The sequence below is a fragment of the Gordonia sp. ABSL11-1 genome (genome assembly GCF_030315685.1).
GTDB lineage: Bacteria > Actinomycetota > Actinomycetes > Mycobacteriales > Mycobacteriaceae > Gordonia.
The window spans coordinates 1-88,361 of record NZ_JASXSI010000021.1; the positions used below are offsets into that span (position 1 = coordinate 1).

The window sequence follows — 88,361 nt, forward strand, 5'->3', positions numbered from 1 at the left end:
ATCAACGCACCCACCCGACCCACCGGCACACCCTGATACGTCACCTCCGCATTCGTGAAGATCCCCCCAGAATCCTTCATCGACGCGGTCACGGTGTAGATCCCGATCCCCACGGCCCGCTCGATGTGCACGTAGCGGTACCCGGCATAGGCGGTCGCCAGCAGACCGAGCACGACGACCAGCGCGATCTGAATCCGCGCCAACCGAGACAGTGGAGGCATCCGACGACCGCCCTTCCCCGACGACCAACGGCGCCCCTCGGCGCCGACGTCACCTTACTGGCGGGTCAGTCCCACCGACAGCGGATCGTGGCACAACCGGTGCACACCCTCCCGACATGATCGCCGTCACCTTACGCCGCCGTGCGCCGGGGCGAGGGGAAGCGACCGTCGACCCAGCCGCGCGGGGGCCAAAGCCCCTGGTCGGTGAGTAATCGGCGGCGCATCGTGAAGAGGAGGACACATCGATCCGAGGAGGAATCACCGATGACCAGCATCACCCCACGACCCGTAGGCGATCACGGCGACCGCCACCCGATGAGCATCGTCGCCTACCTGCTCGTCCTGTTCATCATCCCGTCTCTCGGACTGGCGGTGGCCTTCTTCGCGCAGGGGCAAGCGTCCGCAGCCGGCGGCGCGGCGATCGCCGGCGTGCTGTCTCTTCTCGGAGCGGCGGCGATCTACTCGACCATGGCACGTCGTCTCGACCACAGCCCGCTCATCCCGGACTCGTCGAGCGCAGAGAAGGCACGTTACCTGGTCGAATACCGACACTGAACGACTCCGCATATGGAACGCTCTGTGATCCATATCACAGGAGCGTATCCTGTCGATACGCCTAGCGAAGGAGGAGACGATGGCTGCTCATCACCTACCCCATCACGAGAGCCACGGAAACCACCCGATGAGCGTGATCGGATACCTACTGGTCCTCGGCGGGTTCGCCTGCGCCGCGTTGTGGCTGGTGTCGATGGCCGGCGGCAATGTCGCACCAGCGATCGTGTTCGGCCTGCTCATGATCGGAGCGTTCACCGGCGCCGTCTCGATCTTCCTGTCGCTGGTGCATCGTCATCATCACAGTCCGGTCCTACCCGACAACACCGAGTCCGAACTCGGTCGGTACATGCGGCGTTACCGCGACTGACCTCGATCTCGCGCGGCGTGACCGTGCCAGCGCAATCGACCGCACCGACGAAAGCCGGGGCGTACCAGGTGATCCTGGTACGCCCCGGCTCGTCGTTGACGCTGAGGAGAATCAGTTGCCCGCGGGCAACTGCTCGTACGCCACCACCGCCTTGTTCAGCCGGTCGAGCGCCTCACCGTAGGCCTTGAAATCGCCTTTGCTCTGGGCATCCTTCAACGCGCCCAGCGCATCTCCGATCGCGGTCACCGCGGCGTCGCGTTCCGCCGACGGCGGGCCGGTGTTCGGCGGCGGTACCGCCGCCTGCTGATCGCCGTTGCTGTCGGTGCCGCCCTGATCGCCGCCACCGAGATCGGGCACCGCCGCCGCCTGGCCCGGATCGATGCCGACCTGCTGCAGGGCACCAGCCGTCGTCGGTGCGTAACCGACCCGACCCTCGTAGCGGGTGATGACGCGGAACAGTCTCGGGAACGTGGCCTCACGCCCCTGGGCCTGCGCGTACATCGGCACCACGTAGAGAATGCCGTTGTCGCCCACCGGAAGCGTCAGCAGATTGCCGAACGTGACGTCGGCAGTGTTCTCCAGACTCTTACGGCTGTCGGCCACCCGACTGTCGGTCTGCATCGGGTTGAACGCCTGCTTCGGTCCGTCGCGCTGGGTGTTGGGCGACAGTTCCTTGATGGTGATCTGCCCGTAGCTGCCCGGATCGCTCGAGACGGTCATGTAGGCCGACAGGATCGGACGGTTCAGGCGCGTCATCACCGACGTCAACTGGAACGCCGACTTGCCGTCGCGTGGGCTCGACGCGACGAAGTAGTACGGCGGCTGGTCGAGCCCACGCGCCTCGGCGTCCGGGGTGGTCGGATCCGCGGGAACCGACCAGAAGTCGTTGGCCTGGAAGAAGGTCTGCGGGTTCGTCACGTGGTACCGCGTCAACAGACTCCGCTGGATCTTGAACAGATCTTCGGGATAACGGACGTGATCGAGCAGGTCCTTCTTCTTGTCCAGTTCGGCACGCGACTGGACGGTTCCGGGGAACACCTTCATCCAGGTCTTGAGAACCGGATCATTCGAATCGAACTGATACAGCGTGACCTTGCCGGTGTACGCGTCGACGGTGGCCTTCACCGAGTTGCGGACGTAGGACACCTGACGGTTGATCTGGGTCCGCCCGGTCTGGCCCTGGTTGAGCTCCTGGGCGTCCTCCGTCGCCGCCTGCAACGACGTGCGCTGGGCGTACGGGTAGTTGTCCAGAGTCGTGTAACCGTCGACGATCCACTTGATCGAACCGTCGGCCATCACGGCCGGATACGTCTTGGAGTCGACCGTCAGCCAGGGCGCGACCTGCTTCACCCGGTCCCGCGGATCACGGTTGTAGATGATTTTCGAGTTGTTGTTGATCTCGCCGGACAGCAGCAGGTTGCGCTCGGTGTACTTGACTGAATACAGCAGCCGGTTGAACCAATTACCCAGCGAGACACCGGAATCACCCGCATAGGTGTACTTGGATTCGGCGGTGTCGTACTCACGCGGCTGGCCGTCGGACGACCCGACGATCGCATAGTCGGGGTCGACCTGGGCGATCAGCTCACCGAAGTAGATGCGCGGCTGGGTCACCTTGATCGGCGCGTTCGCCTTGTAGTCCGGGCTGCCGACGTTGCTGAGATCGCTGACGAAGAAGAACGGTTCGCCACCGCCGTCGACGTTGTTGGAGTCGTCGGAGACGGCCTCGTTGACCCGGTTGGCCGGGGCGGCGACGAATCCGTTTCCGTGCGTGTAGACGAGATGCTTGTTCAGCCAGTTCTGCTGCTGCGGCGAATAGCGGCTCGGATCGAGTTCGCGCACCGCGACCACGAAGTCCCGCAGCTGATCGTCGATCCGGTAACGATCGAGCGCCAACTGGGCCGGGAACCCGTAGAAGTTCTGCCGCTGCTGCAGCTGGGTGAAGGCCGGCGACACGATGTTCGGGTCGAGGATGCGCAGATTCGACAGCGTCGGCTCGTCGGCGTTCACCGTCGATTGGGTCACCGGCTGCGAGGTCCAGTCCCGTTGCGTCGTCACACGGTCGTTGCCGATGCCGTAGGCCTGCTCGGTGGCCGTGATGTTGCGGGATATGTATTCCGCTTCCTTCTGCGCCGCGTTCGGCTTCACCGAGAACTGCTCCATCGCCAGCGGCCAGCCGACACCGATCACCAGGGCCGACAGCAACATCAGGGCGGTCGCGAGTGCGGGCACGCGCAGGTCACGCAGCACCACACCCGCGAAGAACGCGAGCGCACAGATGATCGCGATCGACATCAGGATCAGCTTCGACGGCAGGACCGCGTTGATGTCGGTGTAGCTCGCGCCGGTGAAGATCTCCTGCTTTCGCTGGCTCGACAGCAACGCATACCGGTCGAACCAGTACGCCACCGCCTTCAGCAGCAGGAAGGTTCCGGCCAGCGCCGCGAGTTGGACGCGTGCAGCGGTCGAGATCGATGGACGGTTCCCACCGCCACCGAGGCGGATCCCGCCGAACAGGTAGTGCGTCACCAGGTTTGCCAGGAACGCGACCACGACCACCACGAACAACAGGTTGAGCACGAGTCGGTAGAACGGCAGATCGAATGCGTAGAAACTCATGTCGAGGCCGAACTGCGGGTCGGTGGTGCCGAACGTCTCCCCGTGCAGGAAGGTCTGCACGGTCGCCCAGGAACCCTGGGTGACCAGACCGGCGAGGAGTCCGACGAGCACGCTGGGCACGATCGCGAACCAACGCGTCCGACCCATCACGGTCGCCCGGTACCGGGCCAGCGGATCGTTGGGGCCGGTGGCCGGGACGAAGACCGGGCGCGTGCGATAGGCCATCGCGATGGCGCCGAAGACGAGCAGCCCGACGATCACCAGGGTCACCAGGAACAGGAGCACGCGCGTCCAGACGATCGTCGAGAACACCCGCGTGTATCCGACGTCGGAGAACCACAACCAGTCGGTCGCCAGTCCGACCAACCGTGGTCCCACCAACAGCAGTACCAGGATGGCCACGCCGATCCCGATGGCGATCTTGCTCCTGCGCGACAATGTCGGCATGCCCGCCGGCCCGCGTACGCCCACCTGACCCACTCTCCAAAGTTCTCATTCCGGGCATCGGCCCGACCCGGACTGCACCATGTCGGGTTTGTGCACCCAACTGTACTGGCCCGCCCGACGGTCGGCTCCGCGCCGGTGCCGCCGCCGTGACGACCCCTACTGTATGGCGCACTCACCAGAGGTGGCGTCGTGTCGAATGGGCACGTCCGAGTGTCGAATGGGCAACGTCCGACCCATGCACCGAGTTCCTGCGACGCCGGGTTCGGTGATGCAGCGTTTCGGTGATGCAGCGTTTCGGTGATGCGGGAGAACTGTGCAAGATGGAGCCGTGACCGATCAGCCCACCTCCCCGAGCGGCCCCGGCGGACTCTCCCCCGACGCCCTGGGTTCGGCATTGCGCGACATCGTCGAATTCGTCGACGCCGCCGGATGGGGCCGACCGCCCACACTGTTCGCGCTCGTCCCGACCGCGGTCCTGGCCGCGAGTCGACCCGAGTTGGTCGACGACGACGACGATTCCGAACTCAGTCCGGTCGTCCAGGACACGGTGGAGGTGACCGGTACTGGCCCGGAGACGGGCGCGGCGATCGAGCGTCTCCTCGCGACCACCGCGTGGCCGCCGATGGTCGTGGGTGCGGCCCTCGTACAGGAGATCCTCGTGCTGCCGCCGGAAGCGGAGTCCGACCTCGACACGGCATTCGACACCTTGCTGGGAACCCCGGACGACCCGGAAGCGGCAGACGCGGCAGCACGGGAGACCGCCCGATCACATCCCGGCCGGCGTGCGGCGCGCCTGGTCGTCGGGGCGCTGCGCGGGGGGCAGTCGCTGAGCCTGATGCAGCTGCGTCCCGCGCCCGGAGAGGAACCCGCGACCGATCCGTCGGGTCGCGTGGAGTTGCTCACCCACGCCGACCTCGCACCCGAACTGCGTGCGGCCGTGGCGCAGACGCTCGCGGCACACCCCGAGGACTGACGGCGACCCGCGCCGACAACACCTCAGCAGTGTGGCGCGGACTTCCCGTCACCGATCGCATCGAGCGAGTCGACGGCGCCCTGCAGGTTGTCGACCTTGACCAGGGTGAGTCCGTCCGGCGCATCCGAGGCGGCCTCGGCGCAGTTGGCCTGCGGCACCAGGAACACCGTCGCCCCGGCATCGCGGGCCGCCCGAGTCTTGTGGGTGATGCCGCCGATCGGTCCGACCGTGCCGTTCTCGTCGATGGTGCCCGTCCCCGCGATGAACTTGCCGTGGGTGAGCTCGCCCGGGCTGAGCCGGTCGATCACGGCCAGGGTGAGCATCATCCCGGCCGACGGACCGCCGATGTCACCGACGTTGTACGAGATCTTCAGTGCGGGATCGGCATTGACGACCTCGGGGGTCACCCCGAGATAGCCGACCTTCGGGTCGTCGGGCCGCGCCGCGAGGGTGACCGTCACGGTCTGCCGGACACCGCCGCGGTCGATCTCGATCGGCAGAGCAGTGCCAGGTGCGTTGCGTTTGACCGCGGCCTGCATCTCCGACGACGTCGACACCGGGGTTCCGCCGACCGAGATCACCTGGTCGCCCGGTTTCAGCACCTCGGTCGCCGGGCCGTTCCCGGCGACCGTCGCGACACCGAGTTCAGTGGGCCGATCGAGATAGCGCAGCGCCGCGATGGTCGCACTGTCCTCCGAACCGGTCATGTCCTGCTGGTTCTGCTCGCGCACCTGGTCCGGAGTGGAGTCCGGCGGGAACAGGCGGTCCCGCGGCTCGAGGGTGTATGTCCCCGACATCCACATCCCCAGCGCCTGGAACAGCGACATCCCGTCGGTCACCGAGACCGTTGTCAGGTTCAGGTTCCCCGTCGTCGGATCGGTCGGGACGCCGGAGATGTCGACGACCTCCTTGTCGTCGACACTGCCCAGCGTGTTGACCGTCGGGCCCGGCCCGAGCGCCACGAACGGGACCTGGACGGTGGTACCGACGAACAGCAGGGCCACGAAGACGAGCACGGTGACGACGACGGTCGCCAACCGGCGATGCCCGGGCTGCAAGCTCATTCCGCTCAGGGTAATGGACCTCCTCGACCGGATCGCGCGGGCCGGGTTGCTCGGCCCAGCAGTCTGCGGAGACCGTTGAGCCTCCTACGCTCAAGGCGAACGCGGGAAGACGGACCGGGCGAAATCGTGGCGGTACCGTGGAGCCATGAATGATCTGCCCTTCGGATTCTCCCCCTCCGGTGACGACGACGACCGCCGTCGCGGCGACAAGAGCGGCAAGAACGGTCCGGACTCCGGCTCCGGAGACGGCGGCGACGCGTCGTCGGGCGGTGGGGTGCCCGGCGGCGGGCAGAACCCGTTCGGTTTCGCGATGGGCGGCGAGGGTGGATTCGACCCGGGATCGTTCGACTCCTCTCAGCTCGGCCAGATGTTCTCGCAACTCGGCAACATGTTCAGCGGGATGGGTGCGGGCATGTCCTCCGGGTCCGGCGGCGGGCCGGTCAATTATCAGGTGGCGACCAATCTCGCCCGCCAGCAGATCGGGAACTTCACCCCGGTGCTGGACAAGGAGACGCAGGCAGTCGTCGATGCGGTCCGGCTGGCCGAGGTGTGGATCGACGACGTGACGACTTTCCCCAGCGGGATCAGCCGCTCGGTTGCGTGGACGCCCGTGCAGTGGCTCGAGGAGTCGATGCCGACGTGGAAACGGCTGTGCGATCCGGTCGCCACGCAGCTGTCGCGCACGTGGGAGCAGAACCTACCACCGGAGGCGGCGCAGTTCGCGGGCCCGATGATGGGCATGCTCACCCAGATGAGCGGCATGGCGTTCGGCACACAGCTCGGGCAGGGACTCGGACAACTCGCCAAGGAGGTGCTCACCTCCACCGACATCGGGTTGCCGCTGGCGCCGGAGGGGGTCGCGGTGCTGCTGCCGGAGGCGATCGCCACCTTCGCCGACGGCCTCGAGCAGCCGGCGCAGGAGATCATCGTCTTCCTCGCTGCCCGCGAGGCCGCCCATGTCCGCTTGTTCACCCATGTCGGATGGCTGCGACAGCGTCTGCTGTCCACGGTCGAGGAGTACGCACGCGGGATCAGCGTCGACTTCAGCGGCATCGCCGACCTCACGTCCGGGGTGGATCCGCAGGAACTGCTCTCGAATCCGTCGAAGCTCGAGGAACTCATCGGGTCGTCGGCGTCCTTCGAGCCGACGACGACGACGGAACAGAAGGCGGCACTGGCACGTCTGGAGACAATGCTGGCCCTCATCGAGGGCTGGGTCGAGCAGGTCGTGTCGAAGGCCCTCGACGACCGGATTCCCAGCTCGGTCGCGCTGACCGAGACGATGCGCCGCCGGCGCGCGTCGGGCGGTCCCGCGGAGCAGACCTTCGCCACCCTGGTCGGCATGGAACTGCGCCCCCGCAAGGTACGCGAGGCGTCGGCTCTGTGGCGAGATCTGTTGGTGGCGAGCGACATCACCACGCGCGACGGCGTGTGGGCCCATCCGGATCTGATGCCCGACGCCGACGACCTCGACCATCCGGCCGCCTTCATCGACGGTGTCATCGGCGGGGGCGCCAGCACTTTCGACGACCCGATCGCCCAACTCGAGCAGACCATGGCTGCCGAGCTGGCCGAGCGGTCGAAGGACGCACCCGACGACGCCGGCACGGGCAGTGCTGGTGACGGTGGCACCGATGAGAGTGGCTCCGATCAGAGTGGCTCCGACGACCAGGATCCGCCGCGAGGCACGGCGTCTTCCTCCTGATCATCCCCACCGTCCACGAGCCTGTGGACAACCCCCGCGCAGCCCGTTCCGGCGGTCCGGCGGATGGCAGAGTGACGCCATGGCAGATGTCAGCCGGCGTACGACCGAGGTCACCGGGGCACGCTCCCCGGACGATGCCTCCTCGGAGCTCCCGATCGTGTTGCCGCTCGTGCGTTCCGGGACGCCGGTGCTCGTCCGCCCGGGCAACCGAGTGCACGTCGGGAGCGATCCGCGACGCAGCCTCATCCTGGAGCTGACACCGCCGGTCACCGCCACCGATGTGGCGGGTCTGCTGCGGGATCTCACCCGCCCGCGATCGCGGGGAGAGATGGTGCGTCGCGCGCGGTCAATAGGTCTGACACCTCTGGATCTGACCGGAATCGTCGGACAGCTCGTGGCCGCCGGTCACGCGGTGCCGACCGACTTCGGCCGGTCCTCGTCCGCACTGCGGATCCGGCTGCACGGTCGAGGACCTCTCGGCGACCTGCTCGCGACGTCGCTGAGTGAGGTCGGAATGGCCCCTCGCCGCTCGAACCGGCGACCCACGTCGTCGGGCACCGTGGGCGGATGGGACGCCAACCTGGTCGTGCTCACCGACTACCTCGTCCACGATCCGGCGATCATCAACGCGCTCAACGTAGCCCGTGTCCCCCATCTGCCGGTGCGGGTCCGCGACGGCGTCGGTGTGATCGGCCCGCTGGTACTGCCCGGCCTCTCCAGCTGCTTACGATGCGCCGATCATCACCGCACGACCCTCGAACCGGACTGGCCGCTGCTGGCCGCCCAGATGGTGGCGCACGCCGGCTATGCGAGCGCCGCCACCATCCGCGGCACCGCCGCACTCGCCCACGAGCAGATCGAACAGCTCGCGACCGCTCTGTGGTCCGGTTCCGCCGCGGCGCCGACGCCACAGCTGTTCAACCGCGCCTTGGAGTTCCACACGGGTCCGACACGCCTGGAGTTGGTCGAGTGGTTGCCGCATCCGCTGTGCGATTGTCACCCTGCCTCGGCACATGCCGGTTGACCGGACGCCTCGAGGATCATCGTCGTCCGGTCCTCTATCCTGAGGCGGGGAAAGGACGCTATGAGCGACATCACTCGGGGGCAGGGTCGACGCAATGCGAAACTCGCGTCGCTGCCCATCGGTATGGCCGGACGCGCGGCGGCCGGCCTCGGCAAACGCATGGTCGGCAGGGACAAGGACGAGGTCCAGCAGGAGATGCTGGAGCGGGCTGCCGAACAACTGTTCTCCGTTCTCGGCGAGCTCAAGGGCGGAGCCATGAAGGTCGGCCAGGCCATGTCGATCATGGAGGCCGCGATCCCGGACGAGTTCGGTGAACCGTTCCGCGAAGCTCTGACGAAGCTGCAGGCCGAGGCACCGCCGATGCCGGCGGCGAAGGTCCACAAGGTGCTCGATCAGCAGCTCGGCACCAAGTGGCGGGAGCGATTCCGCGAATTCTCCGACGAGCCGGCGGCATCGGCGAGCATCGGCCAGGTCCACAAGGCCGTCTGGTCCGACGGCCGTGAGGTCGCGGTGAAGGTGCAGTATCCCGGCGCCGACCACGCACTCAAGGCGGATCTGAAGACGCTGTCGCGGATGTCGGGGCTGCTGCAGAAGCTGTCGCCGGGGACCGACGTCAAGGCGATGATGGACGAACTCATCGACCGCACCGAGGCCGAACTCGACTATCTCGGCGAAGCCGACAACCAGCGCGCGTTCGCGAAGGCCTTCGACGGCGACCCCGATTTCGTGGTGCCCAAGGTCGTCGCCAGCGCACCCAAGGTCGTCGTCTCCGAATGGCTCGTCGGCACCCCGCTGTCGCGGATCATCACCGCCGGAGATCAGGCCACCCGCGACGACGCGGCCGCGAAGATGGCGACGTTCGAGGTGAGTTCACCGTTCCGGGTGGGCCTGCTGCACGGGGACCCGCATCCGGGCAACTTCTTCCTGACCGACGACGGACGGTTCGGTGTCCTCGACTTCGGCGCTGTCGGCCACTACCCCAACGGGTTGCCGACCGAGACCGGACCGATCCTGCGACTCGCGCGCGACAAGCGCTACGAGGAACTCAAGGAACTGATGGTGCAGGCCGACTTCATCCGTCGGTCCCATGCCGACCGGGTCAGCGCCGACGACATCGAGGCCTACCTGAAGCCGTACGTCGATCCGCTGTACGCGGAGTCGTTCCACTTCACCCGCAAGTGGATGCAACGTGCCGCAGGGAAGGCGACAGATGTGCGCGGCGACGTCTACAAGACATCGCGAAACCTCAATGTGCCCAAGAACTATGTGATGGTGTTCCGGGTGCTGGCGGGATGCGTGGGCATTGCGTCACAGCTCGAGGCCAATGCGCCGTACCGGTCGATCATGGAGAGATGGGTGCCCGGGCTCGCGGATTGAATGCCGCGAGTTGGCCCTTCGTGACGCTCGCAGGCTCGCTCCTCAGGGACCAACGTGACGCCCGCTCCTCAGGGACCAGGTGATCCCTGAGGAGCGAAGCGTCACGAAGGGTCCGCCGACGACGTGAGCCGCCCGTCGACGACACCCGGCGTCGTTCACGCGGCGTTCTTCCGCGGCCGACCACGCGGACGCTTCCGCGCGATCACGGCACCGCGTTCGAGGATCTCGCCGCCCCAGACCCCCCAGGGCTCGGAACGCTCGAGTGCGGCCTGCAGGCAGGCCTCGCGGAGAGGACACTCGGCGCACATGGCCTTGGCCCGCTCCAGGTCTCGGGGGTCCTCGGCGAACCACAGGTCGGCGTCGGCCACCTGGCAGGGCAGGTCCAGACGCTCGACCGACACGCGGTCCGCCGAAAGACAGGATTCGAGAACGCATTCGACAGTCATTCTGCTCTCCACATCTGCTCGTGTTGGGTGTTGCACCCGAGTCCCGATGTGGAATGTCGACCTCGATGCTCATCGGCGGATGAGGATCGGCGAGGGCATTCACAACAAGGGCCACGGGTTCGCCTCTGCGATTCGCCCGTGGCCCGAAATGGTGCGGAGTCAGCTACTCCACAGACTTCAGTATCTGCACGGGGAACCGCTGCGTCGCTCGCGCTGCGGCGGCTTCGGCGCCGGCGGGTGCTGTCGCTACCAGCTCGGCTGGCGGATGGATGGCCACCGGATGCGCAGGGGTCGCGTCGACCCAGAAGCGGTCGCGACGGGACAAGGCATCGATGACGTCAGCCATGCACGGCTTGGCCACAGGCAAGCTGACGCCGGCCTGGATGTTGATTCCGTTCACTGATCCGCTCCTTTCTGTGCTCGCTGGCTTCCACATTGAGGGGCCTGTCCGGACAAACAGGTACCACCCCGTGCTGACGAATCCAGAGTAGGGGGCGGGGCAGGAATCGCACAACCTATTTTTGACCTGCACTTTTGACGAGATCGAGCAACTGGCCACCGAACTCGTCGAGCTTCACCGGCCCGATACCGGGAATGGCGGCGAGGGACACGACGTCGGCCGGGCGCTGCTCGGCGATCGCCTCGAGCATCGCGTCGGTCAGGACCGCTCGCTCCCCGACCCCGCGTCGGCGTGCCTGATCCTCTCGCCATCCGCGTAGCGAGTCCAGCAGTGCGGGGTCGCGGTCCTCGATGCGGCAGCTCGCGCATCGACCGCGGACGCGTGACTCCGGGTTCACCAGTTCCGCGCCGCACACGCTGCACCGGCCGCTGCGTCGGGGATCGAGATCGATGCCGTCGAGAAAGCGCGTGCGTCGCCTGGTGGCGCGGCCGGCGCCGGCCCGCGACAGGCTCCACGACAGGTACAGGTGTTCGCGCGCGCGGGTGATCCCGACGTAGAACAGTCTGCGTTCCTCGTCGACGGCGTCGTCTCCGCGCTCGACCGCCTGGGTGATCGGGACCGACCCCTCGGTCAGCCCGACGAGGAAGACGGCGTCCCACTCGAGCCCCTTCGCGGCGTGCAGAGAGGCGAGGGTGACTCCACTGTGTCCCGGTGTGTGCCGTTCCTCGGACCGCATGGTGAGCTCGGTGACGAGACGTTGCGGGGACATCCCCGGCTCCTCGGCGATCAGGTCCTCGACGACGGACATCAACGCGCGCAACGATTCCCATCGAGTCTTCGCGTGCGGTCCCGCAGGTTCGTCGTCGGACAGGCCGAGCGGGGTGAGGACGGCGCGCACGAGCCTGATGGTCGGGAGATCTGCCGGCAGGTCGTCCCGGTGGGCGGCAGCGGTGAGTTTGCGCATCGCCTGCACGATCTCGGTCCGGGTGAAGAACGCCTCCGAGCCGCGCACCTGATACGGGATGCCGGCGTCGGTGAGGGCTTCCTCGAAGCGTTCCGACTGTGCGTTCACGCGATACAGCACGGCGATCTCCGCGGGTGCCGTGCCGGCGTTGATCAGGTGCTTGATCTGCGCCGCCACTCCGTTCGCCTCACGCATGTCGTCGGCGAACTCCGCCGGTTTGGGGACCGGACCACGCGGCCGCTGGCCGATGAGTTCGAGACGGGTGCCCGGGGATCGTTCGGTCGCGGCACCGATGACCTGATTGGCCAACGACACCACCTCCGGCGTCGAGCGGTAGTCGCGCTCCAGACGCACCAGGGTCGCGTCAGGATACCGCCGGGTGAAGTCCAGGAGATGGTGAGCGGTGGCCCCGGCGAACGAGTAGATGGTCTGGTTCGCGTCGCCGACGACGGTCAGGTTGTCCCGCTCCCCCAGCCAGACATCGAGCAGCGCCTGCTGTGCGGGCGTGATGTCCTGATATTCATCGACGACGAAACACCGGTAGCGCGAACGGAAGTCGGTCGCGGCCTCCCGTTCACGCAACACCTGTGCGGCGAAGATGATGAGGTCGTCGAAGTCGAGCAGGAGGTGGGCACCACGATGTTTCGCCTGCTCGTACGCGGCGAAGACATCGGCCACCACCTCGGGGGTGAAGGCGATGTCGCGCCCGGCCGCGGGTGCGCGCACCGCGTACTGGTCCGGGGTGATCAACGAGCCTTTGGCCCATTCGATCTCCGACATGAGGTCGCGCAACGACTCGCTGGTCGTGGTGAGCCCGACCTCGCGGGCGGCGTGCGCGGCCACCGGGAGCTTGTGGTCGAGCAGTTCCCAGGTGAGACCACGGGGCCAGAAGTACCTGAGCTGCCGCATCGCGGCAGCGTGAAAGGTTTGGGCCTGCACCGAGTTTCCCGGTCCGGCGATTCCCAACGATCGCAGGCGCGAACGCAGTTCGCCGGCGGCGCGGGTGGTGAAGGTCACCGCGAGGACATGACTCGGATTGACCTGCCCGCTGTCGATCAGGTGCGCTATCCGGCGGGTGATCGTGCGGGTCTTGCCGGTCCCGGCACCCGCGAGCACGCACACGGGACCGCGGGGAGCCAGGACCGCTCGCTGCTGCTCGGGGTCGAGACCGTCGAGTATGCGCTGGGGTTCGGGCACTGGTTCACTATGCCACCCGGCGCCGACACCCCCGGCCGCCGACGGCGCCGGTCACAGACCGCGTCCTGCGGCGCCGGCACACATGCACTTCTCGCTCAGATGCCGAGCTTCGTCTTCACCTCGGCGATGGACGGGTTGGTCGCCGTCGTGCCGTCGGCGTAGAGGACGGTCGGGACGACGTGATTGCCACCGTTGACGCTGCCGACGAACTCCGCGGCGTCCGGGTTGAGCTCGATGTCGACTTCCTGCCAGGTCAGACCCAGGCTCTTGAGGCCCGTCTTCAGCCGTGCGCAGTAGCCGCACCAGCTGGTCGTGTACATGGTCAGTTCTCCGGTGTCGGAGACACGGGCCGAGGCGTCGTCGTCGATCACATTGCTCATGCCTCCATAACAGCACGGATCGCGCGACTGTTCCCGCCGGACATCCGCTGCGCCCGTGACTGGAGGTCTGCCGACTCGGCGGGCCGAGGCTCAGTGGGCGGGGGCTCAGCGATCGGAGTAGGCCCAGGAGGTGATCAGCGAACGCGCGATCGAGATCGACCCGGGCAGGCGGAGGTGTCGCTCGTCGGTGCCGGTACCCACCGCACCGTCGGCGCGGACCCAGTCGCCGCCCTCCGCGAGGGCCTCGATGACTTCCGCGCGATCGAACCAGGCGGCGTCACCGATCTCACCGTCGAGGAACGCCAACGGCTCGTCGGGATCGCCGATCGCGGCGAAGCCGAGCATCAGCGACCGCGGGAACGGCCACGGCTGGCTTCCGAGGTAGCGGGGTTCGCGGACCGTGATGCCCACCTCTTCATGGACTTCCCGGAGCACGCACTGCTCCAGCGACTCACCCGGTTCGACGAAGCCGGCGAGGGTCGAGTACCAGCCGTCGGGCCACACCGTCTGCCGCCCCAGCAGCACACGGTCGGCGCCGTCGTGCACGACGGTGATGATCGCGGGATCGGTCCGTGGGAACTCGTCCACACCCGACTCCACGTGCCGCCGGACCCAGCCACCGCGCGCCGGTGCCGTCACCGACCCGTCGACAGGCGAGAAACGGGCTGTTGCATGCCAATTCAGGATTCCGAGCGCGGTGGCGAGGAGGCCGGCCTCGTCGGCGTCGAGGCCGTGGGCGCCCCGGCGCGGGTCGTCGGTGGGACCGTCGATGTGGTCGACGCGGCGCGTCCACAGATCGCCGCCGGCGGAGTCGAGGCCCAGGAAGACCGCGTCGGCGGGCGGTTCGGCGCCCAGGTGCGTCGCATCGAGCCAGTGCAGGCCGCCGTCGGCGACCGGATATCGACCGTTCCCGTCGACCAGCAGTACCCGTGCGGTCGCCCACCCCGACAGCATGCGGTCGGGATCGTCGCGGATCTCGTCGGCCCGGTCGAAGGTGGCGCGCGAGAGCATCGGCGGCTGATCGAGGGAGAACATCGTCATCAGTCCTGACCGCCCTTGCGCACGTAGAGCAATCGGTCGCCGACCTCGATCTGTTCGACCTCGCTGTCGTCGACACGATGCAGGACACCGTTGCGCACCACCCCGAGCACGATGTCGCGGGTGTGTGACGGCGAGCCGCCGGTCTCGGTCGGGTCGACCTCACGTTCGGCGATCGCGTATCCAGCGTCCGGGGTGAGGAGATCCTCGATGACCTCGACCACCGACGGCGTCATGGTGGCGATACCGAGGAGCCGGCCCGCGGTCTCCGAGGAGACGACGACGGAGTTCGCCCCCGACTGCCGCATGAGGTGGGTGTTCTCCGATTCCCGGATGGACGCGACGATCTTCGCTCGGGGATTGAGTTCGCGGGCGGTCAGTGTCGCCAGCACGGCGGTGTCGTCGCGGTTGGCCGCGACGACGATGCTCGCCGCGTGCGCCACGCCGGCGAGCCGCAGCACGTCGGACTTGGTCGCGTCGCCGCGGACGGTGACGAGGCCCTCGGCGGCCGCGGCCTCCAGCACGTCCGGATCGGCATCGACGACGACGATCTCGGCGGGCTTGATGCCGTCACCGATCATGGCGTCGACCGCGGTCCGGCCCTTGGTACCGAAACCGATGACGACGGTGTGATTGCGCACGTTGTTCCTCCACCGCTGGATCTTGAGAGCCTGCCGGGACCGCTCGGTCAGCACCTCCAGTGTGGTGCCGATCAGGACGATCAGGAACAGCACACGAAGCGGGGTGATGATGAGCAGGTTGATCAGCCGGGCGGACGGGGTCAGTGGCGTGATGTCGCCGTAACCGGTGGTCGACAGGGTGACTGCCGAGTAGTACATCGCGTCGAGAAACGACAGCGGGCTGTCCTGCACGTCCCGGTAGCCGTCGCGATCCAGATAGACGATGACCGCTGTTGCGAACAGGGCCACGACGGCGAACACGACCCGCTTGCCGATCGCGCGACCCGGACTCTGCTGCAGCTCGGGGATTCGGACGACGCCGACCAGCGCGTAGTCGGGCCGGTCGGCCAGTTCCTCACCGCGCAGACGACGACGAAAGCCACGCTTGGCCATCAGCATCCCGCCCGACGTTGCTTCACAAGAGCCGAATGTAGCCTATTTCGCGAGCAGCGCGCCGAGTGCCGCACGGTCCGGCAGAGCCTCAGGTTCGAGCGTGTATCCCGACCGTACGTAGTGGAATGCGGCACGGACCTTCTCCAGTGGAACGCCGGACAGCTGAGCCCACGCGATCCGGTACGCGGCCAGCTGGACGAACAGCGATTCCCGGCGTGCCGGTTCGGGCACCGAACCCGTCTTCCAGTCGACGACCAGCCACCCGCCGTCCCGTTCGGCGAAGACCGCATCGATGCGCCCGCGGATGACCGTCGGACCGATGACGGTCTCGAACGGCACCTCCACCTCCGTCGGGCTCCGGTTGGCCCACCTCGACGACAGGAATGCCTCCCGCAACTCCTCGAGGTCGGCGTCAGGGGTCGCGGTCGCGTCCGCGGCACCGGGGAGTTCGTCGATGTCGAGCAGTCGGGTCGCGCCGAACCACCGCTCGACCCACGCGTGGAAGGCGGTGCCGCGGCGGGCGGTCGGATTGGGTTGGAACGGAACGGGACGTCGCAGTCGCCGTGCGAACGCGGCTTCGTCCGCGTCGAGTTCGACGAGCTGACTCACCGACAGATGCGCGGGCAACTCGACGTCCACCTGTGCCTGATTCGTCCGGTGGTGCTCGGCGAGCAGCGCGGCGACCTCGGCGCGCCAGGCGGTGATTTCCGCGTCGTCGGCGGACGAGGCGGAGGTGTCGTCGGCCGGGGCGTCGAACAGCGCCGGGGCGTCCCGCTCGGCGACGGCGTCGAGCACCATCCGGGCCGCTGCCGCCACCGCGTCACGTCGCTCGCCGAGGATGTCGCGCGGCCACGCGGCGCTGACGATCTCGTCGGCCAACGGGTTGGTGGCGTCAGCGGCCGGTTCCGGTGCGTCGACATCGATCTCCATGCCGGTCGAGTCGACGGTCGGATCGGCGATGGCGTGGGCGATGATCGTCCGGATCTCGTCGAAGAACGCCGATCCCCCGCGCGGTTTGTCCCCCGTCTCCGACCAGTGATGGGCGGAGACGAGCAAGGATTGCTTGGCCCGGGTCAGCGCCACGTAGAGCAGTCGGCGGTCCTCCTCGAGCCGCCGCTGCGAGATCGCCTCGCGGTGCTCGGTCAGTGCGGACTCGAGTTCCTTGCGGTCCGACACCGATCGCAGATCGAGCGCAGGGAAGCCCTCCGCGTTCGTTCCGTCGGCGAGGTCACCACGCAGCGACGCAGGAAGTTCCTTCGCGCTCCCCAACCAGGTCGTGTCCGCGCGGCCACCCGGGAAGATGTTGTGGCAGACGTGCGGCAGCACCACCACATCCCATTCGAGTCCCTTCGCCGCGTGCACGGTCAGGATCTGCACGCGTTGCTCGGCCACTTCGATGCGTCCAGGTTCCAGGCCTTTCTCGATCGTCTCCGCCGTGTCGAGAAAGGCCAGGAGGCCCGGAAGATTCGCGCCGGGACGGTCCGCATACGACGTCACATAGTCGGCGAACGCGTCGAGGTGTTCTCGACCGGTGATCGCGCCCCGCATCCGGTGCGCCCGGATCTGCGCCTCCACGGCCACCCCGATGGTGTGCTCGACGTCGGCGACGAGTTCGGGCAGCGGTTGTCCGATCCGTCGACGCAGCGACTCGAGCTGACCGCCGAAGGCCCGGATCCGCGCGAATCCCTCGGCGCTGTACCGGTGTGACTCACCGGGATCGACGATCGCGTCGGCGATGCCCGCACGATCGACGATCTCGGTCGGCAACACCGCATCGAGGGCCGAGTCGAGTTCGTCACGGGTCGCGACGACACCGTTGGAGGCGTGGAAATCGGCGACGGCGAGTTCACGGGCGCGCTGCCAGAGTGCCGCGAGATCACCCGCGCCCAGCTGCCATCGCGCTCCGGTCAGCAGGCGCATCGCTGCGGTACCCGCCATCGGATCCGCGATGACCCGCAGCATCGCGACGATGTCCTCGATCTCCGGGACATGGAGCAGTCCCCCGATGCCGACGACCTCCGCCGGGATGCCGCGGCTCTCCAGTTCGGCGGCCAGAGGTGCGGAATCCTCGTTGCGCCGCACCAGGATCGCTATGGTCGGAGGCGACTCGTCGGCCGCCTCCGCGCTCTTGTAGTGCTGCTCGACGTGATCGGCGACCCAGCGACGCTCGTCGACGACGGTCTCCGTCAACGCGAGATGCACGGTCCCCACCGGGGCGTCCGGGCGTGGTCGCAGCACGCTCACCGGTACGCCGCGGCGCCGCAACTCCTCCGAGGTCTCGTTGGCCAGACGCAACGCGTGCACCGCATTGCGCCAGCTGGTGAGCAACTCGAGACGGACCGCGGGTGAGCCGTCGGACTGCCGGAAGTCGTCGGTGAATCGCGGCAGGTTCGCTGCCGAGGCGCCCCGCCAGCCGTAGATCGACTGGATGGGATCACCGACGGCGGTGACGGCGACACTCCCACCGGCGGGCGCCCCACCGCGGCGAGCACCCGGCGCCGCCCCGAACAGCGTCGCCAGCAACATGCGCTGAGAGTGTCCGGTGTCCTGATATTCGTCGAGTAGCACGGCGGTGAACGATTCCCGTTCGGCAGCAACCACTTCGGGGTTGAGCATGACCAGCCGTGCCGCCAGTGACATCTGGCTGCCGAAGTCGAGAGCGGTGGCGGCACGCATGGTCTCGGCCAGTGTCTCCACCATCGGGATGAGTTCGCGGCGTTCGTCGATGACATCGCGCACCTTCAGCAGCGCCTGGGTCGGGGTGTCCCGCTGACGCGGGCCTTTCGGCAGTGTCTCGATCATGCGATACAGGTCGTCGCCGGCGCGTCGCAGTTCGTCCATGTCGACGAGGTGTTCGGCCATCTCCCCGTACAACTTCAGGACCGCCTCGGTGACGCTCGCCGGCACCTTGGTGGTGTTCAGCTCACCGGTCCAGTTGCCGACGACGGAGAACGCCATCTGCCACAACTCGGTCTCCGACAACAACGTCGAGTGCGGCTCTACCGGTAACAGCAGGCCGTAGTCGGCGATGAGCCGGCCCGCGTAGGCGTGGTAGGTGCTGACTTCGGGATCACCACCGCGCAGGCGTGCGGCGATGGTGCCGTCCGGGTCCCAGGTGCGCAGGGCCGGTGAACCGGACAGCATGGAGAGGCGACGACGGATCCGCGCGCCGAGTTCGCTTGCCGCCTTACGGGTGAAGGTGAGGCCGAGAACCTCCTCGGGTGCGACCAGACCGTTGGCCACCAGCCACACCACCCGGGCGGCCATCGTCTCGGTCTTGCCGGCCCCGGCGCCGGCGACGACGAGGACCGGCTCCATCGGCGCCTCGATGACCGCGACCTGTTCCGGTGTGGGAGTGGGCAATCCGAGGGCGGCGGCGAGTGCGACCGCCGAGATCGTGGGGCCGTCGGTGCGCTCAGTCATCGATCACCGTCTTCCCACGGAGCTGAGCGGGACAACTGGTGGCCAGGGCACAGTGCGAGCATCCCGGGTTGCGGGTGGCCGCGAAACCGGGCCCGACACTCGCACGGGCGGCGGCCCGGACCACCGCGATCCATTCGTCGACGCGTTCCGGCGTCAGTGCGTCCTGGACGCGTTCGGCGGCACCCGTGTTCTTGTTGGCCGCCGACACATAGACGAGGCGTCCGCCGCCGGGCTCGGTGGTGCCGGCCCCCTCGGCGCCGCCGAGCGCGAGTGCCAGCTGATAGGTGGCCAACTGGGCATGATCCTGGGCGTCCGCCTTGGTGATCGCGGTCTTCGCGGTCTTGACGTCGACGACGACGGGACGGCCCATCTCGTCGCGTTCGAGCCGGTCGATCCGGCCGCGAAGGCGAACCGGTGGGTCACCGGCCTCGCCCGATGCACCCGGCACGATCGCGTCGATCTCCGCCTCCACCCCGATCTCCGACAGATCGTCTCGCGAGATACGCAGCCAGTCACGGAAATTGGCGAGCATGCCCTCGGCACGTTCGAGTTCGCGTACCGAGTACCACGCCGCCCCGGTGTCCACCCGGTCCCAGATCCCCCGCAACGCCGCGGTGACCTCGGCGGGGTCGATCTGTCCGGCGACGGCCTGTACGAGAGTGTGGACCAGGGTGCCGGTGAGCGCCGGGGTTCCGTCGCCGTCGCGACCCCCGTGACGTTCGAGCACCCACCGCAACGAGCACCGGCTGAGCGACTCCACGTTGGACGGCGACAGCATCACCGGTCCCCGTTCCGGGGTCCACAGGGCGGCGTCGGTGCTGGGGCCGCCCAGGCCGTACCAGTCTTTCGGAGATGCTCCGGGAATGTCGGAATCCGCCAGTTCGGCAAGCAGTTCCGCGGCCGCCCGGGTGCGTGGATCGGGGTCGGTGCCGGGTTCGGCGGCTCCGGCGACCACCGCGGACCGCAGTGTCGCGATCAACGACGGCAACGAGAGAACCCGGTCGACCCCGGGGTCCAGGGGCAGCTCGTCGAGCGGCGCATCCACATCGGGTATGTCGGCGACGGGACCTCCACGCCATCGGGACAGCGCCTCGGCGATCTCGCCGACGAACCGTGACGGTGCCGCCTCCCCACCCCCGTCCTCGACTGCGGTGACGAGCAGCCGGCGGCGGGCCCGGGTGCAGGCGACGAGCAGCAGCCGACGTTCGTCGGCGAGCGCGGACGTGGTGCGCGCCACCGTGTCCAGTGCGTCTGGGTCCATCCCGTCCAGCAGGTCGACGAGCTGGCCGGTCCCCAGAACGCTCCCGCGGCTGCGCAGCGACGGCCACAACCCGTCGAGCACTCCGGCGACGGCGACGACGTCCCACTCCCGGCCCGCCGCCGCGTGCGCCGACAGCACGGTCACCGAGTCGGCGGACCCGCCGGCCAGCCGGCTGTCCCGCGGGATCTGCAGTGCACCCAGGTAGCGGACGAACCCGGCCGGGCCCGCTGCGGGAAGGGTGTCGGAGAAGTTGGCCGCCGCCTCGAACATCGCCATCACCGCATCGAGATCGCGATCGGCCTGTTCGCCGGCCGGACCGCCGCGGATCGCCGCCGCGGCCCAACGCCGCTCCAGACCAGTGGTCTGCCACGCCGCCCACAACGTCTCTTCCACGCCGCGCCGAGCCCGATGGACGCGGTCGGCCGCGTCCACGACGTCGAGCACGCGCTGCAGCGGACGCGCCTCCGCCTCGGTGAGCGCATCGAGATACCGGGCCGCCGCCTCCCGATCGAGAAGGGCGCGCCACAGCGCGATCAGCGAATCCGTCGCAGCACCACCGCCGCTGCGTTCGTCGAATCGCCGCACGCCGCGCCGCAATCGACGCAGGGCACCGGGATCGGCGCCGCCGACGGGACCGGACAGCAAGGCCACCGCGTCCTCGACACCGAACATGTCGACGACGGGTTCGGCGTCCACGTCGCCGTCTGCGGCCGACTCGCGTGCGGCGACGACTCGGAGGACCTGCATCAGCGCCGTCACCGCGCGCTGCCGATGCAGCGGGAGGTCGCTGGTGGGCGTGGTCACCGGGACCCCGGCCGACCGGAAGGCGCGACGCAGGGCCGGCAGGGTCAGCGACACCGACCGGACGATGACCGCCATCCGCGACCACGGCACGTTCCCGAACAGGTGGGACCGTCGCAGGAGGTCGGCGACCGCGGTCGCCTCCTTCGCGCCGGAACTGTAGATCGTCACCTCGGCGCCGGCGAACGGATCGTCGGCGTCCGAGGAATGTTGCGCGGGCGCCGGATACGGATGCGGTCGCGCACCCGGTAGCCGCGATGCCAACGCGGCACCGACGGCCGCGATCGCCGGATGATTGCGGAAACCGCTGTCCAACAGGATGTCCCGCGGCGACCCGGACTCCACCAGTTCATCGGCGAAGCGTGGACTGGCACCGCGGAACCCGAAGACCGACTGATCGGTGTCGGCTGCGACGATCGTCGTCGAGGTGCCGGTGCCGACGAGTGTCACCAGTGCGGCCGCCTGCGGGTCGAGATGATGGGCGTCGTCGACCAGCAGATGCCGGATGCGTCGTCGCTGACCGGCGAGGAGCTCCGGATCGGTGCCGAACGCCGACAGCGCGGAGCCGACGAGTTCGGCGGCGTCCACGGCCGGTGCCGACGCTCCCGGCGCGTCCGCCCCGACGACACCTCGCAGCAACATGTTCTGTTCGTACTGGGCATAGGCGTGTCCCGCCGCCACCCATTCGGGCCGTTTGTGGGTACGCCCGAGGGCCGCCAGTTCCTCGGGTCCCACGCCGCGCTCGGCCGCCCGCATCATCAGGTCACGCAGCGCCTGGGCGAATCCGTCGGTGCCCAGTGCCGGACGGAGTCGCTCCGGCCAGTAGCCGGCACCGTCCTCGATGTCGCCGGCGAGCAGCTCACGCAGCACCATGTCCTGCTCCGAGCCGGTGATCAGGCGCGGCGGCGGGTTGCCGTGCGCGGACGCCTGCAGCCGCAGGATCGCGAACGCGTAGGAGTGCACGGTGCGCACCAGTGGCTCGCGCAGTGCGCGACTCCCCGCATCACCGCCGATCTGTCCCTCGGCGGAGAGCACCCGGCGGGCGATCTCCTCACGCAACGACGCGGCGGCGCGCCGCGACGCCGCCAGCACCAGAACGGATTCGGGATCGACGTCCGGGCGCAGGAGCCGGGACACCGCTGCGTCGACGACCAGCGCGGTCTTGCCGGTGCCGGGTCCACCGTGGACCCGGATCGGCGACCAGGGTCGACCCGGATCGGTCGCGACGTCGCCGTCGATCACTGCCCGGACGTCCGCAGGCCACACGCGATCGGGGCCGTCGGCGCCGCCAGACGCGGCGATCAGGCGGGTACGCAGCGCTGTGCCACCAGAGGCTGCGGGGTACTCGCGACGACGGGCCATGTTCCCTATGGAAGCACGCGGGGCCGACATGCCTCTGGCGCCCGCGGGCCGCCGGGGCCGTCGGCATGCCGACGCGCGACGTCACCGCCGCCGTGCGGCAGGATGTCGGCATGGCACTGACAACCCACGTGTTCGGCTCCGACTCCTCCGACGCGCCGACGGTGCTTGCGATCCACGGCCTCACCGGCCACGGCCGACGCTGGGAAGCCCTCGCCGCCGACCAACTCGCGCACGTGCGGGTCGTCGCGCCCGACCTGCTCGGGCACGGGCAGTCACCGTGGGTACCGCCCTGGTCGTTGGAGCAGCACGTCGACGCACTCGTCGAGGTCGTGGACGAGTTCATCCCGGCCGCTGCCCGCCCGTTCGTGGTCGCCGGCCATTCGTTCGGTGGCGCGCTCGCGGTCCGACTCGCGCAGCGCCTCGGCGACGACGTCTCCGGCCTCGTGCTGCTCGACCCCGCGCAGGGGCTCGACCCGGCGTGGGCACTCGAGGTCGCGACCGACAGCCTCGCCCACTGGGATCACGCCGACGCCGACGACGCACGACGCGCCAAACGCGAGGAGGGCTGGGCCGACATCCCGGATCAGTTGCTCGACAAGGAGATCGATGTGCATCTCCTGGAACTGGAGACCGGCCGCGTCGCCTGGCGGGTGAGTGCGCCCGCTGCGGCGACGGCGTGGAGCGAGATGTCGCGCCCCGCGGCTCTGCCGCCGCCCGGGCTCCCGACGACCGTCGTCGTCGCCGATCGGGTCGATCCGCCGTTCGTACGGCCCGACTTCCTCCAGGCCTGCGCGCGCGAGCGCGCCGACTCGGTGCAGGTCGTGCACGTGGACTGTGGACACATGGTGCCCTACCTCGAGCCGGGGTTCACGGCACGGGCCATCCTCGCCATGACGGACCGGAACTGAACGATGGCGGCCGTCACCGAGGACCAGGTCGAGCAGGTGCGCGCGCTGGTCGCGACGATACCGCGGGGTCAGGTGACCACCTACGGCGACCTGGCCGGTGCCGTCGGGCTGTCGAGCCCGCGCATCGTCGGCTGGATCATGCGCACCGACTCGGCCGATCTCCCGTGGCACCGGGTCGTCTCCGCCTCCGGGCGCCCGGCCGCGCATCTCGCCAGGCGGCAGCTGGAACGGCTTGCAGCCGAGGGTGTTCCGGTCCGCGACGGACGGGTGTCGTTGCGGGAGTGCCGGTGGGACCCCGCCTGACCGGTTTCCGGAGGAGCGAGCTCGCGAGCGTCACGAAGGGTCGCACACCCTCAGCGGCGCACGGCCTCCCGACGACGATAGGGACTGACCGCCGCACGCATCCGGGTGACGATGAGATCGACGATGCGCGGGTCGGCGCCGAGCGGATCGGCGACGGCGTCCGCGCCGTAGGTGTACAGACGCTGATGGAACAGCCCCGGCGCGAGAAGGTAACTCGCGATCACCACGCGGCGCCCATGGCGCCGGGCCCGTTCCACCACCTCGGGCACCGACGGTGAGGCCGTCGTGATGAAACCCACCTCGACCCGACCACCGATGATCGACTCGAGCTGACGTGCGGCGAGATGAACTTGGCCGCAGGCACTCTCGTCGGACGATCCGGCGGCGGCCAGCACGACGGCGTCGCCCGGTTCCCAGCCGGCCTCGACCAGTCGCAGACGCGCGACGGCGGCGATCGACGGGTCCGGCCCGAGCGCGCGGGTGACCACCGTGCCGGTGCGACCGGCGGCCGCGACGTGCTGCGGGATGTCTTTGCGCACATGGTATCCGGACGCGAGGAAGGCCGGCACGAGCAGCGCCGGTCGGTCGACGTCGGCGATGACCTCGGACGGGGTCGGACCGAGGACGTCGACGAACGCCGTGCGCGTCGTACCGACACGGTCTCCGACAGCTTCGGCGATTTCGGCGATCACGTTGACGCCGTGCGGGTTTCGGGTGCCGTGGGCCACCAGTACCGGGCTCACGTCCCGTAGCCGGTCACCGAACGGGAGATCCGGACGGGCATCGTGTCGTCTCATCTCCTCAGTCCTCCTCGTCGTCGGCGTCGTACTCGAGGTCGACCGCGAGGCGGTAGCCCCGCTTGACCACGGTCTGGATCATCTTGGGGTCGCCGAGCGCATTGCGCAGGCGCGCGACGGCCACCTCGACGGCGTGCGTGTCCGAGCTGTCACCGGGGAGCGCGGCCAGCAATTCCTGCCTCGACACCACGCGGCCCGGCGATGCCGCCAGGGCCTTCAGCAGTATCAGACTGGTCGCCGACAACTCGCGCAGATCACCGTCGACCATCACCGCCTGCCCGCGGATCGCGGTGTCGTGACCGTGAATCCGAAGTTCGTGGCTCCGCCGCGGCAACTCCTCGGTGATCAGTCGCGCGAGTGCGCCCAGCCGGAATCGCTTGGGATAGATGGTCGGGATCTGCAACGCCTCGAGCGGTCCCGCGGTCACCGATCCGACACACATCACCGGCACGGTGGTCCGCATCGAGTGCACGAACGCCGACAGCTTGCCGAGTTCCTTGGCGCGGGTCAGGATCGCTGCGGCGGCGGGTGCACTCGTGAAGGTGATCGCGTCGATGTCGCCGCGCACCACCGCGTGGATCATCCGGTCGATCCGGTCGACGTCGGGATGCATGTTCCATCGGTAGACGGGCACGGGCAGCACCTGCGCCCCCGCCGCGCGGAGCACGGCGCAGAAGTCCGGCAGTGGCTCCCATTCGGTCGTCGCGCCGTGTAACTGGACGGCGATGCGCACACCCTCGACGCCCTCTTCGAGCAGACGATCGAGCACCTCCGACGAGGACTCGCTCTCCGGCGACCATTCCTCCCGCAGGCCGGCCGCCCGGATCGCACCCTTGGCCTTGGGCCCACGCGCGATGAGCCGGCTCTTGCCGAGTGCGCCGATGAGCGACTCCGCGCTGCCCCAGCCGTCGGCGGCCTCGACCCAGCCGCGGAACCCGATGCCGGTCGTCGCGACCATGAGGTCTGGCGGGTCGGCGATGATCGTCTCGGTCACCTTCTCCAATTCGGTGTCGTCGACGAGCGGGAGGATGCGGATCGTCGGGGCGGCCAGGACCTCCGCGCCGCGCCGGGTCAGCAGGGCGGCGAACTCGTCGGCCCGGCGGGCGGCGGTGATCCCGATCGTGAATCCCGCCAGGGGCAATGCGTCGGCGTCGTCGGCGGTGTCTCTGCGAGTGCTCATCGGCGCGGGAAGAACACCTCGACCGTGTCGTCGACGATGTGGACCGCGTAGCTCGGCACCGACATCGTCTCGTCGTCGAGACATACTCCGGTGCGCAGCGAGAACACCTGCTTGCCGAGCGGGCTGGCGACGGTGGGCTCGCCGTCGCGGTCGCCGGTGACCCCACGGGAGAGGACCGCGGCCCGCGCGAACGGGTCGATGTTCCCCACGGCGTACACACGGGTGCGCCCGATCACCGCCTCGCGGTCGGTCTCCACCGCGGGGATGCGGAACAGGGCGGCCTGCTCGAAGTCCGGGCCGAGCACTCCGACACCGCGCCCGACGGCGAGGTCGGCGATCGCGCAGGCTCGCACCCACTCGCCGGGCACCGAGTCCGGGTGGTTCGACTCCGACGGCTGATGGGCCGTGGGCTCATGGGCGACGGTCACGTCGGCACTCCTTCGCGTTCGGTCATGTCGCGGACCATCGTCGGCGACCCTGGACCGCCATCACGTGGCGGCATGGCGGGCATGTCGAGCAGAACGGGCACCTTGCGGTCGGCGTCGGCGAAACGGATCGTCGGGTCGACCACCTCGGGGGCGTTGACGAACGACACGAAGCGCTTGAGCTTCTCCTCGTCCTCGAGCACGGCGGCCCACTCGTCGCGGTAACCGTCGACGTGACGACCCATCGCTGCTTCCAGCTCGGTGGCCAGTCCCAGGCTGTCATCGCAGACCACCGCACGCAGATGATCCAGTCCACCCTCGAGCGAGTCCAGCCACGGGGCCGTGCGCTGTAGCCGATCGGCGGTGCGGATGTAGAACATCAGGTACCGATCAATGTAGGCGACCAGCGTCGCGTCATCCACTCCGCTGGCCAGCAGTTGGGCGTGCTTGGGGCTCTGGCCGCCGTTGCCGGCGACATAGAGGTTCCAGCCGTGCTCGGTCGCGATGACACCGACGTCCTTGCCCCGGGCCTCCGCGCACTCGCGGGCGCACCCGGAGACACCGAACTTGAGTTTGTGCGGTGACCGGAGACCGCGATAGCGCTTCTCGAGGGAGACGGCCATGCCCACCGAGTCCTGCACCCCGTACCGGCACCACGTCGATCCGACGCAGCTCTTCACGGTCCGCAGACTCTTGCCGTAAGCGTGACCCGACTCCATCCCCGCATCGACCAGACGTCGCCAGATCTCCGGGAGCTGGTCCACGCGGGCACCGAACAGGTCGATCCGCTGTCCGCCGGTGATCTTGGTGTAGAGATCGAAGTCACGGGCGATCTCGCCGATGACGATCAGTTGTTCCGGGGTGACCTCGCCGCCCGGCATGCGCGGGACCACCGAGTACGATCCGTTCTTCTGCATGTTCGCCAGGAAATGGTCGTTGGTGTCCTGCAGAGCCGCCTGCTCCCCATCGAGGATGTGATCGCTCGACGTCGACGCCAGGATCGAGGCGACCGTCGGCTTGCAGATCTCGCAGCCCTGCCCCGTCCCGTACCGGTCGACGAGCTCGGAGAAGGTCCGGATACCGGTCACCGAGACGATCTCGAACAGCTCCCGCCGGGACTGCTCGAAGTGCGCGCACAGCGACTTCGACAGCTCCACGCCGGAGGCCTCGAGCAGCGACTTGATGCTCGGCACGCACCCGCCGCAGGTGGTACCCGCGGTCGTGCAGCCCTTGATCGCTGCGATGTCGCAGGCACCCTCGGCGATGGCCGAGCAGATCGTGCCCTTGGAAACACCGTTGCAGGAACAGATCTCGGCGTCATCGGGCAGGGCGTCGAGTCCGACGGCAGGGCCACCGGCGGGAGCGATCAGCGCGGCCGGATCGCCGGGGATCTCGCGCCCCACCATCGGCTTGAGCATCGCGTACGCGGACGCGTCGCCGACGAGGATGCCGCCGAGCAGGGTCGTCGCGTCATCGGAGACGACCACCTTCGCATACTTGCCCGCCACCGGGTCGTGGTACACGATCTCCAGGGCGTTCTCGGTGGTCGCCATCGCGTCACCGAAACTCGCCACGTCGACACCGAGGAGTTTCAGCTTGGTCGACATGTCCGCGCCCGGGAACGTCGACTGCTCGCCCAGCAGCTGGTCGGCGACCACCTCCGCCGTGCTGTACCCCGGTGCCACGAGTCCGTAGCAGCGGCCTTCCACCGCTGCCACCTCGCCGATCGCATAGATGTCGGGATCGTCGGTGCGGCAGCTGGTGTCGACGAGCACACCACCGCGCTCCCCGACACCGAGTCCGGCGTCGCGGGCGAGCTGGTCGCGCGGCCGTACACCGGCGGAGAACACCACGAGCGCGGCGTCGATGGTCGAGTCGTCGGTGAGGGTGACGGTGAGTCCGCCGTTCTCGTTGTCGGCGATGTCGGCGGTCCCGACCCCGGTGTGGACGGTCAGACCGAGATCGGTGACCAGATTCTTCAGGACCGCGCCGCCGCCGTCGTCGACCTGCATCGGCATCAGTCGCGGCGCGAACTCGACGACATGCGGCGTCATGCCCATCAGCTTCAGCGCGTTGGCGGCCTCCAGACCCAGCAGACCACCGCCGACGACGACACCGGGTGCTCCCGGACCGGCCGCATCCGCCGTCGCCCGGATCGCGTCGAGGTCGTCGAGGGTGCGGTACACGAAACACTTGGCATTGTCGTGGCCCGGCACCGGCGGGACGAACGCGTAGGACCCGGTCGCCAGGACGAGTGCGTCATAGGCGATCTCTCGACCGCCGGACGTCACGACCCGGCGACCGTCGCGATCCACGTCGCTGACGGTCTCCCCCGGATGGGTGACGACCCGGGTGTCGCCGTCGTAGGTGTTTCCGTCCAGTGCCAGCGAATCACGCTGCCACGAACCGACATACGAGGACAGACCGACACGGTCGTAGGCGGGGTCGACCTCCTCGGAGACGACCTCGATCCGCCAGGTCCCGTCGGTGTCACGGTTGCGTAGCGTCTGCACGAAACGGTGACCCACCATGCCGTGGCCGGCCACGACGACTGTCTTGGATTCGCTGGTCACTGGGAGGACTCCTCGATCGATGTCTTTCTCGGTCAGGCCATGGCCTTGTCGGGGGCACCCGGATCGGCGGCGGGCCGATCCCCCTCCGACGGCGCTGCGACCTGCAGGTCGGTGGTCTCGCTGATCACGATCGGGCGGCGTGCATAGAACCACCAGGTGACCGCGGCGGCCAGCACGTAAAAGCCCATGAAAATCCAGAAGGCAAGCGTCGCCGACTGATTCGACTTGTAGCTGGCCCGCAGGACCAGGTTGATCCCGACGCCGCCGAGTCCACCGGCCGCCCCGGCGATGCCGATCAGTGCACCCGACATGCTGCGCGACCACTTGACGCGGCCCAGTCCATTGAGTCCGGACATGGTGTGCGACTTGTGCTCCCAGATCGTGGGGATGATCTTGTAGACCGAGCCGTTGGCCAGTCCGGACAGCAGGAACAGCAGGATGAAGCCGACGATGAACGCGGCGAGCACACCGCCGGTGATGACCTTGCCATTGGCGTCGGCCACGGAACCGGCGACCACCAGGATCGCCGCCGACAGCGTCATGGCGATGAACGTCCAGAAGGTGACCTTGCCGCCACCGACGCGGTCAGCCAGCTTGCCGCCGTACGGCCGGATCACCGAGCCGAGCAACGGTCCGATCCAGGCGATCTGCGCCGCGGCGAGCGCTGGCTTCGCGGCGCCGGCCGAGGTGAAGCTGATGTTGAGGACCTGACTGAACGCGAAACCGAACCCGATGAACGACCCGAACGTGCCGACGTAGAGCAGGCAGATCAGCCAGGTGTCGCGGTACTTGAGGCAGTCGAGCATCGCACGGCCGCTGGCGGTCTGGTGGTCGAGGTTGTCCATGTAGAGCGCGGCACCGATACCCGCCACGGCCAGCGCGACGAGGTAGACCGCACAGACGATCTCGGGCTGGTCGGAGGCGAGCCAGATCACCAGCAGACCGATCAGCTGGATCACCGGCACACCGATGTTGCCACCGCCGGCGTTCAGGCCGAGGGCCCAGCCCTTGAGGCGCTGCGGATAGAAGGCGTTGATGTTGGTCATCGACGAGGCGAAGTTGCCGCCGCCGAAGCCGGTGATCGCCGCGACCGCGAGAAACCATCCGAATCCGAACTCGCCGGGGTTCATCATCAGCATCATGGTCAGTCCGGTCGGGATCAGCAGCACGATGGCACTGAAGATGGCCCAGTTACGGCCGCCGAATCGCGCGGTGGCCTGAGTGTAGGGAATCCGCAGGCACGACCCGACGAGAGTCGCGGTGGCGGCGATGACGAACTTCTGATCGAGGCTGATGCCGTACTCGGGACCCATGAACAGGGCCATCACCGAGAACAGCGACCAGATCGAGAACCCGACGTGCTCGCAGATCACCGACCAGACGAGATTTCGCTTGGCGATGTCGGCGTTGCCGGCGTCCCAGGCCTTGCGGTCCTCGGGGTCCCAGTCGGTGATGGTGTGGTCGCGCGAGAGCGCGGTCCGCACGGATGCGGGCAGTACAGGCATGGGCCATCCAATCGGTTGATGAGCTGGTTGGCCGACGACGGTGTCGGACGATTGCTCATCAACGTAGGGAGCCTGTGTTGCCGGGATTTTCCCTCGCGTGACCGAAGAGTCACGTTGTGCTCACATCCGTCACAGAACCCTGTGAGAAGAACTCGGAGCGTTGACCTGCGGCTAGAGCATCAGACGCACGAGGTCGACGACCCGGTTGAGACCAGGCAGGGCGCCGGAGGTGGCCCGCGGATGCAAGGCGTGCACCGCGAGTCGGAACATCGTGGCGCGCAGCATCATCTGGGGCCACTCCGGCTGATCGGCCCAGCGTTGCACGAGATCGTCGTCGGCGCCACCCCAGGCCAGCGAGTCGACGACGACGACAGCGGCCGCCCACGACGCAGGTCGCCAGTACGGCACGATGTCGGTGATCCCAGGCGCCGCCGCACCGGCGAACAGCACGGTGCCGAACAGATCGCCGTGCACGACCTGCGACGGCAGATCGACGTTCTTCCGCAGGGTCGCAAGGGTTTTCAGCATCTGCACACTTGCGACCCCGTCCGGCGACGTCGGCTCACCCATCCCTGCGGCGCGCGCAGTCCGCAGCGGGACGTCCTCCCACGCGGCACGGTCGGCGGCGGTGAACACGTCGACATCGGTGTGCGGCGGGGCCGGCGACTGCAGGAGAAAACGCGGACGCTCGAGCGACGATGTCGCGGCATGCAGACGATCGGCGACCAGCACGACCTCGTCGTGGCGTGGTTCGGGCGTACCGGCGATGTAGGTGTCGGCACGCCAGCCGGACACCACGTAGCGCCCGTCGGTCGCACGGAACGGTCGGGCCACCCGCAGACCCTCGACGTACAACGACTCACGGACCGACGCCGACCACGCGGCCCGCGCGTGATCCGGGACCAGGGAGAGCACGACCTCACCGACACGCCATCCGCCGATCCAGGAGTCACCCATCGGGATCGGTGGGTGCGCGGTCAGCCCGAACGTGTTCACCACGTGGTCGGGCGGCTCGACGGTCTTCACACCTGCAGAGATTACCGAGCGTTGCAGGCCAAACCCGGCAGCGACTCGGCAGCGTGGCCGAACACGACGCCTCGACTGTGACCCATCCCACAGTCGATATCCGTCACGGACGCGGCACCTGCGGTGTCCTTGGTATGTGATCGCCGACGACGACGTGTTCACCGACCTCCGGCCCCTGCTGTTCACGGTGGCCTACGACCTGCTCGGATCGGCGGTCGACGCCGACGACATCCTGCAGGACTGCTATCTCCGGTGGCGACACCGGCCGGACGGAGACGTCGACGATCCGCGGGCCTATCTCGTCACCACCGTGAGCCGCGCCTGCCTCAATCACCTGCGGACCGTCCGCCGTCGCCGCGAGACCTATGTGGGCAACTGGCTCCCGGAGCCGATCCGGACCACCGAGGACGCCAGTCGCGATGCCGTGCTCGCCGACTCGGTGTCCATCGCGATGCTCCTGGTGCTGGAGACACTGTCCCCGGTCGAACGGGCCGTCTTCGTCCTCCACGACGTGTTCGGGTATCCGCACGCCGAGATCGCCGCGATGATCCGCAGATCCGAACCGGCGGTCCGGCAGATCGCACATCGGGCCCGACAGCACGTGCAGGCACGTCGACCCGCCACGGACGACGAGCGGCCGCGGCGGGAACCGGCCGGCGCAGAGCTCGTCGCGGAGTTCCTCCACGCCGCACACACCGGTGACGTCGACGCACTGCTCAGACTGCTGGCGCCCGACGTCGTGCAGATCTCCGACGGCGGCGGACGGGTCCACGCCGCCCGGCATCCGATCACCGGCGCCCACAAGGTCGCCACATTCGCGATGGGCCTGGCCCGGTCGGCGATGTCCGGTGCGCGGGTGGAACTGTGCACCGTCAACGGCGCGTCGGCCGCGATCTTCACGCTGCACGGAAGCCTCGACTCGGTGGCCGTCTTCGAGGCCGAGCACGGTCGGATCAGCAGGTTCTACGCGATCCGTAACCCCGACAAACTCACCGCGGTCGACAAACCCCGTCGGCTCGATCGAGGAAGGAATGAGTGATGGAGACAGTCACGGTGGAACGCCGTATCGACGCCTCAAGGGAGTCGGTGTTCGCGTGGATCAGCAACGCCCACAATTACACCCGGACGCCGCTGGTCGTTTCCGAGAGGCTGCGGACGCCGGGTCGCGAGGCCCCGTACGGTACCGGCGCGGTCCGGGTGCTGATCTGGATGGTCGGGTGGTTCGCCGAACGGATCACTGCCTACGACCCGCCATATGCGTTCGACTACCACGTGTTCCGGAGCATCCCGCCCTCGCGTCATGAGGCAGGCCGCGTGACCGTCGACGACATCGACGGTCACGCCCACGTCGTGTGGACCACGACGTTCGAGGTGGCAATCCCGCTGGTGGGACGCGCGATCACGCGGTGGATCGCACAACCACTGATGGCCTACGCGTTCGGCCGCGTGCTCGACCGCGCGGCCGACGAACTTCAGTAGACCGGCAGGCTCTTGTCGACCTGATTCGCCCACGCCGTCACGCCACCCTGCAGGTGAGAGGCGTCGGCGAACCCGGCCCGTTTGAGCGCGGCGAGTGCCTCGGCGGACCGGATGCCGGTCTTGCAGTAGAGAACCGTCGGACGATCCTGCGGCACCTTGGCCAGACCTGAACCCGAGAGGATCTCGTCCTTGGGGATCAGGGTCGCGCCGTCGATGTGCACGATGTCCCACTCGACCGGCTCGCGGACGTCGATGAGCGCGATCCGTTCACCGCCGTCGATCTTCTCCTTGAGTTCGGCGGCGGTCAGGGTCGACCCGGCCGCGGCGTCGGCGGCGTCTGTGGACACGACTCCGCAGAAGTCGTCGTAGTCGATCAGTCCGGCGATGCGCTCGCCGTCGGGGTCCTTGCGGATCTTGATCGTCCGGTAGGTCATGTCGAGGGCGTCGTACACCATCAGTCGGCCCAGCAGGGGCTCGCCGATGCCGCAGATCAGCTTGATCGCCTCGGTGCCCATGATGGACCCGATCGAGGCGCACAGGATTCCCAGCACACCGCCCTCGGCGCACGAGGGCACCATGCCCGGCGGCGGCGCCTGCGGGTAGAGATCGCGGTAGTTGAGCCCGCGACCGTCGGGGGCGTCCTCCCAGAACACCGATGCCTGGCCCTCGAACCGGTAGATCGATCCCCACACGTACGGCTTGTGGGCGAGGACGGCCGCATCGTTGACCAGATATCGCGTCGCGAAGTTGTCGGTGCCGTCGAGGATCAGGTCGTACTGCGAGAACAGCTCGATGGCGCCCTCGGGTTCGAGGCGCTGATCGTGGAGGTTGACGGTCACATAGGGATTGATCTCCTGGATCGAGTCCCGCGCGCTCTCCGACTTGCCACGGCCGACGTCGGACTGGCCGTGGATCACCTGCCGCTGCAGGTTCGACTCGTCGACGACGTCGAACTCGACGATGCCGATGGTGCCGACACCCGCGGCCGCGAGGTACAGCAGGGTGGGCGATCCCAGACCGCCGGCGCCGATGACGAGGACCTTCGCGTTCTTCAGACGCTTCTGGCCGTCCATCCCGACGTCGGGGATGATCAGGTGTCGGCTGTACCGGGCCACCTCTTCGTTGGACAGTTCCGCTGCGGGTTCGACCAGCGGGGGCAAGGACGACACGGGCGCCTCCAGTACGTGTGACTCTTGTAGCGCTTCTCGGCTCAACGGTCGCGGACGCGCGGACATTCCGGACAGCGACGCACGTCGCGACTCAGCGGTTCGGGAACGGCCACGGATTCGGTGTGCAGACGTAGCTGCGGTTGGCACGCATGTCCGGGTCCAGCGCCATGATCTCGCTGTTGGCCACGCCGAACGACTGCTGCATCATGACCGGCGCGAGGGCACCGTCCTCTTTGCACGGTTCGTGCGCCTCGTAGCCGATGCCGTGACCGGTCTCGTGGTTGATCAGATATTGGCGGTACAGCAGGTCGTCGCCCTGATACGACAGCGCGCCTCGCACCCAGCGCGCCTCGTTGAGGGTCACCCGCTTCTCCGGCGGATAGAAGCACGACGTCTCGAGCTGGATCTGATACCCGCACAACTCGCGGGCGGTGCCGGGCGAGGCGAGGGTGATGCGCAGGTCGGGCTCACTCCCGGCGATCCGCCGGAACGACACCTTTCCGTCGCCGATCCAGCTGCGCGGATTCGCCAGCGTCGAGTCGACCATCTTGGCGAACGACCGGTCGCCACCGAAATCCTGTGCGTTGACCCCGTTCTCCACCTCGACCGTGTAGGTGTACACCTGCGGTCCGGTGCCCACCTGCTTCCCGGCGCCGGGGACGACGTGATAGCTCTCGCGCCCCTTCTGGGTGTACGGCCCGCCCGCCGGGAGGGTGCCCGCCGGCAGTGCGGCCGCCTGGATCGCACCGCTCGGGGCGCCGATCGGCTTGGTCTCCTTGCTGACGTCGGTGTTGCGCGGCGAGTCGGGGTTGACGTCGGCTGCCGGCACGAACGCCGAGTCGTTGCCGCCCCGGATGGTCACCACGAGCAGCACGATGGTGAGGACGACCAGCACGGGGATGGCGTAGGCGCGCCATCCGTACGTGGCGACGAATCGGCCCAGGGCGCTCTGCTTCTTCCGTTCCGGCTGCGCGTCGCGATCGACCCGGACCCGGCCGCTGTCATCGGTGGGATCCCATCGGGCCCGCAGAGGCTGATCGGGCCTCGGTCGCATCCGGCCCGCCGACTCGGAGCCCGCCGCGCCGCCGCTGGTCCGACGTGGTTCGCGGGGGCCGACGTCCTTGGCTCGTACGCGCGCACCGCCGACCCCCGCACCGGACGCGCCGGTGCCGGTGCCGTCGCTACCCGAGTTCGGCCCGCCTCCTGGGTGACTCACAGTTCAACTTTCTCACAGGTCAACGCAGATCCGGGGAACCACCGGTCGACTTGCGGCTGTGCGGATCGGATGCGACGGGGCACCGCGAGTACGCTCTACGCATGTCGACCACCACAAACTCGTCGCGCAGCACGCGTCTGCCGCGTAGCGCACGCCGGATGCAGCTCCTCGATGCTGCGAGCGAGATCTTTGTGGAGCGCGGTTACCACTCGGCCGGGATGGACGAGATCGCCGTGCACGCCGGCGTCAGCAAGCCGGTTCTCTACCAACACTTCCCGTCGAAGCTCGACCTCTACATCGCCGTCGTCGACTCCCACGCCGAGAAGTTGGTGAGCGACGTCAACCGCGCACTGCTGACGACGACCGACAACAAGATGCGTGTGCGTGCCGCGGTGCAGGCGTTCTTCGACTTCATCGACCAGGACAACTCGGGCTACCGGTTGATCTTCTCCTCGGACGCCATGGACCCGGCGGTCATCCGCCGGGTCGAGGGCGCCACGGAGGCATGCGTCGACGCCGTCTACGGGCTGGTCATGCACGATTCGGGTCTCGACCCGTACCGTTCGCGGATGCTGGCCGCAGGGCTGGTCGGTGCGAGCCAGGTCAACGCGCGCTACTGGCTGGAGGCCAAGCGCCCCGTCGACAAGCAGACCGCGGTCGACACGACCGTCGCGCTGCTGTGGGGCGGACTCTCCCACGTGCCGCTCCAGGGCATCGAGAGCGGCGCCGACGTCTGATAGCGCCCACTCACACCGATCGTCGACCTCAGCGTCACCGCTGACGAGAGATCGGCAGGGCCATCCGGTCAGCGGTGCGCACTCGGTGATCCTGATGTCGAATACGACAGTGCCGTCGCCCCCTGGCGGGACGACGGCACCTTCTCGTCGTGACTGTCGTGGCGGTGGGCGTCAGACGGCGCCGAATCCCACCTTGCGGTTCTCCGTGCTGCCGACCTCGACGTAGGCGATCTTGGTGACGGGGACCAGGAACCGTGCGCCCTTCTCGTCGACGAGGGACAGCAGCTGCTCCTTGCCCGACAACGCGGCCTCGACCTCCGCGTACGCCTTGTCACTGGTGAGTGCGGTCTGGATCGACAACTCGCGCGAGCTGTCGCTGATGCCGATCTTCACTTCGACGGCCATGGCCACCCTTCTCTCATCGAGTGTGTGCCGCATAAGGCTAGTTCAGTCGGCGCGAGCGCCGACAGCGGCTCCGCTCACAGCGGAAATCAGCTGTCCCCGAGCCACCGCTCAGGCGAGCCCGAGATCGGTCATCCTCTTGGTGTGTTCCTCGGCGATGGTGTCGAAGAACGACGCCACCCCCTGCAGCGATGCCGACCCGGCGAACAGCAGATCGGTCACCTCGTCCTCCGCGGCGAGCACCCACTGTGCGTGGGTCACGGCCTCGCCGAGCAGACGGCGCCCCCACAGGACGAGCGGCGAGCGCAGGCCCGGGTCGGCCTCGACGGCCGCGCGAACCTGCTCGCGGGCGAACCTCGAACTCACGGTCTCCGACATCACCTCGCGGACCACCTGCCGCGCCTCGTCGGGCAGGACGTCGGCGAGTTCGCGGTAGAAGTCCGCCGCCAGGCCGTCGCCGACATAGGCCTTCACCAGTGACTCGTACCACGTCTTGGGCGTGGTGACCTGGTGATACTGGTCGAACACCGAGCGGTAGCGCTCCACGGCACCGGTGGGGTCGATCCCCCGCGCCGCGACCTGCTCGGCGAGGACGTCGAAATGGCCGATCTCGGAGGCGGCCATCCGGGCGATCGCGATCCTGCTGTGCACGTCAGGGGCCATCCGTGACTCGTCGATCAACCGGTAGAACGCCGCGTACTCACCGGCCAGCAACACCGCGAACAGCTTGGCGATGGCACTGTCCTCGCCACCGGCGACGGGGCCTCCTGCGGTATCGGGCGAAACTCCGGACGGGGGCGGCGCAGTCGACATGGTGGAGATGGTAGGCGGGGCCGGGGCGTTCACCAAGTACACTTGACAACGGTGTACTGACGCGATCATGACGATCGGGTCGCACGCGAGAGGCCCGACGGCCGATCGGCGACCTGGTTCACGCGCAGACATCGGACAATGTGCGCGCACTCATCGTCGGGCAAGACGGCCCGGCCTGGCCACCACACAGTCAACGACCGCGGACTGCCCCGGGTCCCGAGAGGACCTGTTCGACGCAGACCGTTTCGATCCCACTGTGGTGCCTTTCGTGCGTGCGGGAAATGCAGAAAGGCATACAACCTCACATGAGCGATCCGATCGCCACACCGGCGAAAGACGACGACGTACAGACCACGATCGTCGACGAGACCCACACCTCCCCCACGTTCGCCGAGCTCGGCGTCGACGACAGCATCGTCGAGGCCTTGGCCGACGACGGCAAGACCCACACCTTCGCCATCCAGGAACTCACCCTTCCGCTGGCCCTGAGCGGCGACGACCTGATCGGCCAGGCCCGCACCGGCATGGGCAAGACCTTCGGCTTCGGCGTTCCGCTGCTGCACCGCCTCGCGCATGCCGACTCCTCGGGCCTGCGGGCCCTCGACAACACGCCGCGCGCGCTGATCATCGTGCCGACGCGCGAGCTGTGCATCCAGGTGACCGGGGACCTGGAAGTCGCCGCGAAGAAGCTGGACGTCACCCTTGCCGACGGCACCACCCGCCCGATTCGCATCACCTCGATCTACGGCGGCCGTCCGTACGAGTCGCAGATCGCCGACCTGAAGAAGGGCGTCGACGTCGTCGTCGGCACTCCCGGCCGCCTCCTCGACCTCGCGCAGCAGGGTCATCTGATCCTCGGCAAGGTCGCGGTCCTCGTGCTCGACGAGGCCGACGAGATGCTCGACCTCGGCTTCCTGCCCGACATCGAGCGCATCATGTCGGCGTTGCCCACACCCCGTCAGACCATGCTGTTCTCGGCGACGATGCCCGGGCCCATCGTGACGCTGGCACGCACGTTCCTGCACCGGCCGACACATATCCGCGCCGAGCACGCCAACGACTCGGCGGTCCACGAGCGCACCACCCAGTACGTCTACCGCGCCCACGCCCTCGACAAAGCCGAACTCGTCGCCCGCATCCTGCAGGCCGACGGCCGCGGGGCGACGATGATCTTCACCCGCACCAAGCGCACCGCCCAGAAGGTGGCAGCCGACCTCGGCGAGCGAGGGTTCTCCGTCGGGGCCGTGCACGGTGACCTCGGTCAGGTAGCCCGCGAGAAGGCGCTCAAGCGGTTCCGCACCGGCGACATCGACGTCCTGGTCGCGACCGACGTCGCGGCGCGCGGCATCGACATCGACGACGTCACACACGTCATCAACTACCAGTGCCCCGAGGACGACAAGACCTACGTCCACCGCATCGGCCGGACCGGGCGCGCGGGCCGTACGGGTATCGCGATCACCCTCGTCGACTGGGATGAACTGCATCGCTGGGAACTGATCAACAACGCGCTCGGACTCGAGGTGCCGGCACCCGTCGAGACCTATTCGACCTCCGAGCATCTCCGCGAGGAACTCGGCATCCCCGAGTCGGCAACCGGCAGGATCCGGGCGCCGAAGACCGACACGAAGGACTCCGAGCGCGTCGAGCGGAAGCCGCGTTCGGAGCGTCCGAAGTCCAACCGGGTGCGTCGTCGTACCCGCGGCGGACGCTCGGGCGACGCAGGTACCGGGCCCGACTCGCAGACCGACGGGGGCCAGAAGGAGTCGAGTCAGAAGGAATCGGGGCGAAAGAACTCCGACCACGCCGACCCGACCGCGAATTCCGGACCTGCATCGGGCGACGAGTCGTCGGGTGCCGGCGAGTCGAAGCCACGTCGCCGGCGCCGTCGCCGTGGCGGGGCCAACCGCAGCAGTTCGGCGGGCGGCAACGCTGTCGCCGAGGGCCGGCACAACGGCGAGCACGCACCCGCGGCCACCGCTGCGGAATGATCCCGGCGGCGCCGTCGACGACGACTTCCACCCGCGGCAACCGGAGGGCGCGTGGTACGAATCCGACCTGAGCGCCGCACACCGGTCGACCTGGCGGTCAGCGCTGCGATCGTCGTCGTGCTCGTCATCGCGGGACTGGTGATCTGGCTGGTCAGTCCCGTTCGCCACACCGACAGTGCGCAGGCCGCCGCGCCCGTTCCCGACGTCACGCCGTCGGCGACGGTTCCGGCGGAGCTGACACCGTTGTGGCGTGCGCCGTCGGCGGTGACGGACGGTCCCGCGTTGACCCGGTCGCTGGTGGTGACGGCCGACGGTGGGTCGGTGGTCGGGCGTGACCCGCAGACGGGCCGCGAGATCTGGCATTATCGCCGCGATCTGGGTCTGTGTGCGGTCCTGGCGGCGTGGCCGGCGAGCACGAACAAGGTGCTGGCGGCCTACCGCAACTCCCGGGGATGTGGAGAGGTCACGGCGCTCGACGGGTCGTCGGGGCGACGCGCGGGTGGTCGCAGCAGCGACGCCGACGACCGCGTCCGTCTCGTGTCCGACACGGGATACGTTGTCTCCCAAGGCCCGACGCGTCTCGAGACCTGGGGGTCGAACCTCGTCCGGGGTATCGAGTACGGCCGGGTGGACGCCCCGGTGAAACCCGGCGTGCAGCCGGGCCGCACGGACTGTCGCCTGATGTCCTCGGCCATCGGCGGCGATCGGGTGGCGGTGATCGAACACTGTGGCACCGATCCCGGCTACCGGCTGACCGTCCTCGGCGCGGTTCTGGACAAGGACGAAGACGTCCAGCAGTTCGGATCGTCGCTGATCACCGACGGCACGCAGGGTCCGCCGCCGGTCCTGATCGGCATGAGCAGTTCCGCGATCGCCGTGTATGACGGTGGCGGCAACCGTCCGCAGCCGCCGGCCGACAACACGGCGGGCCCCACGGGTCCGGCGATCCGGCAGTTCTCCACCGACGGCGTCCCGACCGCCACCAACACGGTCGCGGGACCGGCGGCACCACCCGAGGGACTCCCCGCGGTCACCGGCGGTGGGATCACCTCGTTCTTCACCGGCGACGCCACGGTGGTACTCGACGCACAGAACGTCCGGCCCATCTATCAGGTCCCGGGGGCCATCGGCACCGGCGACGTGATGGCCGGACAGCTCCTCCTCCCCACCGCAACCGGCATCAGCGTGCGCGACGCGGCGACCGGCCGCGAGATCCGCGCCATTCGCGTCGACCGCGAGGGGCGTCGTGACGAGCCCGTCGGACTCCGGGTGCTCGGTTCGACCGTCGTCGAACAGTGGGGATCGACCGTGCAGGCATACGGGCCACGGTAACGTCGGCGTCACCCGACGAATCCGACATCTCGCCCGGCTACTCCCCCACGGCCGGCAGCGCAGATGTCGCCGACCAGGGAGTTCACGATGACGATCAGCGGGGTCCTCGCCCAGTCCACCGTGTCCGATCTCGACCGCGCCGAGTCGTGGTACACGACCGTTCTCGGGTCGTCGCCGACCGATCGACCGATGGACGGCCTCATCGAATGGCAGTTCGCCGAGCAGTTCGGCCTCCAGGTGGAGTCGGAACCCGACCGTTCGGGCCGCTCGACGGTGGTCCTCGTCGAATCCGATCTCGACGACTTCGTCCGCCGACTCGACTCCGCCGGTGTCCCGCATCCGGAGATCGTCGACGCGACGACGGTCCGGTTTCTGCAGCTGGAGGATCCCGACGGCAACCGGGTCGTGTTCGTCAGCTGACAGCTGCCGCTGCGGTCCGGGTCAGACCGGTTCGAACGTCCGGACCGGCCTGCCGGCCTCCCAGTGCTTCCACAGGTTCTCGGCGAGTTCACGATATGCGGTGGCGCCCTTGTTCTTCCGGCCCCGCATGACCGACGTCCCGGACGCCGACGCCTCGGCGAAACGGACCGTCCGCGGGATCGGCGGATCGAGCACCGGCAGGTCGTAGCGGTCCGACACGTCCGACAGGACGTCGCGGCTGTGGGTCGTGCGCGCGTCGAACAGCGTCGCGATCGCGCCGAGCGTGGCCAGCCCCGGATTGGTGATCTGCTGGATCTCGTTGACCGTCCGGAGCAACTGACCCACCCCGCGATGCGCGAGGGTCTCGCACTGCAGCGGCACCACCACCTCGTCGGCGGCGGTCAGACCGTTGAGGGTGAGCACCCCCAGCGACGGCGGGCAGTCGATGAGGATGACGTCGTAGTCCTCGGCGACCTCGGCGAGCGCGCGCTTGAGCGCGTACTCCCGGCCGGGCCGCATCAACAACAACGCCTCGGCACCGGCGAGGTCGATCGTCGCCGGCAGCAGGGTCACGTTGTCGTCGGTGTCGAGTAGGACGTCGGCGATCTCCTCCTCCCCGAGGAGGACGTCGTGCACCGACGCCTCGAGCTGATCGGGATCGCGGCCGAGTGAAAACGTAAGACAGCCTTGAGGATCGAGATCGACGACGAGAACCGAGACATCGAGGTCGGCGAGTGCCGCGCCGACGGACGCGACGGTCGTGGTCTTGGCAACCCCACCCTTTTGATTCGCGATGGCCAGCATGCGGGTCATGGCAACACTCTACGACCGATCGCCGCGGACGTCGGGGTTACCGCCCCGAGGCGGCAAACGCCGGCGTCGATCAGCGTCGGCGCGGCCGCGAACCGGTGTCGGTCGGATCGTCGGTGGTGTATTCCCCCACCAGCCAGCGGGTCGATGCCGGACTGAAGATCAGGACGAGCACCGCGACGGCCGCGATTGCGAGAGGGATGCCGAACCACGGTTGATGACTGTCGGTGAGCAGAGCGTAGGCCACGGGCAGCAGCAGGATCTGAGCGACGACTGCGATCGCACGCCCCCATCGTCGGCCGGTCACCAGGGCGAGGCCGCCGATCAGAACGCCGCCCCCGATGATCCCGAACCAGGCCGCGGTGCCGTACCCGCTGATGAATGCCTCACGGTGCCCGGCCGCCTCCCGGATGGCCAGCACGATCGCGACGATGGCCGCGATCGCGCCCTCCAGAGCGGTCACCGCACCCGCCACGCGGATGGTCGTGGGTACCGCGGCCGCGTCGGTGGACTCGTCCCGATCGCCGCCGGCCGCGACGTCGTCACCCTTCTTGCTCACCGCCCCAGACTATGGGTGCCGGAGGAGTCGGTGCCGGTCGGCCCCGGCCACCTCCCGGTGCGGACTCACCGTCCGGCGCTCCACCGGGCCGCTCCGGGACAGCCGATCCCACGACGACGTCGGCGGGTGGATGCACGTCACAGGCGGGCACCCCATATCGTGGGGTCTCGTGCGCGTCATGCTCATCGTCAACCCGTTCGCGACGGCCACCACCCCGGCAGGCCGTGACGCGCTGGCGCACACCCTGAGTTCACGCTTCAGTCTTGACGTCGAGCACACCACGCACCGCGGACATGCGGGCGAGCTGGCGCGTCGGGCGGTCGCCGAGGGGGTCGACGTGGTCCTCGTGCACGGCGGCGACGGATCCGTGAACGAGGCGGTGAACGGAATCCTCGGTCCGCCCGATCAGGTGCCCGATCCCTCGCGCACCGTGCCCGGCCTGGGTGTCATCCCCGGGGGCAGTGCCAACGTGTTCGCCCGCACCCTGGGCATCCTGGCCGATCCGCTCGCCGCGACGGGCCAGATCATCGGTCTGCTCGAGTCCGGGCAGTGCCGTCGCATCGGCCTCGGGCACACTCAGGACCGCTGGTTCCTGTTCAACACCGGAATGGGGATGGACGCCGTCGTCGTCCACGCCATGGAGGACAAACGACACGCCGGCAAGCCGGCCACACCGGCCCGCTACTTCCGGACCACGGTGGCGTCGTTCCTGCGCAACGCTACGAACAAGGCGTCGTTCACGGTCGAGGTACCCGACCACGAGCCGATCCCGGGCGTGCAGTTCGGCTTCGTCAGCAACACCAGTCCGTGGACCTACTTCGGCGACTACGAGATCCGCACCAACCCCACGACGGGTTTCGACACCCGGCTGGGTCTGTTCGCGGCGACGTCGACAGGGGTGGCCCGCAATCTGCCGTTGGCCGCACGGTTGCTGACCCATCGGACACCGAAGGGCGGCCACCTCTATCGCGACGACGATGTCGAGTGGGTACGGTTCCGCGCCGACGAACCCATCGATGTGCAGATGGACGGCGACTACATCGGCGCCCATGTGGCCGTGGATTTCGGTCACCGTGCCGACGCCCTCGCGGTGGTCGCGCCCGGCGCCGACAGTCTCAGCACGACGCTGACCACCACGTAGGGCACCGCGGCGATCGCGAAGAGGGCGGTCGGCGGCAGCCAGCCGGAGCCGAGCGCCCAGGCGCCGTAGGCGGCGATCGCCACCATCTCCTCACCCACTCCGACGACGGATGTGACCGTCGCGCGAGCGTTCGACGGCACGCGCTGCTGCATCGCCGCGTCGACCATCACCATGGACCAGCCGAACACGCCGAAAGCGAACGCCACCAACAGGATTCCGACGGGATGACCGATCAGTGCGCCGACCGCGAGGGCCACCGCCCCCGCGGTCAGCCATCGCGCGAGCCGGCGTGGATTCAGGCCTGCGGTCACGGTCCGCCCGGCGGCGACGCCACCACCGATGTCTCCGATGGCGACGACCACCATCAACGCCGCCACCCCGGACGCGGCCCCGGTTTCCGGCGACATCTCCCCTGACCACATCTCTTCCGCCAGCAACGGCAGGTATTCATCGAGAGCGGCCACCCACGTCAGCGCCACCAGGAGCACGACGCCCCGCCGCAGGGAGTGCCGCCGCCACAGCATCCCGACGACAACGGCCAGGCCGGGTGCACCCTCGACTGCCGAATCCGCCCCCCGAGCAGGGCCGTCCCGGGGTGGGGATTCACGCGGCGGTGATCGACCCGGCGGTGCGTCCTCCGGGAGCGCTACCGACGCGAGCGCGCATATCCCGCACGACACCAGACTTGCGGCGCCGGCCGCCTCGTAGCCGCCCCACGCCGCGAGCGGTGCGGCGAGCGCCGTACCCAGGAGCACCCCGCAGGCGCCCATCGCGCGGACGCGTCCGGCAAGTGCGGCATATCGCAGGGAGTCGCCCCGCGCCGTGAGGGTGTCGAACAGCAGGGCCTGCAGACTTCCCGAACGCAGCGACGAACCCAGAGACCACAGCACGAATCCGGCGGCGAACGCCCCGTACGACGGCCACCAGGTCCAGAGCGCGAATCCGGCACCGGTGACCAGAGGCCCGGCGACGAGCAGCCGGCGGCGGGGACATCGATCGGCCAGCATCCCGGTCGGGATCTCGAAGACGAACGAACACAGCGACCAGAGGACGAACAGCAACGAGATCTGCGCTGCCGAGAGACCGGCACCGGCGACATCGGGATCGGCGAACATGACCGCGTACAGCGGATAGAGAGGAATGGCGTCCTCGGCAAGGGCACCGACAGAGGCCGCCGCGGTCAGCCGGTGTGACGAGGATCAACAGGGAAGTCGTGGCATGCCTCACACGATAGTCCGGATGGCTCCGACACCACCAGGGAATTTATTTGGCGACCTGGGAAAACTGCTCTACACAGATACAGCAAAGCAGGTAGACTAATACATCGGTGCGCAACCGAGTGCAACCACCCCCTCCTCGGAGGGGTTACAGAACAGTGATATTGCACACGTGTCAACGGAACACCATTGACTTCGCCTGGATTCGTGAAAGTATTCACAAGCAACAGTGCGGAAACATTCGGTGGGTCCGCGTGAACTAGCGGTTACAGCCCCAAAACACAGACATTGGAGTTGTCGAGTGGTGCGTCAAGCACCTGAAGGAGAAGGAATGGACTGGCGTCACAAAGCAATCTGTCGCGACGAAGATCCGGAACTGTTCTTCCCAGTGGGGACCAGCGGCCCGGCCATCGCACAGATCGCTGATGCGAAGCTCGTCTGCGCCCGCTGCCCCGTCACGGCCGAATGCCTCTCGTGGGCACTCGAGTCCGGCCAGGACGCAGGCGTGTGGGGCGGCATGAGCGAAGACGAGCGACGCGCGCTCAAGCGGCGCACCGCGCGCACGCGGACGCGGAGCAGCGTCTAAGAGGGGCCACAGACCCGAAGTCGCAACGGCGACCACGAAGAGACCCGGCCCCGGCCGGGTCTCTTCGTCTGTGCAGCCCACAGACATTGCGATGCTGCCGTGTTCGAGATCGTCACGATGATTCGCCAAGTGCGACAGCGTGATCAGGACATCACATCCGAGACATTCGGTGCCCCGGCCATTCTCGGGCCCGTGGCGACATGATGCCGCTGCTCAGCGCAGCGGTATGACGACACTCACCTCGGTACCACGGCCCGTCGTCGCGTGGCCCATCGTGAGCGTGCCGCCGAGCTCGATCGACACGAGGGTCTGCACGATCTGCAGCCCGAGTCTGTCCGAGTTCGTGATGTCGAATCCTTCGGGAAGTCCGGAACCGTTGTCACGCACGGTGATACGCATCTGACGAACATCCCGGTCGGCGACGAGTTCGATCTCGCTGTCTGTCGTCGATGCGTCGAACCCGTGCTCGATGGCGTTCTGGATGAGTTCGGTGAGCACCATCACGAGCGGCATCGCCAGTTCGGCGGAGAGCACACCGAGCCGATCGCGGTGTCGCACCCGGACGGTGGTGTCCCCTGATGCGACGTCGACGAGGATCGGCACCAGTCGATCGACCACCTCGTCCAGGTCGACCTCTTCGTCGACGCTGCCGGACAGCAACTCGTGCACGAGGGCGATCGATGCGACCCGTCGCACCGCCTCGGTGAGCGCGCCCCGCGCCTCCGGATTGCTGGTGCGGCGCGCCTGCAGGCGCAGCAGCGCCGACACCGACTGCAGGTTGTTCTTGACCCGATGATGGATCTCCCGGATGGTCGCGTCCTTGCTGATGAGTGCCAGATCGCGTCGCTTGACCTCGGTGACATCGCGGATCAGCACGACAGCACCGGTGCTGACCCCGCGTGGACGCAGCGGTACCGCACGGATCAGGACCGTTGCGCGTCGGGCGTCCGCCTCCATCCGCATGCCGACGTCCCGATACGGCCCTTCCGGCACCACGCTCCGGCCGGCGGCGGCATCGATCATCGTCGCGACGTCGTCGGACTCGAACGGATCGGTCAACAGCGACGACGCCACCTCGGACAACCTGGTGTGGGTCAGTTCGGCCGTCCACCCCATCCGATGGAACGCCGACAACGCGTTCGGACTCGCATAGACCACCATCCCGTGCTCGTCGACCCGCACGAACCCGTCCCCCGCCCGCGGCGTCGACAGGCCGCGCGGATTGCCCTCCTGGTGGGGGAAGGTGCCGTCGGCGACCATCTGGCACAGGTCGTTCGCCGAGTCCTGATAGGCCAGTTCGAGCGGCGACGGCAGGCGCGGATGGGTGAGGTCGACGGCTCGGGTCAACACTGCGATCACTCCGTCGTCGGTGCCGGCGAATCCGACCGGTACCGCCTCGCGGCGGATGGCCACCGTGCCGAGCCATTTCGGGTCTTCGTCGCGCAGCACACGATCGGCCGCGAACGCCCGTTCGAGCTGAGGGTCGACCGAGTGGTCGGCGCCACGCCCGGTGCGGGCCACCCCGACCTCGTCGCTGGGGAAGACGGTCGACGCGGTATTCGGACGACACTGCGCGACGGTGACGATGTCGCCGTCCTCGGTACGCACCGACATCAGGAAATCGGCGAACGACAGATCGGCGAGCAACTGCCACTCGGCCACGAGCCGCTGCAGTTGCGCTGCCGCGGCGTCGGAGAGGGTGGTGTGTTCGGCGAGGAGATCGGCCAGAGTCGACATGTCGCGGGGTGGCCGTCAGCCGCCGACAGGCGATGAGGTCGTCGGCACCATCGGCGAGCGGCTATTCGTAGACGGCGATGATGTCGCCGGCCTGGATGACGTCGCCCACCTTCACCTTGACGTCGGCCAGGGTGCCGGGTTCCTCTGCGAGGACAGGGATCTCCATCTTCATCGACTCGAGCAGAAAGAGGGTGTCGCCGACGTCGACCTGTTGACCGGCGGACGCCCGCACCTCCAGGACACTCGCCACGATCTCTGCCACGACGTCTTCAGCCATGGTCATAACCTAGCCCACCGGTGTGCGGCCGGACGACCGGATTGGAGTCCGGTGGGGCGCACGTGGGACACTGGACGACGCACATCAGCACGAAGGAGACCATCATGGGTAAGCGCGGACGCAAGAAGCGCGCTCGTAAGAAGAACGCTGCCAATCACGGCAAGCGTCCGAACTCCTGAGTTCCGACTCAGCAGTCGCGAGCACCGTTCCGGGACGTCGACGTTTCGGCGTCGAGAACCCGGGACATCATCGAGAGCATCCACTACAGACGTCGAGAGCATCCGCTCCTCGACGGACGTGGATGCTCTCGACGTTTTCTGCTCGGCGACTCTGAGTTCAGCGACCGGCCTCGCGCACGATCACGGTCTTCCGGATCTCGATCCGAAGCCGTTCGCGCAGCCCCTGGGGCGCCTGGTCGCCACCGCACTTCCGATTGATCAGGGTTTTCAGTTGCTGTTCGATGCCGTAATGCGCCAGGCACGACGGACAGTTGTCGAGGTGGCCCTGCAGGCGCGAGCGCGCACCGGAGTCGCACTCGTCGTCGAGCAGCAGCCAGACATCGGCGAGCACCGCCGAGCAGTCGAGCTGGGTGAACTCGGGGTCATCGGCGCCGGAGCCGGGCTCCGGGGAACGCATGTCACTCATCGCGCCACCTCGCTCGTCGACGACCGGTTGAAACCGCGCTCACGGGCGACGTCGGCCAGCAGTTCACGCAACTGACGGCGACCGCGATGCAGACGGGACATGACGGTGCCGATCGGGGTGTCCATGATCTCGGCGATCTCCTTGTAGGGCAGGCCCTCCACGTCGGCGTAGTACACCGCCATACGGAAGTCCTCGGGCAGTTCCTGCAGGGCTGCCTTGATGTCATCGTCCGGCAGCGCCTCCAGCGCCTCGATCTCCGCCGACCGCAGACCGGTCGACGTATGCTCGGCTGTCGCGGCGAGCTGCCAATCGGTGATCTCGTCGGTGGGGTACTGCGCGGGCTGACGCTGCTTCTTGCGGTAGCCGTTGATGTAGGTGTTGGTGAGGATGCGGTACAGCCACGCCTTCAGGTTGGTGCCCTCACGGAACGACCGGAAGGCGGAGAACGCCTTCACGTAGGTCTCCTGCACCAGATCCTCGGCATCGGCCGGGTTGCGGGTCATCCGCAGCGCCGCGCCGTACATCTGGTCGAGCAGCGGCAGAGCATCCCGTTCGAAACGCTCGGTGAGCTGCTCGGGCGATTCCCCCGGATCGGTGCGGCTGGGTGCCTGCGAGCCGGCACCGGATGCCTGATGCGACGAGGTGCTCGACAACTCGGCACTCTCGTCCGGCGTCTCATCTCGTGACTCGGGTTCGACCACTACGATCCCTTCGGTGACGGCGTCGGCGGAAACGGTGTTCGGTGCCGGCATGACCCATCGGGGATCCGGAGCCGGGTTTCCGCTGTCGGTCAAGCTTACCGATGTGGATCGTGATCGGGTTGCGGGCCGGTCGGTGAACTCGTCGAGAACCGCTGAAGTGGGTTCGAGCAAGCCGGTGCTGGTCATCAGGCTGATCGACCTTCCTTCGAGTCGTCGGGTGGTGGCTGCGACAACCGGGGTCACCGGCGTCGACGTCAATCCCCTCAACAGACAAACCACGACAAATGTTCCGACCGTCGGCGTCCGCAGAGGCGCACGCCGACGACGACCAGGAAGGACGGCCCATGGCCGCGACCCCGGCACTGTCCGCCCTCGAGAAGGCGGGCGTCGCGCACACGGTGCATCGGTACGTCCACGATCCTCGCAACGAGTCGTACGGCGACGAGGCCGTCGCGGCCCTGCAGACGAGCATCGGGGTCAGCCCCGAGCAGGTCCTGAAGACGCTCGTCGTCGAGGTCGGGAGCTCGCTCGTGGTGGCCGTCGTCCCGGTGCCACGCAAGCTCTCGCTGAAGGCCGTCGCCGCGGCCGCGTCGTCGGTCGTCCCCATCGCCGGGAAGGCGCACATGGCGCCGGAGAAGGCGGTGACACGGGCAACCGGCTACGTGTTCGGCGGGGTGTCGCCGATCGGCCAGCGCACCACTCTGCCCACGGTCGTCGACTCCTCGGCTCTCGTCTGGCCGCGGATCTGTTGCAGTGCAGGCCGACGCGGCCTCGAGGTCGAACTCGCACCCGCGGATCTGGTCGCGGTCACGCACGCCGTGGTCGCCGACATCGCCGTGTGAGGACCGCCTGGCCACCACCCGACCGTCCGGACCGTCGACCGCACGGTCACGACGTCCCCATCGAGGTCGTGACAGCATGGTCGTATGTGCGGACGTTATGCGGTGACCACCGATCCGGCGAAGCTCGCCGCCGAGATCGACGCGATCAACGAGGTGCCCGTCCCCCTCGACCCGAGCAGCGACAAACCAGGCAGCGACAAACCAGGCAGGGACAAACCAGGCAGGGACAAACCAGGCAGGGACAAACCAGGCAGGGACAACCCGGGCAGGGACATCGCAGGCAGCGGCGACGATGACGGTGGGTCGAGGACCGAGAAGGACACCGCCGACGGCACGCCCCGCTCCCCCGGCCCGAACTACAACGTCGCACCGACGACGACGGTGATGACCGTGGTACGACGCCACTCCCACGATCATCCCGACGACGACCCGGCCCTGCGGATCCGCGCCATGCGATGGGGCCTCGTGCCGCCGTGGGCGAAGGAGATCGGCAAGGGGCCGCTGCTGTTCAACGCGCGTGCCGAGAGCGCCGCGGAGAAGAGCTCGTTTCGCACCTCGGTGAAGTCCAAGCGATGCCTGGTCCCGATGGACGGCTGGTACGAGTGGAAGAAGGGGCCGAACGACGACAAGGGCAAACCCACGAAGGTCCCGTTCTTCATGTCACCGCACGACGGCACCCGGCTGTTCATGGCCGGTCTGTGGTCGGTGTGGCGGCCCAAGGACGCACCGAAGGATGCCGATCCCCTGCTCAGCTGCTCGATCCTGACAACCGACGCCGTCGGGCACCTCCGCGAGGTGCACGACCGGATGCCCCTGGTCATGCCCTACGACAACTGGGACGCCTGGCTCGACCCCGACCACACCGCCCCGGGCGAACTGTTCTCCCCGCCCACCGAGGCGGTCGCGGACGCCATCGACATCCGCGAGGTCGCCCCCCTGGTCAATCGCGTGGCCAACAACGGTCCGGAACTCCTCGAACCGGTGTGATGATCCGTCGTCGCGGTCAGCGATAGGAATAGGCGTCGAGGGGGAACCGCTCCATCTCCCGCAGCGTCGACAGCGTCGACGTGGGACGTAGAAGCGCCGCCTCACCGTGCTGGTTGAAGTAATAGCTGCGGGCCGTCGCGCAGTTCCCGTTGTAGAAGACCGACGACTGCAGCCGATCGGTCACCTTCTCGAGGAAATCGTCGTTGGCCTGCTCGGTCACCTCGAACGTCGATCCGCCCCGCCGACGGAGCTCACCGAACAGCCGGCGGATGTGCTTCATCTGTCCCTCGATCGTCGTGAAGTACGACAGACCGCTGTACGAATACGGACTGTTGAGCGACAGGAGATTCGGGAACCGCGGCACGGTGATGCCCTCGTAGGCCTGGAACCGGTTGTCCCGCCACCACTTCCCCAGGTCCCGGCCGTCACGCCCGGTGATGGCGAACGCCGGGAAGTTGACGTCCCACAGGTTGAAGCCGGTGGCGAGGACGAGGGTGTCGACGCCGATGGTGGTGCCGTCGGCGGTCACGATGCCGCCCGGCTCCACGCGCTCGATCGAGGAGGTCTGCAATGTGGTGTTCGGCTTGTTGAAGGTGCGGAAGTAGCTGTTGGAGAACGTCGGTCGCTTGCAGCCGAAGTCATAGGACGGCGTCAGCGCGCGACGCGTCCGCGCATCACGCACCTGGGTACGCAGATGGGCCTTGGCGATCAGGGCCGCGACACGGTTGCCGGGTTTGGCCTGTTTGAAGTGCAGCACACCGAACACCATCAGCGCCTCGAGCAACGACGTGTTGACCAGTCGCGCGACCCGCTGGGTCAGCGGGACACGCTCGAAGACCCTTCTCACCGCCGACGGAATCGGGAAGTCGAGCTTCGGGACGACCCAGATCGGCGTCCGCTGGAACACCGTGAGTTGCTCTGCCTGCGCAGCGATCTCGGGAATGAGCTGGACCGCCGTGGCGCCAGTGCCGATGATCGCGACACGCTCTCCGGCGAAGTCGTGGCCGTCCTCCCACGCCGTCGTGTGGATTATCCTGCCGGCGAACGAGTCGATCCCGGGGAAGTCAGGCGTGTAAGGCTGCGAGAGGAACCCGGTGGCGGTCACGAGGTAGCGGCAGGTCCGGACACCACCGTCGGCGATATGGACACGCCAGAGCCGTTCGGCCGCATCCCATTCCGCGCGTTCGACGATGGTGGAGAACTCCATGTGCCGCTTCAGGTCGTACTTGTCGGCGACATGGTCCGCATAGCGTTTGAGCTCCGCGCCGGGGGCGAACAGTCGCGACCAGTGCGGGTTCGGCTCGAACGAGTACGAGTAGGTGACCGACGCGATGTCGACGGCAAGGCCCGGGTAATGATTCACGTGCCACGTGCCACCGAGGTCGTCCTCGCGTTCGAGGATGGCGATGTCGTCGATGCCGAGACGCTTGAACTCGATCCCCGCGCCCAATCCACCGAATCCGGCGCCGACGATCACGACTTCATGGTCTGGCTGCATACTCGTCTCCTGGGGTCGACGCCGTCCGGCCGGTTAGATGTGACTGACTGACACAGTAACTTAGCGCAGCGCACGGGACAGGGGAACCTCCATTTTCACTGACCCGTCGTCCAGCGCCTGGCAGGGCGAGCGTCGTCGCCCGGCATGACGTGAACGTACGGCGAACGGCCAGGAACGAGACCTGCCCGAGAACCTGCACACCGGTTGAGCAACGATAGAGACCTGAGACGCACACCCGATAGGACACGACCAGGTGAGTGAGCAACACGGCAGCGAGGCAATCCCGGTCTTCTTCCTCTCCGACAGCACCGGGATCAGCGCCGAGACCATGGGAAACGCGCTCTTGCTGCATTTTCCCGATCATCGGTTCGACCGGACGCTGATCCCGTTCATCACCACCCCCGACGACGCACGCGAGGTCGTGCGCACCATCGACGCCACGATGGACCGCGGTGTGACTCCGCTCGTCTTCGCGACCGCCGCGCTCGACGACGTGCGTATCGAGCTGGCCAAGACCCGCGCACCCCTCATCGATTTCTTCGACATGCACATGCAGCAGGTCGAAGCCATCCTCGGGGCGCGTGGCGCCCGAACACCAGCGCGTCTCCACGGCGTCGGTGACGTCAAGCGGTACAACGCGCGTATGCAGGCCGTCGAGTATGCGATCGAGCATGACGACGGGCAGAGTGTTCGCTCGCTGGACAAGGCCGATGTGATCCTCGTGGCGCCGTCACGCTGCGGCAAGACCCCGACGACGATGTACCTCGCCCTGCAGCACGGTCTGCGCGTCGCGAACTACCCGCTGATCGACGACGACTTCACGAGCACGGACCTGCCACGCCCGATCCAGCACCTCGCCGACCGCTGCTTCGGACTCATGACCAGCGCTGCCCGACTCAGCGCTGTCCGCACAGAGCGCCGCCCGGACTCGACGTATGCGTCCTTGCGCCAGTGCACCTTCGAGCTCAAGCGCGCCGAAGCCCTCTACCGCGCACACAACCTGCCCATCATCGATTCGTCTGCGAAATCCGTCGAAGAGATGTCCACACTCATCCTGCAAGTGCTCGCTCGCAGGACCCACCCCGCACACTGAGGAGTCCGTTTCATGAACAGCAACGTCCGGTGGTTCGCCGACCTCGGCCTCGCCGACCTCGATCAGGTCGGCGGCAAGAACGCGTCCCTCGGGGAGATGGTCCGCAATCTCACCGACGTGGGGGTCCGGGTCCCCAACGGTTTCGCGACGACCGCCGACGCGTACCGCCGATTCATGAACCAACCCGGCTCTGCCGGCACCAGCCTCGCCGGCCGGATCAGTGCGCGCCTCGCCGACCTCGACACCGACGACGTCCAGGCGCTGGCCGAGGCAGGCCGGGAGATCCGTGCGGCGGTCATGGATCAGCCGTTCCCCTCGGATCTCGAGTCGGACATCCGGACGGCGTTCGCGGAGCTGTCGGGCGGCTCGGACGAGGCGTCGTTCGCCGTGCGGTCCAGTGCGACCGCCGAGGACCTTCCGGACGCCTCGTTCGCCGGCCAGCAGGAGACGTTCCTCAACGTGCGTGGGATCGATGCGATCGTGCAGGCGATGCGTGAGGTCTTCGCGTCGTTGTACAACGATCGCGCCATCGCCTACCGGGTGCATCACGACTTCGACCACGATGCCGTCGCCCTCTCGGCGGGTGTACAGCAGATGGTGCGCTCCGACATCGGCACGTCGGGGGTCATGTTCACCATCGACACCGAGTCGGGTTTCCCCGACGCCGTGTTCGTGACCTCCTCGTACGGTCTCGGGGAGGCTGTCGTGCAGGGTGCGGTGAATCCCGACGAGTTCTACGTCTACAAGCCTGCGCTGCGTGCGGGCCGTCCCGCGGTGCTCAAGCGCGGCATCGGGTCGAAGGCGACCAAGATGGTCTACACCACCGACCGCTCGGTGGGCCGCACGACCGAGTTCGTCGACGTCGATCCGGCCGACCGGCGACTGCTGAGCCTGACGGACGCCGAGGTCGAGGCGCTCGCGCGTCAAGCGCTGCTGATCGAGGAACACTATGGACGACCGATGGACATCGAGTGGGGCAAGGACGGTGTCGACGGCGAGCTGTACATCCTGCAGGCCCGCCCGGAGACCGTGCAGTCGCGGGCCGCGGTCACCGGCCAGCAGCGCTTCCGGCTGAACGAGACCGGCCCGGTGCTGGTCGAGGGCCGAGCGATCGGTGCACGTATCGGCGCCGGCGCGGTCCGGGTGCTGGAGTCGGTGGAGCAGATGCACGAGTTCCAGGTCGGCGAGGTGCTCGTGGCGGATATGACCGACCCCGACTGGGAGCCGATCATGAAGCGCGCCAGCGCGATCGTGACCAACCGCGGCGGTCGTACCTGTCACGCGGCGATCATCGCCCGCGAGCTGGGCATCCCCGCGGTCGTCGGTTCCGGTGGGGCCACCCGGTCACTCGAAGCCGGCCGCGAGGTGACCGTCTCGTGCGCGCAGGGTGACACCGGTTACGTGTATGACGGATTGCTGGATTTCGACGTCACCGAATCGTCGATCGAGGCGATGCCCGAGATCGGCACCAAGATCATGATGAACGTCGGCACCCCCGAGCAGGCCTTCGCGTTCTCCCGCCTGCCGAACAACGGTGTCGGACTGGCGCGACTGGAATTCGTGATCAACCGCCAGATCGGGATTCACCCCAAGGCCCTGCTCGATTTCGACACCCTGGACGGACCGCTGAAGGACCAGATCGGTGAAGCGATCGCGGCGTATCCGAGTGCCCGCGAGTTCTTCGTCGACCGGGTGGCCGAGGGGGTCGCGACGATTGCCGCGGCATTCGCGCCCCAACCGGTGATCGTGCGGATGTCGGACTTCAAGTCCAACGAGTACGCGAAGTTGGTCGGCGGTGAGCTCTACGAGCCCGACGAAGAGAACCCGATGATCGGCTACCGCGGGGCGTCGCGATACCTCTCCAAGGACTTCGCCGACTGCTTCGCCATGGAATGTGCCGCACTGAAGTACGTCCGCGACGAGATGGGCCTGACCAACGTCAAGATCATGATCCCGTTCGTCCGCACGCTCGCCGAAGCGGAGGGAGTGATCGCCCTGCTCGACGCGCATGGCCTCCGCCGCGGCGAGAACGGACTCGAGGTCATCATGATGTGCGAGGTGCCGTCCAACGCGGTCATCGCCGACGCCTTCCTCGATCACTTCGACGGCTTCTCCATCGGCTCCAACGACATGACTCAGCTGACGCTCGGACTCGACCGCGACTCCGCGCTCGTCGCGGACTCCTTCGACGAACGCGACCCGGCCGTCAAACACATGCTCGCTGCGGCCATTTCGGCGTGCAAGGCGCGCGGCAAGTACGTGGGGATCTGCGGACAGGGACCCAGCGACCACGCCGACCTGGCCGAATGGCTGCTCAAGCAGGGCATCGAATCGATGTCGCTGAATCCGGACACCGTCGTCGACACCTGGACCCGGTTGGCGAAGCTCGGCTGACAGCGAACTCCCCACGCCGGTCGTCGCGCGACTGCGTGGGGAGCCGCGTTCCGGCGCGGCGCGAGCATCACGCGATCGCGGAACCGTCCCAGGACACGTCGAAGAACTGCGCGGCCATCAGTTGTTCCCGCTTGTTGCGGTCGATGCCGAGTTCCTCGCGGTAGTGCAGGACGTGCTGGAGCGACAGCGCGGAGTACAGCAACGGCAGATGATCACGGTGCTGGTCGTACACGCCGGTCGCCCCACGCGCCGCCGACACGTCGGCACGGAAGTGGCTGGGGTGCTTGAGGACGTCGCGCAACACGGCGGCCTTGATCGCCTTCTTACGTCCGGCCGGCACGACCACCAACTCACCCGGATCGAACAGTGCGGTCGCGAACTCGTCGGCCGTGGCCACCGTGCAGCCGGCGGTCGGGCGTGGATTGCACTCGACCATGTGGTGGACGCCGTCGTCGGTCTTGAGGTAGTCGAAGCTGAGCTGCCCGTGCCAGTCGAGTTCGCGGGCGACGGTGCGGGCGGTCTCCAAGGATTCGGGCGAATCGACCGACTCGAACACGATGCCACCGCGATTGTCGATCGCCAGGGGGTGTTCGTAGCACGAGTGCAGCACCACTTCGCCGTGGTGGACGACGCTCCAGCTGCAGCGGTCGACGCCGGTGAGGTACTGCTGCACGAGCCACGGATCATCGGGAGTCGGATGGATCTCGTCCACGCCGGTCTCGCCGGCGAGCGGACCGGCGTTCGTCGCCACGTCGAGTCCACCGCGCCCGAATGCCGCCCGGGCGAACCAGGAATCCCAGTGCCCGACCGCGGCGACGAGCTCGTCGTCGGAGGTGGCGGTGATCGACTCCGCGACCGGCAACCCGAGATCGCGACACAGCGCGGCGAAGGTCACCTTGTCGTGCACCTTCGCGAGCGTGTCGAACGACGGGAAGAACAACTCGAGGTCGCCTCGCCCGGCGGCGAGCCGCTCGCGATGTGCGGCGAGGAAGAAGACCTCCTCGAACATCGGCAGGAGCCAGGTGATCTCGTACCGGTCGAGTGCGTCGAGAATCGCGGTGATGAAGTCCTCGGTGCGCTGCGTCGGAGCCGGTACCTCGATGTGCCGTCGGGCACCGCGCGAGTGACTGCCCGGCGAGGCCGCGAAGGTGTCGGCGGCCGTGACGTCGGCGCCGGTCTCGCCCAGTTTGTGGATCTCGTCCACCGCGAACGGCATTCGTGACGTCGTGACGAGCATGCGATGCTGGGGATCATTCGGCCCTCTCATGGACCGACCGTATCCAACGCCGGGTCGTCACGCAGGAGGCATCGTACACATCCCCCACATCTGGCACGCATGTTTCGCTTCGCGGCGCGACACTCGCGGGCGATACTGACGTCGTGACCCACCGTCCGCAGGTCAGTCCGGATCTCCTCCGGTTCTGGCTGGTGCCGATGGCGGTCGCCGGCGTGATGTGCGTCGTCGCGGCATTCACCCCGATCATCGACGACAGCTACATCTACCTCGACTACGTGCGCACGCTCGTCGAGACCGGTGGATGGGGTCTGGTCCCGGACCTGTTCTCCGACACGGCAACCGCTCCGCTCAATGTCCTGTATCTGACGCCGTTCTGGATCGCCACCGGACATTCGGTCGACATGACCCTCGCGCTCGCCCAGTTCCTACCGACCTTCGTGCTGTGCACGTTCCTCCTGCGCACGTATCGCCGCGGGCCGGTGTTGCCCGTGCTGCTGACGGTGATCATCGGTTTCCTGCCGCCGGTGATCTCCAGCATCGGTCTGGAGACCTCGTGGACGGCCGCGATGCTCGCCGGCGTCTGGTGGGGCATCACGCGTCGCGGGATCGTCTCCGAGGTCCGGGGGGTCGAGTGGGGCGTCGCGATCGGCGCCGCGGTGGCCATGATGCTGCGTCCCGACGCCGCGTTCTTCATGCTCCCGCTGCTGTTGGCCCTGTGCGTGCGGGACCGGAGATGGTGGCGGTCCGCCGCGACCGCGATGGCCCTTCTCGTCGCGTATGTCCTGGCGCGGTGGGTGATCCTCGGATCGTTCGTGCCGGACAGTGTCTGGATCAAACAGAATCAGGCGGGGACGTGGGGGCACTACACGTTCTTCTCCGGCTGGGAACTCTTCGTCACCTCGGCACGCACGAGTGTCGTCGTCCTCGGCATCATGTGCGCTGTCGCGATCGTGACGATCGTGGTCGCGGCGTCCCGGTGTCGACGTGTCGATGTCCTGCTGACACATCCCGCGACCTACTACCTGGGCGCCACGGCGATCTACATCGTGGTTGCGGGTGTCAGCCGGGTGCCGCCGTATCACTGGTACTACGTCCTGCCCTCGGTGGCGAGCGTGCTGGCGGTGACCGGAATCCTGCAGGAGGAGTCGCGACGGGTTCGGCGGGCGACGGTCGTCGGCGTCGTGTCGCTGCTCGTGATCCTGCTGGGCGAGTGGTCGGTGCAGACGATGCGCGGTGAGCCGGTGATCGGCACCAACTGGGCGACCGAGGCGCAGATGTACACGTTGGCGACCGGCATCCGGCCCTTTGTGCGCGGCCAACGGATGCAACTGGAGGGCGAGGTCGGCGAGATCGCCTACTACTGCCACTGCCGGCTCGAGGAGGAGTTCTCCCTCAGTACCGGGCTGCGTCGACGGGTCACGCGGGAGATCGCCGAGGGCGGATGGGGTCTGCGCTGGCGGATCAACTATCACTTCCGCGAATGGCCACAGCCGCAACCGCCGCCGAGGTGGAAACTCACCTTCGTCACTCCCCGGCCGGGTGAGCACGTCATGTACCAGCAGGACACGACCACGTTCCAGGGCGACACGGTGCGGTACTCGCTCATCCGGCGTGACCGGTGAACGAGCCGATCATGAGGAATAGTGACCGGGGTGATGACGCTGGGTAGAGGTATGCCGCGACGCCGCCCGACACCGACCGCCGACGACGACGCGGATCATGTCCCGCGCACCGCCGCGACCGGAAAGGCCTTCGCCGCGACGGTCTTCGCCTTCGCGGTGGTGATGCTCGGGACCACGCTGCCGACCCCGCTCTACGCGATCTACTCGGGCGAACTCGGGTTCGGCGTGACCACGACGACGGTGATCTTCGGTATCTACGCCGCCGGGGTGATCGCCGCGCTGATCGTCTTCGGCCGCTGGTCCGATGTCGTCGGCCGCAAACCGCTGCTCGCGGCGGGGGCCCTGTTCTCGGTGGCCAGCGCGATCGTGTTCATCACCGCGGGCCCCGTCTGGCAGCTGATGATCGGACGCGTGTTGTCCGGGCTGTCGGCCGGGATCTACGCCGGAGCCGCCACCGCCGCGGTGATCGAACTGGCTCCGGCGCGATGGCGTCCCAGGGCACCGGCCATCGCCACGGCGGCCAACATCGGCGGCCTCGGCCTCGGCCCGCTCATCGCGGGTCTGCTCGCCCAGTTCGCACCGGCACCGCTGCATCTTCCGTTCGCGGTCGATCTCGTCCTGCTCCTACCGGTCCTCGTCGGTATCTGGCTGATCCGGGAGCCGGTCCGGGTGCGCCCCGGGGCGAGGCTGTCCGTCCAGCGGCTGTCCGTACCGCCCGAGGTCCGTGGGGTGTTCGTGCGGGCAGCCATCGCCGCCTTCGCCGGGTTCGCGGTGATGGGCACATTCACCGGGGTGACGCCATCGTTCATCTCGCATGTGCTGGGTATCGACAGCCATGCGGTGGCCGGCATCGTCGTCGCCCTGCTGTTCCTGTCGTCGGCCCTCACGCAGATCGTGGGACGCGGGTTCTCGACGGAACGCGCACTGGTCGTCGGGTGCGCGATCCTCGTCGTCGGGATGGTGATCCTGATCGTCGGTCTGCTGGCGACCTCATTCGTCGCGCTCGTGATCGGGGCCGTCGTCTGCGGTGTCGGACAAGGGCTCTCGTTCAGCAAGGGCCTGGCCGCGGTGGTCGCGGCCAGCCCGGTCGATCGGCGTGCCGAGGTCACCTCGACCTACTTCGTGGTCGCCTACGTCGCCATCTCACTGCCGATCGTCGGCGAGGGCATCGCCGCGGCACACTGGGGTCTGCGGACGTCGGGCGTCGTGTTCAACATCGCCGTGGCCGCCCTCGCACTGCTCGCGTTGATCCTGACCGTCATCGCGGTCCGGCGGTCGACCTCTCCGGGCTGGACGTGAGCTAGACGCCCGTGCCCGGCTCGTCGTCCCGCCGATCGGGGCCGTCCGGGTCGCCGACGCCTTCCTCGGCGAGCGCGCGGACGAGGTCGGCGAAGCGGGCGTTGCCTCCGAGATCTTCGACCAGGACGACCTTGCCCTCATCGTCGGCAAGCGGGATGCACCAGTTCGGATATTGCGCTGCGCCGGTTCCCGGTTGGTTCTGGATACGACGCTCCCCCACCGCGTCGACGAGGGCCACACCCAGCAGCACCGACGGCGTCTGCGCAACCAGCCGGTGCAGCGCCTCGACGGTACGTCGATCCGTCAGCGGGACATCATCGTCGAGGAGCCCACGGCGACGTGCCATCGCCAGCACCGCGTCGCGGTCGTGCTCGTCCCGCGCACGTTCGGCCTCCTCCCCCGTCTCCAACAGACCCAGGCGTGAGCGCAGGTCGATGTGGTCACCGGCGAGGTAACCGACCGTCGGCGGCAGGTCATGGGTCGTCACGGACGTCAGGCAGAGCTCGCGGTACTCCTCGGGCGGTACCGGACCGTCGGGCCCGTGCTCGAACCAGAGGATCGACGTCCCGAGAATCCCACGCTGCGTGAGTGCCTCCTGCACATGCCGTTCGAAGACGCCGAGGTCCTCACCGATGACGACGGCCCCGGCCCGCTCGGCCTCGAGCGCCAGGATGCCGATCAGCGCGTCGTGGTCGTAGTGGACGTAGGTGCCGTCGGCGGGTCCCTTGCCGTCGGGTATCCACCAGAGTCGGAACAGGCCGAGGATGTGATCGACCCGGAGTCCGCCCGCGTGCCGGAGCACGGTGCGGAGCATGTCGCGATATGGCCGGTAGCCGGCCTCGGCGAGTCGGACCGGATGCCAGGGCGGCTGGTCCCAGCCCTGGCCCTGCTGATTGAAGCCGTCCGGCGGCGCGCCGACGGTGGCGCCGCGTGCGAGCACGTCACCCAGCGTCCACACGTCCGCACCGTGCCGGGCCACGCCGACGGCCAGGTCCGCGACAACCCCTATGCTCATCCCCGCCGACAGCGCGGCATGTTGGGCCGCGGCGAGTTGCTCGTCGCAGATCCACTGCAGCCAGGTGAAGAACTCGACCCGGTCGGCGAGTTGGCGTCTCTTCCGCTTGACGAACTCCTTGTCGCGAAGCTTGCCGGACCACTGCGGGCCGTCGGTCCCGTATTTCTCGGCGAACGCACACCAGGTCGCAAACCGGCGCAGCCCCTTGCCCTCCCGCTCGCGGAACGCTCGGTACTCCGCCGCCCTCGCCGCCGACAACGGCACCGCATGGATGAGTTCGAGCACGGCCATCTTTGCACGGAACGCCTTGTTGCGCTTGATCTTCTCGGTCGACAGATTGTCATCGAAGAAGTTGCGCGCAAGGGAGCGGACGAGTTTCCGGGACCGCTTGCCGAGTTCCTCGGTCTCCGGGATGTCGGTCACCCGGACGTAGAGCGGATTGACGAATCGTCGCGTCACGGGCAGGTACGGCGAGGCCTCGATCGGCGCGTGGGGCTGCGCGGCGTGCAGGGGGTTGACCTGGACGAAGTCGGCTCCGTAGGTGCTGCCCGCGACGGCGCAGATCTCGGCGAGATCCGCGAAGTCGCCGACGCCCCACGACGCCGCCGACCGTACCGAGTAGAGCTGGACTGCCAGTCCCCATCGCTGGCTGTCCAGGAGGCGGTCGGCGGTGGAAAGCCGTCGCGGCGTGACGATCAGCGGGGCCTGCGCCCGGCGGCCGGTCGCCGGGTCGTGGGCGCGCACCGTGTGATAGCCGATCTCCAGGTCGGGTGGCACCTCGAACGTCGCCCGGCCGATCACCGTGCCGTCGATTTCCCGCGGATCCACCCACAGGTCGACCTGGTCCGGGTACATCGTGGCCCCGGCCTCGGTGACGATCCAGACCTCGACCGCATTCCAATGCGGCACGTGGACGGCGAAACTCGCAGCTGCCCCCTCGACGGCGACGGTCACCGGTGGGACCATCGCGCGCCACGGCGACTCGTCGAGGTCGGTGTGGGCAGCCGCGATCTCCTGTTCCGTCGTCGCCGCGACACCGAGCGAGTCGAGGATCGCGATGATGGTCTCCGTACTCACGGGATGGTCGAGTTCGTCCCAGCCGACGTAGCTCGTCGCGACGCCCCATCGTCGGGCCAGCCCTTCGAGTTGCTCGCGTGCCACGCCCACGGAAGTCACTTCTGCATCGTCTCAGGATTCGTCGGGATACGCCCGTCGAACAGTGCCGGATCCGCCCGCCTCAGCGAGGTGTGGGTGGTTGAATCGGCGACGAGGCCTCCTCCGCGAGGACACTCGTCGCCGAGAAGTTCGAAAGGTGTTCCGATGGCAGACACACTGACCCTCGATCCCGCGACCACCGCGCTGGTGCTGATCGAGTTCCAGAACGAGTTCACCAGCGACGGCGGCGTCCTGCACGACGCCGTCTCGGCGGTGATGGACAAGACCGGCATGCTCGGCAACACCGTTGCCCTGGTGGACAAGGCACGTGCGGCAGGGGTGACGATCATGCACGCGCCGATCACGTTCGCGCCCGGCTACGGCGAGCTGACGCGACACCCGTACGGCATCCTCAAGGGCGTGGTCGACGGCAATGCCTTCGTCAAGGATTCGTGGGGCGCGGCGATCGTCGACGACCTGACGCCGGCCGACGGTGACATCCTGATCGAGGGCAAGCGCGGCCTCGACACCTTCGCGAGCACCAATCTGGACTTCATCCTGCGCAGCAAGGGCTTCACCACGATCATCCTGGCGGGCCTCCTCACCAACTGTTGTGTCGAGTCCACCATGCGCTCCGGTTACGAGAACGGATATCGGGTGATCACGCTGACGGACTGCACCGCGGCGACGTCGGTGGCCGAGCACGACAACGCGATCAGCTTCGACTATCCGATGTTCTCCGAGCCCGTGGAGTCCGCCGCTGTCGCGTCAGCCCTGTGAACCCGCCTGTGCACCCTGCCGTGAACCCGCTCGTGAACCATTGTCCAGGTACAGGTCTGCGGGCCGGATCAACGCCGTGGCGACGACGCTGATCAGTGCGGTGAGCGCGAGGTAACCCGCGGCGAGCCACGGCGATCCACCGGCGGCGCCGATGAGCGCGGTGAGGATCAGCGGGGTGAGGCCGGATGCGTAGATGCCGGAGAACTGATAGACGACGGACAGCCCGGTGTAGCGCACCTGCGTCGGGTACAGGCTCGCGAACAGCGTCCCCTGGGCGCCGTAGAACAGGGCGTGGACGATACCGAAGACGATCACCAGGCCGACGGTGAACCAGATCAGGTTCTCGGTGCCGAACAGAGCGAACACCGGATACACGGTCAGGCCGTATGCGGTGATCCCGATCAGATAGATGCGCCTGGGACCGAACCGATCGGTGAGCAGTCCCGACACCGGCAGCAGGATCGCCATCACCAGGGAGGCGATGGTCACCGCGACGAGAACCGGGACCTTGTCCATGCCGAGTTCGGAGGTGGCGTAGGCGATGGCGAAGACACCCCAGGTGTTGAACGCCGATCCCTCGCCCCACCGGGCGAGCAGCCCGAGGACGGTGTTGCGCGTGTTCGGTGGGAGCACCACGTCGCGGATGGGCACAGTCGACTTCTGCGACAGCTCGGCGACCTCGGTGAAGGCGGGCGTCTCGTCGACCTTGAGCCGGACGACGAATCCGATGACGACCAGCACGATGCTCACCAGGAACGCGATGCGCCATCCGTAGGTCAGGAACGCGTCGTCGTCGAGCGCCACCTGCAGCAGCGCGAACACGCCGGTGCCGAGGGCGAGACCGAGCGCCAGGCCGATCTGGGGAATGCTGCCGAACAGGCCCCGACGACGCCGCGGACTGTGCTCGACGGCGAGCAACACCGCACCCGCCCACTCCCCGCCGAGCGCGAAGCCCTGCACGACCCGTAGCGCCAGCAGCAGGATCGGCGCCAGAACGCCGACCGCGGCCGCCGTCGGCAACACACCCATCAATGCGGTGGCCACGCCCATCAGGACCATCGTGAGGGCCAGCGTCTTCTTGCGTCCGATCCGGTCGCCGATGTGACCGAACACCACCCCGCCGATGGGCCGCACGACGAAGCCGACCGCGAAGGTCGCGAACGACAACAGGGTCCCGACGAAGGAGCTCTGATCCGGGAAGAAGACCGTGTTGAACACGAGGCTCGCCGCGGTGGCATAGAGGAAGAAGTCGTACCACTCGACCGTGGTGCCCAGGAGGCTCGCGGCGACAACAGTCCGGAGGCGCTTTCGGCGTTCGTCATCGGTCTCGTCGACCGCGCCGGCGCCCGGGGTGCTCAGGAGAGTGGCCATGACCGCCACACGCTAGCGGCGTCGTCGTCGCCGTCCCAGGTTCGGAATCACAGTGATCATAAGTCGTACGCCCTCCGAGCCCCGACGCGTATCGAGACCCCCTCAGCCGAACAGCACGCCGGGGTTGAGCAATCCGCGTGGGTCCAGCGCGTCCTTGACCGCACGCATGGTCGACAGGTCCACATCGCTGCGACCGAGATGTGTCCACGGCACCTTCGCGCGACCGATTCCGTGTTCGGCGCTGATGCTCCCACCGTTGGCGGCGACGATCCCGAACACGTGCCCGGTGACGGACTCCGCCGCGTCTTCGGGGACGTCGAGCAGGTTGACGTGGATGTTGCCGTCGCCGACATGACCGAACAGAACGGGACGGCACGGATGGTCGACCATCCCGGCAACGGCAGTGAGCTCTGCCATCGCCTCGGGTAGGGCCCGGATCGGTACGGACACATCGAGTTTGACGACAGGTGTGGTGGTCGAGCGGGAGATCGACTCGGTGTGGCGTTCCCGGACCGCCCACAATGCGCGCGCCGGACCGGGTTCGAGGACGGCATCGGTGACCGAGGCGTTCTCGAGGACGTCGACGACGACCGCCTCCACGTCCCCGGTGCCGGAGATCTCGACGAGCGCATAGAACGGCGACGCGGTGGCGACGGGGCGACGGACTCCGTGCTCGTGCACCAACTCCAGGCCCGACTCCGTCATGATCTCGGCGGCCTCCACCCGGAGCCCCCGCGCCGCGAACGCGTCGAGCAATTCGAAGATGTTCTCGACGTGATCGACGGACGCGACGGTCACGATCGTCGCGACCGGCGGGGCGACCAGCCGGAACAGCACCCGGGTGATGACGGCGAGGGTTCCCTCGCTGCCGGTCAGCAGTCCCGGGAGGTCATAGCCCACATTGTCTTTCACCAGCGACTTCCATCGTCGGAGGATCCGGCCGTCGGCCAGGACCGCCTCGATCCCGAGGACCTGGGCTCGCGTGTTGCCGTGCCGGATCATCCGGACACCACCCGCGTTGGTCGCGACGACCCCTCCCGCCGTGGCCGATTCGCGCGATGCGAGGTCGACGGGGAACATGAGGCCATCGCGTTGCGCGCGGCTGTCGATCGCTTCGATGGCCGCACCGGCCTGCACACCGACGCATCGGCCGACCACGTCCACCTCGTCGACGTCTGTCATCCGCGCGGTACTCAGGACGATGAGCGGACCCGTGAGCCGATCGGTCGGCGGCACCGAACCGCCGACGAGACCGGTGTTCCCGCCTTGGACGCAGATCGCGACACCGTGGCCCGCGCAGAGCCGCACGACGGCGGCCACCTCGTCGGTGGTCCGAGGACGCACCACGGCGTCGGCGGTGCCTGTCCATCGGCCGGTCCAGTCGGTGAGGTGACCGGCCATCGCGTCGTCGTCGGTGACCACATGGGTGTCGCCGACGACGCCGCGCAATTCCTCGATCGGGGTCGCGGTCACGACCGCGTCACGACACCGCGTCCGCGATGGGGGTGTCGCCGTCGTTGAACTCGATCGTGCGGCGGGTGGTCGACGGTTCGGCGAGGACAGCCGCCGCGACCTGCGCCACGTTGTCGCGGCTGACCTCCGCACCGTCGGTGCGAGTGCCGCCCACCGTGATCCGGCCGGTGCCGGGCTGATCGGTCAGTTTGCTGGGGCCCAGGATGGTCCAGTCCAGGCCCGTCCCCTTGAGATGAGTGTCGGCCTCGGCCTTGGCCTCTGCGTAGGCGTAGAACGAGTTGTCCTCGGGGACCCCGTGATCGGGGCCGGCGCCGAAGTACGACACCATCACGTAGCGCTGCACGCCGGCGGACTCGGCGGCGTCCATCGAACGGATCGCCGCGTCGCGATCAACCGCAAATGTGCGATCGCGGTCACCTCCGCCCGCGCCCGCGGCCCAGACCACCGCGTCCTGCCCGGCGAGCACGGAGGCGAGTCCCGCGGTGTCGAGTTCCTCGATGTCGGCGACCACGGGTGTGGCACCCGTGGCAGCCACATCGTCGACCTGCGCCTCTTTACGGATGATGGACGTGACATCGTCTCCGTTGGTGGACAGCTGCTTCGCCAGTCGCAGGGCGATCTTGCCGTGCCCTCCGATGATCGCGACCCGTGCCATCGTTGCTCCTCTCGTCGCCGGTTGATACCTCCACCAACGTACCGACGGCGCGGGCGGGCCGGTCGGGGTCAGACCTTCGAACGGCCCCGCACCATGCCGACGATCCAGAGCAGCAGACACGCCCCGGCGACACAGGTCACGAAGCTGAAGATCAGGCCGCCACCCTCGACGTCCACGCCGAACAGACTCAGGAGGAAGCCGCCGACGCTACGCGCGCCGGGGTGATCCACCGGCCCGATCGACGATTCGTGGCGAACCCGAGACGTGCGTCGATCGGCGCCGACCTGGCCGGCTGACCCGCCAGGGGTCAGCGGGCGCCCCGATCTTCGCCTCGGCCTCGGTCATCACCGACTGCGTCACCTTGCGGAACTGGTCGAAATGACCGTGATGGCCGTATTTTGCGTGCAGCGTGGCGTACGGCGTGTACTCGGCGGCCGTGCCGATGACGTTGGCCTCGTGGAGATAGGCGGGCAGGACGTTCTGGATCGTCGGATCGCGACGCAGACGGTGGACGGTGTCCTGATGCAGGACCGAGCCCGCGCGGTATTTCGTCACCACCACACCGAGTTCGACGATCGGCTGCCCTATTTCGGCCCCGAAGTCGGCGACCTGCCGCTGGATGTGCGGTATCGCGTAGGTGGACAACACATCCGGGATGGTGGGGATCAGGTAGGCGTCGGCGAGGGCGAGACCGTTGAGGCTGAACGGGCCGACGTTGGGCGGGCAGTCGATCAGGATGTAGTCGTAGTCGTCGACGATCGGGGCCACCCCCCGGCGCAGGACATCGATGACCGATGCGTGATCGTCGGCGGCGACACGGCGGGCGCTCAACTCCTCCTGCAGTTCGATCAGGTCGAGCGAGGACGGAAGGAGGTCGACGCCGGTCACCGACTCGACCGGCGACACGCCACGCTGCACGGCCTTGTCGAGATCGAACGTCGTGGTGTCGTCGAGGACGTCCCCGAACAGTGCCGCGAGGGTATGCCCCTGTTCGTTGCACTGCCGCCAGCGTTGCTGACCGATCATCATCGTGGTCAGGTTGGTCTGCGCATCGAGATCGATGAGGAGCACCCGTCGACCGAACTCGCCCGACAGGAACTCGGCCATCCCCGCGGTCAGAGTCGTCTTGCCCACGCCGCCCTTCAGGCTGATGGTCGCGATCGCAATCGGCATGGCCACCCCGGTCTCGTGGCCGCGCGGACCACAGCTGGCATGTTGTCCGGCTGAGCCTAACGCGACGAGAGTGGGGTTGGCAGCCGATGGCCGCGTCACGATCTCCGGGCGGCGACTCGCCCGGTCAGTCGTGGAACTCGTTCTTCGGCAGCCGCGGGCGGGCACCGGCCGGCCACCGCCGGCCCGGTACTCGTAACGACCAACCGGCCGGCGCGACCGTGAAATCCATCCACCGGCCGTCACCGAGCCACAGCGACCAGAGATCCTCGTCGGGGAAATCGCCCACCCGTACGAACAGTTGCTGTTCACCGGCCTGTGCCGTCATCCATCCCTGATCGGCCGGATCGTCGACGAAGTCCGCCGTCGAGGCCAGCGCGGCCTCGAGGTCGTCCACACGGTCGGCACGGCTCACCATTCGTCGTCTCCTCGTCACATCGTCCGGTCTGCGGGGGGTCTCAGTCGTCGAAGCGGACCGAGCTCACCGCGGACGCGATCGAGCGACGGAATGTCGCACCCTCGCGCGCGGGTGCGGTGCCGGTCGCATGCAGAAGATAGGCGACACTGCCCCGTCGGTAGGCGGCGTAGCGGATCGCGCAGAACCATGTCTGCTCGTCGCCGGCATATGTCCCGGTCTGCATCGACGATCCCTCGGTCCGGAAGCCCGGCTGCGTGCGGGTCGCCTCGTTCTCGTTCCACTCGGGCAGGGCCCTCGCCTCTACGAAGGCGTGATCGATGAGCCCGGGGACACTTACACCGTGATCGACGACGAAGCGGGTGAGCACGATCGCGATGGTGCCCTCGTTCCCGTGATCGGCGATGAACAGCCGCAGGTAGCCGGGGGCGTTGGCGCCACGCCAGATGTCGCGGTCGACATCGACGAGGATCTCGCCCGGGATGGTGCGCTCGTCGGTCACCCGACTGGCCGCGATCGCCATCCGCTCGAGCCGATCGAGGATCGGGATCTCGTCGCATTCCGGCGGATCGGGAATCCGGCGCGTTCGCGCCGCGGCGTCGTAGGCGAAGGTGTGCGGCCGCAGGACGGTCGGCTCCACCAACGAGGGTTCGTGGCCGGAGGAGGCCGGTTCGAGGTGTTCGGTGTCAGCGGTCACCGCGCATCACACGCCCGCCGAGCGCGTGACTGCGCGGTCGTCGCATTCCCCCTGCATTCGGCCACGTGCCGAGGATAGTCAGCGATCCCGGCGAATGCGTGATCACCGTAGGGCGCGTCGTGTGAGATCGGCGATCTTCTCCGAAAACGCCACCAGAACAACGGATTCGACAGTTGAATTCGCGTCTTTGACAGCGCGAACCTGCTGGTCGACAGCGTCACCGAGCGGCCACCCGTAGGCACCGCCGGAGATCAGCGGAAAGGCGACCGACCGGGCGCCCAGCGACGACGCCAGACGCAGACTGCGGATGTAGCACTCTCGAAGGGCCGCCGAGCGGTCGTCGCGCGCAGAGTGCACCGGGCCGACGGTATGGATGACCCAGCGGGCCGGGAGGTCGCCGGCCGTCGTGGCGACGGCCGCCCCGGTCTCGAGGCCGGACGGCAGGGTCGTCTCGCGCAGCAGACGGCACTCCCGCAGGATGGACGGCCCGCCCGCCCGGTGGATCGCGCCGTCGACGCCGCCGCCGCCGAGCAGCGAGGAGTTCGCGGCGTTCACGATGACGTCGGTCTGCACCACCGTGATGTCACCGGCGATGACGTCGATCCCGCTCATGATCTCCAGACCCTATCGGCACCTCAGACCGATGTGGGTCCGTTCGGACGATTGGCCGACCGCGAGCGGTAGAGCATCCACCCGCCGTAGATCGCCAGACCGAACAGTGCGATCCAGAAGAGGCCCTTCAGAAGTGGGCCGACCATCGCCAGCGCGAGGAGTACCACGGCGATGATGCCGAGCACCTTCCAGAAGCCGATTCCGTTGCCGGTGGTGCCGTTGGGGTTCGTTGATGTGGTCATGACTCCACTGTGGCCTTCCATTGTCCGGAAATCATCAGGTCGGCGGCTAAATCGGGGAAAGATCAGGGGTATCCCTGACGTTCGACGACGCTCTGGCGAGCGACCGAGCGAGGGAGACGGACCGGCTCCTCATAGGAGCACCCCAGGTCGTCCGGACCCGCGAATCCGCAACGGTCACGAAACCACGCGACCGCGATCTCGGCGACGCGTCCCCGCGACCGACTCATCAGGAATCCGTGTGTGCAGTCGGCGAAGGTGTCGTCGTGGAACCACCGGTCCAGAACGTCACGGGAGACGACGAAGGATGCGAGCAACGGGGCCGACATGACCGTCGTGGACAGCCGGATGAGGTAGGTGTCGGCACCGAGGGCCTGGATCTGCGCGCACTCGACGTCCGCGCCGTCGTCGTCGACCCGTGCACCCGCTGGGCCGACGTCGAGAACCGCACCTGTGGGCATGTTTCCCGTCGATTCGATCAGCCACCGTTCCATGGCGGCCCACTCGTCGTCGACCGAGGTCTCGGGATTCGGCTCGGGCTGCTGATGGCTCATGGGCACCTCCTGGTGTTCCGGGGACGCGATCAGTGAAGCACCGGCCACCGACAATCCGGCAGGATGTGATGGATGCCCATCCCCGACTTCATCCGTGAACTCCGCCGCCACGTCGGACACGCACCACTCTGGCTGTCCGGTGTCAGTGCGGTCGTGCTCGACGGTTCCGACCGCCTCCTGCTCACCCACCGCGCCGACACTCGCGAATGGGCGGTCGTCTCCGGAGTCCTCGAACCCGGCGAGGAACCCGCCCGGGCCATCGTCCGCGAGATCGCCGAGGAGACCGGCATCCGCGCCGAGATCGTGCGGCTCACGAGCGTGGACGTGACGCCGATGGTCCACTACCCCAACGGCGATCAGACCCGATATCTCGACGTGTGCTTCCTCGCGCGGCATCTCGACGGCGAACCCCACCCGGCCGACGACGAGAACACCGCGGTCGAGTGGTTCCACCTCGACGACCTACCCGGCGATCTCGCCGCGACGTCCCGCCTCCGCATCGAGAACGCACTCCGCGACGATCCCGCAGCGTGGTTCCGCAGGTAGTACCGGTCGCGACCGCGCCCATGGCCTCCCGGACTCAGCCGGCCGAACCGTCGCGCTCGGCCACCTCTGGCTGGACCGAGAGGTTGCACTCGCGCTGTGCAGGGAAGCAGTCGTCGAAGCCGATCTCGTCGACAGACGGTCGAGGTAATACTCCCAGCCCGGCCCGGTGTTCTCGATGGTGACCGGATCGTCGACGATCTGACTGAGGGTCAGCGTGGTCACGCCGTCCTCCTCGATGAGTTCCACGATCAGATCCCAGGTGCCGAAGCCGTCGGTCGTGTGCACCCGGAGCACGTGCGGCGGCTCGCAGCGGCGGATGTCGTAGCGCGTCGGGTCGCCGATCGCGACGAAGACGTCCATACCGCAAACGGCACCCGATCAGTTACCACTTGTCTCGGATTCCGCGTCGCCGTCGAACCCACTGTGACACCTCCGCGGTGACACCTCCGCGGCGCCATGAGCAGGGACTCCGTCGAGCCCGGAATACCCGGGCCGTCCGGGACCCTTGGAAGGATCATGGCCCAGAGAATCGTTGCGACCGCGTATGGAGACCCCGCCGAGGTACTCGAAATCGTCGATGAGGAACCGCCACGGCCCGGCCCGGGTCAGGTCCTCGTCGAGACGAAGGCCATCGGCGTCAACCCCGCCGACGCGAAGATCGTGCGCGGGACGATGGGTGGTGACGAGTCGAAGCTGCCGTTGCCGATCGGGTTCGAGGCCGCCGGGGTCGTCTCGGCCGTCGGCGACGGAGCCGTGCTCCCCGACGGCCCGTTGACCGTCGGGGACGAGGTCATCGTCTACCGCGCGTCGGGTGCCTACGCCGATCGCGTGCTCGCCGACCTCACGGTCGTCCATCGACGACCGGAATCGCTCGATGTGGAGCACGCGGCCGGCCTGCTGCTCGTCGGCGTCACCGCGGCGGACCTGATCGGCACCGCCGGCGTCACGGCCGACGATGTCGTCCTCGTCCACGGTGGGTCCGGCGCGGTCGGCGCGATCACCATCCAACTCGCCCGCACGGCGGGCGCGACCGTCATCGCCACCGCGAGCGCCCGGAACCATGATCATGTCCGCGGGCTCGGCGCCATCCCGGTCGCCTACGGTGACGGGCTGCTCGACCGCATCCGGGACGCGGCGACGGCTCCGGTCACCGTCGCCCTGGACACGGTGGGGACCGACGAGGCGATCGACGCGTCCCTCGCACTCGTCGACAACCCCGGGAAGATCGTGAGCGTCGCCGCCTTCGGTCGCGCGTCCGACGGAATCGTCCTTGTCACCGGATCGACGCCCGAGAGCAAACGCCTCCGGGAGGAGGCCATCGACGGCCTGATCGCCGACGCCGCTTCCGGCGAGCTGGTGACGGAGGTGGCCAAGACCTTCCCGCTCGCGGAGGCGGCGACTGCACTGACCGAGCTCGAGACGTCCCATCCCCGAGGGAAATTCATCCTCATCCCCTGACCGTTCGTGCCCGCAAGACACCCGGGCCGTCCCCCACCGAGAAGTCGCGCTCTGAGCCCATGGGCGCGGTGCACAGCGAAATCCCGACACCGACGAAAGGTGACATACGACGATGTCTGTTCCCACCATCACCCTCAACAACGGAGTGGAGATCCCACAGCTCGGCTTCGGCGTCTTCCAGATCCCGCAGGAGGACACCAAGGCAGCAACGCTCACCGCGCTCGAGGTCGGCTACCGGCACATCGACACCGCCGAGATGTACGGCAACGAGAAGGAAGTCGGGCAGGCGGTCGCCGAGTCCGGCATCCCCCGCGACCAGATCTTCATCACGAGCAAGCTGAACAACGGATTCCACGCCACGGACGACGCCCTTCGCGCGACCGATCAGACGCTGACCGATCTGGGGGTCGAATCCCTCGATCTGTTCCTGATCCACTGGCCGCTACCCGGCATCGACATCGACTACGTCGAGACCTGGAAGGCCCTGGAGAAGATCCACGCCGACGGCAAGTCACGCGCGATCGGCGTCTCGAACTTCCAGCGCTCGCATCTCGAACGGCTGTTCTCCGAAACGGATGTCGTCCCGGCGGTCAACCAGATCGAGGTGCATCCCTACCTGACCCAGAATGCGTTGCGCGCCTTCAACTCCGAGCACGGCATCGCCACCGAGGCGTGGTCACCGATCGCTCAGGGCGACGTCCTCGACGACCCGGTCCTGAACAAGATCGCGCAGGACAAGGGCCGCACACCGGCACAGGTCACCCTCCGGTGGCACATCCAGCGCGGCGACATCGTGTTCCCCAAGTCGGTCACCCGTTCCCGGGTCGAGGAGAACTTCGCGCTCTTCGACTTCGACCTGTCCGTCGAGGACGTCGCGGCGATCGACGCCCTGAACAAGGACCGTCGCCGAGGACCGGATCCCGACGAGTTCAACCACATCCCGTGAGCTGATCTGCGTCAGTTGACGGACCACACCGAGGGCGCGACCCCTCGGCGGGTGGGAGAGGCGCGCCGGAGCAGAATGGCGCCATGAAGATCTCCCACCGCGCCGAGGCGGTCGCGCCCTTCTTCGCGATGGAGTTCGGGAAACGTGCCGCCGAACTCGAGGCCGCCGGACATCATGTGGTGAAACTGAGCATCGGCGAGCCCGACTTCGGGGCGCCGCCGGCCTTCCTCGCCGCCGTGCGAGACCTGACCGACGGCCGGCCACTGACCTACACCGAGGCCGTCGGACTCCCCGAGTTGCGCTCGGCCATCGCCGAATACTACGGCCGACATTTCGGCTGCGAGGTCGAGTCGCACCGCGTCGTGGTGACCTCCGGCGCGTCGGCCGCGTTACTGCTCACCTGTGCAGCCCTGATCGATCCCGGCGACGAGGTGCTGATCGCCGACCCGTCCTACCCGTGCAACCGCCAGTTCGCCGAAAGTCACGGCGCCCGCGTGCGTCTGGTTCCGACGACGCCGGCGACACGCTTTCAACTGTCGACCGCTCTCGTCGAACAGGCCTGGGGTACCCACACGCGGGGCGTCATGGTCGCCTCACCGTCGAATCCCACCGGGACCTCGGTGCCGCACGACGAGCTGGTCCGGCTGTGTGCGCGGGTGCGGGCCCTGGGTGGCTGGCGCATCGTCGACGAGATCTACCTCGGCCTCGCCGACGACGATCCCGACGGGTCCCCGCCCCGCAGCATCCTCGGTGCCGATCCCGACGCGATCGTGATCAACAGCTTCTCGAAGTACTTCGGCATGACCGGGTGGCGACTGGGGTGGTGCATCGTGCCCGACGACCTCGTCCCGGTGATGGAACGTCTCGCGCAGAACTTCTACGTCTGCCCATCGACACCGGCACAGCACGCCGCCCTGGCCTGTTTCACCGACGAGTCACTCGCCCTGAGCGAGGCACGCCGCGACGAGTTCCGGATTCGACGACACCTGGTCGTCGACGGCCTCGCACGGATCGGACTCTCCGTGCCGGTGATCCCCGACGGGGCCTTCTATGTCTACGTCGATGTCCGCAGCACCGGGCTGACCTCCGCCGAGTTCTGCGATCGCGCGCTGCGCGAGGCTTTCGTCTCCCTCACTCCCGGAAGAGATTTCGGTCACCACACCGCCGACGACCACATCCGGCTGTCGTACGCGGCGTCGTCCGACGAACTGACCGAGGGCATCCGGCGGCTCGGGGAGTTCGTCGCCGCATTGTGAGCGCGGTCCGGACGCGGTCCCACGATGGCCGTTCGACGGTCCGTCGTTACTGTCGGCGCGGCCGGCCGCACTGATCGCAGCCGGCGACCAGGAGCGCCGCCATGACCGACCCACAGCAACTGCCCCCGACGCCGAACCCCGGCGCGGATCGATTCGCCGACGAGCCGATCGTCATCCATCCGTCCGACTTCGGCGACCTCACCGCGCCCCGATACCCGATCGGGCCGTATCCGAGCGGTGGGCAGCAGTATCCAGATCAGCCGTACCCTCACCAACACCACCCGCAGCAGTACCCTCTGCACCACTACCCGCCGCACCACGTCGGGCACGGGCACCTCGCCCAGCCCCCGTATCCCCCACGCGGCCGGACCCCACGGCCCGCCGACACCCGTGTACGTGACGACGAACGTGCACACGCCGGTCGTCGTGCGGACGAATTCGTGCCCGCATGGCCTACATCCCGCCCTGACGCTGCTGACCTGCGGCCTGTGGTTGCCCATCTGGATCATCGACGCCGTCCTGCGCGGCCGACGGTGCCGGACGAGGCATAGGGTCGAGTCGTCGGACACGACCGGGACGCCCCCGGGGACACGAGGAGGTTGCCGCCGATGGGGACACCCGTCATCGATCCGCGACGAGTCGACGACGCGGTGGACGCGTCGATCTCCGCCGCCGTCACCGGAGCCCCCGGCCTTCCCGGCGTCGTCGCGGGTGTCACCACCGATCGGGCGACGATCAGTCTGCGTGCGGCCGGCGTACACGCGACCGACGGCGACGACCCGATGACCACCGACAGTGTCTTCGCCATCTTCTCCACCACGAAGCCGATCACCGCCACCCTCGCCCTCCAACTCGTCGAGGAGGGCACGCTCGACCTCGACGCCCCGGCCGCCGACTATGCACCCCGCCTCGGCACGATCGACGTGCTCGAGGGCTTCGACGACGCCGGGGGGCTGGTTCTCCGCGCACCGCAGAGCCCGATCACCACACGCCATCTCCTCACGCACACAGCCGGTTTCGCCTACGACTTCTTCGATCCGACGTACCGGCGGCTCAGCAGCGACCACGGGGTGCCCGGTGTGATCACCGCACGCCTGCGGTCATTGACCACCCCATTGCTGTTCGACCCGGGGACACGCTGGTCCTACGGCAGCAGCATCGACTGGGCGGGCCTGGTCGTCGAGGGCATCACCGGTCGACCGCTGGGCGACGTCATGTCCGAACGAATCCTCGACCCGCTCGGTATGACCGACACGTCGTTCGCGCTGCCGCCCGAACCCCGATCGCGTCGTGCGGTGCTCCACCATCGCACCACGGACGGCTCGCTGACGCCGAATCACCGATGGTCGATGCCCGCCGACCCGGAGGTCCAGATGGGCGGACAGGGCTTGTATTCGACGGTGCCCGACTACCTGAGGTTCATCCGGATGTGGCTCAACGACGGCCGATCCGACACCGGCGAACAGATCCTGCGCCCGGAGACGGTGGCCGACGCCTCACACAGCCATCTCGGGCGACTCGCGGTGACACCGCTGCTGTCGGCGAGCCCCGCCGTGACCAATGACGCCGAGCTCTTCCCCGGCGCACCGAAATCGTGGGGACTGATCTCGATGATCAACGACGAGGACGCACCCACCGGCCGCCCGGCGGGCTCGTTGTCGTGGGCCGGGCTGGCCAATCTCTATTTCTGGATCGACCGGCGCAATCGCATCGGTGGGTACTGGGCGTCGCAGATCTTCCCGTTCTTCGATCACACCGCACTCGGGGCCTACCTCGATCTCGAGACCGCGGTGTACCGCGCACTGTTGCCCTGACCTGCGTAGACATGCCACTGTCGGACCGGCCCGGCGGACCCCGTGTGGCCCCTGTCTCACAGTGAGACGCGTATGACCTGACTCACACTGTTGTATCAGAGGCGCTCCAGCCCAGCAGGCCGGCACCTCGTCGGCCTTCTCACGAGGAGGCGCACATTGAGCAGGCAGAGCTTGACCAAAGCACATGCGAAGATCACCGAGTTGTCGTGGGAACCCACCTTCGCGACACCGGCCACCCGGTTCGGCACCGACTACACCTTCGAGAAGGCCCCGAAGAAGGACCCTCTCAAGCAGATCATGCGGTCCTACTTCCCCATGGAGGAGGAGAAGGACAACCGCGTCTACGGCGCCATGGACGGCGCCATCCGCGGCAACATGTTCCGCCAGGTGCAGGAACGGTGGCTGGAATGGCAGAAGCTGTTCCTCTCGATCATCCCGTTCCCTGAGATCTCCGCGGCTCGTGCGATGCCGATGGCCATCGACGCGGTCCCCAATCCCGAGATCCACAACGGACTCGCCGTGCAGATGATCGACGAGGTTCGTCATTCGACGATCCAGATGAACCTCAAGAAGCTGTACATGAACAACTACATCGATCCGGCCGGCTTCGACATCACGGAGAAGGCGTTCGCCAACAACTACGCCGGCACCATCGGTCGTCAGTTCGGCGAGGGATTCATCACGGGTGACGCGATCACCGCCGCCAACATCTATCTGACGGTCGTCGCCGAGACCGCGTTCACCAACACCCTGTTCGTCGCCATGCCGGATGAGGCCGCGGCCAACGGCGATTACCTGCTGCCCACCGTCTTCCACTCGGTGCAGTCCGACGAGTCGCGACACATCTCCAACGGCTACTCCATCCTGCTGATGGCCTTGGCCGACGAGCGCAATCGTCCGCTCCTCGAACGCGACCTGCGCTACGCGTGGTGGAACAACCACTGTGTCGTCGACGCGGCGATCGGCACGTTCATCGAGTACGGCACGAAGGACCGGCGCAAGGACCGGGAGAGCTACGCGGAAATGTGGCGTCGGTGGATCTACGACGACTACTACCGCAGTTACCTTCTCCCACTCGAGAAGTACGGCCTCACGATCCCGCATGACCTCGTCGAGGAGGCCTGGAACCGCATCACCAACAAGCACTACGTGCACGAGGTGGCCAGGTTCTTCGCCACCGGCTGGCCGGTCAACTACTGGCGGATCGACGCGATGACCGACAAGGACTTCGAGTGGTTCGAGGAGAAGTACCCCGGGTGGTACAACAAGTTCGGCAAGTGGTGGGAGAACTACAACCGTCTCGCCTACCCCGGCCGTAACAAGCCGATCGCGTTCGAGGACGTCGACTACGAGTACCCGCATCGCTGCTGGACATGCATGGTGCCCTGCCTCATCCGCGAGGACATGGTCACCGAGAAGGTCGACGACCAGTGGCGCACCTACTGCTCGGAGACATGCTACTGGACCGACGCCGTCGCGTTCCGCGGGGAGTACGAGGGCCGGGAGACGCCGAACATGGGTCGTCTCACCGGTTTCCGCGAATGGGAGACGCTGCACCACGGCAAGGATCTCGCCGACATCATCAAGGACCTCGGCTATGTCCGCGACGACGGCAAGACACTGATCCCGCAACCACACCTGGATCTCGATCCGAAGAAGATGTGGACGCTCGACGACGTCCGCGGCAACGTCTTCAACAGTCCCAACGTGCTGCTGAACGAGATGTCGGACGCCGAGCGCGAAGCGCACGTGGCCGCCTACAAGGCCAATCGCAACGGGGCAGTTCCCGCCTGACGGAGCCCCGTCCCGGTGGTCTCGATACGCGTCGTCTCGCGCCGCTCGGCGTCACTACTCGACTCCCTCCGCTGGTCGAGTAGCGGCAAGCGAGCGGCGCGAGCCCGGCGCGTATCGAGACCACCCCACCAGCCACCCGAACAGGAGATCCAGTGGCCGACACGCATCGAATCAACTTCGAACCCGTCGACATCGAGATGGAGGTCACCGAGGACGAGACCATCCTCGATGCCGCGTTCCGGCAGGGCATCCACCTCATGCACGGATGTCGTGAGGGCCGGTGCTCGGCGTGCAAGTCGTACATGCTCGACGGGGACGTCCAGATGGACGACTACTCGACGTTCGCCTGCAACGACGCCGAAGAGGCCGAGGGGTACGTACTCCTCTGCCGGACTTATGCTTACAGCGACTGCGACATCGAGCTGCTCAACTTCGACGAGGACGAGTTGCTCGGCGGCGCGCCGATCCAGGACGTCCGCACGCGGGTCGCGGCGATCGAGCCGCTGACCCGGGACATCGTGTCACTGCGCCTCGACGTCGTCGAACCGGCGACCTTCGAGTTCAAGTCCGGCCAGTACGTCGACCTCTTCGTCCCGGGCACCGACGAGAAGCGCTCGTTCTCCATCGCGACCACACAGCAGACGCCGGACAAGCTCGAGTTCGTCATCAAGAAGTACGCAGGGGGCCTCTTCGCCGGGATGTTGGAGGACGGACTCTCCGTCGGCGACGAGATCATGGTCAACGGTCCGTACGGGTCGTGCACGCTACGCAGCGGCCACGTGCTGCCGCTCGTGGCCATCGGCGGCGGCGCCGGCATGGCGCCCCTGCTGTCGTTGCTGCGTCACATCAGCGAGAACGAGATCAACCGACCGGTCCGCTTCTACTACGGCGCACGCACCGCCTCGGACCTCTTCTACCTCGACGAGATCGCCTCTCTCGGTGCGAGAATCGCCGACTTCTCGTTCACCGCGTGTCTCTCGGAGTCCATGGCGGACCTGCCTGCCGGCGTGCAGGTCGTCGAAGGGAACGTGACCGCCATCGTCGACGGACGCGAGCCGGACCTAGCCCGAACGGAGGTGTATTTCTGCGGTCCTCCACCGATGGTTGACGCGGCGCTCGCGCTCGCCGAGACGCATTCGGTGCCCCGCGATCAGGTCTTCTACGACAAGTTCACCAGCCCGGCCTTCGACGGGTCGTGATCGGTCGACCATCGCGACACCTGCAGCCCAGCCAGCCCACCCTGCTCACCGGCCACCTCATGGCCGGGTCGAGCGGGCCGAACGACAAGGAACGAAAGGCATGTCAGCACCAGCAGCACCGCGGGAGCGCAGCTTCCCCTCCATCGAATTCACCGACGCCGAGGCCGGCGCCAAGGAATTCCCGAGCAGCAAGAGCCGGAAGTACAACTACTACGAGCCGGCGAAGAAGCGCGCCACCACCTACGAGGATGTCACCGTCGACGTGCAGCCCGACCCGGAGCGGCACCTGACGCAGGGCTGGATTTACGGCTTCGGTAACGGTCCGGGCGGCTATCCGCAGGAGTGGACCGCCGCGAAGTCCAGCAATTGGCATGCCTTCCTCGATCCCAACGAGGAGTGGGACCAGACGATCTACCGGAACAACTCGGCGGTCGTCCACCAGGTGGACCTGTGTCTGCAGAACGCGAAGCGCGCCCGCGCCTACGACGTGTGGAACAGGCCGTGGCTCAAGTTCATCGAGCGCAATCTCGGTGCCTGGATGCACGCGGAGAACGGCCTGGCGCTCCATGTGTTCACCTCGATCCAGCGGTCCGGGCCGACCAACATGATCAACACCGCCGTCGCGGTGAACGCCGCCCACAAGATGCGATTCGCACAGGATCTGGCGTTGTTCAACCTCGACCTGGCCGAGGCGGAGGACGATTTCGACGGCAGCGCCCACCGCGACGTGTGGATGAACGCACCCGAGTGGCAGCCCGTACGGGAGACGGTGGAACGACTGACGGCGGTCGGCGACTGGTGTCAGCTGCTGTTCGCGACGAACATCGTCTTCGAGCAACTGGTGGGTTCACTGTTTCGTTCCGAACTCGTCATGCAGGTCGCCGCGGGCAACGGCGACTACATCACGCCCACGATCGTGGGCACCGGCGAGTACGACTACGACCGCGATCTCGCCTACACACGCAACCTGTTCCGCATCCTCACCCGCGACGAAACGTACGGCGAGTCCAACAGGGCCCTGCTCAACGAGTGGCTGGCCGAATGGGTCCCGCGGAGCCTGGAGGCGGCCCGGGCGCTGCAACCGATCTGGTCGCAGCCGGCCGACAAGCCGGTCACCTTTGCCGCCAGTCTCGACGCCGCGATCGCCAAGTTCCGCAGCGTCCTCGAATCCATCGACGCCGACATCCCCGAGGAGTTGAACCAGTGAGCACCAGTATGCAATTCGGAGCCGAGACCGAGTTCTCCAACATGTGCGGTGTGACGCTCATGAACACGCCGATCGGCCGCGTCGTCGCCGACGTCATGGGCGCCAAGGACGGGGTGGAACTGACCGAGTACCCGTCGATGATCCGCGTCGACGGGGTCAACCGCCTCGACTTCGACTACGACGAACTGACCGACGCCCTCGGCCAGGACTTCGACGGGTCGGTCTTCGAGGAGATCAGCTCCACGCACTACGGGCGCATGGTCCACCTCGACGACCGCACGATGCTGTTCGCCAGCCCGGAGGACGCCGCCGAGTTCATCGGCTTCGACCTGACCGCCTCCTCCTGATCCTCACCGCCCGGGGGTGACTCCCACACCCCCGGGCGGTGATCTCCACCGGCCCGGGTGTCCGTCAGTCCCGGTCACCGTCAGTCCCGGTCTCCACCAGCACAGCCCCAGTAGAGAGCGAGTGAGAAGCATGTACGAGAAGAACGGCGACAAGTACTTCATCGTCGACGCCCACGTCCACCTGTGGGACGGTCGTGAATCCAATCAGCGCAACATCCACGGCAAGCAGTTCATCGACTGTTTCTACGACTATCACAAGAATCTCAGCCCCGAGGAACAGGTCTGGGACTACGACACCTACTGCTATTACGGGCCGGACCGCCTGATGCGGGATCTGTTCGAGGAAGGCCCGGCCGATCACGCGATCTTCCAGGCGACGATCCTCTCGGAGTTCTACAAGACGGGATTCGCCCAGGTCGATCAGTCGCTCGAACTGTGCCGGTCGCACCCCGATCAGCTGACCTACAACCATGCCTACGATCCTCGCCACGGCGAGTTCGGCCTGGAGCAGCTGCGCCGTGACGCGGAATCGATGCACCTGCAGGGCGTCAAGCTCTACACGGCCGAGTGGTACGGCGATTCCCGCGGGTACAAGCTCGACGACCCGTGGTCGCGCCGCTACCTCGAGGAGTGTATTGCGCTGGGGATCAAGAACGTCCACGTGCACAAGGGTCCGACCATCCGGCCGCTGGACCGGGACGCGTTCGACGTCGCCGATGTCGACAAGGTGGCCACCGATTACCTCGACCTGAACTTCATCATCGAGCACGTCGGCCTGCCGCGGCTCGAGGACTTCTGCTGGATCGCCACCCAGGAGTCGAATGTGTACGGCGGACTGGCCGTGGCCATCCCGTTCATCCACACCCGCCCGAGGTACTTCGCCCAGATCATCGGCGAGCTCCTGTACTGGATCGGCGAGGACAAGATCCTCTTCGCCTCCGACTACGCGCTGTGGACCCCGCAGTGGCTGGTGGAGCGTTTCGTCGACTTCCAGATCCCGGAGGACATGACGGAGTACGCGCCGATCACCGTGGAGCAGAAGAAAAAGATCCTCGGCCTCAACGCGGCGGCGCTCTACCCGAACATCAAGGTGCCCGACGAACTGCAGATCCCCACGGATGCCGCGAATCCGGGTGTGGAGGTGGCGGCGGGCGCCAAGGATGCGGTGACGGCATGACCGCTCTGGCCCCCGGCGACGCCCGGCCGACGACGATCGAGGACGAGGTGCTCGCCGCCCTCGCCACGGTCGTCGACCCGGAACTCGACGAGCCGATCACCGATCTCAACTTCGTGCGGTCGATCCTGATCGACGACGCGGGCGTCACCGTGCACCTGAGGCTGCCCACCTCGTTCTGCTCGCCGAACTTCGCGTATCTCATGGCATCCGACGCCCAGGACGCGCTGCGCCGCGTCGACGACGCCGGTCTGGTCCGCGTGGTGCTCGACGACCATCACGACAGCGACAAGATCAACGCCGGACTGGCCGCCGAGGCAGGCTACGTGGGGACCTTCGGCGTCGAGGCCGACGAGGGTCTCGACGATCTGCGGGAGATCTTCGTCCGCAAGGCCCACACGGCGGCGATGGAACGATGCGTGTCAGATCTGCTGGCGCGCGGAGAGATCACCCTCGACGACATCTCGCACCTGACCGTCCGGGATCTGCCACCGGGCCCCAAGAAGGCCGCGCTGATGCGCCGACGTGTGAACGCGGGACTGAGTCTGTGCCCCAACAGTCATGTCCTCGTCGACGAGGACGGTCGTCCCGTCGCCGCCGACGATGTCGCCATGCATCTGAGATTCGCCCGGTCGGTGCGCATCTCCATCGAGGGCAACGGCCATTTCTGCCGCGGCCTTCTCGCCACCCGCTACGCCGACGATTCCGACTGCGACGGTCGCAGCGGACCCGTCGTCACCAACCACAGATCCGAGAGGAGCGCATCATGAAGGCCGTCCAGGTGGTCGGATACCACGACAAACTGCAGCTCAACGAGATACCCGATCCGCAGATCACCGGCCCGCTCGACGTCATCGTCAGGGTCGGCGGGGCGGGTGTGTGCCGCACCGACCTGCACATCCTCGAGGGTCAGTGGGCCGAGAAGAGCGGTGTCGCGCTGCCGTACACGATCGGTCACGAGAACGCCGGCTGGGTGCACGCCGTCGGGGACGCGGTCACCAACGTCGCCGTCGGCGACACCGTGATCCTGCATCCGCTGATCACCTGCGGCCTGTGCCACGCCTGCCGCGACGGTGACGATGTCCATTGTGAGAACAGCGATTTTCCCGGAATCGACACCGACGGCGGCTACGCCGAGTACCTGAAGACGACGGCCCGCAGCGTGGTGGCCATCGACGAGTCCCTCCAGCCGGCCGACATCGCCGCGCTCGCCGACGCGGGACTGACCGCGTATCACGCGGCGGCCAAGGTCGCGCGGATGACGCGGCCGGGAGACACCTGTGTCGTGATCGGCGCAGGCGGTCTGGGGCACATCGGAATCCAGGTGCTCGAGGCCATCTCCGGCGTGACCATCGTGGTCGTCGACCGCACCCCGGCTGCCGTCGAACTCGCGGTGGAGGTCGGTGCGCATCACGGCATCGTCGCCGACGGGACACACGTGGACCGCGTACTCGAACTCACCGACGGCAAGGGGGCCGAGGCCGTCCTCGACTTCGTCGGCGAGGGTGGTGCCACGGCCGAGGGCATCGCGATGCTGCGCCGAGCCGGCAACTACTTCGTCGTCGGATACGGCGAGAACATCGACGTCCCCACCATCGACGTCATCTCCACGGAGATCAATTTCATCGGCAATCTCGTCGGGTCGTACAACGACCTGACCGAGCTGATGACGCTCGCCGCGCAGGGCAAGGTCACCTTGCACACGACCAAGTACCCGCTCGACGACTTCCAGCAGGCCATCGACGATCTCGACGCCGGGCGCGTCCGCGGGCGCGCCATCCTCATCCCCTGACCGACGCGCCCGCCGGTCAGCAGCTCGTCACCAGCCCGTCACCATCGAACACGAAAGGCACGATCCCATGGCAAAAGAGTTGCGCTACAACGCCGAAGCGCGGCTACGACTCGAACGGGGCGTCAACGCCCTCGCAGACGCAGTCAAGGTCACCCTCGGACCGAAGGGCCGCAACGCGGTCCTCGAGAAGCTCACCGGACCACCCACCATCACCAACGACGGCGTGACCATCGCCCGTGAGATCCAACTCCGGGATCCCTTCGCCAACATGGGTGCCCAATTGGTCAAAGAGGTCGCCATGAAGACCAACGGTGTCGTCGGCGACGGGACCACGACCGCAACCGTTCTCGCGCAGGCGATGGTCCGCGAGGGCCTGCGCGCCGTCGACCAGGGCGCGAACCCGATGCGTGTGCGGCGCGGCATCGAACGGGCCGTCGCGACCGTCATCGAGTCGCTGTCGGATCAGGCCGTGCAGATCGGCGGACGCAGCGACCTCGAACGCATCGCGAGCCTCGCGGCCAGTGACGACGAGGTCATCGGCGCGGTGATCGCGTCGGCGGTCGAACACGTCGGCAAGAACGGCGTGATCACGACCGAGGAGAGCGACACGCTCGGACTGTCGGTCGACGTCGTCGACGGCATCGAGTTCGACCACGGCTACATCTCGGGATACATGGTCACCGACCACGAGCGGATGGAGGCGGTCCTCGACAACCCGGTAGTCCTCCTGACGAACAAGAAGATCACGTCGGTGCAGGAGATCATGCCGGCGATCGAGTCCGCGAAGCGGGCGGACCGCCCCCTGCTCGTCCTCGCCGAGGACGTCGACGGACCGGCCCTGCAGCTGCTCGTCGGCGGCAACATGCACAAGACGATGCAGTCCGTGGTCGTCCGTGCACCCGGCTTCGGGCACCGTCGCGTCGCCGAGCTGGAGGATCTGGCGGTCGCCCTCGGCGGCCACGTCATCGCCAAGGACACCGGGCTCGAACTGTCCGAGGTCTCGGTCGATCACCTCGGCACGTGCGATCGGGTGACCGTCACCGAGAACGAGACGACCATCGTCGGGGCCCACGGCGACCAGGCGCTCGTCGATGCTCGGGTCGCTCAGCTGGAGGCACAGCTGTCCCGTGCGCGGATCGACGCCGACCGCGACAGCCTCGAACTCCGGGTCGCGCGACTCACCGGACGGGTCGCGGTCATCCGCGTCGGTGGCGTCACGAGCGTCGAGCTCAAGGAGCGCATGCTGCGCGTCGAGGATGCGCTCGCCGCCACACGGGCAGCGGTCGAGGCCGGGATCGTCTCGGGCGGCGGCACGGCCCTCGCGCAGGCCCATCGAGCTCTGGAGGTTCTCACGGCCGATGGCGACGAGGCGGTCGGCATCGACGTCGTCCGCCGATCGCTGGCCGAACCACTCCGGTGGATCGCCACGAACGCCGGATACGAGGGCGACGAGGTCGTCAAGGTGGTGACCGGACTGCCGATCGGACACGGTTTCAATGCACTCACCGGCGAGTACGGCGACATGTTCGACGAAGGCGTCATCGATCCCTGCAAGGTGACGCGGGCGGCGCTGGAGAGTGCCGCGTCGATCGCCGCGCTGCTGATCACCACGGAGACCGCCGTCGTCGAGGAGGTATTCACCCACCCCGGGGCGATCGAGGCACCCGGTTTCGGTGACCTGGCAGAGGGGATGGTGCGACCCTCGAACATCTACTGACCGGCCCCCGGCACGTGCGCCGGCAGAGCTGGGCCGGCCGCGATCCGAACGAGGAGATGTTCGCGGCGTTGATCGCGGCCGGCCCTCCCCACCGACCCACTTGCTCGTCGACCCACCAGGGGTCGCCGAGTCCGATAGACTCAGACCGATGTGAGATCCACATCACAGAGGAGTTCGTCAGTTCTGTGAGTTCTCAGCCCACCTCCCAGACCGAGACGCCCACCGAGATCGCCGCCGCACGTGAACGCTTTCTGACCGACGACAACATCTCCGCCGGAGTCCGCGAGAGCATCTCCACGTCATGGCGCCGGTCCCGCGCGTTCAACGTCCATGCCGACCGTCTCGAGTTGCCGTTCGTCCGCGAACCCAACCTCGAGAGCCCACTCGTGTCCGCGGCACGACCGATCATCCGACAACTCGCCGACGACCTCTCCGCCGAGCCGGTCAGCATCATCCTGACCTCCTCGGACGGCGTTGTCCTGTCCCGGGCGACCGCCCATCGACCGCTCGGCCGCATGCTCGACGAGGTGAGCCTCGCGCCCGGATACAGCTACAGCGAGGAACACGCCGGGACGAACGGCATCGGGACCGCGCTGGAGAACCGACAAGCCACCCTCGTCCGCGGATCGGAGCACTACGCGAGCCTCCTGGCGGACCTGTCGTGCGCCGGCGTTCCGATCGTGCACCCGGTGTCGGGGGCGGTCATGGGCGCGCTCGACCTGACCGGCCTCGCCGACGACGGGGGCCCGCTGCTGCTGTCGCTGGCGAAGTCGGCGACAGCACAGATCGAGCAGCGGATGCTCTCGCAGGCGAGCGAACGCGAGTCACGACTGCTCAACGCGTACCTGGCGACCTGTCGTCGTGCACCGCAGATGATGGTCCTCGCGATCGCGGGCGACGTCGTCCTGATGAATCAGCGACTGCGCCTCGCGGTCGACCCGCAGGACCAGATCTCGCTCCTCGAGCACGCCGTCGATCAGACGCTCGACGCGACGGCGTCGCGGCTGGTGAGCACCATGGCCAGCGGGCGCGCGGCCCGGTTGTCACCGGTCCCCGAGTACTGGGACGAGCGGTCGGGCATGGCGGTCTTCCATGTGCACATCCTGGATTCCGGTGAGCGCCTCGAACCGCGGACGCCGACGCGACGTGCCGGTTCTGGCCTGCCCGGTGTCGTCGGACGCAGCTCGTCGTGGCAGCAGTGCTGCGATCGGGTGGCCCGCCATGTCGGTGTCGGCGAATGGATCGCCGTCGCCGGAGAGACAGGCACCGGGCGGTCGACGGTGCTGCGCGCCAGTGCCACCCGTGCGCGCGGCAGTGTCCGGGTGTTCTCCGCTCAGGACCTCCGGGTGCCCGAGATCCTCGACGCACTCGCCGTCGAACTCGACCGCGACGACTTCAGCGTCGTACTCCGCGACATCGACACCCTCGACGGGCCGACCCTGGCGCATGTCGCGAGCATGCTGCAGGGCAGGGAAAGCGCCGGATGGGTGGGTGTCACTGTCGGGCACGTGACCGTCGACGCCCTGCACGACGCGGACGCGGCGGCGATCCTGTTACCGTTCTTCTCCCACACCGTCCCGATCCCTCCGCTGCGACATCGGATCGAGGACCTGCATGATCTGATCCCGACGTTGCTGCGCCAGCTGACCCGGGGACGCGAGCTCACCGTGTCCGCGGAGGCGATGAGATCGCTCAGCAAGTACAGCTGGCCGGGCAACGTGGCACAACTGCGACAGATCCTGCGCGAGATCGTCACCCACCAGAGGTCCGGCGTCATCGATGTCCATCAGCTGCCACCGTCGTGCCGCTCGCTGAGCCGGCACACGCTCACCCGGATCGAGGCCCTCGAGCGCGACGCCATCATCCGCAGTTTGGAGGAGAACGGCGGTAGCAAGGCGACCGCCGCTGCCGCGCTGGGCATCTCCCGCGCGACGATCTACCGCAAGATCAAGGAGTTCGGCATCGACGTCTGAGCGCGCCCCGCCGACCGTGCCCAGGAATTCGCCGACCGTGCCCGGTCGCGTCGATCGGAGCGTCGTTCATCATTCACCGATACCCGTGCTCGGCAACGGCTTCCGCGACGACTCGATGTGCATCGGCGATGCGGTCGTGCCGTCGTAGCGTGTCGGCGATCTGTGTCGGATGACAACGCATCTGTGAGTGTTGACAGGATTCTGGGAGTGGAGACTCTGCAACCAGCACTTGCGGCCGTCACGCCGGGTTCGGTGTGATCTTGATGGCCCCGTATGCCGTCGTTCAGATGGTGCTTCGGAGTGCGGTAGCTATGGAGGCAAGCACCTGCGAAGTGGTTCGCCCCGTGAGCGTCGGCGCCCACTGCTCGGTCCAGGGTCGTCCGTGCGTCACCCATGCCGTCGCCAGGCTGGCTGCCCGTGCTCCGGTCATGTCAGCGTCGACATGATCACCAACCATCCACGCAGCTCCTTCGCTCCCGGCGATCTCCAGTGCGGCGGTGAAGATCCGTGGGTCTGGCTTCTTGCAATCGAGTTCTCCCGAAATAGCGCTCCCGGCAACGATGTCTGAGAGCCCAGTACGCTCGATCTTCATCCGCTGCTGTCGAGAACCCCCATTAGTCACAATCACCAGGCGTTGACCCATTTCGGCTAGCTCACCGAGCTGAGTGAGGACGCCGGGATAGCACTCGATGTGGTCCACGTGCTCGTAGAGCAGTCGGGTAACCAGATCATCGACGTCGGCGGTGTCCGGTTGAAGCCTGTCGATGATCATCGACGCCAGCGCAGCCCTGGGCGTGTATCCGTGTGCGTCGGCTCGGATAAGCCACTCGACGTCGGGCAAGTCGCCGCCCCACGAGCGGACTGCGTCGGCAGCCCAGTGAGCAAAGGCGCCATCTCGATCCACGAGAGTGTTGTCGAGGTCGAGAAGTACCGGCATGGACAGATTCTAAGGGGCCGACTGTCGGTACTGGCCGCCGCGCGGACCCCCACCGGTTGTCGGCCGTGACAACTGATCTGAGACAAGAGCTACCGAAGCGGTCGCGCAGTCAGCCCGATGACATGTGGCGTCGGACCGGATCTGCATGCCGGGCCTGATCGGTGGTGGGCTGCTCCCAGGTACATGTCACCGAGTCCCAGTTAGAGTGGCAAACTCCCATTTCCGTTGTCATCCGACAGAGCGGCAACGGACCCGGCGGCAAGTGTAGCCTCGGCGTTCTCGACGTGGGCGGTACCGAGTTGGTCGGCGTCGGCACGGATGTCGCCGGCAACCGCGGCCGCGGCCACGACGATCATCTGCGCCCGCCGTTCACCGACCAGGCCGATGATCTCGGCGAACTCCTCATCAATCCCGTCCACGATCAATCCTCGATACCTCCGGTACTAG

General features: G+C 67.6%; 82 protein-coding genes and 1 pseudogene. 39 read left to right on the forward strand and 44 right to left on the reverse strand.

Going from position 1 to position 88,361, the window contains the following annotated elements:
• Positions 1–221, reverse strand: a 221-nt coding sequence (locus tag QSJ19_RS20155; RefSeq protein WP_286322783.1) for an MlaD family protein, incomplete at its 3' end; no start/stop codon positions are given.
• Positions 222–485: 264 nt separating this feature from the next.
• On the opposite strand from QSJ19_RS20155, the gene QSJ19_RS20160 reads away from it, so the two are divergent.
• Complete coding sequence (locus QSJ19_RS20160; protein ID WP_286322784.1) at positions 486–776, forward strand: hypothetical protein; 291 nt, start codon at positions 486–488, stop codon at positions 774–776.
• Between the two features lie 79 nt (positions 777–855).
• Entirely contained in the window at positions 856–1,143 is a 288-nt protein-coding gene (locus QSJ19_RS20165; protein WP_286322785.1) for a hypothetical protein, read from the forward strand.
• Positions 1,144–1,254: 111 nt separating this feature from the next.
• Here the strand turns inward: QSJ19_RS20165 and QSJ19_RS20170 are convergent, their stop codons facing one another.
• On the reverse strand, positions 1,255–4,209 hold the full coding sequence (locus tag QSJ19_RS20170) for a UPF0182 family protein (protein ID WP_502876290.1): 2,955 nt from the start codon (positions 4,207–4,209) through the stop codon (positions 1,255–1,257).
• A 328-nt stretch (positions 4,210–4,537) separates the two neighbouring features.
• Between QSJ19_RS20170 and QSJ19_RS20175 the strand changes: the two genes are divergently transcribed.
• Positions 4,538–5,182 (forward strand): PPA1309 family protein, encoded by a 645-nt coding sequence (locus QSJ19_RS20175; protein ID WP_286322787.1) that lies wholly within the window; start codon positions 4,538–4,540, stop codon positions 5,180–5,182.
• Positions 5,183–5,205: 23 nt separating this feature from the next.
• On the opposite strand, the gene QSJ19_RS20180 is transcribed toward QSJ19_RS20175, so the two are convergent.
• On the reverse strand, positions 5,206–6,246 hold the full coding sequence (locus QSJ19_RS20180) for a YlbL family protein (RefSeq protein WP_286322788.1): 1,041 nt from the start codon (positions 6,244–6,246) through the stop codon (positions 5,206–5,208).
• 145 nt (positions 6,247–6,391) lie between these two features.
• Here QSJ19_RS20180 and QSJ19_RS20185 point away from each other — a divergent pair, with 145 nt between their 5' ends.
• From QSJ19_RS20185 to QSJ19_RS20195, 3 genes are all read left to right on the forward strand, one after another.
• Positions 6,392–7,951 carry a zinc-dependent metalloprotease gene (locus tag QSJ19_RS20185; protein ID WP_286322789.1) on the forward strand — a complete coding sequence of 520 codons (1,560 nt, stop codon included), beginning with the start codon at positions 6,392–6,394 and terminating at the stop codon, positions 7,949–7,951.
• Positions 7,952–8,030: 79 nt separating this feature from the next.
• Positions 8,031–8,975 carry a hypothetical protein gene (locus QSJ19_RS20190; RefSeq protein WP_286322790.1) on the forward strand — a complete coding sequence of 315 codons (945 nt, stop codon included), beginning with the start codon at positions 8,031–8,033 and terminating at the stop codon, positions 8,973–8,975.
• 60 nt (positions 8,976–9,035) lie between these two features.
• Positions 9,036–10,352 carry an ABC1 kinase family protein gene (locus tag QSJ19_RS20195; RefSeq protein ID WP_286322791.1) on the forward strand — a complete coding sequence of 439 codons (1,317 nt, stop codon included), beginning with the start codon at positions 9,036–9,038 and terminating at the stop codon, positions 10,350–10,352.
• 155 nt (positions 10,353–10,507) lie between these two features.
• On the opposite strand, the gene QSJ19_RS20200 is transcribed toward QSJ19_RS20195, so the two are convergent.
• The 8 genes from QSJ19_RS20200 to QSJ19_RS20235 all read right to left on the reverse strand — a co-directional run bounded on the left by QSJ19_RS20200 (position 10,508) and on the right by QSJ19_RS20235 (position 22,697).
• A complete protein-coding gene (locus tag QSJ19_RS20200; protein WP_286322792.1) occupies positions 10,508–10,798 on the reverse strand; it encodes a WhiB family transcriptional regulator in 291 nt (96 codons plus the stop codon).
• A gap of 163 nt (positions 10,799–10,961) precedes the next feature.
• Entirely contained in the window at positions 10,962–11,198 is a 237-nt protein-coding gene (locus QSJ19_RS20205; RefSeq protein ID WP_286322793.1) for a hypothetical protein, read from the reverse strand.
• Between the two features lie 115 nt (positions 11,199–11,313).
• Positions 11,314–13,359, reverse strand: coding sequence for an ATP-dependent helicase (locus QSJ19_RS20210; protein ID WP_286322794.1), 2,046 nt, complete (start codon positions 13,357–13,359; stop codon positions 11,314–11,316).
• Positions 13,360–13,454: 95 nt separating this feature from the next.
• Entirely contained in the window at positions 13,455–13,739 is a 285-nt protein-coding gene (locus tag QSJ19_RS20215; RefSeq protein WP_286322795.1) for a mycoredoxin, read from the reverse strand.
• Between the two features lie 105 nt (positions 13,740–13,844).
• Positions 13,845–14,780, reverse strand: a complete 936-nt coding sequence (gene nudC, locus QSJ19_RS20220; RefSeq protein ID WP_286322796.1) for an NAD(+) diphosphatase — start codon at positions 14,778–14,780, stop codon at positions 13,845–13,847.
• Entirely contained in the window at positions 14,780–15,850 is a 1,071-nt protein-coding gene (locus QSJ19_RS20225; RefSeq protein WP_286322797.1) for a potassium channel family protein, read from the reverse strand. Before QSJ19_RS20225 ends, nudC begins: the two co-directional genes overlap by 1 nt.
• 42 nt (positions 15,851–15,892) lie before the next feature.
• On the reverse strand, positions 15,893–19,273 hold the full coding sequence (locus QSJ19_RS20230) for an ATP-dependent helicase (protein WP_286322798.1): 3,381 nt from the start codon (positions 19,271–19,273) through the stop codon (positions 15,893–15,895).
• Positions 19,266–22,697, reverse strand: coding sequence for an ATP-dependent helicase (locus QSJ19_RS20235; RefSeq protein ID WP_286322799.1), 3,432 nt, complete (start codon positions 22,695–22,697; stop codon positions 19,266–19,268). Before QSJ19_RS20235 ends, QSJ19_RS20230 begins: the two co-directional genes overlap by 8 nt.
• Positions 22,698–22,807: 110 nt before the next feature.
• Here QSJ19_RS20235 and QSJ19_RS20240 point away from each other — a divergent pair, with 110 nt between their 5' ends.
• A complete protein-coding gene (locus tag QSJ19_RS20240; protein ID WP_286322800.1) occupies positions 22,808–23,605 on the forward strand; it encodes an alpha/beta fold hydrolase in 798 nt (265 codons plus the stop codon).
• 3 nt (positions 23,606–23,608) lie between these two features.
• Complete coding sequence (locus QSJ19_RS20245; protein ID WP_286322801.1) at positions 23,609–23,908, forward strand: MGMT family protein; 300 nt, start codon at positions 23,609–23,611, stop codon at positions 23,906–23,908.
• 50 nt (positions 23,909–23,958) lie between these two features.
• On the opposite strand, the gene QSJ19_RS20250 is transcribed toward QSJ19_RS20245, so the two are convergent.
• The 6 genes from QSJ19_RS20250 to QSJ19_RS20275 all read right to left on the reverse strand — a co-directional run bounded on the left by QSJ19_RS20250 (position 23,959) and on the right by QSJ19_RS20275 (position 31,414).
• Positions 23,959–24,705: a sirohydrochlorin chelatase gene (locus QSJ19_RS20250; RefSeq protein ID WP_286322802.1), complete on the reverse strand. Its 747-nt coding sequence runs from the start codon at positions 24,703–24,705 to the stop codon at positions 23,959–23,961.
• Between the two features lie 4 nt (positions 24,706–24,709).
• Positions 24,710–25,885, reverse strand: a complete 1,176-nt coding sequence (locus QSJ19_RS20255) for a uroporphyrinogen-III synthase (RefSeq protein ID WP_286322803.1) — start codon at positions 25,883–25,885, stop codon at positions 24,710–24,712.
• Entirely contained in the window at positions 25,882–26,313 is a 432-nt protein-coding gene (nirD, locus tag QSJ19_RS20260) for a nitrite reductase small subunit NirD (RefSeq protein WP_502876287.1), read from the reverse strand. Before nirD ends, QSJ19_RS20255 begins: the two co-directional genes overlap by 4 nt.
• Positions 26,310–28,883, reverse strand: coding sequence for a nitrite reductase large subunit NirB (gene nirB / locus QSJ19_RS20265; protein ID WP_286322804.1), 2,574 nt, complete (start codon positions 28,881–28,883; stop codon positions 26,310–26,312). The genes nirD and nirB overlap by 4 nt, the downstream gene beginning before the upstream one ends.
• A gap of 32 nt (positions 28,884–28,915) precedes the next feature.
• The gene (locus tag QSJ19_RS20270) at positions 28,916–30,388 is read right to left on the reverse strand and encodes a nitrate/nitrite transporter (protein WP_286322805.1); all 1,473 of its coding nucleotides are present in this window, start codon (positions 30,386–30,388) and stop codon (positions 28,916–28,918) included.
• A gap of 171 nt (positions 30,389–30,559) precedes the next feature.
• Entirely contained in the window at positions 30,560–31,414 is an 855-nt protein-coding gene (locus QSJ19_RS20275; protein ID WP_286322806.1) for a TIGR02569 family protein, read from the reverse strand.
• 136 nt (positions 31,415–31,550) lie between these two features.
• On the opposite strand from QSJ19_RS20275, the gene QSJ19_RS20280 reads away from it, so the two are divergent.
• On the forward strand, positions 31,551–32,453 hold the full coding sequence (locus QSJ19_RS20280; RefSeq protein ID WP_286322807.1) for an RNA polymerase sigma-70 factor: 903 nt from the start codon (positions 31,551–31,553) through the stop codon (positions 32,451–32,453).
• Positions 32,453–32,893, forward strand: coding sequence for an SRPBCC family protein (locus QSJ19_RS20285; RefSeq protein WP_286322808.1), 441 nt, complete (start codon positions 32,453–32,455; stop codon positions 32,891–32,893). Before QSJ19_RS20280 ends, QSJ19_RS20285 begins: the two co-directional genes overlap by 1 nt.
• Here the strand turns inward: QSJ19_RS20285 and moeZ are convergent.
• Positions 32,887–34,062 (reverse strand): adenylyltransferase/sulfurtransferase MoeZ, encoded by a 1,176-nt coding sequence (gene moeZ / locus QSJ19_RS20290; RefSeq protein ID WP_286322809.1) that lies wholly within the window; start codon positions 34,060–34,062, stop codon positions 32,887–32,889. The two genes, QSJ19_RS20285 and moeZ, sit on opposite strands and share 7 nt — an antisense overlap.
• A 91-nt stretch (positions 34,063–34,153) precedes the next feature.
• Positions 34,154–35,278: a DUF3152 domain-containing protein gene (locus QSJ19_RS20295; protein ID WP_286322810.1), complete on the reverse strand. Its 1,125-nt coding sequence runs from the start codon at positions 35,276–35,278 to the stop codon at positions 34,154–34,156.
• Between the two features lie 101 nt (positions 35,279–35,379).
• On the opposite strand from QSJ19_RS20295, the gene fasR reads away from it, so the two are divergent.
• Complete coding sequence (gene fasR, locus QSJ19_RS20300; protein WP_286322811.1) at positions 35,380–36,015, forward strand: HTH-type transcriptional activator FasR; 636 nt, start codon at positions 35,380–35,382, stop codon at positions 36,013–36,015.
• A gap of 171 nt (positions 36,016–36,186) precedes the next feature.
• Here fasR and QSJ19_RS20305 read toward each other — a convergent pair whose 3' ends face one another.
• Positions 36,187–36,420, reverse strand: a complete 234-nt coding sequence (locus QSJ19_RS20305) for a DUF3107 domain-containing protein (protein ID WP_187586670.1) — start codon at positions 36,418–36,420, stop codon at positions 36,187–36,189.
• A gap of 108 nt (positions 36,421–36,528) precedes the next feature.
• Positions 36,529–37,230 (reverse strand): ferritin-like fold-containing protein, encoded by a 702-nt coding sequence (locus QSJ19_RS20310; RefSeq protein WP_286322812.1) that lies wholly within the window; start codon positions 37,228–37,230, stop codon positions 36,529–36,531.
• Between the two features lie 305 nt (positions 37,231–37,535).
• Between QSJ19_RS20310 and QSJ19_RS20315 the strand changes: the two genes are divergently transcribed.
• The 3 genes from QSJ19_RS20315 to QSJ19_RS20325 all read left to right on the forward strand — a co-directional run bounded on the left by QSJ19_RS20315 (position 37,536) and on the right by QSJ19_RS20325 (position 40,973).
• Complete coding sequence (locus QSJ19_RS20315; RefSeq protein WP_286322813.1) at positions 37,536–39,221, forward strand: DEAD/DEAH box helicase; 1,686 nt, start codon at positions 37,536–37,538, stop codon at positions 39,219–39,221.
• Between the two features lie 51 nt (positions 39,222–39,272).
• Positions 39,273–40,553 carry an Rv3212 family protein gene (locus QSJ19_RS20320; protein WP_286322814.1) on the forward strand — a complete coding sequence of 427 codons (1,281 nt, stop codon included), beginning with the start codon at positions 39,273–39,275 and terminating at the stop codon, positions 40,551–40,553.
• 87 nt (positions 40,554–40,640) lie between these two features.
• Positions 40,641–40,973, forward strand: a complete 333-nt coding sequence (locus tag QSJ19_RS20325; protein ID WP_286322815.1) for a VOC family protein — start codon at positions 40,641–40,643, stop codon at positions 40,971–40,973.
• Between the two features lie 21 nt (positions 40,974–40,994).
• On the opposite strand, the gene QSJ19_RS20330 is transcribed toward QSJ19_RS20325, so the two are convergent.
• Entirely contained in the window at positions 40,995–41,786 is a 792-nt protein-coding gene (locus QSJ19_RS20330) for a ParA family protein (protein WP_286322816.1), read from the reverse strand.
• 70 nt (positions 41,787–41,856) lie between these two features.
• A complete protein-coding gene (locus QSJ19_RS20335; protein WP_502876288.1) occupies positions 41,857–42,342 on the reverse strand; it encodes a hypothetical protein in 486 nt (161 codons plus the stop codon).
• A gap of 169 nt (positions 42,343–42,511) precedes the next feature.
• On the opposite strand from QSJ19_RS20335, the gene QSJ19_RS20340 reads away from it, so the two are divergent.
• Complete coding sequence (locus QSJ19_RS20340; protein WP_286322817.1) at positions 42,512–43,483, forward strand: diacylglycerol/lipid kinase family protein; 972 nt, start codon at positions 42,512–42,514, stop codon at positions 43,481–43,483.
• Here the strand turns inward: QSJ19_RS20340 and QSJ19_RS20345 are convergent.
• A complete protein-coding gene (locus tag QSJ19_RS20345; RefSeq protein ID WP_286322818.1) occupies positions 43,411–44,598 on the reverse strand; it encodes an MFS transporter in 1,188 nt (395 codons plus the stop codon). The two genes, QSJ19_RS20340 and QSJ19_RS20345, sit on opposite strands and share 73 nt — an antisense overlap.
• A gap of 433 nt (positions 44,599–45,031) precedes the next feature.
• On the opposite strand from QSJ19_RS20345, the gene QSJ19_RS20350 reads away from it, so the two are divergent.
• Positions 45,032–45,286: a WhiB family transcriptional regulator gene (locus tag QSJ19_RS20350; protein ID WP_005170735.1), complete on the forward strand. Its 255-nt coding sequence runs from the start codon at positions 45,032–45,034 to the stop codon at positions 45,284–45,286.
• A 213-nt stretch (positions 45,287–45,499) separates the two neighbouring features.
• On the opposite strand, the gene QSJ19_RS20355 is transcribed toward QSJ19_RS20350, so the two are convergent.
• Together QSJ19_RS20355 and QSJ19_RS20360 are read right to left on the reverse strand one after the other, a co-directional pair.
• Positions 45,500–47,023, reverse strand: a complete 1,524-nt coding sequence (locus tag QSJ19_RS20355) for a sensor histidine kinase (protein ID WP_286322819.1) — start codon at positions 47,021–47,023, stop codon at positions 45,500–45,502.
• A gap of 61 nt (positions 47,024–47,084) precedes the next feature.
• Entirely contained in the window at positions 47,085–47,300 is a 216-nt protein-coding gene (locus QSJ19_RS20360) for a biotin/lipoyl-binding carrier protein (RefSeq protein WP_286322820.1), read from the reverse strand.
• Between the two features lie 104 nt (positions 47,301–47,404).
• On the opposite strand from QSJ19_RS20360, the gene QSJ19_RS27050 reads away from it, so the two are divergent.
• Positions 47,405–47,479, forward strand: coding sequence for a 50S ribosomal protein bL37 (locus QSJ19_RS27050; protein ID WP_370452957.1), 75 nt, complete (start codon positions 47,405–47,407; stop codon positions 47,477–47,479).
• A gap of 157 nt (positions 47,480–47,636) precedes the next feature.
• On the opposite strand, the gene rsrA is transcribed toward QSJ19_RS27050, so the two are convergent.
• Both rsrA and QSJ19_RS20370 read right to left on the reverse strand, forming a co-directional pair.
• Positions 47,637–47,936, reverse strand: coding sequence for a mycothiol system anti-sigma-R factor (rsrA, locus tag QSJ19_RS20365; RefSeq protein WP_502876291.1), 300 nt, complete (start codon positions 47,934–47,936; stop codon positions 47,637–47,639).
• Between the two features lie 5 nt (positions 47,937–47,941).
• Positions 47,942–48,697, reverse strand: a complete 756-nt coding sequence (locus tag QSJ19_RS20370; protein WP_286322860.1) for a sigma-70 family RNA polymerase sigma factor — start codon at positions 48,695–48,697, stop codon at positions 47,942–47,944.
• Positions 48,698–48,990: 293 nt separating this feature from the next.
• Here QSJ19_RS20370 and QSJ19_RS20375 point away from each other — a divergent pair, with 293 nt between their 5' ends.
• Positions 48,991–49,488, forward strand: a complete 498-nt coding sequence (locus QSJ19_RS20375) for an aminoacyl-tRNA deacylase (RefSeq protein WP_286322822.1) — start codon at positions 48,991–48,993, stop codon at positions 49,486–49,488.
• Positions 49,489–49,572: 84 nt separating this feature from the next.
• Positions 49,573–50,475 carry an SOS response-associated peptidase gene (locus QSJ19_RS20380; RefSeq protein WP_286322823.1) on the forward strand — a complete coding sequence of 301 codons (903 nt, stop codon included), beginning with the start codon at positions 49,573–49,575 and terminating at the stop codon, positions 50,473–50,475.
• 16 nt (positions 50,476–50,491) lie between these two features.
• Here the strand turns inward: QSJ19_RS20380 and QSJ19_RS20385 are convergent, their stop codons facing one another.
• Positions 50,492–51,973: a flavin-containing monooxygenase gene (locus QSJ19_RS20385; RefSeq protein ID WP_286322824.1), complete on the reverse strand. Its 1,482-nt coding sequence runs from the start codon at positions 51,971–51,973 to the stop codon at positions 50,492–50,494.
• A 253-nt stretch (positions 51,974–52,226) separates the two neighbouring features.
• Here QSJ19_RS20385 and QSJ19_RS20390 point away from each other — a divergent pair, with 253 nt between their 5' ends.
• Together QSJ19_RS20390 and ppsA are read left to right on the forward strand one after the other, a co-directional pair.
• Positions 52,227–53,066 carry a pyruvate, water dikinase regulatory protein gene (locus tag QSJ19_RS20390; RefSeq protein ID WP_286322825.1) on the forward strand — a complete coding sequence of 280 codons (840 nt, stop codon included), beginning with the start codon at positions 52,227–52,229 and terminating at the stop codon, positions 53,064–53,066.
• Positions 53,067–53,078: 12 nt separating this feature from the next.
• Positions 53,079–55,460: a phosphoenolpyruvate synthase gene (ppsA, locus tag QSJ19_RS20395; RefSeq protein WP_286322826.1), complete on the forward strand. Its 2,382-nt coding sequence runs from the start codon at positions 53,079–53,081 to the stop codon at positions 55,458–55,460.
• Positions 55,461–55,527: 67 nt separating this feature from the next.
• Here ppsA and QSJ19_RS20400 read toward each other — a convergent pair whose 3' ends face one another.
• Entirely contained in the window at positions 55,528–56,727 is a 1,200-nt protein-coding gene (locus tag QSJ19_RS20400; protein ID WP_286322827.1) for an ATP-grasp domain-containing protein, read from the reverse strand.
• 113 nt (positions 56,728–56,840) lie between these two features.
• Here QSJ19_RS20400 and QSJ19_RS20405 point away from each other — a divergent pair, with 113 nt between their 5' ends.
• Positions 56,841–58,319 (forward strand): hypothetical protein, encoded by a 1,479-nt coding sequence (locus tag QSJ19_RS20405; protein WP_286322828.1) that lies wholly within the window; start codon positions 56,841–56,843, stop codon positions 58,317–58,319.
• A 33-nt stretch (positions 58,320–58,352) separates the two neighbouring features.
• The gene (locus QSJ19_RS20410) at positions 58,353–59,618 is read left to right on the forward strand and encodes an MFS transporter (RefSeq protein ID WP_286322829.1); all 1,266 of its coding nucleotides are present in this window, start codon (positions 58,353–58,355) and stop codon (positions 59,616–59,618) included.
• Position 59,619: 1 nt separating this feature from the next.
• Here the strand turns inward: QSJ19_RS20410 and malQ are convergent, their stop codons facing one another.
• Positions 59,620–61,809: a 4-alpha-glucanotransferase gene (malQ, locus tag QSJ19_RS20415; RefSeq protein WP_286322830.1), complete on the reverse strand. Its 2,190-nt coding sequence runs from the start codon at positions 61,807–61,809 to the stop codon at positions 59,620–59,622.
• Positions 61,810–61,953: 144 nt separating this feature from the next.
• Between malQ and QSJ19_RS20420 the strand changes: the two genes are divergently transcribed.
• Positions 61,954–62,568, forward strand: coding sequence for a cysteine hydrolase family protein (locus QSJ19_RS20420; protein WP_286322831.1), 615 nt, complete (start codon positions 61,954–61,956; stop codon positions 62,566–62,568).
• Here the strand turns inward: QSJ19_RS20420 and QSJ19_RS20425 are convergent.
• The 10 genes and pseudogenes from QSJ19_RS20425 to QSJ19_RS20470 all read right to left on the reverse strand — a co-directional run bounded on the left by QSJ19_RS20425 (position 62,557) and on the right by QSJ19_RS20470 (position 69,754).
• Entirely contained in the window at positions 62,557–63,939 is a 1,383-nt protein-coding gene (locus QSJ19_RS20425; protein WP_286322832.1) for an MFS transporter, read from the reverse strand. The genes QSJ19_RS20420 and QSJ19_RS20425 overlap by 12 nt on opposite strands.
• Before the next feature lie 102 nt (positions 63,940–64,041).
• Positions 64,042–65,412: an FAD-binding oxidoreductase gene (locus QSJ19_RS20430; RefSeq protein WP_286322833.1), complete on the reverse strand. Its 1,371-nt coding sequence runs from the start codon at positions 65,410–65,412 to the stop codon at positions 64,042–64,044.
• Positions 65,413–65,419: 7 nt separating this feature from the next.
• Positions 65,420–66,067, reverse strand: coding sequence for an NAD(P)H-binding protein (locus tag QSJ19_RS20435; RefSeq protein ID WP_286322834.1), 648 nt, complete (start codon positions 66,065–66,067; stop codon positions 65,420–65,422).
• Between the two features lie 68 nt (positions 66,068–66,135).
• Positions 66,136–66,273, reverse strand: a pseudogene (locus QSJ19_RS20440) (GlsB/YeaQ/YmgE family stress response membrane protein); the annotation flags it as partial.
• A 1-nt stretch (position 66,274) separates the two neighbouring features.
• Entirely contained in the window at positions 66,275–67,240 is a 966-nt protein-coding gene (locus QSJ19_RS20445; protein ID WP_286322835.1) for a ParA family protein, read from the reverse strand.
• A gap of 124 nt (positions 67,241–67,364) precedes the next feature.
• Positions 67,365–67,655 carry a hypothetical protein gene (locus QSJ19_RS20450; protein WP_286322836.1) on the reverse strand — a complete coding sequence of 97 codons (291 nt, stop codon included), beginning with the start codon at positions 67,653–67,655 and terminating at the stop codon, positions 67,365–67,367.
• A gap of 40 nt (positions 67,656–67,695) precedes the next feature.
• A complete protein-coding gene (locus tag QSJ19_RS20455) occupies positions 67,696–68,349 on the reverse strand; it encodes a hypothetical protein (RefSeq protein ID WP_286322837.1) in 654 nt (217 codons plus the stop codon).
• Between the two features lie 102 nt (positions 68,350–68,451).
• Entirely contained in the window at positions 68,452–68,961 is a 510-nt protein-coding gene (locus QSJ19_RS20460; RefSeq protein WP_286322838.1) for an O-acetyl-ADP-ribose deacetylase, read from the reverse strand.
• Positions 68,962–68,984: 23 nt separating this feature from the next.
• Positions 68,985–69,203: a hypothetical protein gene (locus QSJ19_RS20465; RefSeq protein WP_286322839.1), complete on the reverse strand. Its 219-nt coding sequence runs from the start codon at positions 69,201–69,203 to the stop codon at positions 68,985–68,987.
• 62 nt (positions 69,204–69,265) lie between these two features.
• Positions 69,266–69,754 (reverse strand): hypothetical protein, encoded by a 489-nt coding sequence (locus QSJ19_RS20470; RefSeq protein ID WP_286322840.1) that lies wholly within the window; start codon positions 69,752–69,754, stop codon positions 69,266–69,268.
• 72 nt (positions 69,755–69,826) lie between these two features.
• On the opposite strand from QSJ19_RS20470, the gene QSJ19_RS20475 reads away from it, so the two are divergent.
• Positions 69,827–70,300 (forward strand): NUDIX hydrolase, encoded by a 474-nt coding sequence (locus tag QSJ19_RS20475; protein WP_286322841.1) that lies wholly within the window; start codon positions 69,827–69,829, stop codon positions 70,298–70,300.
• On the opposite strand, the gene QSJ19_RS20480 is transcribed toward QSJ19_RS20475, so the two are convergent.
• The gene (locus QSJ19_RS20480; protein WP_286322842.1) at positions 70,217–70,660 is read right to left on the reverse strand and encodes an SRPBCC family protein; all 444 of its coding nucleotides are present in this window, start codon (positions 70,658–70,660) and stop codon (positions 70,217–70,219) included. The two genes, QSJ19_RS20475 and QSJ19_RS20480, sit on opposite strands and share 84 nt — an antisense overlap.
• Positions 70,661–70,816: 156 nt before the next feature.
• Between QSJ19_RS20480 and QSJ19_RS20485 the strand changes: the two genes are divergently transcribed.
• From QSJ19_RS20485 to QSJ19_RS20550, 14 genes are all read left to right on the forward strand, one after another.
• Entirely contained in the window at positions 70,817–71,758 is a 942-nt protein-coding gene (locus tag QSJ19_RS20485; RefSeq protein ID WP_353507165.1) for an NADP-dependent oxidoreductase, read from the forward strand.
• Between the two features lie 112 nt (positions 71,759–71,870).
• Complete coding sequence (locus QSJ19_RS20490; RefSeq protein ID WP_286322844.1) at positions 71,871–72,704, forward strand: aldo/keto reductase; 834 nt, start codon at positions 71,871–71,873, stop codon at positions 72,702–72,704.
• Between the two features lie 83 nt (positions 72,705–72,787).
• Positions 72,788–73,960, forward strand: coding sequence for a pyridoxal phosphate-dependent aminotransferase (locus QSJ19_RS20495; protein ID WP_286322845.1), 1,173 nt, complete (start codon positions 72,788–72,790; stop codon positions 73,958–73,960).
• A 101-nt stretch (positions 73,961–74,061) separates the two neighbouring features.
• Positions 74,062–74,511 carry a hypothetical protein gene (locus tag QSJ19_RS20500; protein WP_286322846.1) on the forward strand — a complete coding sequence of 150 codons (450 nt, stop codon included), beginning with the start codon at positions 74,062–74,064 and terminating at the stop codon, positions 74,509–74,511.
• Positions 74,512–74,568: 57 nt separating this feature from the next.
• The gene (gene acmB, locus QSJ19_RS20505) at positions 74,569–75,774 is read left to right on the forward strand and encodes a methyl acetate hydrolase AcmB (protein ID WP_286322847.1); all 1,206 of its coding nucleotides are present in this window, start codon (positions 74,569–74,571) and stop codon (positions 75,772–75,774) included.
• 156 nt (positions 75,775–75,930) lie between these two features.
• On the forward strand, positions 75,931–77,568 hold the full coding sequence (locus QSJ19_RS20510; RefSeq protein WP_286322848.1) for an aromatic/alkene/methane monooxygenase hydroxylase/oxygenase subunit alpha: 1,638 nt from the start codon (positions 75,931–75,933) through the stop codon (positions 77,566–77,568).
• Positions 77,569–77,720: 152 nt separating this feature from the next.
• Complete coding sequence (locus QSJ19_RS20515; protein ID WP_286322849.1) at positions 77,721–78,767, forward strand: 2Fe-2S iron-sulfur cluster-binding protein; 1,047 nt, start codon at positions 77,721–77,723, stop codon at positions 78,765–78,767.
• Between the two features lie 100 nt (positions 78,768–78,867).
• Positions 78,868–79,974 carry an aromatic/alkene monooxygenase hydroxylase subunit beta gene (locus QSJ19_RS20520; RefSeq protein ID WP_286322850.1) on the forward strand — a complete coding sequence of 369 codons (1,107 nt, stop codon included), beginning with the start codon at positions 78,868–78,870 and terminating at the stop codon, positions 79,972–79,974.
• Positions 79,975–79,982: 8 nt separating this feature from the next.
• A complete protein-coding gene (gene mimD, locus QSJ19_RS20525; protein ID WP_286322862.1) occupies positions 79,983–80,321 on the forward strand; it encodes a propane 2-monooxygenase effector subunit MimD in 339 nt (112 codons plus the stop codon).
• Positions 80,322–80,451: 130 nt separating this feature from the next.
• On the forward strand, positions 80,452–81,498 hold the full coding sequence (locus QSJ19_RS20530; RefSeq protein ID WP_286322851.1) for an amidohydrolase family protein: 1,047 nt from the start codon (positions 80,452–80,454) through the stop codon (positions 81,496–81,498).
• The gene (locus tag QSJ19_RS20535) at positions 81,495–82,265 is read left to right on the forward strand and encodes an iron-sulfur cluster assembly protein (protein ID WP_286322852.1); all 771 of its coding nucleotides are present in this window, start codon (positions 81,495–81,497) and stop codon (positions 82,263–82,265) included. The genes QSJ19_RS20530 and QSJ19_RS20535 overlap by 4 nt, the downstream gene beginning before the upstream one ends.
• Positions 82,262–83,287: an NAD(P)-dependent alcohol dehydrogenase gene (locus QSJ19_RS20540; RefSeq protein ID WP_286322853.1), complete on the forward strand. Its 1,026-nt coding sequence runs from the start codon at positions 82,262–82,264 to the stop codon at positions 83,285–83,287. Before QSJ19_RS20535 ends, QSJ19_RS20540 begins: the two co-directional genes overlap by 4 nt.
• 67 nt (positions 83,288–83,354) lie before the next feature.
• Positions 83,355–85,004 (forward strand): chaperonin GroEL, encoded by a 1,650-nt coding sequence (gene groL, locus QSJ19_RS20545; protein WP_286322854.1) that lies wholly within the window; start codon positions 83,355–83,357, stop codon positions 85,002–85,004.
• 185 nt (positions 85,005–85,189) lie between these two features.
• Entirely contained in the window at positions 85,190–86,977 is a 1,788-nt protein-coding gene (locus tag QSJ19_RS20550) for a sigma-54-dependent Fis family transcriptional regulator (RefSeq protein ID WP_286322855.1), read from the forward strand.
• Positions 86,978–87,260: 283 nt separating this feature from the next.
• Here QSJ19_RS20550 and QSJ19_RS20555 read toward each other — a convergent pair whose 3' ends face one another.
• Positions 87,261–87,914 (reverse strand): HAD family hydrolase, encoded by a 654-nt coding sequence (locus QSJ19_RS20555; RefSeq protein WP_286322856.1) that lies wholly within the window; start codon positions 87,912–87,914, stop codon positions 87,261–87,263.
• 200 nt (positions 87,915–88,114) lie between these two features.
• On the reverse strand, positions 88,115–88,333 hold the full coding sequence (locus tag QSJ19_RS20560) for a hypothetical protein (RefSeq protein WP_286322857.1): 219 nt from the start codon (positions 88,331–88,333) through the stop codon (positions 88,115–88,117).
• Positions 88,334–88,361 lie beyond the last annotated feature (28 nt).

Excerpts from the sequence above, each read along its gene's own strand:
- QSJ19_RS20255 (WP_286322803.1), bottom strand. The coding sequence starts at position 25,885 with ATGAGCACTCGCAGAGACACCGCCGACGACGCCGACGCATTGCCCCTG.
- QSJ19_RS20195 (WP_286322791.1), top strand. The coding sequence starts at position 9,036 with ATGAGCGACATCACTCGGGGGCAGGGTCGACGCAATGCGAAACTCGCG.
- QSJ19_RS20460 (WP_286322838.1), bottom strand. The coding sequence starts at position 68,961 with ATGAGCGGGATCGACGTCATCGCCGGTGACATCACGGTGGTGCAGACC.
- QSJ19_RS20310 (WP_286322812.1), bottom strand. The coding sequence starts at position 37,230 with ATGTCGACTGCGCCGCCCCCGTCCGGAGTTTCGCCCGATACCGCAGGA.
- QSJ19_RS20470 (WP_286322840.1), bottom strand. The coding sequence starts at position 69,754 with ATGAGCCATCAGCAGCCCGAGCCGAATCCCGAGACCTCGGTCGACGAC.
- QSJ19_RS20200 (WP_286322792.1), bottom strand. The coding sequence starts at position 10,798 with ATGACTGTCGAATGCGTTCTCGAATCCTGTCTTTCGGCGGACCGCGTG.
- QSJ19_RS20370 (WP_286322860.1), bottom strand. The coding sequence starts at position 48,697 with ATGCCGGCACCGAACACCGTTTCCGCCGACGCCGTCACCGAAGGGATC.
- QSJ19_RS20325 (WP_286322815.1), top strand. The coding sequence starts at position 40,641 with ATGACGATCAGCGGGGTCCTCGCCCAGTCCACCGTGTCCGATCTCGAC.
- QSJ19_RS20420 (WP_286322831.1), top strand. The coding sequence starts at position 61,954 with ATGGCAGACACACTGACCCTCGATCCCGCGACCACCGCGCTGGTGCTG.
- QSJ19_RS20355 (WP_286322819.1), bottom strand. The coding sequence starts at position 47,023 with ATGTCGACTCTGGCCGATCTCCTCGCCGAACACACCACCCTCTCCGAC.
- QSJ19_RS20235 (WP_286322799.1), bottom strand. The coding sequence starts at position 22,697 with ATGGCCCGTCGTCGCGAGTACCCCGCAGCCTCTGGTGGCACAGCGCTG.
- QSJ19_RS20190 (WP_286322790.1), top strand. The coding sequence starts at position 8,031 with ATGGCAGATGTCAGCCGGCGTACGACCGAGGTCACCGGGGCACGCTCC.
- QSJ19_RS20305 (WP_187586670.1), bottom strand. The coding sequence starts at position 36,420 with ATGGCCGTCGAAGTGAAGATCGGCATCAGCGACAGCTCGCGCGAGTTG.
- groL (WP_286322854.1), top strand. The coding sequence starts at position 83,355 with ATGGCAAAAGAGTTGCGCTACAACGCCGAAGCGCGGCTACGACTCGAA.
- QSJ19_RS20530 (WP_286322851.1), top strand. The coding sequence starts at position 80,452 with ATGTACGAGAAGAACGGCGACAAGTACTTCATCGTCGACGCCCACGTC.
- QSJ19_RS20400 (WP_286322827.1), bottom strand. The coding sequence starts at position 56,727 with ATGAGAGGGCCGAATGATCCCCAGCATCGCATGCTCGTCACGACGTCA.
- QSJ19_RS20480 (WP_286322842.1), bottom strand. The coding sequence starts at position 70,660 with ATGGACGTCTTCGTCGCGATCGGCGACCCGACGCGCTACGACATCCGC.
- QSJ19_RS20240 (WP_286322800.1), top strand. The coding sequence starts at position 22,808 with ATGGCACTGACAACCCACGTGTTCGGCTCCGACTCCTCCGACGCGCCG.
- QSJ19_RS20165 (WP_286322785.1), top strand. The coding sequence starts at position 856 with ATGGCTGCTCATCACCTACCCCATCACGAGAGCCACGGAAACCACCCG.
- QSJ19_RS20385 (WP_286322824.1), bottom strand. The coding sequence starts at position 51,973 with ATGCAGCCAGACCATGAAGTCGTGATCGTCGGCGCCGGATTCGGTGGA.
- QSJ19_RS20185 (WP_286322789.1), top strand. The coding sequence starts at position 6,392 with ATGAATGATCTGCCCTTCGGATTCTCCCCCTCCGGTGACGACGACGAC.
- QSJ19_RS20270 (WP_286322805.1), bottom strand. The coding sequence starts at position 30,388 with ATGCCTGTACTGCCCGCATCCGTGCGGACCGCGCTCTCGCGCGACCAC.
- QSJ19_RS20225 (WP_286322797.1), bottom strand. The coding sequence starts at position 15,850 with ATGGCCAAGCGTGGCTTTCGTCGTCGTCTGCGCGGTGAGGAACTGGCC.
- QSJ19_RS20540 (WP_286322853.1), top strand. The coding sequence starts at position 82,262 with ATGAAGGCCGTCCAGGTGGTCGGATACCACGACAAACTGCAGCTCAAC.
- rsrA (WP_502876291.1), bottom strand. The coding sequence starts at position 47,936 with ATGCGTTCCCCGGAGCCCGGCTCCGGCGCCGATGACCCCGAGTTCACC.
- QSJ19_RS20345 (WP_286322818.1), bottom strand. The coding sequence starts at position 44,598 with ATGTTCGCCGATCCCGATGTCGCCGGTGCCGGTCTCTCGGCAGCGCAG.
- QSJ19_RS20475 (WP_286322841.1), top strand. The coding sequence starts at position 69,827 with ATGCCCATCCCCGACTTCATCCGTGAACTCCGCCGCCACGTCGGACAC.
- QSJ19_RS20315 (WP_286322813.1), top strand. The coding sequence starts at position 37,536 with ATGAGCGATCCGATCGCCACACCGGCGAAAGACGACGACGTACAGACC.
- QSJ19_RS20410 (WP_286322829.1), top strand. The coding sequence starts at position 58,353 with ATGACGCTGGGTAGAGGTATGCCGCGACGCCGCCCGACACCGACCGCC.
- QSJ19_RS20250 (WP_286322802.1), bottom strand. The coding sequence starts at position 24,705 with ATGAGACGACACGATGCCCGTCCGGATCTCCCGTTCGGTGACCGGCTA.
- nudC (WP_286322796.1), bottom strand. The coding sequence starts at position 14,780 with ATGACGATGTTCTCCCTCGATCAGCCGCCGATGCTCTCGCGCGCCACC.
- QSJ19_RS20160 (WP_286322784.1), top strand. The coding sequence starts at position 486 with ATGACCAGCATCACCCCACGACCCGTAGGCGATCACGGCGACCGCCAC.
- QSJ19_RS20380 (WP_286322823.1), top strand. The coding sequence starts at position 49,573 with ATGTGCGGACGTTATGCGGTGACCACCGATCCGGCGAAGCTCGCCGCC.
- mimD (WP_286322862.1), top strand. The coding sequence starts at position 79,983 with ATGCAATTCGGAGCCGAGACCGAGTTCTCCAACATGTGCGGTGTGACG.
- QSJ19_RS20170 (WP_502876290.1), bottom strand. The coding sequence starts at position 4,209 with ATGCCGACATTGTCGCGCAGGAGCAAGATCGCCATCGGGATCGGCGTG.
- QSJ19_RS20495 (WP_286322845.1), top strand. The coding sequence starts at position 72,788 with ATGAAGATCTCCCACCGCGCCGAGGCGGTCGCGCCCTTCTTCGCGATG.
- QSJ19_RS20285 (WP_286322808.1), top strand. The coding sequence starts at position 32,453 with ATGGAGACAGTCACGGTGGAACGCCGTATCGACGCCTCAAGGGAGTCG.
- QSJ19_RS20245 (WP_286322801.1), top strand. The coding sequence starts at position 23,609 with ATGGCGGCCGTCACCGAGGACCAGGTCGAGCAGGTGCGCGCGCTGGTC.
- QSJ19_RS20230 (WP_286322798.1), bottom strand. The coding sequence starts at position 19,273 with ATGACTGAGCGCACCGACGGCCCCACGATCTCGGCGGTCGCACTCGCC.
- QSJ19_RS20180 (WP_286322788.1), bottom strand. The coding sequence starts at position 6,246 with ATGAGCTTGCAGCCCGGGCATCGCCGGTTGGCGACCGTCGTCGTCACC.
- QSJ19_RS20465 (WP_286322839.1), bottom strand. The coding sequence starts at position 69,203 with ATGACCACATCAACGAACCCCAACGGCACCACCGGCAACGGAATCGGC.
- fasR (WP_286322811.1), top strand. The coding sequence starts at position 35,380 with ATGTCGACCACCACAAACTCGTCGCGCAGCACGCGTCTGCCGCGTAGC.
- QSJ19_RS20555 (WP_286322856.1), bottom strand. The coding sequence starts at position 87,914 with ATGCCGGTACTTCTCGACCTCGACAACACTCTCGTGGATCGAGATGGC.
- QSJ19_RS20425 (WP_286322832.1), bottom strand. The coding sequence starts at position 63,939 with ATGGCCACTCTCCTGAGCACCCCGGGCGCCGGCGCGGTCGACGAGACC.
- ppsA (WP_286322826.1), top strand. The coding sequence starts at position 53,079 with ATGAACAGCAACGTCCGGTGGTTCGCCGACCTCGGCCTCGCCGACCTC.
- QSJ19_RS20490 (WP_286322844.1), top strand. The coding sequence starts at position 71,871 with ATGTCTGTTCCCACCATCACCCTCAACAACGGAGTGGAGATCCCACAG.
- QSJ19_RS20360 (WP_286322820.1), bottom strand. The coding sequence starts at position 47,300 with ATGGCTGAAGACGTCGTGGCAGAGATCGTGGCGAGTGTCCTGGAGGTG.
- QSJ19_RS20350 (WP_005170735.1), top strand. The coding sequence starts at position 45,032 with ATGGACTGGCGTCACAAAGCAATCTGTCGCGACGAAGATCCGGAACTG.
- QSJ19_RS20435 (WP_286322834.1), bottom strand. The coding sequence starts at position 66,067 with ATGGCACGGGTCGCGATCATCGGAGGGCACGGCAAGATCGCCCTGCGA.
- QSJ19_RS20375 (WP_286322822.1), top strand. The coding sequence starts at position 48,991 with ATGGCCGCGACCCCGGCACTGTCCGCCCTCGAGAAGGCGGGCGTCGCG.
- QSJ19_RS20520 (WP_286322850.1), top strand. The coding sequence starts at position 78,868 with ATGTCAGCACCAGCAGCACCGCGGGAGCGCAGCTTCCCCTCCATCGAA.
- QSJ19_RS20450 (WP_286322836.1), bottom strand. The coding sequence starts at position 67,655 with ATGGTGAGCCGTGCCGACCGTGTGGACGACCTCGAGGCCGCGCTGGCC.
- QSJ19_RS20445 (WP_286322835.1), bottom strand. The coding sequence starts at position 67,240 with ATGCCGATTGCGATCGCGACCATCAGCCTGAAGGGCGGCGTGGGCAAG.
- QSJ19_RS20330 (WP_286322816.1), bottom strand. The coding sequence starts at position 41,786 with ATGACCCGCATGCTGGCCATCGCGAATCAAAAGGGTGGGGTTGCCAAG.
- QSJ19_RS20485 (WP_353507165.1), top strand. The coding sequence starts at position 70,817 with ATGGCCCAGAGAATCGTTGCGACCGCGTATGGAGACCCCGCCGAGGTA.
- acmB (WP_286322847.1), top strand. The coding sequence starts at position 74,569 with ATGGGGACACCCGTCATCGATCCGCGACGAGTCGACGACGCGGTGGAC.
- QSJ19_RS20215 (WP_286322795.1), bottom strand. The coding sequence starts at position 13,739 with ATGAGCAATGTGATCGACGACGACGCCTCGGCCCGTGTCTCCGACACC.
- QSJ19_RS20500 (WP_286322846.1), top strand. The coding sequence starts at position 74,062 with ATGACCGACCCACAGCAACTGCCCCCGACGCCGAACCCCGGCGCGGAT.
- QSJ19_RS20535 (WP_286322852.1), top strand. The coding sequence starts at position 81,495 with ATGACCGCTCTGGCCCCCGGCGACGCCCGGCCGACGACGATCGAGGAC.